Genomic DNA, 110,623 nt, shown 5'->3' on the forward strand with positions numbered 1-110,623 from the left:
AATCCGGTAGAAACCTCGATTTTGGAACGATTACAGGAAGCTCGTAAGCAAAATCGAATGGTAGAAAGAGATGTGGCAGATTGGTTATATGCTCGCTATCTCTTCCCAATGGTTGAACAAGCGGTTGAATTTGAATGTGAAATTGCAGATGTTTCCCGTGGAGGCATCCGAGCACGTGTATTAGAAAATGGTGCTTCTATTTTTGTACCTTATTCAACGTTACACGATAACAAAGACGAAATGGATTACCGTAGCGAAGAAATCGCCCTTTATATTAAAGGGGAAAAAGCTTACCAAATCGGGCAAGCGGTTAAAGTAAAATTAACAGAAGTTCGCTTAGAAACACGCTCTATTGTTGGTAATATTGTTCAATAGGCCTTTTAGATAATCAAAAGAGGAATGGCGATGCAGAGCATGATTCCTCTTTTTTTATCATAAGATAATGTTATACTAATCACATTCTAAGTATTTATTTTTAGCGAGATTTTAATGGCAAAGAAGATTCTTCAAGCGGTTATTTTTGGTCTGTTTTGTGCAGCCTTAATTCTGTTTGTTTTCCCTTGGGCGAATACGCAAGTTAAGAAATTTAATCTTTTTCAGCCAGAAATCGCAAGCTATCATGATGCGGTAAAAGCCGCCTCTCCGGCTGTTGTGAATATTTATACTCAGATATTAGACAATAGTAGTGAGAGTGGTATGCGCCTAAATTTAGGATCGGGCGTGATCATGACGGACGCAGGTTATATTTTAACAAATAACCATGTTATTAAAGATGGATATCAGATTGATGTTTATCTTCAAAATGGAAAACGTTTTAATGCTTATGTGGTAGGGTATGATGTCTTAACCGATCTCGCAGTATTAAAAATTAATGCGGAGAACCTTCCGACAATTCCGCAAAATAATAAACGAGAATTACGTGTAGGTGATGTGGTATTAGCAATTGGTAATCCTTATAACTTAGGGCAAAGTGTTACACAAGGGATTATTAGTGCAACGGGGCGTAATACGCTATCAGATCGTACCCGTCAAAATTTTATCCAAACGGATGCACCAATCAGTAAAGGCAATTCAGGTGGTGCATTAATTAACACGGCAGGGGAATTGATCGGTATCAATACCATTAGTTTGAAGAATAGTGGCGAAATCAAAGAGTTAAGCGTAACTGGGACCGATGCCATCGCAGAAGGATTAAATTTTGCGATTCCGATCAATCAAGCTATCGGGATTATGAAAAAGATCATTAAAGACGGTCGAGTAATTCGAGGGTATTTTGGCGTAAGTAGTGATTTATTCTATTCGGCAGAACAGCTTGGTGTGGAACGAGGTGTATTGATCACCGGTGTGGCTGCAAATGGCCCGGCAGAAAAAGCTGGCATCCATGTTGGCGATATTGTATTAAGAATAGATAAAGTTGAGGCAGTTTCTCCTTCACAAATGATGGAAGTATTAGGAAACATTAGCCCTAATACCAAAGTGAGAGTAGTTGTTCTTAGACAAGGGAAACAGCTTGAATTTGATGTTGTGATCGGTGAATTCCCCGATGTTCAAATCAATGATGAATAAATAAAATAAGGAAAAATATGAAAAATGTGATTATCACGGTAGATGGACCAAGCGGTGCAGGTAAAGGCACATTATGTTATGCCTTAGCTCAAAAGTTGGGCTTTGATTTCCTTGACTCTGGGGCTATTTATCGTATCACAGCATTAGCGGCAACTAAAAAGGCAATTCCATTAGATGATGAAAACGCATTAGCGGAAATCGGTCAAAATTTAGATGTGCAATTTATTCCGCAAGATGGCGAAGTGAATGTGATTTTAAACAGTGAAAATGTTGGCGACCAAATTCGCACGGCTGAAGCAGGGCAAAATGCTTCAAAAGTTGCTGCTTTCCCTAAGGTTCGTCAGGCTTTATTACAACGCCAGCGTGACTTTGCAAGTGAAAAAGGATTGATTGCTGATGGACGAGATATGGGAACAGTGGTCTTTCCTGAAGCGCAAATTAAGCTCTTTTTGGATGCCTCAGCAGAAGAACGTGCAAAAAGACGCGTAAAACAGTTGCAATCTAAAGGATTTAATGCTAATTTTGACGAGATTTTAGCCGAGATAAAAGAACGTGATTTCAGAGATCGAAATCGTGCTGTTGCGCCACTTGTGCCGGCAGCAGATGCGTTACTTTTAGATTCGACAAATTTATCGATTGATGAGGTTATTCAACAAGCATTGGATTATATTTCATCAAAAGGTATTCTCTAATTTTAGTCCAGTGAAGCAATGGATTGCTTTACTTTTATTATCAACCCCGTTTAACAGGATGTTAGATGGTAGTTTATTTTTATTAAGAAGAAAATTATGTCAGAAAATTTTGCTCAACTACTTGAAGAATTCCTTTCTAACGAAGCTCGTTTAGGTTCTGTTGTTAAAGGTACTGTAGTAGCTATCCAAAAAGGCTATGTAATCGTTGATACTGGTTTCAAATCAGAATCAGCAATTGAAGCTTCAGAATTTACAAACGCACAAGGCGAATTAGAAGTTCAAGTTGGTGACGTTGTTGATGTGGTATTAAAAGCTGTTGAAGACGGCTTCGGTGAAACAGTAGTTTCTCGTGGTGACGCAAAACGTAACGAAGCTTGGATTGCTTTAGAAAAAGCATTCGAAGAACAAGCGACAGTAACAGGTTTTGTAAATGGTAAAGTAAAAGGCGGTTTCACTGTTGAGTTAAACGGTGTTCGTGCGTTCTTACCAGGTTCATTAGTTGATACTCGTCCAGTACGTGATTCTTTAAACCTTGAAGGTCAAACTTTAGAGTTAAAAGTAATCAAATTAGACCAAAAACGTAACAACGTTGTTGTATCTCGTCGCGCAGTAATCGAAACAACTAACTCAGCTGATCGTGAAGAAGTATTAGCAAACTTAGTTGAAGGTTCTGAAGTGAAAGGTGTTGTTAAAAACTTAACAGACTACGGTGCATTCGTTGATTTAGGTGGCGTAGATGGCTTATTACACATCACAGATATGGCTTGGAAACGTGTTAAACACCCAAGCGAAGTGGTTACAGTAGGTCAAGAAGTTACTGTTAAAGTACTTAAATTCGACAAAGATAAAACACGTGTATCATTAGGCTTAAAACAATTAGGTCAAGATCCATGGGTTGCAATCGCACAAAATCACCCAGTAGGCAGCAAATTAAGCGGTAAAGTAACTAACTTAACAGACTACGGCTGCTTCGTTGAAATTTTAGATGGTGTTGAAGGTTTAGTTCACGTTTCAGAAATGGATTGGACAAACAAAAACATCCACCCATCTAAAGTAGTAAGCGTTGGTGATGTTGTTGAAGTAATGGTACTTGAAGTTGATGAAGAACGTCGTCGTATCTCATTAGGTTTAAAACAATGCAAAGCAAACCCATGGGAACACTTCGCAGCGACTCACAACAAAAACGACAAAGTTTCAGGTAAAATCAAATCAATCACTGATTTCGGTATCTTCATCGGTTTAGAAGGCGGTATCGATGGTTTAGTACACTTATCTGATATTTCTTGGGAAGTTCAAGGCGAAGAAGCTGTACGTAACTACAAAAAAGGTGATGAAGTAGAAGCGGTTGTTTTACAAGTTGATGCAGTTAAAGAGCGTATCTCTTTAGGTATCAAACAATTAAGTTCAGATCCTTTCTCTAACTTCATTGATTCAACTAAGAAAGGTGCTATCGTTTCTGGTAAAGTAACAGCAGTTGATGCAAAAGGTGTTACGGTTGAATTAGAAGGTGGCGTTGAAGCTTATATTCGTGCAAACGAAGCGACACTTGATCGCGTAGAAGACATCACTTCTGTAATTTCAGTAGGCGATGCAATCGAAGCGAAATACACAGGTGTAGATCGTAAAGCTCGCGTAATCAACTTATCTGTTCGTGCAAAAGCAGAAGCTGAAGAATCAGCAGCAATTGCTCAAGTGAACAAAGAAGAAGTTGCTATGCCAAATGCATTTGCAGAAGCATTCAAAGCAGCTAAAGGCGAATAATTAATTTATTCTTCTCTGAAGCGGGTATGTAAAGCATACCCGCTTATCTACGTGTTATATTTAAACAAAGGGTATTCGTTTCTTTAAATATAATTCGTATAGGTGGAAAAGAAATGACGAAATCAGAATTGATTGATAACTTATTTTCACAAAATCCTTCACTTCATTTAAATATGGTTGAAGAAGGCGTAAGAGAAATTCTTGAGAAAATAATGTTTTCTTTAGAAAATGGTGAGCGTATTGAAATTAGAGGATTTGGTAGTTTCTCTTTACACTATCGTGATGCACGCGTAGGGCGCAATCCCAAAACTGGTGAAAGCGTCAAATTAGAAGCGAAGTCTGTTCCGCATTTTAAAGCGGGTAAAGAATTAAAAGAACGTGTAGATTTATCCTAACTACGTGAGGTTATGATATGAAATATATATTAGGTTTAATTATTGTTTTAACGGTTGTTATTGTGGGAGTTACCATTGGTGCCAATAATGATCAGTTAATTACCTTTAACTATGTTATTGCACAAAGTGAAATCCGTTTATCTACTTTAGTTGCGGTATTATTTGGTTTTGGTCTAATCCTAGGCTGGCTTTTAACCGGTATTTTTTACCTAAAATTAAAACTTCAAAACTTAGCGTTAAATCGCCGAGTAAAACGTCAATCACAACAGATTACCGAATTAACCACGCCTAAGGCTGAATAATGCTCGAATTATTGTTCCTTTTACTTCCTATTGCCGCTCTTTATGGCTGGTATATGGGGCAACGTAGTGCGAAAAAGGATCAAGAATCTATCCAAAATAAATTTTCCCGTGACTATGTCACGGGATTGAACTTCCTTTTATCTAATCAGCAAGAAAAAGCGGTTGATCTTTTCCTCTCTATGTTGCAAAAGCAAGAGTCGGAAAATCAAATCGCAACCGAATCTCAATTTGAAGCAGAATTAACGCTTGGAAATCTCTTTCGCTCGAGGGGCGAAGTTGATCGTGCATTACGGATTCACCAGGCGTTAGATTCAAGTCCAGATTATTCTATTGAACAAAAATTACTTGCCAAGCAGCAACTTGCGAAAGATTTTATGGCGGCAGGTTTTTATGATCGGGCAGAAAATTACTATATTCTTTTGTTAGATGAACCAGAATTTGCGGTGAATTCACTTTCTCAATTGATGGAAATTTATCAAAAAACCAAAGAATGGAAGAAAGCGATTAACGTGTCCGAAAAATTATTAAAAATAGCGCCGGAAACAGATCGCATACCGCTTGCTCATTATTATTGTGAATATGCTCAAGCGGTTAAAAATGAAGATCAAAATGCATTTTTATCGCTTTTGGAGAAGGCTTTAGAACATTTCCCACAATGCGCTCGAGCCTCAATGATGTTAGGTGATTACCATCTCGAAAATCAACGTTTTAGAACGGCTGCGGATTACTATGAAAAAGTCTTGATACAGGATTCGGATTATATAGGTGAAGTGCTCGATAAAATACGCACTTGTTATTTAACATTAAAAGATCTTGGCGGATATGAAATTTTCTTGATCCGAGCGAATCAAGTAAAACATAATGCTGGTGTGGATTTAGCACTCACGCAATTGATTGAGGAAAAAGATGGCGTTTCTGCTGCACAATCAAAACTTTACCAACAGGTAAGACAATATCCTCATTTATTGACATTCCATCGTTTTATTCATTACCAAATCAATGAAGCTGAAGAAGGAAGTGGAAAAGAGAGTCTCATTTTGCTTCATAATATGGTTGGCGAGCAGATAAAAAAAGGATTCAAGTATCGTTGTTTAAACTGTGGCTATCAAAGTTACCGTTTAAATTGGTATTGCCCATCTTGCCGGCAGTGGGAAAAAATTAAACCTATTCATAGTATTGACACAACAATTTAAAATCATCGGAGTTCCATATGAATAATAAAGTTATCGTTGCATTAGATTACGAAACCGAACGTGAGGCCCTAGCATTTGTAGATCAAGTTGATCCTTCGCTTTGTCGTTTAAAAGTGGGGAAAGAAATGTTTACAACGTTAGGAACCACTTTTGTAAAACAACTTCATGAGCGTAAATTTGATGTTTTTCTTGATTTAAAATATCACGATATCCCTAATACAGTGGCTCGTGCTGTTCGTTCAGCTGCAGATCTTGGTGTATGGATGGTAGATTTACATGCTTCAGGCGGTTTGGCAATGATGGAAGAAGCGAAGAAAATTTTAGAACCGTATGGGAAAGATGCACCGTTATTGATTGCAGTAACCGTATTAACAAGTATGGAAGATTTAGACTTATTGCAAATTGGTATTAATACTTCTCCAATGGAACAAGTTATTCGTTTAGCACATTTAGCTCAACGTGCAGGCTGCGATGGCGTAGTATGTTCTCCACAAGAAGTTGAAGTATTACGTACACATTGCGGTAAGGACTTCAAACTCATTACCCCAGGTATTCGTCCGGAAGGTAGTGATTTTGGCGATCAACGCCGTGTAATGACACCAAAACAAGCAATTGAAACAGGTTCTGATTTCTTAGTGATTGGCAGACCAATTACACAGGCGAAAGATCCTTTGGCGGTGTTAAAATTCATTAATGCGAGTATCGCATAATAATGACGCTTTAATATCCCCTCTCATGAGGGGATTTTATTTTGAGAGAGATATATGACTTTAGTTTATTCTACGGAAACGGGGCGTATTAAACCCGAAAAAGAGAAGATTGAACGACCTAAAGGGGATGGCATTGTTCGTATTCAACGTCAAACAAGCGGTCGAAAAGGAAAAGGGGTTTGCATTATTACAGGGTTAGATCTTGAAGATGCCGAATTAAAACTGCTTGCCGCAGAACTAAAAAAGCGTAGTGGTGTTGGTGGTTCCGTTAAAGATGGGATGATAGAAATACAAGGCGATAATCGAGATTTACTTAAACAGTTACTAGAACAAAAAGGCTTTAAGGTTAAACTTGCCGGAGGTTAAAATATAGCGGTCAAAATAGTTATTTCTTTCCCTATTTTGACCGCTTGTCCTATCTATTCAAACAACCCTGCATGTAAAGCACGAACAATATCATCAGCTTCTTGGTTTTTCACTAATGTACACACGTTATTTGTGCTTGCACCATAGCTAATTAAACGAATATTAAAGCCTTCTAAGTGATGGAATAATTGTTTTGCTACACCAGCCTGCGTATGTAAATTGTTACCAATGATAGCGACAAGTGCTAAATCATTCTCAACTTGTACGTGGCAATGTTCATTCAACTCATCAAGTAATGCTTGAGATAACATATCAGCGCCGGATGAAGCAGAACCCGTTTTATCTAAAGTTACCGCAATGCTCACTTCAGATGTTGTAATGACATCCACAGAAATATTGTGTTTTGCAAGAATCGTGAAGACTTTAGCTAAAAAGCCTTTTGCATGAAGCATCGAAAGACTTGATAGCGTTAAAAGTGTTTGATTACGGCGTAAAGCAATCGCACGGAATGTTGGGCGTGGTTGTGGATCACGTGTTACCCAAGTACCGCCTTGTTCCGGTGCCTTGCTTGAACCAACATAAACAGGAATGTTGCTACGCACAGCAGGTAATAAGGTTGCCGGGTGTAAAACTTTCGCACCAAAGGTTGCCATTTCAGCCGCTTCATTAAATGCCATGGTATCAATACGTTGAGCATTTGGTACAACACGAGGATCTGTTGTGTAGATCCCTGGCACATCGGTCCAAATGAGGACATCATCAGCATTAAGAACTTCGGCTAAGAGTGCAGCAGAGTAGTCAGAACCACCGCGTCCTAACGTTGTTGTTTTTCCTTCATCGTTACGACCAATAAATCCTTGAGTAATCGCTACTTTGCCAGCTGAAAGAAGTGGTTTTAAAATGGCGTCAGCTTGTGATTTTGTTTTTTCGTCATTCGGTACAGCTTTTCCATATTGACTATCCGTAGCCACAATATCACGAACATCAACCCATACGGCAGGATAACCGCGTTCTACGCAAAGCTGAGTAAAGATTTTAGTAGACATCATTTCACCGTGCGAGATAAGCTCATCAGTAAGCGCATCCGATGTCGCTAAGCTTGCTGATTCTGCTAACGCAGTAATATGATTCAATAAGGTATCAATTTCTGCACGGATTTGTGCTTGTTCTTGAAGTTTATCAATAATGTTGTATTGAATGGTTTTAACCGCTTCGAGAATTTCAGTACGGCGAGTTTTATCACAGCCGTTTGCTAATTCCACTAAATAGTTTGTTACACCTGCTGAAGCAGATAATACGACAACACGTGTATTTGGATCTGTTGTTACAATGTTTGCACATAATGTCATAGCGTCAAAATTTGCAACGCTGGTACCACCAAATTTAGCCACAGAAAGTTTAGACATAAGATTTCCCTAAAAAGATAATAAAAAATGTGGTTGTAGTGGATTCGGAAAGGAAATTGAGTAGATTAGTCGGTTGGTACCATTCAATCAGAGCACTCCATTTAAAACAAAAGTGTTTTAAATGACAGCTAGTAGGATTCAACCTAACCTAGCCGATGTTCATTCCAGTCTAGTGAATTCACACCTCGGCAATCACTCCCATCGTCTAATCCTCAATCAGCCCTAGTTGCCTTAGATTAGCTTACCTGAATGTTGCACCTCTCTTGCTTTAAAATCAATAAGTTACGCTAAAAATGCGTAATTTTGGCGTAACGGTTAATTTTAAAGGTTACGGATTTTACTCCGTTTGAATAGCTTATCACAATTTTGTTGAAGGGCAATAATTTATTTAAAGCGTTTTGAATTTGCTCTAAACCAACGAACAACTTCTCCAGCAACATAACGTGGGCGAGGGTTGGGGTTATTTGGGTCTATTGATACAGGTTTAGGAAATGAAGGAAGCTTTACTATCTTTTTATCAATAACAGAACGATCACGCTGTGCCATGATGGCAACATCTTCAACTGTTAGAAGTAATACGCTATCTTCGGTTAAATTAGCAAGTGCCATCATTCTAATTGAGTTTAAGGCTTCTTTTTCGCCTTTCTGTGAAAAGGATAAATTTTCCATATTTCCTCCAATAAAAAACCTAGCGAAAGCTAGGTTGTGTGTTGATCCATTCTCTTAGGGTTTTCCACGTTCGGTAATCGCACTCATCGCCCAAGTAGCAAAATTCTTTGCTGGCTTTTAGGTCGTCTTCGTGGGATTGCAATGCTTCGTCTAGATCTCGAATGATGATGGCTTTGGCGTGTTTGGTAAGGTCTTGCCAATGTTCACGGATAAACTCCACGCAATCTATCACAGCAAAGGTTCTACGCCCCATACAGTAGCGTAATGACTGTATGGCGAGCGTTTGGAAAGTGCGGTGGTTTACGCTGATGGCTTCGGTCATAAATCTTCCTCTTTAACAAACACACCATCTATCATTTTTCCCTTGCGGTCTTTGATTTGGTCGTAGGCGTGTTTTACGCAATCGTAGAAATCAAATCCTGCACCGTAGGCGTAATGCATTAAGTTATAAGCCAACAATCCAATAAGTTCAAAAGGTTCGGCTATTTCTTCGTATTCTAAAGCACTGGCGAGGTTTCCTGCCCAGCTTAAGAGAAAATTTAAATTTGTGGTGCCGGAAAATTTCTCGGGAGGGAATTGGTAGCATTCGTAGGCTTCAAGAATGTCATTATCTAAGCAGTGATAACCAAATTGGGCGCTTAAAATGGTTAGCGCGACAAAACAGTCGCCAATGCTGTCTTTAATCAGTTCTTTGTCCTTTTTGTTGTGTCCTGCGAAGAGTTCGCCTAGCTCTTCGGCAAATTTGAAGAGTTGTTTTTGTGGCGCTGAGCCTTTAATCAGGTTGCGGTCTTCAGCCCATTGCTTGATTTGTTGGATAAGTCGGTTCATTTAATTTCCTTCAACTCAATACTTTTTAATAATTCTGATAATTTATCTTCTTTCTTACTCAATTCTTTTGCCTTGCTCCATAGAGCATGTCTCATTAAAAAACCAAAGTTAATTGTCTTTGGTTTATCTATATGAAAATAAGATACGCCATTGTGAACCCAAAGTGATATATGGCGGTAATGATGCCACTTTATGCTGCATTACGAGCGTTAGATGATGACGATGAGGGCGGTAATAAAATGGATCAGCTTGGCGATATTACACGTTATATTCCACTCCCATTGGGCCTAGACAAATACTTCAAAATCCCTGTGGGTTTTGGTATGCCACAAATGGCATGGAATTTCTCTGTGAATATCGTGAAAGCAGGAATGGCAGATATTTCAATGTCGGAAGCCGCAACCAATATGTTTGTGCATTCCATGAGAACCTTTGCACCGATTTCCCCTAGTGAAATTTCGGCTGCAAAATTTCCATTAGAAAAACTTGCCTTAACAGCAACACCAACAATTCTGCAACCTTTAATGCAAAATGTGTTAAATCGTTCAGCATTTGGTAGCCAAATCACCACTAATTTTGTGCGTGATGATAAATTAAAATCGGAACAATCCAAATCAACAACCGCACAATTTTGGAAAGATGTTGCTGTTGAATTAAACGATGTATTAGGTATTGATATGCACCCAGAACAGATTAAAAACCTCCTTGATGGGTATGGTTCAATGCTTGGCTCATTGAAAGAACTACAAACGATTTTTATTGAAAATCCAAATCGTGAACAACTTGGCAGACGAACTCGCACCCCATTCTTAAACCAATTGATTGGCACAACGAATGAGTTTGCAATTCAAAGCCGTTACTATGAGGCAAGTGAAGAAGCACAAACGCTTGCAAACGAATATAACTCTCGTAAAGAGCGTGGTAAGTTAGAAGGGTGGTTAGATGCAGAGAAGCTTAAAATTGTGAAATGGCATGAGCGTAATGAGAAGCTTATGGCTAATACCACAAAAGAGAAATCTAAACTAACCAGACAACTTCGAAGCGGGACAATAAACGCCAATGTATATGAGGCACGTTTAAAAGTCTATAACCAAAAAATGGATGTAGTACAGCGTACTCTTTTAAATCAATGGCGTGAAATGCAAGGCCTAAACACCACAAAATCAAGGTAATACCCAACCGCACTTTCGGGTGCGGTTTTATCTATTTGCTTCATACTTTAACTTGTAATATGATGGCTAAAGCGTATTTAGCCCAAAGACAGAAAACAATGCTCAATAGGAGTATAGAATGTTAGTCGATCCAATTAGTTTTACGCTGGCATCAGCTTTAGCATTTATGCCGGCAGACTATTCAGTAGAAAAATACCAATCTCAACAAACGGTTACGCTTAACCTTGCGACAGAAGAAGATTTTGCACATATTGCCAGTGCAATTTTAATGGCAAATGGCACAATCGAAATGTTCTATCGTTTAGCTTATGCCGATGTGCGTTTTTTTGACAGCGTGCCTGATTTATCGCAACGCTTTGAGAACACCATTAAACTCTTGGAAGAAACACAGCAGTATCGTGGAAAATTGGCTGAGCTAGACGAAAATTTAGCGTTATTTAGCAAAAATTTCCACAAATTGCACCGCTTGTATGAAAGCTATGAGTACAAGAAAGAGGCAGATCGTGTGTTATTATCGAGAGTGGATAGTCCAAATGCGATTTCGTTTGATGAAAATTCAACGGATGAAGAAATCCGAGCTTTTATTTTTGGAGTATAAAAATGAAAGTGAATGTTTCAGAGTCTTTTAAGAAAGGTAAAACGAATAATGCAAAATTTATTGATTTACCGTTTATGTCTGAATTACAGCGTGAATTGTTGTTTGCATTTATTCGAGATGTAAGAGCGGATAAAGGAATAATGGGCAAAAACAAACCCTCTTGGCTTGATGATAATTTGGATGAAATTCCCAACACTGAAAATTATCAAGCCAACCGTTTTTGGCATTATCATTGTGGAGAGTTTGATCCAAATGCCAAAATCCGTGCATTAACTTACCAACTCAAATTGAATTTAGACGGATTAACATCAGCAGCGATTTTGCATTATCGCAAGGTATCAAATGAAGAAGTAACGGTTGTTGGTTTTTCGCCAATCCATATTCCGTTCCCTTATGAAGATGACCCTGATAATCCTCTGTTCACGGAATAGTAAAAACCAATTTAATTTCGACCGCTTGTAGCCAATGTTACAAGCGGTTTGACAAGAAATGATTTTCTCTCTACCATAAGGTAGTTCTGAATAGGAGGGAAAGTTATGTTAGCGTTTTTAAAGAGAGTGACCAATCTTAGTATTGTTTCTTCTGTATTAAAAAGCCCTATGGATTACCCAGATATTAACAATGGATTTGAACGAGATCGCCGTAACTTATGCAAAGGCTGTAACGAAGTTGTAAAAGGCATTAACCACAATGTGAGAGTTTATGGCAAAGAATACGCAAATTAAAGCTCGCAATGCGAATAGCGAAATTCATCTCTCGCATAGCCAAGTAGATAGTCCAATTCTTGATGTGAGATCTCTTGAACATTTGCAACAATTCAGACCTGATATTGTGGATTTTGTTGTAGAGCAAACAAAGAAAGAAGCAGAACACCGACGTAAGCAGGATAGCAGAATGATTAGCTACACCTTTATTGAAAGAATAGGTGCGTTGTTATTGGGTGCATTTATTGGTGTTGGGAGTATAGCCGGTGCAATTTATGCAGCTATACTTGGATTTGAAACATTGGCAACAACAATAGCCGCTGTTGGATTAGGTTCGTTGGCTGTTGCATTTTTGAGACGAGACAAAAAGTAAACTTATTACATATAACCGACCGCTTGCAGAAATGTAGGCGGTTTTTTTATACCTAAAAAACAGGAGGATTATGGCAAACCAATTCAAACCCATCATTGACCAACTCAAAGATCAAGCTGATAAAGACGGCAGTAAAGACTTACTTTATCAAGAATACAAAAAATACACTGCTCCGCAATTAACCCCATTACGAGATGAATATGTCAAAGAGCTTATTCATCAAATGATGGAATATAAGGAAAAAGCGGAGTATCTCTATTTACATCACTTTAATGAGAACTAGGTTATGGCTGAAAAATCAATGTTAGATACGGTTACGGAAACCATTTTTGGCGAAAATATTGACTGTGATGACATTCAGAAAAAAATTCAAAGTGTCCAAGACACTTCAGGGAAATTAACAGATGCCAGCGCAAAAGCCCGAGCATTGGCAATGGCAGACTATGCTTGTAAGTATTTTAAAGCGGTTCAGCATAATGCTAGAGTAAATCTTGCGATTGCCCTAATCCAACAAGCAGCAAGTTTCTACTTTGCCGACAAACAACACGACGTGGCAAAACAAGCTCAAAATCGCTTTGATGAAATTTGGGCGAACCAAAAAGACAAAAGCGATAAACTCTTTAATCATTGGTATGACAACAGCCGACCGATCGAAATTTCAATGCTGAATGAGGCAAGAGAAAGAGAGCAGAGAGGCTACCAAGTGGATTACGAAACGGCAAAAAATCGTGCGATTTCCACCGCGCGTAGCGAGTTTTCTCGAGCAAGAGATAAAGTGCAACGAGAAAGCAACATTCATTGCGTAGGGGCAACGAGAACCGCATTACGCCAACTTCACGCTGCAGAAGCAAGAGCGGCTGTTTTGGCCACAAACCAAGCAATCCGAATGGAAGAAGAGCGTAAACATCAACGTGAAAGCCAATACCGTGAGGAAGTCTATAAATGGAACGCACTCTTTCAAGGACGTGTTGGCGACAGCCTCAATTCAATTCGCACCGCCCAACAAGCGGCAGCTGCGGCAAGCCAAATCAATCCGTATGAAGGGTGGTCTCAAGCTGTTGCTGGGTTAAGTAATATCGGTGCGGCTATCGGTACGGGCAATATGGCAAGCGCAATGGGAAATGCAAGCTACGCAATACCGGCATTTGCAAATAATTTGTGGACTTGATATATTCAATTTCCTTTTATTTGAATTTTTGTATAGAATATCCCTTAATCAAATAGGAGAACAATTATGTCGGAAAAATCGGAGAATTGTGTTACACGAGAAGAATTTGAACAGTTCGTTCAATATAATGAACAACGTTATTCATCTTTGTTTAACCGTGTATTAGGGTTGGATATGGTTGTTCGCTCTCTTGTTTTGCCATTAGCAACCACTAGTGAAGTGGCAGAAAAAGCGAAAGATATTATTGATTTATTGGATAATATAAAATCCAACTTATTGCAAACAGGCGGTATTGCGCCTGAACACCAAAAAGATATATTTTTCTCTTTAGATCTTACTCTTGATATGTTACAAAATGTGTTAAAAAAATTAGAGGTTGGCAAAGATGAACCATAATGCATCAAGCGATACTGGGTATATTGTTGGTTCTGTTTTAGCCACATATGCTTCTACATATTCCGAATTAAAAGATCGCAAAGAAGAGTTAATTAACATTAAATCTGATCTGAAATCATTAGGCAATCAACTCAATGCTATAGAGAACACATTAACAGAAATGAACAGCAAATTAGATACTGTTGTTTCAGAACGTAAATGGTACAAAACCGCTGCAGGTTTTGTGATTGCAGCTTCTGCTAGTATCATTGCATTTATTGTGTTTTTGATCTCTTATTCAGATGAAATTAGTGCGATAAAGCAATTATTAAATCAGCTTATTGAGCTCAATAAATAATAATCGACTAAATCCAACCGCCTGTGGAGATACAGGCGGTTTTGATTAATGATAAATCTCTCTCCGATGTCCGATTTCTAAGGCGGTTATCAACAATTCGCCATTATCAATATGGCAAATAATGCGATAATCGCCGACACGATAACGCCACATTCCGGATAAATCACCGACTAAACCTTTGCCCCGATCTCGTGGATTTTCGAGCGTTGCTAAGGTTTTAAGATAGCGGATAATTTGTTGAGCCTGTTGAGGATTTTTCTTAGCGAGTTTGGCTAATTGCTTTTTAGCGGTTTCCGCTAAGATGACGTTCCAAGTTAAGCTCATTCTCGACTTCCTCTAGTGAATAGGTTTTTTCTTTACCTGAACGGACACGCTCAAGAACCGCATTAGCTAAGAGCAAATCTTCTAAATCTTCCAAATAGGCTTCTAATGCTTCTTTGACATAAAAAGATTTTGCTCGCCCAGTTTGGACGGAGAGATGATCTAAGCGTTGTTGTAATTCGTCTGGTAATCTTACGGTCAATGCCATAGTGTTATCCTCTTACATTAAGATGTTGGATAAGTATAGGGTAGTAATAATTGTAATACAAGTAATAATGCTATTTTTAGTGAGCATACTGGAGCTGAGTACCAAAATCTATTTTCTCGATCTGTGTCGTAAAAACAAATTTTGATACTTGACAAATTCAAATATAAAACCCTGTTGAACACTAGCATTACTTTTGGGTAGAATGTTGGTGGGTTTTCTGCCAATGAGGTATGTGTATGGAAGTGATTATTGTAATATGTATAATAATTGTTTTTGTATTGTATAACACTAATTTTGATGGTGAGTCTAAAGAAGAACTTAGAAATAAAATAAGATATTTAGAACAGAAGTTGAATGGGGATGATTTTAAAAAACTTTTAGTTCAAACATCTAGAGAAATTGAAAATAGAAAAAAAGAGGCGGAGAATGAAGCTCGCGAAATCAGAGCTAGGGGAAGAAAATATGTTGATTCACTAACTCAACGAGTTACTGGTGAATTGGAGCTAAAGAAATTAAATTTGCAGAATGATATAAATAACTTTGAAATAGAAAAAGAAAATTTAATAAAAAGAAATTCTTTTTTAGAAGGATTATATAGCTCTTTTCAGGAATCATATATTTCAGGTAGATACTGGCTTGTTGAGCAATATATTGAAGTTGTTGCTGAAAAAGATTTTGCAGAGATTGAATTTTTTAAAAACAAAAAAAATCCAGCAATAAAGGCTTCTGAGAAGTTAGCTGAAATCCAACTTGAAAGAAGGGAGTTGTTAAGAAAATATAAATTTCTAGAGTATCAATTGAAGACATATGAAGAATATTTCCCATTCTTGTTGGATTATCAAAATGAGATCTTAAATGATGAAATAACGAGAGATACGAATTATGTAAAATCAGGAGTAGATCCAGTTAATCGATTTCTAAATCCAGAGGAATATTCTGCTCTTTCTACAACACAGAAAAATCAACTTGCTTTAACTCGATATATTCAAGGTAATTTAAGTAATAAGGATATTGGTAAAATGTATGAGCGTTACTTAGGTTATTTTTATGAAAAACAAGGATATGATATTCAATTTATAGGAATTGAAAAAGGAGTTGAAGACTTAGGGCAAGATCTTATCTGTTCTAAAGGTAATGAAGTAATTGTTATTCAGGCAAAGTGTTGGGCAAAAAATAGGGAAATTAGGGAAAGACATATCTTTCAACTATTTTCTACCACCTTACTTCATAAAATGGAGAACTCTAATAAAAAGGCAAAATACACGAGTATTTTATATACTACTGCCCAATTAAGCCCATTAGCAAGAGATATAGCAGACAAATTAAAAGTTAAGTATGTAGAGTATTTTAGCTTAGATAAAGGATATCCTATGATTAAATGTAATGTAGGAAAGCAGGGAGAAAAAATCTACCATTTACCGTTTGATCAAATGTACGATAAAGTAAAAATATCTGGTGAAGATGAATTTTATGCAAAAACAGTAGAAGAAGCAGAAAATAAAGGTTTTAGACGAGCCTTTAAGTTTAAAGGTTTTTCTTCTTAATAAGCAAAACCCTATTGCAATCAATAGGGTTTTGCTTTATATTTGCTCCATAGGTCTCAAAACCTTAGTAGCGGTAATCCGCAACCGAAACCCTTTGCGGTTTTTTTATATCTAAAATTCGTACTCTTTTGTTTGTTGCCAGCAAATCACAAGAGATTTAGATGTTGAAAAGGTAAAATTTATTTCAATGGTCGAGTGGGCGACTAATACAACACCTTCGGGGAATACGTCCAGCTTACTACTAGGCTTTTGAGCCACTCGACCACCAGTCAATTTCATATGAAATTAACTGCTCATTACTCAAAAAATTAGTAGGTGTCAAAATGACAAATCAAATTTCAACTCAAACTATCTCTTTTTACGGGACGGATCTCATTACTTTAAAAATTGATGATGTGGTTTATACAGCCGTTTTGCCAATCATTAATGCTTTGGGATTAAGTCAAGGTACACAATCAGCCAAACTTCAAAGAAATAAAGAAAAATTCAGTTGTACTCATATGAAAACAACTGGATCTGACGGCAAAACTTACGAAATGCTCTGTATGCCACTTAAAAAACTCAATGGCTGGTTATTTAGCATTAACCCTGAAAAAGTTCGTCCCGATCTGAAAGATCGTGTAATTCAGTATCAAGAAGAATGTTTTGAAGCTCTCTACAATTACTGGCACTTTGGCAAAGCCGAACGCAAAACAACCACAGACGAACGCACAGGCTTACGACAAGCAGTCAGTGCTTTAGTGAGTAAAAAAGGTTTAATCTATTCCGATGCCTACTCACTTATTCATCAGCGTTTTAATGTTGAGCATATTGACGAGCTAACTCCTGAACAAGTGGGAATGGCGGTGGAGTATGTTCACAAAATCTATCTTGAAGGGGAGTTGATCATTGATGAGCCAAAAGAAGAACCTAAACTCGATAAAGAAACCGCTCTTGATCTTGTTAGTTCGTGGTTTGCATTATATAACAGCCTAGATTTACTGGCTCAAGTTTACAGACCGCTCGAATTATTAGGCTCTCGACACGGTGTAATGGCATATACTCACGTAACCGAATATCGAAATAACTTGAGCCTAATGAAACGTTTTCTTGAGCCAATGTTTGAAGGCGTAATGCTAGATCCGTTCAGACAAGCTCACTACTTCAAGGCACTTAAAACTTTACGTGAATATGAACAACGAAGTTTTAGCCTTGCAACGCTTTAATTTGTAATATTTTAAACAAAACCGACCGCTTACCGAAACGTAAGCGGTTTTTTTATATCTCAACAAAACAGGAGCAACTTAATGCGACCAATTCATATCAACAAACAAGTGGCGAAAACCACCTTTCAAATCGACAACTGCGGTAACGCAACCGAAGCCACGATGGAAATTACTCGTGTAGGCGGTAGCGATACCATTGTTTATCCGTCTTTAGAAATGACGGCGGACACGGTAACGTTTATGTGGGACGATGCACTTTATAAAGCACGATCAGGACGTTATCAAGGCATTATCCGCATAGACGGTTGCCAACCATTCTGCGTACCAATTCATCTTGGTTGCAAATGTAATATGGGCAGTAGCGAAAACGGCTACTTTACTTCAAGCGAATGTATGGGGTGTAAATAATGGCAACAAAATACAAATGGCTTAACGGCTATTCAACCAGTTTAAACGCAAAACTATCATCAACAGATGGTCTTTTACCAATTGATGATGCAGCAACATTAGCAACGAAACTTGATGCAGACCACACTTATTTGGTTATCAATGACGGCACAGGTGCGGAAATTGTCAAAGCAATTGCATTTGGTAATCAGGTAAAAATCGAACGTGGAAAAGACGGTACGGAAGCAAAAACCTTTCCGACAGGAAGTTGTGTAAAATGGGAAGTGACAAAACAGGGTGTGACTGAAACGGTCTGTAATAGTGATTTCAGTTGTTGTGATTTTGATGAGAACTGTTGCGGTAAACAGTCAGGTTGTGGGTGTGGTTAAAATAAGCCTCCATATTGGAGGCTTGTTTTTAAATCTAATCCAACAAATCCGCAACATCACTCATATCAGGGGCATAATAGGTATTAAGTAGGATTTTAATATCTTTATGCCCTGATATTTTCGCTAATGTCATTACATCTACTTTTTTAGCTAATCGAGATAGTGCCTCTCGCCTGGTGTCGTGAAAATGCAGATCAAGAAGATCGGTATTTCTCCTTATAATTCTAAACTGGCGATCAATAACTTTAGAGTTAATACCAAAAACAGAATCATCGGACTTAATCTCTTCTAATTGCTTCAAGATGCGGATGGCTTCTTTGGATAATGGAACAATTCTACTTGATCCATTTTTTGTTAAAGGCAAGAATGCAGTACGCTTCTCAAAAGATACATCATCCCACGTTAAGTTGCTGATTTCTCCAGCACGCATAGCAGTTTCAATGGCGAATAAGAATGCAGCAGCAACTCGTTGTCTTAATCCTTTAATGCCGTTACGATATCCACTAAAAGAGATTATTTTTTCAATATCTTCATCAGAAAATCGTTGTGTTCTCGGCTTAGCATTAGCTGGCATTGCTAGACCCATCATCGGGTTTTGCGTGATGTACTTCCATCGCTCATAAGCATAAGTAAATATATTGCTCACGATGGAGATTTCTCTCCTTGCAGTGCTTTCTTTGACATTCTCTAATAGTAGATTAAGGTAAGTTTCTAGATCTGCTGTGGTAATATCAGCAATATACTTATCAACCAACCACCCATGATGAGTAATAAGTCTGTTGATTCGATTGTATTCTTGTTTGATTGCGCGCTTAGTAGGTGTTACCTCTTTTTGATAACGTCTGATCACATCAATAAAAAGCGTATCTGGCTGAAGCCCCTTTTTCTGCAATTCAATTTTATTTTCTTCCTCAATTCCCCATAGTGTTGCTTCTGTTTTACTTTTAAAAGTAGCAGATTTTCTAATACCGTTTTTAGACACTTCAACACGATATTTATCTCCTCGTTTTCGTATTGTAGCCATAATATCCCCCTCTTGTTTGGCGTAATTTTGGCGTAATTCATTCCTAAAAATACCCAAAAATACCTAAAAAGTAAACAAAATAAGAAATGAAAAAAGCAATATTATGAAAGCAAAAAGGTTATTTTATCTAATAAAATCAAGTGGTTATAGTAGGTTTTGGAGGTTGGGTAGGATTTGTATGAAAAATACAGTATGCGTGAATGTTGCACCTCTCTGTTTCGCAAACGATTGGCTTGCGACAACGAAGCTAAAAATACGCTTTTTTTATAAAGAGTCAAGTATAAATTAGTCAAATGAAGTGAAATGACGAAGGATTAAACAAATAAGATGAGTAAGCGGTTAATTTGTCAAAAGAAATCGCAAATAACTTGCAGAAATTAACCGCTTGGTTGGGGTTATGAAAATTATTCCGCTTTCTCTGTTGGTGCTTGTTTATGAGCTGCCATTTTTTGACGAATTTCACGGCGTTGTTTAGAGAGCTCTGCGTTACGAATCATATAATCATCAACACGGTTTTCATAGTCATCACGCATATTGGCAATGATCGCACGAATTTCATTCACGCTCATAGAATCGTTGATATATTGTGAGAGGTTATCAAGTAACAATACGCGTTTTTGGTTATCGCGAATTTTACGGTCGTTATCAGCCGTTTCACGATGTAATTTATTCTTTAAGCGGTATAAATGCACATAATCTAACATATCTTGGAAAGATTGTTTTTTTACATCAGCCATAGAAAGATCCTCTAAATTAAAGATAGAAATAAAAACACTATAAATCCTAGACCTTTTAAATCCATTCGTCAAAAACTTTTACAGCAGATTATGCATTTGCATAAATAAACATCAAAAAAAGTGAAAAAAGCCGAGGAAAACAAAGCGATTATTGAGAAAAAATGATACACTCAAATCATTTAAATCTACGTCACTCCATAAAGCAGGGTATTTGCTAATGCATTCTGATATTCATTCCGGCGCAAACTCGCAACGAGAATTTGCAGCCATTGATCTCGGCTCAAACAGTTTTCATATGATCGTAGCACGTATCGTGAACGGATCGATTCAAGTGCTTTCTCGTCTTAAGCGAAGAGTGCGTTTAGCTGATGGTTTAGATGAAAATCGTATTTTAAATCAAGCGGCTATTCAACGTGGCGTGGATTGTTTAGCTTTATTTGCTGACCGGTTACAAGGTTTTGCGCCTGAAAATGTGAAAGTGGTTGGTACTTATACATTACGCCGTGCTTTAAATAACCAAGAATTCTTGGATCAAGCCAAAAAAGTTTTTCCGTATGATATTCAAATTATTTCAGGACAAGATGAAGCACGTTTAATTTATTCCGGTGTGAGTCATACCCAACCCGAAAAAGGACGAAAGTTCGTGGTTGATATCGGCGGTGGTTCCACAGAAATGACTATTGGCGATGAGTTTCAACCGCTCCGCGCAGAAAGCCGACACATGGGGTGCGTCAGTTTTGCTAAGCGTTTTTTTCCACAAGGGGAATTAACACGTGAAAGATTCCAAGCCGCTTATCAGCTGGCAATGGAAAAAATTGAGGATTTAGAAGCGGATTATCGTGCGTTAGGCTGGCAACATGTATTAGGTTCATCCGGCACCATTAAAACGGTATCGAAGGTGCTTATTGCTAACGGTTATCGTGATGGCGTCATTAACGAAAAACGGTTACAAGCGATTATTCATAACTGTTTAAAATTTAATTCGTTACACGATATTCAATTAAAAGGTTTGCTTGAAGAACGTGCGGATGTGTTAATGCCGGGGCTGGCTATTTTGTTGGCACTTTTCCATACCTTTAAAATTGAAAGTATGCGATATTCTGATGGCGCATTACGTGAAGGCGTAATGTATGGCTTGGAAAAAGCCTTTCAAGTTGATGATATTCGTCAGCGTACCGCAGAGTCCCTTGCACTCCAGTTCAACTTAGATCGTGCCCAAGCTTATCGAGTAGAGCAAACGGCGTTGCGCTTATTTGATCAAGTTCAATTGTGGAAAAATCGCCGTCAAATTCCCGAACTACGTGAAATGCTCAAATGGGCGAGTGTATTGCATGAAATCGGTATTGTTATTAACCATAATAATATCAATAAACATTCTGCCTATATGATTGCAAATAGCACTTTAGCCGGGTTCGATGCGGAACAGCAAAATTTATTAGCCACCTTAATGCGCTATCATTTAAAAGGTTTTAAGCGCAGTGATATTCGTAGCACAAATCGCTACCAGTATCGGGATATTATGACTTTATTACGTTTGTTCCGTTTAGCGGTTTTATTAAATCGTTCTCGACAAGCCACACATTCATCGCAAAATTTAGCGTTAGAAATTACGTCGGATTATTGGCAGTTACAGTTTGATGAAGATTTCTTAACGCAAAACCCGCTCATTTATGCTGATTTACAAGAAGAACAGAAAGTATTGAATGCCATCGGCTTTGATTTACAAGCGGTTTAAATGGTCGAATATTTTGCAAAAAAGGCACGAAAGTGTCTTTTTTTGTTATGAGCGAAGATAAAATTTGATCCACTTCTCATTTTTCATGATTTCTTCTTGTTATTTTTCCTCAAAAAATTTACTCTAGTAGTGTTGAAGTAGAACTTCAAATGAATTCATTTTGGAGTAAATCAACTCCACTTTAATTAAGGATACAATATGTTACTAGGTGATCTTTCTCGTGCAGATTATGCTAAATCGCTCCCTCCTGTCTTTGCTCGTCTTTGCGAAAAACTGAAATCGCTTGACTTAGCTAATCTTCCGTTAGGCTGGCAAGATTTAGAAGACGGGATTCGAATGAACGTGATGGAATTTGAAACCACGCCTGCGGAGGAGAAAAAAGCGGAAATGCATCGAAAATTTATTGATATTCAACTCCTCATTTCCGGCACAGAGATGATTGAGTATGGATTATCAGAACCTGATCTAACAAAGTTTGATGAATATCGAGAAGAAGATGATTACCAATTAACAGAGATGATCGAACATAAAAATGACTTGGTACTTCAACCTAATATGTTTGCGATTTTTCTGCCTTACGAACCACACAAACCAGGGAATAGTGTAAATGGCAAAAACGCACAACTAAAAAAATTAGTAGTAAAAGTGCCGGTTACCCTTTTATAACGAAAGGAGGCCAATAATGTCTGCCCGAGGAAAAATTCTGGATACCATAGGCGCATTACAAACCAGCTTAACAAAAACCGAAAAGAAAATTGCGGCAGCGATTCTTTCTCAGCCACAACTGTTAAATCAATGTTCTTTATCAGAAGTTGCGACTCAACTTGATGTCGGCGAAGCTACGTTCATTCGCTTTTGCCGTACATTAGGTTATAAAGGCTATACGGATTTCAAATTAGATTTAGCGATTGAGTTGGCAACACAAGAAAAAGATAAACGTGTATTGCTTGAAACGGATGTTCTAGAGCAAGATACGTCTCGAGAAATTGGAGCTAAGCTTCAAACCAGTCTAAACAATGTCATCAGTGAAACATTGAATTTATTAGATTTTGATGAATTAGAGAAAGCTGTTCAAGCATTGAAAAAAGCAAAACGTATTTTTATCTTTGGCTCAGGTGCATCAGGTTTAACCGCAGAAGATTTTAAATATAAATTAATGCGAATTGGTTTTCAGGTTGATGCAATCAGTAATAACCACTTCATCTATATGCAAGCCGTTTTGCTGAAACCAGATGATGTCGTGATAGGCATAAGCCATTCCGGCTATTCAGAGGAAACTAATCGAGGTTTGCGCTTAGCAAAAGCAAATGGCGCAACAACCATTGCTTTAACGCATAATCTTCGCTCGCCGATTACTGATGTTGCTGATTACGTGCTTATTAACGGCAATCGACAAGGACAGATACAAGGCGACTCGTTAGGCACAAAAATGGCGCAACTTTTCGTATTAGATTTGATTTATATCTTGCTTGTTCAAAGTGATCTTGAATTTGCGTTACAACAAAAACAACGAACGATGGATATTATTTTAGAATATCGTTCGAAACAGGCATCAAATGACCTAAATATCGCAACATTGTAACGCTAGATAAAATTCCAAGCGGTTTAATTTGTAAAAAATCTTGCAAATTAAACCGCTTGTTATTTGCAATGCAAAACGTTTTCGCTAGAATGGAACCACTTTCATTTAAAAAAGAGGCAAACACAATGACACAAGTTTACAATTTCAGCGCAGGTCCGGCAATGATGCCGAAAGCCGTTTTAGAACAAGCACAAAAAGAGCTTTTAAACTGGCAAGGTCAAGGCACTTCAGTGATGGAAGTGAGCCACCGTGGCAAACTTTTTATGGAACTGATTGCAGAAGCAGATAAAGATTTCCGCCAATTATTTAATATTCCAGATAACTACAAAATTTTATTCTTACAAGGTGGTGCAAGAGGGCAGTTTGCGGCAATTCCAATGAACTTAATTGGCGCAAAAGGCAAAGCGCTCTATTTAAATAGCGGTCATTGGTCTGGTATGGCTGCAAAAGAAGCACGTAATTTCTGTGAAATTGACGAGCTTAACGTAACCGAAAAAGATGAAAATGGCGTGATTTCTATTACACGCACCGATTTCAGCGACATCACCGAGCAATACGACTATGTTCACTATTGCACCAACGAAACCATTACCGGTGTTCAATTTAAAGAGGTTCCAAACGTAGGCAATGCGGTATTAGTGGCAGATATGTCATCTGATATTTTAGCAAGCCGTATCGACATCAGTAAATTTGGCTTAATTTATGCAGGTGCACAGAAAAATTTAGGGCCGGCAGGCATTACGATCGTGATCGTGCGTGAAGATCTCATCGGCAAAGCACGCCAAGCAACCCCTTCTATTTGGAACTATGAAACACAAGCTAACGCAGACTCAATGATTAACACACCACCAACATTTGCGTGGTATCTCTGCTCATTGGTGTTCAAACATTTATTAGCGGAAGGTGGCTTAGACACCGTTGAAAAACGCAACCAAGCAAAAGCGGAAAAACTTTATCAATACTTAGATAACAGCACCTTCTACCGCAACTATATTGCGAAGCCAAACCGCTCAGTAATGAACGTAACCTTTAGCACCGATAACGATGAACTGAATGCAAAATTCGTGGCAGAAGCGACTGCTTGTGGTTTACAAGCCTTAAAAGGACATAAAGTGTTAGGCGGTATGCGTGCTTCCATCTATAACGCAATGCCGATTGAAGGCGTTGAAGCATTAATTGCTTTTATGGATAAATTTGCAAAAGAGAATGCATAAATCTCAAACTCTCTCCCTGATTTTGCTTCTAAACGAAGCAAAATCTGTCCCTTTCCCGTAAGGGGTGAGGGTTGTACAGTACAATAGGGGGAGGAAAATAACCTCCTAACAAACCATCATCAAAGGATCGCTATGCAATACATCAACATTGCCAATGAAGGCGTAAAATCGCTTTCACCTTACCAAGCAGGTAAACCGATTGAAGAACTTGAACGAGAACTCGGTATTACCAACATCATCAAACTTGCCTCAAATGAGAACCCATTTGGCTTTCCGGAAAGTGCAAAACAAGCGATTATCAACCAACTTAACGATCTCACTCGCTATCCGGACGCAAATGGTTTTGAATTAAAAGCCGCCGTATCAAAAAAATTTGGCGTAGCGCCAAATCAAGTGACTTTAGGCAATGGTTCAAATGACTTATTAGAGCTGTTTGCTCATACTTTTGCTGGCGAAAAAGATGAAATTATCTATTCCCAATATGCGTTTATTGTGTATCCTCTTGTAACCAAAGCGATCAACGCTGTGGCGCGTGAGATCCCAGCAAAAAATTGGGGACACGATTTAGAGGGCTTTCTTGCGGCAATCAATGAAAAAACCAAACTGATTTTTATCGCCAACCCAAACAACCCAACAGGTAATTTTTTAACGGAAGCAGAAGTCGATCGCTTCTTAGCAGAAGTGCCTGAAAATGTGATTGTTGTGTTAGACGAAGCCTATACCGAATTTACTGCAGAACACGAGCGGTTAAATTCTTTTGGATTATTACAAAAATACCCGAACCTCATTATCTCTCGTTCGCTTTCTAAAGCCTACGGCTTAGCTGGCTTACGTATTGGTTATGCGGTGTCTAACCCTGAAATTGCCGATTTACTGAACCGAGTTCGCCAACCGTTTAACTGTAACAGCCTTGCATTAGCCTCAGCTGTTGCCGTCATGAATGATGACGAATTTGTCAAAAAAGTTGCCGAAAATAACCGCTTGGAAATGGCTCGCTACGAAGCATTTTGCCAAGCACAAGGTTTAGAGTATATCCCTTCCAAAGGTAACTTTATTACGATTGACTTCAAACAACCGGCAGCGCCGATTTATGAAGCCCTATTGCGTGAAGGCGTGATTGTCCGCCCAATCGCTGGTTACGGTATGCCAAATCATCTCCGTATCAGTATTGGTTTACCAGAAGAGAACGACCGTTTCTTTAAAGCCTTGATTAAGGTATTAAAGAACTAAGATTGTTAGGGAATTTTACTAGACAAAGCAACTATTCCCCGTTAGGATTGGGCTATTTTGAATAGCCCTTTTATTTTATGAACCAAGTCATTCAACCTATCGAACATCATCCTTTTGCACCGATTTTACCGCCTAATGCAACGGTGGCGATGGTCGGTACTTTTCCACCGACCAACGAAAAACGCTGTATGCAATTTCATTATCCTAATTTCCAAAACGATATGTGGCGGATTATGGGGCAAATATTTTATGGCGAGAGCGATTATTTCCGAGTAGGGGAAGAGAAACGTTTTGATCCGGTTCGGATCGAGGCGTTTTTACACGAAAAGGGCATTGCGCTTTGTTCTTCGGCAAAAACGGCTATTCGCTTAAAAGGGAATGCAGCAGATAAAGATCTAAAAATTGTTGAGCCTATTGATATGGACGAGTTGTTAGTTAAGTTACCTAAATTACAATGGCTGTTTACTACGGGCGGTTTGGCGACAGAAACGTTGTTAGGTTTGTTGGCGGAAAAGGTTAAAGCGCCTAAAACCAATGAATGTGTGCCTTACCCTTATTCTGCTGACCGATCACTTTATCTTTATCGTTTGCCTTCTACTTCTCGAGCCTATCCGCTTAAATTTGAGAAGAAGGTGGAGGCATATCGTCAATTTTTTAAACATGCAGGGTTAATTGATGAAGTATGATTTACACACGCACACAACGGCTTCAGATGGCTTACTTAGCCCGACAGAATTAGTGTTAAGAGCCGTGGAGCAAGGTGTTGAGATGCTGGCAATTACCGATCACGATACGGTTGCCGGTATTGCGGAAGCGAAAAAGGCGGCAGAAAACCAACCAATCCAATTGATCTCTGGGGTTGAAGTTTCAATTGTTTGGCAAGATAAAAATATTCACTTAGCCGCTTTAAATGTGGATGAGCAAAACCCTCAACTTTTAAAACTTTTAGAAAAACAAGCATTCTATCGAGAGCAACGAGCGGTCGAAATTGGTGAAAAACTTGCAAAATTAGGTATTCCTGACGCTTATGAAGGTGCAAAAGCCTTAGCCAGTGGAGAAGTGACACGTGCCCATTATGGTCGTTTTTTGGTTGATAATGGCTATGTTCGGAATGTTGAACACGCCTTTAAGAAGTATTTAAGCGGTGGAAAGCCAGCTTATGTGAAACCGATGTGGTGTGATTTAGAAACAGCCATTGATACCGTACATCTTGCCGGTGGTGTCATTTCGATTGCACATCCATTACGCTATAAAATGACGGGGCGTTGGCTTCGCCGTTTGATTACTGCCTTTAAAGAAGCAGGTGGCGATGGTATTGAAGTGGCAGGCTGTGGGCAAACACCAGACCAACGACAACAAATTGTACGTTGGGCAACGGAATTTGATTTATACGCTTCAGCAGGTTCAGATTTCCATTACCCAACGGGCTGGATCGAATTAGGTAAGGGGTTGGAATTACCTCAAACGTGTAAGCCGATTTGGTCTTGCTTTTGTTAAAGGTTTACCATTTATTAGCGGCCTGTTGGTCGCTTTCTCTTCCTTCAATCCAACGGTCGCCGTGGTCGGTGGTTTCACGCTTCCAGAATGGCGCTTTGGTTTTCAGATAGTCCATAACTACTTTCAAACACCTTTAAAAACAATGGTTTATATAAAAAACAATGTGTTATAAGGTAAATAAATGGGGAAATAAGGTAAAATAAGGGGGCGAATACAGCCACTAAACAGCCACCTTATTTTAAGTTTTCTAGCGGATTTAACGTTACAGCAGTTTCTAAATGTGATGGTGCAAAATGTGCATAACGCATAGTCATCTGTATGTCAGAATGCCCTAGAATATCTTTTAAGACTAAAATATTGCCCCCATTCATCATAAAATGGCTTGCAAATGTGTGACGAAAAATGTGAGTAGCCCGGCCTTTCGGAAGTTTTATACCACTCCCCATAATGACTTTATGAAGATTAGAACGAATAATATAGGGTGGATTGAATATTTTCCCTGTACGCTTCGGAATCATTTCAAATAATGATTTACTGATTGGCACGCTTCTATTCTTCTTACTTTTCGTATTCGTGAATGTTAATTTATAAGGGACAATTTGTGATGAATGTAGATTTTCAACTTCGCCCCAACGAGCACCAGTGGCAAGGCAAATCCTAGCCATTACTCCGGAATCATAATCTAATGAATCAATCTCTTTTAAAAGCGGTGTAATTTGTTCGCTTCGTAAAAAGAATATTTCAGATTCTGATTCTTTCAGTTTTGTAAGAGCAGATACAGGGTTATCGCCACTAAATTTACCTAAATTCGCTAAAGTATTAAACATTGCTCGCAAATGTGCTAAATCCGTGTTAATAGATTTGGGTTTAGCGGCAACACCTTGAATACGTCCAATTTTTCCAGCCAGTCGATTACTACGATATTCGGCAAGTAAAAGTGGAGTAACCTGATTTTCGTTAGGATTACCTAAATCGTTAGCAATACGTTTAAGCGAATTAAATACATGATCGCCACTAGTAATACCTCTGCCGTGTAACTCATACCAATCATTAACTAACTCTAATAATGGTCGAAAACGTTTTCGGGTAGAGGTAATTTCGATATTCGCTAATGGATTCTTTGCAGCATTAAAAAAACGGCTCGCTTCCCCTTTGGTATCAAACCAACGGCGAATACGCTTACCGTCTTTATAAAACTCAGCTAACCATTTTCCGTTTTTAGTATTGTCTTTACGAACAGACATTATTTAATCTACCAAACTAGCTTTTAATAACCTCACGAATCGGAGAATGAAAACCTTTTTTGCTTAACAAGTCACTAAATGTAATTTCTTTGCTGGGGCGATTACATTTTTTCTTCGATGCGGAAATAGACCCATCGTTACAAACAAATTTACCGCCGGAACAATGCGAAATACCACCTTTTTTACCGGAACACGGTTGGCGACCACGTTCAGCCATAGCTGAATCAGCAACAATTATTAAAGATGTAGCGAGTAGAATAGAAGAAATAAATTTTTTCATAGTGTTATCCTTTAATCGATATTAAAAAATGATGATTAGAATGTCTTTGCTAATTCAATAAATTCAGGAACTGAATATTTCTTTTTATCAAGAGTAATTTTTGTTCTAATTGCATTAATACGAATAATCACATCTTTTTGTTTTAAATCTTTACCAAAAAGTGCAGTCACCTCTTTTGTATCGGGATACCCATATAAACCAGAGCAAATTAAAGTATATTTCATATTGTTAGATGGTAATGACTTATCGAAATAATCACCAAAGATAGAAAATGAGATTTCTCTTTCTGAAAAAGGGAATATAACGGTTCTACTTTCATTTCTAAGATGATATGCAAGTAATTCGGATTGTCTAACCTTTTCATTATGCTCTTGAATTTCCTCATAAATAAGAGTACGTTTTTTCTCAATAGTAGAAAAGAAAGTATCTTTGCCTAATATATTTATAAGTAATTCATCAATATCATAGTATCTTTTACTTTTGTATAATAACGCAGTATTAATACTTGCAAGGTCAAGGAGATATTCTTCACCTTTAATATTTCTACAAACTAATTTTTCATATCCCTTTGAATTTAATCCATATTGATAACATGAATGTTCTTTACTTCTAGGTTCAGAATCTAATCGGCAGGATATAGTAAAGGGTTTTCCTTTCCATAAAGTATAAAAATCCTTAATAGGCTTCTCTGTTTTTTTAGATGAATCATCAAATATATTATGTTTTTCAGGTACTAGCTTATTTTTTAATTCAATAATATTAAATCGGCAACAAAGGAAAGTAATAATGATCCAAGAAATTACAATGGTTGTATCATTAAATTGAAAAATTTCCTGAATGATGCAAGTAATTAAGAAGCCGATTAAGAGATTTTTTTTCATTCCTTTAACCTAACTTCTTAATTTTCATCTGTGAAAACTCGACTTTTCCATGAATAGTTAGTTTTCCCTCATTTTCTTTAGTGATTTCCCATGGGTGGTAGAATTGATTATCGGAAATTACCAGTAATTTATCGCCAGCGAGCTGTAAACGTTTAACATATAACATGTCGTTGTAGCTAAACACATAAATTCCATCACCTTGGTACATCGGTTTATTAGTATCGACAAACAGCAAATCACCACTACAAATAGTCGGCTCCATGGAATCGCCGGTTACATTAATAATCGCAAGCCCTTGGCTATTCGAACGTTGGAATAGCTGTGCAAAATATGACGGCTCAAATTCAATTGCATGAGTGAGTTCAGCCAAATCACCAACAAACGCCCCATTTCCAGCAGAAGCGAAAACATCAAGCACTTCTAATCGAATGTTACTATCTTGATGTTCACTATAAGCGGTCGATTTTTCTGCAAGATTTGCAAAATCGGGCGCATCCCCTTTTCCTGTTTTCAGCCATTCAACTGACACACCTAGCGCATCTGCGATTTCTAAAATGTATTTTGGGTTTAATGTTTCACCACGAATAATTTTCCCAATAGCACCTTGAGTAATATTAATTCTCGCAGCCAATTCACTTTGAGATGTTTTTGATGCTTGTAAAACGGCTTTTAGTCTTTGACTTAATGTTGTCATTTCATACCTCAATAATATTTTAAGTAAAAATTTAATACTAAAGTATCACATAAGCAATCAGAAAAAAGTATTAGTAAAATACAAAAGTGCTTGCAATATTAATACTTAGGTATTAATATTGCGACACTTAAGTAACAGGGGATGAAAATGAATACAAAAATTAAAGAAGCTATTGAGTATTGTGGCTCAAAAATTGCACTAGCAAGAGCCTGTGGAGTGACTCATGGCGCAGTTAATAAATGGCTTAAAGGCGGTGGTATCGACAGCAAGTATTTACTCAGAATTGAGCAAGCCACCGAAGGCAAAGTGACAATTAGAGAAATTTGTGAGGAGTTGGAGAATGAAAACAGAATTTAAAGAACATCAAATCGTCATCCAGTTAGGTACAGCCACCCCAGCAGTAACTTACACAAAGTTCGCAGAAATGGTCGGAATGTCCGAAGAATGGGTAAAGGAACAGGTTGCTAAAGGTAATATCCCGATTATGCCAAAGAAAGGAAAAGAAAAACCTTTAGTGAATTTAGCCCTTTACTGGCAAATAGCACTAACTCAACCGTATTAGGAGTTTGTATGGCAGAAGCAATAAATAGCGATTGTGTGTTACATCCGTTAATACAACAGGAATTAAAAAAAGCCCGTAAGCGGATAAAAAAATACATTCAAATGGGCGTAATTGTAAAAGGCGATGTAGCAAGTCTAGCAAGACTTGGACTACAGCAAAAAAAAGATTTCGATGAATATCAAAAGAAACAAAAATCGACACAACAAAAAGCACAAGCTCTGCAACGCTTAGAGCAAAAAGCAAAGATTGCTGGTGGGTTGATATGAATAAATCATGTTCTAAGCAACAACAAATTAATCTGTTGGAAATCCGCTATGAAGTAGCAAAACGTAATTGCAATAGTTTTTCAGCTCGTTTTAGTCGAACTGGAAACCCACAAGATCAGCAACGTTATTGCTACTACGCAGACGCGGCGAAATTTTATTTAAATCAACTTACGCAATTAAAAGGTGGCATCAAATGGCATTAATACACATTAATCAATACCAAATACAAAAAATAGATAACCGGTATCAATTATCTGAAAAAGGTGTCGTGATATTTGATACAGCAAATTTAGATAGAGCGCTAAATAAACTGTTTGATGTTTGGAAAAAAGAAAATAAAGAAATGCTATGCGACATCACAAAAAAAGCAGATTTAAAAATAACCATAACAAGCAGATGAGAAAAATATTAAAACAAGGCTACACGCACATTTATCCGAAGTGGCAAGCCCCGAGCGGAAAAATTTACCGCATTGAGTATTATGAGCTACGCAGAAAGTACGTGTTATTTGTGGATAACGATGAAGTTATCGCAAACAGTGAAAGTGATGTGCTATTACTGTACTTACTTAAACATGAACTTGGATGGTGGGGAAATTTAAAATATCTCCTTACCCTAAAAGACCGACAGAACATTAATTTGCTTGAAAAAGCATTTTGTTTAACTTTTAATGGAGTTCTTATCAGATGAATCATAATGATTGGATTCTTACCACAAGCGAAGCAACGGAAATTGGTATCACTCCGTTGATGACTGTTGTACAAGATAATTCTGCAGAAGAACCCAATCATCATTATTTATATCAAGCAACCCCTTCAATGCAGGGCAAGACGATGGTTCAGCATGAACTTTTTGAGCTTGACCCTACTCATTTTGACTTACGCCAATCTTACTTTGACCGCCTGCCGTTAGCGTTAGCGGACTACTTCGGGCGAGCCTATAAAAACAAACTCAAAACATTAAGCACCAATGACACCGCCGACTGGTTCAAACGAGAAATGGCTATCAAAATGCCACGTATTCAAGCCGTACTAGACCAGTATTGCGATGTTTTTACGTTCTTGCGCCAAGGTCAGCAAGATTTAACCTTTTTAGCGGAGCTGGACGAAGATGTTTACTTTGAAGCCGGTGTAACCACGGAACAAGCGGTCAAAAAAATCAAAAAAAACGCTGAACGTTTAGGTGTAAAGTTCCCGATGCATATTAGCCGCTTGGAAAACAGTGGTCGTTATTTAAAACAGCATGGCGTGCGCCCGATTGCTTATCAATCTAAAGAGCAAATCCAAGAGATTGCGCTTGCCGTTGCCTATCAGTTGCGCCAGCTACAAGAAAACACCTTAGCGCAAACACATCATAAAGCCGTAGATAGCGATACTGCTTTTGCTGTGTTGCTTGATTGCTATCGCCAAATGCAAGCTAAAGTGAATGAATTAGAAATCGATGCACCTTATCAACGTAAAGCGAAAAAAGGCAACATCACTCCGGAAGAACTTGAAACAGGCTTTCTAAAAATGGTTTGCGAAAAATGGTGGGCGCGTAAATTGTCCATCATTGCCAAGCGCATGAAAGAGCATCTTGCCATTGCTTGCGGTATGGTAAACACCTTAAGACCGTACTGTTCAAATGCACGCTTGCGAGAATTTACCGAACAACGCAAAGCGAATATTGAATACATTCGAGCGATGATCATTACCAATATCGCCGAGCCGGAGGAACAGCTTTCTTTATTTGATAGCTGGTTAAAATCCGCATCAAATCCAAAAATTAAGCGACTAGAGTTGCTTACCCGCATGAACGGCTATGAAAAATACGCCGATGAACAAGGGCATGAAGGGTGGTTCATTACCTTAACCGCACCATCTAAATATCACGCCATGTTATCCAAAACGGGCAACATTAACCCGAAATGGAACGGTGCAAGCCCTCTCGAAACACAGAAATACCTTGTTGGTATTTGGGCGAAAATTCGAGCCAAATTAAACCGTGAAGGTGTGCAAACCTATGGCTTTAGAGTTGCAGAGCCTCACGCAGACGCAACGCCGCACTGGCATTTAATTTTGTTTACTCGCCCTGAAGACATGGACAAGCTACGCCAAATCATTTTGAGCTATGCGCTAGCACAGGACGGCACAGAAGCCGGTGCAAAAAAATACCGTTGCAAATTTAAACGCATTGATAAAAAACAAGGGACAGCAACGGGTTACCTGATCAAATACGTTTCTAAAAACATTGATGGCTTCGGTATGGATGGCGATTTATCCGATGAAGCCAACATTTCAGTCAAAGAAAACGCAGCAGCCGTGCAGGCATGGTCAACTTTATGGGGTATTCGCCAATTCCAACAGCTAGGCAACACCCCCGTCAGTGTTTGGCGTGAATTGCGCCGTTTGGGCGATATGGAAATAGAAGATGAACAACTTGAGGCATTGCGCCAATTTGCTAACGAAGGCGATTGGCAAGGCTTTACGCAAACATTAGGCGGCGCATTGGTTAAACGTGCGGATTTATTCGCTCGTTTAGTTTACGCGCCACGCATTGACGAAAACGGCAATGCGGCCTACACAATGTACAAAGAAGAATCATTAAAAGTGAATGGATTAATAAATCCGTTTACCGGCGCACGTGTTACAACGCGTCTAAAAGACTGGAAAATCGGCGTGAAGCCTCGAAATTGGGACGAGTTACAACAGCAAAAGAAACTCGCCAATGCAACACCAGAAGAGAAAGCCAAAATAAAAGCAACCCAACTCGAAAAGTTAGGGTTTAACGCAGAGGCTCAAGCCTTATTGGGCGATCTCATCGCCCCTTGGACTTGTGTCAGTAACTGTACGGGGTTAAAAAACGTACAAATTAGTGAACAAGAAAGAAATCGTTTAAGAAATGAACTGTTAGTAATGCGAGGGCGAATTACTGAACAGCAAATAGACGATTTATTGAACGGAAAATCATTACCACTAGGCACTTTCGGCGGTATAAAAATGAGCGTCACATATAGCCGTGGGCGATTGATTGAGCATAAAGAATATATTTATCAGTAAAGGACTGTATATGTTTGTACTCGAAGATGGATTGAATGGAAAACCAGTTAAATTAGCGAATGGTTGTAAAGGATTTATTATCTGTAAATACCCAGAAGATTTTGAATATCCATTAGTAGGCTATTGGATTGGAAAAGATGGAGGTAAAAATAAATGTTATTGGGATTTGAAAGGAGTCTGTTCGATTTTGTTTAAGCCTTTTAATATTGTAGATATGTGGGATGAAGATAAATAACTATGGTTGGGTTGGTGGTTATGAAACGCAGTTGCATAAGATATATAGTCGGGCGTTCGGAAGAATATTTGAAAAATAACACACTGCCGGAATCCGTTGATTTAAGTCGTGCCGGTCTATTTTGGGAAGATGAGCTTGCCGACTTTGTTCTTCAGCATTTAGCACAGGACGCTTTAACCGCCGGGTTAGTTGTTTATGATGAAGATTCATTTTTTACTACGTACTGCTGGCCCGAAGCATATGGCGGCAAACGCACCGATGAATTTATGCTAATTGATAAAGCGCTTTATCATAAAATTAAAGTGTATTTTTAAAATTTTATCCTGTTTTTATTGTTGGCTAACATTGAAAAACAGGATAAAAAACTAGAAAAAAGGATAATTTATGCAAATTACTAAAACAAAGCCGCCGGAAGAATGGAGTGGAGCATATTTATTAGAATGTACTCATTGTCTTGGACGAGCATATATCGACTATTTGATGTATTGTAATTTTATTAAAGATATGCCGGACGGCAGAGTAAAAATTAAAGTGTTTGGTTCTAGATTCTCAATGACTGGTAGCAGAATCAGATATGTTGATAAAACAAGAATATGTGAATCAAGCATACTAGATAAATTTAATTTGGCTTGGCGAAAACAATAAGGATTTTAATATGAACGAAAATACTATTAATCTTAATCAAATCGAAAACTGGTTTAAAACGGCAGTACCAAGCCCAACAATTGATAGTCAGCGCGTACAAATCAGTTGTCATTTTGAAGAAGTAGCCGAAATGCTGGAATGTTTAGGATTGTTTGAAGGACTTTTTTGTGCCGGCCATAAACTTTTTGAACTATCAGCACATTTGAGAAAATTTGATAATAACAATAAGTTTATTGAGCACTTGAGCGAAAAAGAAAAAATTGAATTGCTAGACGCACTTTGCGATCAGATTGTAACAGCGATTGGCGTGGCGCATATGTTTGGATTTAATATCCAAGGAGCACTGAAAGAAGTCGCTGATAGCAACGACAGTAAATTTGAGGATGGCAAGCCAGTATTTAATGACTACGGCAAAATTGAAAAAGGTAAGCATTATTTCAAGCCAAATCTTGAGAGGTTTGTTTAGACTTGGGGTGGCGTATGAATATATTAAAAGAAGATATTATTTTTTTGCAAATGAAAACGGATTTTTTAATAATGATATTGAAAATCATAAATTAAATTTAATTATTGAAGCTGGTGATGTTTGTAAAGGAATAAGAGATAAAAACCAAACCCTTATTAAAAAAGGAATAGGAGGAGTAATAATTTATTGTGTGATTTTATACTCAATGCGGACAAATTATAAAAGCAGACAGAATAATAATTATGTTTTCACGTTTTCAAAAAAAAAGCTAATTTGGGATTTAGATTTAATTCTGAAAATTTTTCAGAATCTTTGGACAATGCAATTAATGAGAAATATACTCCAGCTGAAAGATTCAAAGAACTATTTGGGGTACAGGCGTGATTTTTTATTCGAATAAAAAGGGCTTTCGCCCTTTTTTATTTATATCGGTGATAAAACTCGCACAAAGCTTTAATACCTGATGTTCTGTTATCGCCAAGTTCCGATAAAATCGCGTCAAATTCAATGGCAAGATCAGTCGGTAATGATAAGCCGATTTGTTTTACTTTGCCGCTTTCACGCATTTTTTTTGTGTGCGCTTTTGCTGCTGCAGAGCGTAAATTTTTACTATGTTCTGTTTTTGCATTTGCCATTTTTAATTTGCCTTTTTTTATCAGATTGATTATGATTGGAGCCGTTGGGGGGAGTACCAGTCCCCCCGCAGGGTTATCTACCTAACTAGTAAGCGTTTGTGCTTACCGCTAAAAAGATAACTAGGATTGCAAGCTTAAAGAACATATCCTAGCTCCATTTGTAAGCCCCACTCTATACAGCGTGGGGTTTGCTGTTTCTAGCACCTTGCTAGATGTGATTATTATAATCTAGATTATAATAACAAAGCAAGAATTTTTTGCAAATTTTTCAATAAAAAAGCCCGCTTATTGCGGGCTTTTTGTTATGCAAGATTAGGGTTGTCGGAACCGATTATTTTTAATAATTCATTTTTGTCGGCGTTGGATAATTTGCCAAGTAAATATTTGATTAAACCGTCTTTGGTTAATTTGCTTGATGTCGTCGTATGGCTAAATTCTAGGTTCATCACGAATTTATGACCACAATCCGGATTTTTACAAGTACAATACAGTTTTTTTAAATTGCTGTGCATACGTTCAGTCTTGGTTACAACGGCTTTAGAGCCACAATCGCAATAAATATCTAAAATTTTAGCCATAATATCAAAACCTTTATAATTATTTAACTGATTGAATAATATAGCAAATTTAGCTAATTTTTGATATGAATTTCTTACTCAGTTTCCGCTTTTTTAAACTTGACTTGTAGCGATTTTCTGATTTCAAAATCGCTATTAATGGCTTCTTCAATTATCTCCTGTAACGGTATTACTTCATCAAGTTGGTAGGCTTCGCGGTATTTTAACGGATCCCCTAATCCGCCGGTATTATTCGGGATAATACCGCCTAAACCGGGTGGAAAACGGTGAGCCGTTAGCACATCTTGAGCAGATATATTCTTAATATTAGCAAACTCGTCTTTTGTACCGGTGTCGCCGATAGGAATCAGTTTTACACCATCGGGTTTACCGTCGGGAATATTGATAAACATAGATTTAAAGTTACCGACACCTTTTGTTTTTTCTATTTTTTCTCTTACTTCATTTTCCATTTCTTCCGACATATCCGGGTCAGTCGCATAAAGAATAAATCCCATATGCGCCCCGTTACTAAAATAACGGCGACGAAATACTGTTGCATCTGAATTTAATAATGCAGACTGAATACCGCCGACATAATCCGGCGACCCGTAAACCTGTTGCATCGGGTCATACAGCTTAATAAAAATAATATCTTTTGCATCATATTGATAAATTTCCGAAGCCGTATCATATAACGATTTTTTCATCAGATAGGAGTAACCACCGTCTTTACGGACACGTGTATAAAGTGAGGACAATGGGTGTAATTTAACCACTTGTCCGAATCCGTTACGCAATTTTAATAGAGCTACATCGCCGAACTGAATTAAGTTTAAGCAAGTTGCCCTCATCTCCATTCGGGATAATGCCGGACCTCCTAAATAACCGCTACTTACCATATTTGCTCGGCTATGCAAAATACCGCCGTGTTGTGCATTTTGAAAAGGTAATTTAGCTAACGCATAGCGATTTATCGGCGGTAAATGACAATTATAATGATCATCAAATCCCAATCCGACATAATCTAACGCCGGAGCGGCGGTCAATTCGGATTGATTACTAAAAGAGAACACTCTCATTGAGTTTTTATTATTGTTTTGTTGCATTGTTTTCTTTGCCATTGTTAAGTTCCCCAGCTGCTACGGCGTTTTTTTGTTGTTAATGATTTTTTATTAATTGCGTTACACATCGCCCAAAACACATCGGCATGTTGATTTTGCGTTGTACGCTCCGCAATAAATGTTGTTTTATCGCCTGATTTTGTTGTGGTCTGTTTAACCATCAAAAACGAGGCGGCTATATCAATTTCTTTGTTTGACCATTCGATATTTTCGGATGTCACCAAATCGTGCATTTTTAGTACCATACCGGTTTTAACTTCGGGGTTATAATTCAGCGGTACGGCTTCACGGCGTGCAAATTCCTTTACTTCTTCATAAACCCCGTAACCGACACCAGTCGCATCAATCCCCAAATAACTGATATTGTATTTTTCAAATAAAGCCTTGATTTGTTGTGCTTGCCACTTATAAGAAAGCCCATGCCATTGATGACGTTCCAAAAGTCTAAATTTTTCTTTAGGTAAAATCGGTGGGGCAATAATCACAAAACACGCAGCATCTTTACTGTGTGCCGGGTCGTAGCCGGCCCAAACTTCACGTAAGCCGAAGGGGTGATCTTCCGCTGGGTAAAAGTCCTTCCATTTTGTAATATCGACACCGCATTTAAGCAGTTCGCCAATTTTAAAAATACTGTTCGCATCATCAATCCAAACGCACATAAATAACTGGTTAAATACGTGCCGGTTATATTTCTGCTTCAGTTTTTCAATATCGAATAAATCACAACCGCCTTTTTGTGCATCTTCAATCGTGATGACATATCGCCAAGTACCATCCGGACAAACTCGACCGCCGTCACGATATTCGGCAAAGGTTGGAAACACGACATTCTTACGTTTAGGATCATCCGATTTCCACTTATCGCCCGACCAAAAAGCATAAGACGGGTGGAATTTAGACGACGGTGTAGAAAAATAGGTTTCACGCCATTTTTTATGGGTTGCCATCGCCGAAGATACATCGTGAAAGCGGTCAAAATCTCGAATCCAGGCGTATTCGTCGCCATATACGTGACCACTATTTCCCTGTGCGGTATTAGCATTTGTCGCTAAAAAGTGTAGTTCTGCACCATTACTTAAAATAATCGGATTGCCTTTTAATTCCACGTCAAAATATTGCCGTGCCATTTTTACAATATAGTTTTTAAAAATTTCCGATTGACGTTTTGAGGCAGAAAGAAAAATTTGGTTATCTCCGGTAAGCACCGCATCTTCAAATCCTTCAAACGAAAAATAATAGGTCATCCCGATTTGGCGAGATTTTAAAATATTACGTACATCTTGGTGTTTGTTCGCTCGTGCATGTTTCTGATACGCAAAAAGTGAATCAACAAACGGCTGAAACATCTCCGGCGTAATGTGAGAAATGTCATTTTTTATCCGTTTTTTCTTCTCTTTCTTCTCGCTGTTTGAACCGTCACCGCTATCGGCAAAATTTGCAAAACTTTCACCAAATTCGACCGCTTGTTGTTTTGATTGTTTAGCAAATTTAGTTGCCCGTAGCTTTTTATATTCTAAGTCTTTATCAATTAACGCATTTAGTTCTTTGATTTCGTTTTCGCTTTTCCCTTCCCTTTCCGTGAGTGTCACGATACGTAATGCAATCAATTCTTCAATGCCGCTTTCGCTAATTAAATTTCGCCAATTATATTTTTCAGCCCAGTAATAAATGGGGCGAGTTGAATTTAAGCCGAGTTCGGCGGCAATTTCTTTTGGCGTGTGTTTTTTTAAATACAAGAATTTGGCGGCATAAATCGTTTCATCGTCATAGCGGTTCGATTTACGCACCCTTAATTTTTTCTCAGTCATATCACTTAATTCTTATTGTTATTGGACTTTAGGCGGTATTTTGGCAAGTAAAACAACGAATTTAATCCACTAAATTTCGGATATGGTCGGATAAGGATCAAAAAAGAAAGTTATCCGAATACAACCGATTTTTGCTGAATGAAATCAACAAAAGAATCAGCAAAAATAAGCGTATTAAAGGCGAAGAGAAAAATGCAAAGGTAGTTATGACAACGGTAAATAAAAGCAAGTTACGCACAGATTTTATTTGTATTGCGACATCGGGTTCGACCGTTGATGGCCGCAATATAACACGACAAGAAGTATTAGATATTGCGGAAACATACAGTACAGAACTGTATGTAGCAAACATGTGGCCAGATCATCGAAGATGGTTTAATTGCGGGCAAGTGTTGGAAGTTAAAGTAGAAGAAATAAATAATGAATTAAAACTTTTTGCGATATTAGCTCCAAGCGAATTCTTAATTAGTGCTAATAAGCAAGGTCAATATTTATTTTCTAGTATAGAGATTACCCCGAATTTCCGTAATTCAGGTAAAGCTTATTTAACTGGTTTGGGTGTAACAGATTCACCAGCATCAGTAGGAACGACACAATTACAGTTCAGCCAACAACAAACTAATGTTATCGCAGGTGAGTATCAGCCTATCACATTAACTTTGGCAGATGCTGAACACGAAAAAGAAAAGTCTTTTTTTAATACGATGAAAGAGTTCTTCAAAAAGCATGAAGAACCCCCAGACAACAATAACAACAAAGAGGAACAATCAATGAATGAGAAGCAATTTAATCAGTTGCTTGGTGCATTAACCGGTTTAACCGAAAAAGTGGAAAAACACTTTAGTGTACAAGAGCCGGAAAAAGAACCGAAGCAACCGGAAACGCCGAAAACCGAAGAAGCGAAAACGGAAACAGGCGTAACGGCTGAACAATTTAATCAATTAATTTGTGCGGTAACCGATTTAAATAAAAAATTTGATGCGTTAAGCACAGTACAAACACCAGTACCAAACGGCGTACCAACCGCCGCAGACAATCAATTTAATACGGCGGTGTAAGAATGAATAGTGTAGCAGCAAAACTCTTTTATGCTTTAGTAACTAACGCAGCTAATTTTTACGGTGCAGACCCAAATTTAGCGTTAGCAGGTAAGCAATACAACATCGAAACATCAAAAGCGGTTGTATTGCTTGGTAACATTCAAAGCCGTTCGGATTTCTTAGAGCAAATCAATGTTATCACGGTAAAAGATGTTGAAGGTGATCTCATTTATGGTCCGGCTGAAGGCGGTATTACCGGCCGTAAAGCAGAAGGCCGTTTCCGCAAGAAAGTCAGTGCCAACGGCTATAAGTACAAATTAGCCGAAACCGATTCAGGCGTGTTAATCCATTGGACTAAAATCAGCCAATGGGGGCATTTATCTGAACAGTTCGCAAGCCTTTATGCTGAATATGTTCAACGTCAGATTGCCTTAGATATGATTAAAATCGGTTTCTACGGCGAATCTGTAGCAACAGATACGAAAGACAGTAATCTTGCTGATGTAAATAAAGGTTGGTTACAGTTTGTGCGTGAGAATAAACCGACCCAAATTTTAACTAAAGGCAAAAATGAAGGTGAAATCCGCATTTTTGGTGACGAAGGCGATTATAAAAACCTTGATGAATTAGCCTACGACTTAAAACAAGGTTTGGCCGAAGTGCATCGTGATGCTGGTGATTTAGTTTTCTTGGTCGGTTCAGATTTAGTCGGTAAAGAGGCAAGCCTTGTTTATAAAGGTAATGGCTTAATTGCTACCGAAAAAGCTGCATTAAATACCCAAGATTTAATGAAAACCTTCGGCGGTATGAAGGCAATGTTAGTGCCAAATATGCCACCACGTTTAGCGGTAGTAACTAGCCTTAAAAACCTATCAATCTATACGCAAGAAAACAGCGTGCGTCGTGGTATGAAAGACGATGACGAGTTAAAAGCGGTTAAAGATTCATACTGGCGAATGGAAGGCTATGTGGTTGAAGACCCAAGCAAATTCGCAGCGATTGAATTTAAAAATGTAAAACTTTTAGAAGCAGACGGAAGCTATAAATAATTATGGGAATGCGTGAATTTCAAGCTCAAATGCGAGCATTACAGGAAATTGAACAAAGCAATGGTGATACTGCAACCAAACAGGCGGTAGTTGCCAAGCACGGAAGCGATTATTCCGTGTTACAAATTGCTTTGGTTAATGATGTAAACCGAATTCGTGCATTACCTACATTAGAACTTCGTGCGGAAGAGAAACGCAATGTATTTCTTCCGCATTGGCTCCCGTTTGTGGACGATTATTTCAACAAAGGCGAGGTTTATCAAAATGACATTGTGGGCTATTGCATCATTTACTTGTTTGATACTGGTAATTTTGACCGGGCATTATCGCTTGCTGAACAAGCAATCAAACAAGGTCAATCGTTGCCCGATGGTTTCGCTTCTACGCTGCCGCACTTCGTCGCAGACCAAATCTACAAATGGACGGATAAAACCGCAACCGCCGGGCAATCCGTTGAACCATATTTTACGCAGACTTTGCAAAACGTGGCGATGTCTTGGCAGTTGCACGAAATGGTTACCGCAAAATGGTTCAAATTAGCGGCGGCACTATTGCTGAGAAATGAACTAGGACGAGTACACGCTGCAAGCGTTAGCGATCCTATGCGGTTGATTTTAGCCATTCAATTATGTGTAAGAGCATTTCAGCTTCATCACAAAGTCGGCGTAAAAAATATGGTAGAGCGTTGCGTGATGCGGTTAAACGCATTGCAACAAACGGGCGATTATATCCCCGAAAAATTCCCCCCAGTGGCTAGTTTAAGTTTGGATAAAGTCGAAATTAATTTTCCGTTACTTATTGAAAAACTTAAATCTAGCCCACTTTCAGAGGCTGAATAATGTTTAATGGCAGAGATACGGAATATGATGATATTACCATTATCAATAATGGTTTTTGGAGCAATATCAACGTACAAGAATTTCAGAAACAGCGTGCAATCCCTTTTCAAATTCCGGTTGAAATGGTTAAAGCCTCGTTAGTTTCCGCTATCCAACAAGTAAATTTAGACCTCACAGAAGTTGTAGAACGACATAAAACGAACGGTATTCTTTCCGTTGCGGATATTTCATCTGAAACCGTCGGCGGTGAGAACTACGTTCAAACACTTTATAAAAAAGCTGTGTTTGCAAGAGCAAAGCACGAACTATTACCAGAATTTAACACGTTGTCGGCCCGTGAAATACACGAAAACCGACAATATGCAGAAGAACAAAAAAGCCTATTAGCTGAAGCCACTCATGCGATTCGGGTATTAAAAGGCAAAAGAAGGGGTAGCGTATGTCTAGTGTAAGAAAATTTCTGTATCAACAATTAACGGATTTTTTACTTACCAAATTACCTAAACGTTATCACGGTAATTTTCATTCGTGGATGGATAATTCAAAGCTAATGAATGTCGGGCGAAATGTGACAGATTTAGGCTTAGAGGTTGCTCATATTAAATATGATGCGGTGTTATGGTTTGAGGCTTTCCCCTATCGGGAAATATCCGCACCGTTAATTATGGCAATGATTCAGGTATGGCTTGATGAAAATGACGTGATAAGAGAACGGCTTGATCTATACGAAACCGATATAGATTTAGATATTTTAGACGAGAAAACCGCTGATTTAGTCTTTACGATTAATTTTCAAGAGCCGCTAACAGCACAAAAAGACCCGAATGGAGAATTAGTCATAGATGGCGAATCATACCGCTTAGATGAAATAGAAATCTACTATGCGGAAGAAATTGATGTTGAGGTAATCCGATGAAACCAGTCATAAAAATGGGACTAGATAAAAAAGATTTAGATGCATTTTTAAAAGACTTAGAGGTTATTGCATTACCAGCAAAAAAGAAACGTGAAATCCTAATTCGCACTTTGCAAATGATAAAGCGTAAAGCAGTATCCAATGCGGCAAATCAACGTGAACCAACAGGCACAAGTTGGAAAAAACGTAAAAAAGGTACGGCTAAAATGTTACGCCGAATTGCAAAATTAGCGAACAGCAAAGCGGAACATGAAAGCAAAGGGCGATTATTTTATCGTCACGATAGAACCGGGCAAATAGCGACGGAACATCAAGAAGGTCTCGATCACTTACATAAAAAAAGTGATAAGCAAAGCATAACAAAAGAAGGTAAACCTTCAGACCCTGCAACGGCAAGACAAGCAAAAAAATTAAGAGATTTAGGCTATACGGTGGCGGGCGCAACCAAAAAAGACGGTAGCAAAAGACAACGCCGACCGGGTATTAGAGAGATTCAACAGACATTAAACCGTGCAAGAGCAAGTTTGATTATTCGTAAGCTCGAAGAAAAATATGGTACAGGCACAAAAAAAGGTTTAACGCAATGGATTATTCCAACTGAAAAACGAGCATTTTTAGACACCCGTGAAGAAGAAAATGCAAAGATTATTTTAGAAGAAATTCAAAAATACACCCAAAAACAATAACAAGAGGACAAAAGAATGTTCCCAAGCGTACAGATTAATACATTAAATCAATTAAGTGGAGAAACCACTGAAATTGAACGCCATGCGTTATTTGTCGGGATTGGTACGACAAATGCTGGTAAATTGTTTTCACTTTCTCCGGACAGTGATTTTGACAAGATTTTCGGCGAAGACGATACCAACTTAAAAAAACAAGTTATGGCCGCAATGAGTAACGCCGGTCAAAATTGGCAAGCTCACGCCTATATTTTAGACGAAAGCGGTTATGATTTCGTAAAAGCCGTAGAAAAAGCTAACGCTATCGCATCATTTGAATATGCGGTAAACACCTATACCACCGGTGTTGATAAAGAAAAAATCAATGCTTTGCAAACTTTATATTCGCAACTAGTCGCAAAACTGGGTCGTAGAACGTTTTTTATTCAAGCGATTGAGCCGATTAATAAAGAATTAGATTCCGGTGAGAGTTGGGACGAATATGTAGAAAAACTTACCACGTTACAAAAAACCTTAGTATGTGATCATGTAATGCTTGTGCCGACTTTATTCGGTAATGATGTCGGTGTCATTGCCGGTCGTTTGGCAAATCGTGCTGTATCGATTGCCGACAGTCCAAGTCGTGTATTAACCGGTGCATTATTGGATATGGGCAGTAGCGAAAAACCGCAAGATAAAGACGGTGCTGAGCTAAATCTATCGCACTTAAAAGCATTAGAACAAGCCCGTTATTCCGTACCGATGTGGTATCCGGATTATGAGGGCTACTATTGGTCGGACGGCAGAACGTTAGATGTTGACGGTGGCGATTATCAATCTATTGAAAATGTGCGAATCGTAGATAAAGCAGCACGTGCAGTACGTTTGTTGGCGATCGCTAAAATTGCAGACCGCTCATTTAATTCGACCGCTTACAGTACTGAATACCACAAACAGTATTTTGCTAAACCGCTCCGTGATATGAGCAAATCAACCACGGTAAACGGCAAAGAATTTCCGGGCGAATGTTATCCGCCGACAGAAGATTCGGTCACGATTACATGGCATAGCAAAACAAAAGTCGCTGTTTATATCAAAGTACGTCCGTATGATTGCCCGAAAGACATCACGGTCAATATTTTCTTAGATTTAGAAACATTAGGAGGTTAATCAATGGAACGTATTTCCGGTATGAGTTTTGATTTCAGCTTTATGGGATTACCGGTCCACGCTGAAAATATCTCTTTAAGTATTACGGATAATTCTGCTGTGGCACAAACACGAGGTATTCCGGATGGATGGGTCAGCGGTGATGTATCCGCAGAAGGCGAAATTGAGCTAGATGCAAAAAATTTCCAGAAAATTTCAACCGCAGCAGCCGCTGCTGGTAGTTATCGTGGCTTACCTGAAATTGATTTTGTGTTTTTCGCTATGCGTGGTGGCGTGCGTGACAAGGTGGAAACGTTCGGTAATAAATTGGTGCTATCCGATTTATTGAGCATTGATCCAAAGGGCGGTTCAAAAACCACAAAAAAAGTAAAATTTTTTGTAACCAGTCCAGATTTTGTCCGAATCAATGGAGTGCCTTATCTCTCCGATGAAGACACACGTGATTTAATCGGCTAACTGATTTAATCGGCTAACAGAATTTAGGGGCAACTCGAAAAACTGCACATAACAATAATAATAAAAGAAAGAGCGAGTTAGCCCCTAATCCTTATAAATGAGAGAAAGAAAAAATAAAAAAAATGAACGGAAAATTTGAAGGGTCAGTCCCGTTTATCGGCTCGTTAGTTGCTTTTTTATCCGGACTGAATGTGTCCGAATGGGCAGCATTATTCGGGATTTTATTCGGTGCGCTTACCGTCTTAATTGCATATAAAAAATATAAAGATGAAATCGCACTACGTAAGCAAGAGTTACATTACAAAATGTTAGCGGCACGCATTGAAGCGAAAAAACTTGGAGTAAGCGATGAAAATTTCTAAAAAGTTTATCGCTTGTTCTGTGGTTGCAGTATTAGCGGTTTTACATCAATTACCTCAAGCAAGTGAAATCCGCACCAGTAAAGAAATGTTATCACTTATTGCTAACGCAGAAGGTTGTGCTAGAACACCTTATCGTTGTTCGGCGGATGTTTGGACGGATGGCATCGGTAACACTCGCAATGTTACACAAGGTCGTTTTTTAACCTTGGAAGAAATTGCCGGTGATTACATTGATAACATCAAAATTGCAGAACAGTGCGTAAACCAAAAATTTAATGGTGAGAAAATGACACAAGGGCAATTTGATGCCATGACATCACTAGTCTTTAATGTTGGCTGCTATGGGACAACGACCTATTACAGTAAATCTGCCGGTAAGCGTGTGCCGACATCTTTATATAAATATGCACAAGCACTTAATTTTAAAAAAATGTGTGAGCATATTAATGATTTTAATAAATCCGGTGGCAAAGTGCTAAAAGGTTTAGTCACTCGTCGAGCAAAAGAAACTGAATTTTGTATGAAGAAATAGTATGAATATTAAAATGAGTATTTTTATATTTTCTATCGTAGCTTTATTGGTAAATTCAGCCGTAATAGTTCATTACAAAAACAAAGCAAAACAAGCTCAAACAGAATTAACTGAATTACATACGATATACAATGATAATCAGAAAATGTTGCAGAAATATCAGCAACAAATCACAAAACTACATATAAAACTGGCTTCAGTGAATGACCAAGCGGAAGCTCGAAAACAGCAGTTACAAGAGGTGTTAGCAAATGAACAAAATCAAAAGTGGCGTGATACTCCTGTGCCTGATGATGTTGTCCGCTTGTTCGAGCAACGAAAATAAAACGGCACAAACAAGGCTGATTTGCCCACAAACGACAGAGTGCCGAAACATTAATCCGCAAGTAAAAACAAATGGTTTAATGGTACAAAGTTTAAATGAGGCACTCAATAAATTAGATGTCTGTGTAATCGCTTATGAAGCCGTTACACAATGTATTACCGATTTTAATAACCAAAAATAACCCAAGGAAATTAACAATGACCGATAAAAACCAAGCTCAAACTCTTTTAGAAAAATTAACTGCAAACGTAAAAGATAGCGTAACAATTACTGTATCCGGTGTTGATTTTACCTTTAACCGTGATGATGCAGCATACGACACGATGGTAAATGAAGTGGAAAGCGGCAATAAAACTACACCGATTAAAGATTATTTACTCACTTGCATTAAGCGTGAACAGCGTGATGACTTATTAACCGTGATTAATGTGCCGGGATTAGCATTCCAAATTGCCGGTGCGATCAATAAAGTCTTAGTGCCGAAAGTTGAAATTACCGTAAAAAACTAGCATTGCGTGTGGAAGCTATCGAGCGTAACGGCTTTTCGCAAGCCGTTGCACTTCGGATGCATTATTTACCACACGCAGATAATAGCGAGTATAACCTCGCCCGGGCGATTTGGCTAAACAAGCAATATTTTGAAAATTTAGCTAATTCAGTATCAACAGGCATTGCACAAGTATTTTAGGCAATGCCTTTTTTATAGGTTTTTTATGGCAATTCAGGGATTAGAGTACATCATCAGCCTAAACGATCAGCTATCTACACCGCTAAAAGGCGTTATGAAGTCGATTGATGACATCGGGATCCGAGGTCGTGACGCAATGACAAAAATCGGTGTTGGTGTTGCCGGTATTGTTGGTGCTGGAGCCGGTATTGCTAACGCATTTGCACCGGCAGTTGCGATGAGTAACGAGCTAGGCAAAATCAAAGGCTTAGGCGAAAGCGAGGAAGGGTTACGCTTAATGCGTAAACGTGCGATGGAGTTTTCTAATACGTGGGGCGAAGCCGCAACCGATTTTATTAACTCATCCTATGATATTAAATCAGCGATTGACGGCTTAACCACCGAAGAATTAGCCAGCTTTACCGAATTATCAGCAGTAACCGGTAAAGCAACACAAACCCAAACCCAAACCATGACTGATTACCTAGGCACAATGTATTCCGTTTTAGATGCATCAAAAGAAGCCGATAAAATCAAATGGGCTGAACGCCTGATGGGTAAATCTGCATATACAGCAAATAAATTTAAATCAGATGGTGCAAAAATTGCTCAATCGTTTAAAACATTAGGTAATACAGCAACAAAAGCAGGTGCGAATATTGATGAGCAGTTTGCTATTTTAGGTACATTACATAATGAAATGGATGCTGGAGTGGCCGCTACAAAATATCGTGCCTTTATTGATAAAGTCGGTAAAGCTGGGGATAAGTTAGGTATTAATTTTAGAGACGCTAATAAACGCTTATTAAGTACACCTCAAATTTTAGACAAATTAAAAGCAAAATATGGTGATGTGATCGATAGCGTTGAAGCGGCAGAATTGAATAAAGCATTCGGCACAACAGAAGCTGTTGGTTTTGTGCAAACGTTAATCGGAAAGAATGAAGATTTAAAAAACTCCATTAAAGATATCGGTGCGATAAATGGCATGGAGGAAGTGTACGCTGGAGCAAAAGCAAATGTAGATGTATTTGCTAGATTATCAAATATTCTTACCAATATCCGTATAGCTATCGGTTCCGCGTTGCTTGAAAAATTTGGGCCATTGTTTAACAAACTAGCGGATATGGGACAAGCTTTTACAACGTGGTTAAGCACATATCGGAATATAGCCCGTTGGATTGGTTATGCAACAATTGCATTACTTGGGTTTACTGCAATAGCCGGAGCATTAACTTTATTTAGCGGTATTTTTGGCGCAATTAAAGTATCTCTTATTGCTTTAATTAGCCCGATGGCGATCTTTGTCGGCGGCGTTATTTTGTTAGGGGCGACAATCTACAAATTACGAAACCAATTTTCAGCAATGTTTGCTAAATTTCTTAGTGGTTTTAAGTCCGTAGGCATTGCAACAGAACCATTAATGAACGCATTAAGCACAATTAAAACATCATTGATTCGCATGGGAGCGCCTTTTGTATCTTTATTTAATGCGATTTTTGGTGCTAGTGATGGTATGACGGTGTTTGGATTTATTGGTGAAGCCGTAGGTATTATCGTTGCCAATGGGTTGAACGGAGTCATCCGAATTATTGAATTAATTGCAAGTAGTATTGAGATTGTAGCGGATGTTTTTGAAGGGGTTGCAAATGCAATCATTACAGCATGGCAAGGCGTAGTCCAAGGTTGGCAAAATAGTGATCCTATTCAAATTTTTGGCGCATTAGCTCAAGGTGTGACAGATATTTTCACTAGTATCTTCAATGGCTTAAAAAATATGTTCATTAATACCTTGAATTGGCTTATCACCCAAGCGAATAAACTCGGTAGCATGATTGGCGTTGAAATTCCTCTTTATCCTGTGGTGAAAGAGGTGCAACAAAATAATAAGCCGGTAAGTGGTGGTTTAATCGGCGTAGCTCAAACGATTGCAAGTTCTGCACAAAATACGACAGCTTTACCAAAACCAAATAGCAACGGTCAGCATTTTGCGCTGCCGGCAAGCACACAAGCAGAAGTAAAACCTATGCCGCAAGGTTCAGTCAGTAAAAATATGACAATGAATCAGAACAATAGCAAAACCGTGCATATCGGTTCGATTGTAGTAAACGAAGCGACAGATGCACGTCAATTAGCACAGCAAATTAAAGACAATGCGGGGTTAATGGCGTAATGCGTGAGAAACTTTACTTAGATTTATTGATTACCGGTGAGGACATTACATTAGACAGCGGTCGTCAGCCGATTATCTGTGATAACCGAATATCTATTGCTCAAGATGTAAAGCACGCAATTTTAGAAAGCGGTTTAGCTACACAGCTTATCGCCGAGCGTAGCCGCATTTTAAGACGAGATATTTTACTGCAGATCATTTTACTTGTTGAAGAAGATGAACGTCTTGTACCGGGAACCGTAGCGATTACAGAAGAAAATAATCGTAGATTATTACTTACCGCTGAAACTTATGATTTCGGCAACATTGAAGCACAGGAGATTTTACTATGAGTGAAAATTTCAAAGAAATCCTAGTTGAAAGCGGTTTGCCGGTAGATGAAGTACAAATCCGGCAAGAGTTTGAGAACTTAACCGAACAAGAAAATTTAATCACTAATACAAGCCGAATGTCGCCGTTTTGGCGATTAATTACTGCCGTAGCAGTTCATCCGGTTAAGTGGCTTACTGATTCGTTGATTAATGAGATTGTGCCGAACTTGTTTGTAAAAACAGCAAAAGGGGCTTGGTTAAGAATTTTAGCGTGGCAGGTTGGTATTGAACCAAAGCCGGCTTCTCAGGCAAAAGGTACTGTGACTTTCACAAAAGAATCTTCAAGTTTAGAAATTGAAATTCCGGTCGGCACGGTAATTCAAACAGAACGAATCAACGAAGTGGTTTATAAAGTATCGACAACAGAAAGCGTAATAATCCCACGAGGTCAATTAAGTGCCAAAGTACCGGTTATTGCAGAAAGTGCCGGTAGCTCATACAACTTAGCCGGCGGCTATTATTGTATTTTGCCAAAAGCGGTTTCCGGTATTTTAAAAGCTGAAAATACCGATGGTTGGCTTGAAATCCCCGGAGCGGATGAAGAAACAGACGATGAGCTACGAGAGCGTTATCGAATTAAATTTTCTAGTGTTGGCAAGCATCACATTGATAGCGTTTATAAATCTATCGTGGCTGAAATTACCGGCATTAGCGTTGATCGTATCTATTTTTTACACGATGCGCCGAGAGGTCCGGGAACAGCCAATATTTACTTACTGCTTGATACTGGTATGCCGTCACAAGTTTTTATCAACACGGTAAATGATTATCTAATGGATAAAGGTTATCACGGTCACGGTGATGATATTAGAGCATTTTCAATCCCAGATAGTTTTCACGATGTAGCCTTAACAATCTATTTTCGAACTTCGGATGTTTTGACCCAAACGAAAAAAGAGAACATCAAACAAAATGTAGAAAACATGATCCGCTGTGCGTTTCGAGAGAATAACGATTTTAAAGTGACAAAAACCTATCCTTATACCCGATTTAGTTTTTCCAAATTGGGAGAAGAAATTCACGAGGCTTACCCGGAAATTCGCTCTATCGAATGGAAACAACACGATATTTTAAGCGATTTGAGTATCCCTCGTTTGCAGTCAATCACACTAGAGGCAAAGGATGATTAAAATTAAATTGCCGTTTTGGATGGATAAAGGCGAATTACGCAAAATTGCCGATTTGTTTGAAAAATGGTGGCAATTACAGATTAAAAGACTTGAAACCCCATTGCTTATTTTTGACGAAGAAAAATGTAGTGAATTTATTTTAAATCTAATCGCTTATCAGCGTGATATCGAACGGTTTGAAAATGAACCTTTGTCATTGTTTAGAAAACGTGTGAAGTATGCATATATCAACGCTCAAGAAGCCGGTAGTGTCATCGGATTTAAAAATATTTTTGAGCGGTTAGGTATCGGTAAAATAGAAATCAGAGAACGTATCACAGGACTTGATTTTGACATTATCCATTTGACTCTAACGGATGGACAATTATCGCAAAACGATCAGCTGATTTATGAAATTATTCGTAAGTACGGCAGAACTTGTCGGCGTTATTCGTTTTTGACCGAGAACACCATAGAAATTTATTTGCATTATGCAGAATTTGGTCACTCTTATTACTGTGACGAACTTGAAATAAAATTATAACAAAAAAGGAAATTAACATTATGACAATGTTAGCAAGTTCAGATTTTGAAAAATATGTTGCACAGCAAACAGCAAAGAATCAACCGGTAGTCTTTGACCAAATGATTTTTTGTAATATCAGCGGATTAACTGCTGATAACTTGCAGAATTATTTAACCATGCCGACAGAAATTGTGCATCGTGTAGATATTAGCCGTGCCGGCTATATTGATGAAAATAAAGTTGTGTACTCCGCTGTACTAGGATCAAATGTTGGGGATTTTGATTTTAACTATATTGGATTAATCAACAAAAGTGAGAATGTCTTAGCTGTTGCTTGTTTTACCGATACAATCAAAAAACGAAAAAATAAAGGTAAAACCTATGGCAACTCTATGACCCGTAACATTATCTTACATTTCAGCGGAGCAAAAGCATTAACACAAATTAATGTTGCCGCCGAATCGTGGCAAGTAGATTTTACTAATGAATTTGTAACGATCAATAACAAATTAGATTATCTCTCATCTCCAGCCGGTTTCGGAATGGTTGGGCAGTGCGAAAGCATCGCACAACTCCGCACTATTGAGCCAACCGAACATAATCAACGTATTTTAGTGCGAGGTTATTATGCAGGCAGTAATGTAGGCGGTGGTGAGTTTTATGCGGATTTGGTAGATGAAACCACAGCAGACAATGGCGGAACGACTATCGTTACTGCCAATGGTAAGCACTGGAAGCGTATTAACACGCAAACCTTGACATTCGACGATTTTGGTATCAAGCAAAACATTCCTCAATCTACGGAAATTAACAATGCCATTCAAGCACTTGATAACGGTGGAACGCTAGTGATTCCAAATGGGCTTTGGTTAGTGTCAGAAGAGTTAAAACTCAAATCGAATATGACATTGCTAGGGGAAAGCCATAATGCCATTATCAAAACCGCTGATGGTGTCGTTCCAACACAAAATACGATAACTACCGAGAATAACACAAGAACTGAACACTCAAATTATGTTGAAAATCTGATTTTAAGAGGCTTCACGGTTGATGGAAACTATCAGAATCGTAGTTCAGCAATGAGTGCCGAAGACCAAGGCAGTTGCGTTCATTTGGTAACAACACGAAACTTCTTAATCGAAGATGTTGTTGCGAAAAATGGCGTACTGCATTGCTTCGACATCAGTGCTTCAGTTTATTTTAATGATGGGAATATTAGCCACACCTCACAAGGACCATCGCTTTATGGGCGAGTGGTAAATTGCCAAGCCTATAATGCAAAGCGTGATGATGGCTTTACCACGCACAACAGTGGCTATATTTCATTTGAGCATTGTTACAGTTATCGTGATCGTCAAATTTTGCCACCTGCAAATAATAATCACGGCTTTGAAGCAGATGAAGGTAGCTTCAATATTAATTTTAAAAACTGTTTATCTGTGGGACATTGCTGCGGTTATCAGGCAAAAGGTCATAATACCACAATGCCAGCTTGTGATATTTCGTTTAAGAATTGCAAGGCGGAAGACTGTACTATTGGTTTTCAAGCCTCTCACATTGGCGAATCTCAAGTAAGTAGTGGACAAGAGCATCTTGCTCATAATATTAAATTTACCAATATTAGAGTTAAAAACCCATTATGGATGGCGAATGATGATACCGAACCAAGATTAATTCGAATCTATGGCTATAAACAGGTTGTTTTAAATGGTCTGATTGCAGAACAAATTAATGATGCGTTCATTTCCGTAAGCACCGAAGCTGATGAGGTGGTTTTAAATAATATCCATTTTAGAGACGCATCTAAACGAAAAGAGGGCGATGCTTTAATTGAAGTTCTGACATCTGCTAATGGTGTGGTAAAAGTAAATAATGTTTCAAGTGCTGTACCACAACCTGTAACCGTTGTGAAGAAAAACTCAGGTAACAATACCGTACAAATCAACGGTCTCAATGTGAGAGGGCAAAATAACGGACAACCTTTAATCCGTTTAGCGTTGAATCACGGGGATAGTGCATTAAACTTAGACAGTTCGTCGAACTGGACAACCAAAATATTCGTTACCAATGACAACGTTGGACTTGGCAACGATGACGTGTCGGTCGAAATGTATAACCGCCGAGTGTTTAACTTATATGGTGGCGTAGATATTGGTCATCAATCTGTAACAGGTATGAGTGGCTGTACTTATTTTAATAAGTCAGGGCATAAGTATATTTGGGATGTTGCAGAACAAAAATATATCAAGCTCCAAAAACAAAAAGACAATCAATTAGAGATTGTTAAAAAAAGCACCAATCCAGCAATCACTTTGACAGGATTCAACAACAGCGATGGGCATATTGCTGTGGATAAAGGCAAGTACTTGCGCCTTGGTTGGTGGGATGGTAGCACATTCACGGGCGTTGCTGGTTTTACAACCAATGGCTATTTCGTCCCGCTCGCTGATAACTTGTACAAACTAGGGCAATCGAACTTAAGATGGAGTGAGCTTAATCTTGTAACACCCTCGCTTGAGTCGTATGGAGATTTTGGCGCAACAACCAAGTGGGTTAAGGATTTGTTCACTCAATCGCTCACTGAGAATGGCTGGGAGCGCTTGCCTAGTGGGAGAATTATGCAGTGGGCAACATATTCCGCAAATACGGGCGGGGATTTTAGCTTTCCTATTGCATTTCCAAATAAATGTTTTGCCGTGCTGGCGACAGATACTAACGATAGCGGAACAAATACGGTTTATCTTAGTACAACAAATATAACAAACACAGGATTTTCAATTCAAGCACGTGGTGGAGATGTAGGTTTGTTTTCCATTTTGGCGATTGGTTATTAGGGGGCCGTGTGTATTTTTTTGACGTAAACCAAAAGTCCTTCTTGGTAGAAGGTATTAACGAAATTCCGAAAACAGCTATTAAGGTTTCGGAAAAAGAATACCAATTACTGACTGCTGGTAGAAACAGTGGAAAAGAAATTGTATTAATGAATGACACACTTACGCTTACAAGCGTGCGACCATCTAAATATCACACTTACAATGGCAAAGAATGGATTATCACGCCCGAACAACAAGCGGTCAAAAAATCCGAAGAAATTGCAAAAATGCGAGAAAAAATCAACGCATTGCGAGATGAAAAATCAGCAGGTGGTGTGTATGTCGAAACGCTCGGAAAGTGGTTTGATTCGGACGCTAAAGCACAATCTAAACTACTTGGATTGAAAGCGACTATGGATTTAGTCAGAAGCGAAATGACCGTGAGCTGGACGTGTGCTGATAACACCGAAGTGGAGAATTTCGGTAAACCTCAACTCACAGCAGTTATTGCCACAATTTTACAAGCCGAAAGTCACAATCACACTGTAGCACGTCAGCACAAGGCGACACTTGAGAAAATGGAAAATCCACTTGAGTATGATTATTCAAGCGGTTGGGCAAAAACTTATCAAGAATATTTAGAGGAACAAAAATGAAAAATAAATACTTATATCATTTATTGATTGCACTAGATCAACTTGCTAACGCAATCTTTGCCGGAGCAGCAGACGAAACAATCTCAAGTCGTTGCTATCGCGGTGCGGTGAAAGGCAAGAAAAAGTGGGTTATTGCCGAAAAATGTGTAAATGCGTTATTTTTTGACAAATTGCATTGTAAAACAGCGTACGAAAGCGAAATTAAGCGTCGCCAATATCCTACTGAATTTCAAGCAATTTAATAATAAGCAGGTTTAATTTATGTGGAAAAAACAATTATTAAAACTATCCCCACAGGCAAAAACCGCACTAGATAATAATTTAAAAGGGGTAGTAACCCCTTTTTCTTTATCTGTGACAGGGACAAAGGTAGGTGTGCATAACTGGTCACACGGCATAACCGAAAATTCAAACCGGTATTTATCGCCGGAAAATGCAGTAAAGGTATTTTTGCAAAAATTAACGGATTATTCAGACACTAACCGACCTCAAGGCGAACAAGATACGCTATTGATTATGGTGACAAGTAGCGATATTGATGTATTCATTGATCAACTCGAAAGAGTTTGTCTGTTATTGCCGGAACCGACCTTTAAGCAGGCGTTAGATTATGCAAAATCATCAAAAACACTACAAGAAACCAAAATGGTTAAAATGCCGATGATTGCTAGTCCGGCATTTTGTAACACAGCCGATATTACACCAAGTTCGGCAAGAACGTTGCAAAGTATTATGCGTAATGCACAATCTATGGCGAGTGCAGTAACAAGCGGTAATCCATTGCAAGCAATTCAAAAATTAATTGCAATGAAAGCAGAGCGAGAACAACGAAATGAAGCAAAAGTAAATCAATTACTTACAGCACAAGCACAGGTGTATGCTTTTCATTCATTCGGCTACTTAGAATCGGCAGCATCAAAGATAAACTTAAATTTACCAAATGCGAGCAATGTTTTTACCGCTTGCATTATGTTTGTTGGTAATAATCTTACCGCAATAAAGGAGATGTTAAATGACGGTACAGCGTAAACCAAGCGTGCAATTAGCATTAAACGGCAAGCCAATTTATTTACATAATATTCTTATGACAGTATCAGTCCGCCGAGAAGAAAAAGATATGAGCGGACAGAAATCAAGTACGAAAAAATCAGATAAAGGCGTAAAAGCGAAGGAATTGAATGTAAGTGGTGTAATTCCATATAGCCATAAAGAATGGCTTACTCAGCTATTCCAGCTGGCAGAAGCGGAAAGTGGCAAAGGCGAACAAGTAAAATATCGTGTATCGGCGATCATTGCAGAAGCGGTCAATATGCGTGAAGTGCAATTTAGCGATGATGTTAGTGCTGTTGATGCCGGTAATAGATTAGCGTGGAATGTATCTTTCAAGCTGAAAGAAGTAAATTCAGTCGCTGAGAAAAAAGAAAGTCGCAAGAAAAAACCGAAAGCTAAAACACAAAGCGAAAAGGCTAAATCAGCAAGTAAAGCGACAACAAATACAACCGCCGGTAAAAATCCTCAAAATACATCAGCTAAACCAGAGAAAGTACAAACAGAGGATAATTCAGTATCTAAAAAAATTGATGACTGGATAGGTGCGTAAGATGAAAATTATAAAAACGGTCCTATTAGACGGAAAAGAAGTCGAGTTATCTAGCGAACATATTATTTTAGAGTTAAATAATACAGGACGAGGCTATATCACAGTTCAAACAGATGATGATTGTGTCGGCAAAAAAGTAATGTTCGAACTGGGAGAATACGATAATTATTATCAATGGTTCAATGGATTCGTAGAACGAGAGCAATCAGCAGAAAGTGGTTATAAAAAACTGTTTATTCGGGAGTTGGTAGCAATCTTTGAACGTCCACTTAGTTGTTCTCATCGCCACGTCACACTACGAGAAATGGGCGAATGGCTTACACAAGCGGTCGGAATTGAAGTCAAAATTCCAACGGCTGAATACGCAGATAAACCGATTCCGCTATTTACGCATAGTGGTAGCGGTTATCAATTACTGCATAATATCGGGCGACAGTTCCAAATACATAATTATATGTGGCAACAATCGCCGGACGGCTCATTATTTATCGGCTCGCACAATGATAGCCGTTGGTATGGTAAAGATGTTGATTTAGACAATGATGATGCATTAATCAGCGGCAGCAATGATATGACAATACCGATTACCGCAGCAATTCGACCGGGTGCAATGATAAACGGTAACAGAATCAAGAAAGTAGAGTTGCGAGGAGATGACTATATTTTGTCTTGGGATAATCTGGACGAAAATAGTAAGCCTTTGCAGAAAACACCGGAGCAACGCCAAATTGAAAATGCTTTCCCGGAACTTGCCGGAGGTTATCATTTGCCGAAATATGCAAAAGTTGTAGGGATTGCCGACCCGTCAAAAGGTGGTGATATTTCTGATCCATATCGTCCGAAGTATGCCGTAGAATTGCAATTACTGGATGAAGACGGTAATGAAGATAAAAATACGCCTGTTTATCCGGCTGTTCCGTTACCGGTTACAAGTACAGGTTCACAAGGTGGCGATTTTGCTTTCCCTGAAGTGGGAACTATTGTAGAAGTAGGATTTGCCTACGGCCGCTCGGATAAGCCGTTCGTGCGGACAATGTTAGCGCAAGGCAAGACTGTGCCAGCGGTTGCAATCGGCGAACAACTTAAACAGCAACGCCCGGAAGTTTACGAACGCACAGATTCAGCAGGGAATAAAACTCGTGAAACCGATCAGCGGATTACCGATAAATCTTTTGAGCGAGTAATCGAGACTGATACAGAAACAAAGAACATCGGTACATCTACACGTAATATTGATTCAGACGATACAAAAACGATAGGCGGTAATAAAACTACTCATGTGCTGGGAAATATTGAAAGCGTAACTGCAAGTAATAAATCCGTTGGTGTGGGTGGTAAGATGAATGAACGTATTCAGGGTGTTGCCGAGAGGGTATCAGACGCAAAGAATAAGTTTGTTGCCCCTCTAAGTTACATGGGAACCGCAGGGCAGAATATATTTAGAATTCTTGAAGATTTATGCCAAATCGTTGCAGATTTGGCAGATGCAGTAAGTTCTCATAATCATAACGGTGGACCGGAACCGAGTAACAAATCAAGTATAAAGCAATACGGCACGAAAGCCACGGAAGCAAAATCTAAACTAACGCCGATTATTGAATAGTGCAAGCCACGCTAATGCGTGGCTTTTTTATATGATACAGGAGCTTATAAGGTTGTTTGTAAGATAGCTTGCAACTTAGCACATCAATATCACGGAAAACTTTCACGTAAACATCGACGGCACGTAAAAAGCACTTCCTCCCCCGCGAAATTTATAACGAAAATTAACGTTTTTTCAGTCAAATTACACGTAATAAAGATCGAATAAAGCTTTATTGTATAAGGCTTGAACATTGTTCACGTTATAGGGATCTTAGCTGTAAAAATTGCGAATATTTTCAGTATTTTCCACGTAATAGAGATCAGTTTTTATTTATTTGATTCTAAGATACGTTGTGTGAGAACAGAATACTATATTTTACGTATAAAAAAGATGAAAATATTTTACAGTTAAGAGTAAAAATAAAATTTATAACAGCCACCTAACAGCCACTAAGAAAAATTATTCCCATTTTTTCACTTCAGTAAAATCACTCTCACGCCCTTCAATCCAACGTTCTCCACCTAGGGTTGTTTCTCGCTTCCAAAACGGTGCTCGAGTTTTGAGATAATCCATAATAAATTCATTAGCGTGATAGGCATCGCCACGATGGGCGGAACTGACACCGACTAAGACAATTTCATCACCCGTATAAAGTTGTCCGATACGGTGAATAACCGCAACACGTTGCAATTCCCAACGGCTTCTTGCTTCATCGACAATTTCTCGCAAGGCTTTTTCAGTCATTGCAGGGTAGTGTTCCAAGTATAAACCTGACACACTATCGCCCAAATTCATTTCACGCACTTTGCCGACAAAAAGGGTAGTTGCTCCAACGGAATGTTGCTCACTCAGCCATTTATAGATCGCATTCTGATCGAAGGGATCTTGTTGAACCCGAATAAGAGTTTGTTCCATTTAGCCCCCTGTTACTGGCGGAAAGAATGCGACTTCGTCACCGTCTTTAATTTCAGCAGACAAAGGAGAAATAGTTTGATTGATGGCAACTAATAATTTCCCTGCTTGTAACGCTAACGCCCATTTATTATTGGTTTCAGATAGGTGCTGGCGGAGTTGCTCCGCAGTGGCAAAGGTTGCTTCAACCTCTAAGCTATCTACGCCCACTAATTCACGGGTTTGGGCGAAAAAGAGTACTTTAATCATTTTTAACTAATCTTATCAATAATTTGTAGGGGCGAATTACATTCGCCCTTGTGATATTTTGAATTATCGGGGCAAATATGATTTGCCCCTACAAAATGTTATGGTTTTGCGACAAAATCGCCCGATTTCCCACCGCTTTTACTGAGTAATCGCACTTGTTCAATTACCATATCTTTTTGTACCGCTTTGCACATATCATAAATCGTCAAAGCAGCGACACTGGCTGCGGTTAAGGCTTCCATTTCTACGCCGGTTTTGCCCGAGAGTTTGCATAGGGCTTCAATCCGCACCTGATTTTTTTCGGGCAAGGCTTCGAGTTGCACTTCCACTTTAGAAAGCAGAAGTGGGTGGCAAAGAGGGATTAATTCCCACGTTCTTTTTGCTGCTTGAATACCCGCAATGCGAGCCGTCGCAAAAACATCGCCTTTGTGGTGGTTGCCCGAAATGATCATCTGTAACGTTTCAGGGTTCATTGTCACAAAGGCTTCCGCACGAGCTTCTCGCACACTGTCTTGTTTGGAGGAAACATCAACCATATTGGCTTCGCCGTTTTGGTTTATATGGGTAAAGGTGTTCATTGGTTTCTCTTTGTAAAATATCAATGATGTAGGGACACACTGCGTGTGTCCGCATTAATTAAATATATTTTTGAAAAATCAGGAAATGGACACACGCAGTGTGTCCCTACAGATTATCCCCCAATCGACGCCAAATTATTTCTCACGCCACTATCGCCAATATGCAAATAATGGTGTTCACGCTTGCCTTGTAGGGCGGATTTTAATCTGGCTTCGAGTTGAAATTGTTGCTCGTCCGATTGCAATAAATCCCGAATATCAATTCCTTCTTCGCCGAACAAACATAGGTGTAATTTGCCTAGTGCCGACACTCTCAAGCGGTTACAGCTGGCACAGAAATTCTTTTCATAAGGCATAATCAAACCAATTTCCCCTTGATAATCAGGGTGGGCGAGAACCTTTGCAGGTCCATCAGACATCGCTTTAGGTTGTAATTGCCAATCTTCTTGGGTTAATCGTTCTAAAATGGATTGCCCTGAAAGGTGCTGTTGCTGGAAAAAGTGATCCATTTCGCCGGTTTCCATTAACTCAATAAACCGCATTTGAATGGGGCGATCTTTAATCCAACGCAAGAAATCGTCCAAACCTTTAGCGGTATATTGTTTCATCAATACGGCATTCACTTTGACTTTTTTATAGCCAATCTCAAAGGCTCGATCAATACCGTTTAACACCGTCGTCAGCTTATTTTCCCCCGTAATCAAATGAAATTGACGTGGGTCAAGGCTATCAACACTCACATTCAAATGGGTAATCCCAGCTTGTTGCCACAACTCAACATCACGTTCCATTCGATAGCCGTTGGTGGTAAGTGCAATTTGGCGAATACCAGACGTTTGTGAAATACGATGAGCGATCTCTAAAAAATCCTTGCGTAAGGTCGGCTCGCCACCGGTAATACGGATTTTTTCCGTACCTAAATTGGCAAATGCTTGAGCAACACGTTGAATTTCATCGACAGACAGAAAGGTTTGTTTATGCGACGGCGGACGATAACCCTCGGGCAAACAATAGTTGCAACGAAAGTTACAGACATCGGTAATCGACAACCGTAAATAAGTGTATTGACGTTGGAAACGGTCGATCAAAGAAGTGGAATCGTTCCCAATCTGTTTAATTGGAATTTGCATTTGACACCTTTCTAAACACGAGTGGCTCGATAATTTCTCAGCGAACCATTGAATTATTCGTTATAATTCTGGCATTGCTTCCATATCGTTTTGATTTTGACTTAGGAAAACAAGCTCGGAGTCTGTTATGGATAAATTTACTCTATTTTAAAGAGGTCATAAAATAAAGCAATAGCTAACAAGCGGTAGAAAACAAAAAGTTTTTTGCTAAACGATTACTTTTTATCAGGAGGAAAAATGAAAAACAAATTTTTAGCTGTTGCCGCATTCAGCGGATTTTTTTGTATTGCATTTGGTGCTTTTGCTTCCCATGCATTACAGAAAACATTAGAACCTAAAGCGCTTGATTGGATTGCAACGGGCTTGCAATATCAAATGTTTCACACCTTAGCATTGTTTGGATTAGGTTTGTTCCAAATTGCAAATCAATCACAAAATCCGCCCGCTTGCCGAGCAAAAGCTTTTAATATCATTGGTGGCAGTTGGGCATTAGGCATTTTATTGTTTAGCGGAAGCCTTTATAGCCTTGCTTTGGTTGGGGCGCCATGGTTTGTTTGGAGTACGCCGATTGGGGGCGTTTTCTTCATGATTGGCTGGGGAGCATTGGCTTATATTAGTTTAAGAAATCGCTTTTTGAATGAGCCAAATTCTTCTTTTTAGCTTTCACAAGCGGTTGAAATCATCGAAAATTTTGCAAAAAAATCAGGCGAAGATGACTTCGCCTGATGGAAAATGAAAGCTGAATTTACTTCGCTTCAAATACTAAAATTGCGCCTTTGTTTGCCATTTCTTTGGTTGGTACGCTATCTTTACCCATAATGTAACCCGCATTATCGGTCGCGACATAAATTTTGCTTGTATCAGGGCTAACAAGCACCATACGGTAGCGGTTGTCGGTACGGAAATGGGTAACTACCTCGCCTTGTACTTGTTTGGCATCTGCATCTAATGGTAAGCGATAGAGCGTACCTGTTTTCACACCGGTAACTAACAATGAATTTTGGAATTCTTTGATTTTACCGTCTTTCGGGTAGTAGGCAATGCTAGTTGTTGCTACGGTTGGCCAGCAAACATATTCCCCATTACATTTCGGATCGTGGAAGTTATAACCATTTGGTACGGTATAAAACGTTTTCATTGGTTCTTTAAAATTATCTAATTTTGCATCGGTTTCTTTTTGGGCTTCTACTTTCACGCCTTCCGGCACAGTGGTTCCATCATACATTGGCGCATTGGCACAATTTTCTACCGTTGAATAGTTTACATAGCGGTACGCTTGATTATCTTGATAACCCGCAATATGTGGCCAACCGTAGTTACCCCCAACTTCCATTAAGTTGATTTCATCATCGGTACCCGGGCCTTGATCGATCCCAAAGAGTTTATCACCGGCATAAACCATGCCTTGCGGATTACGTAACCCGTAAGCGAAAACGTGGCTTTTCACCCCCTTGATTTCAGGGTTATCAGTTGGGATTGAACCGTCTAAATTGATACGCAACATTTTGCCACGGTATTTATCAAAATCTTGTTTTGCCAATTCATCAGCACTTGGGATCATTTGTGAACGGATTTCTTTACAACTGTTACCAAATTGGTTGTAACCGCTGTCGCCAAGAGTAAGCAATAGTTTGCCCGATTTATCGAAAATTAAGCGACCCGCCGTGTGATCGTCATTGGCTGGTAATTTGTCTAATACGGTAATTTCATTGCTTAACGTTTGTGTTTTCGGATCGTAAGTTAAACGCACAATACGACTAAATTCTGATTTTTCTCCTTTAACCGAATAGGTGTAGTAGGCATAGACGTAATCTTCATTGCTACCTTTCATAAAATTTGGGTGGAGTGCTAAACCTAATACGCCTTGATGTGGGGGAGCAACAAAAGCATTCTCTAAAGTATAAAGCACTTTATGTGCCCCTGTTTCAGGATTAACGATAGAAATGTGTTTACCTTGGCGCTCCGTTACCCAGATATTGCCATCTGCGCCCCATACCATATCCCACGGATTGTTGAGATTATCGATCAAGACGCTCGCTTTATAATTTGCTTCGCTTGTATTAACGGTTGGGTTTTCAACCTTGGCATAGCTTGCTGTGGACATTAAAATAAGTGTCGCAAGAATTGTTTTTTTCATGTTGTTTTCCTTTAAAAGGGTAAAAGGTTTTGAGGTATTTTATCTTAATCAAAATTCGCACGATATAACAAGAAGTAGGAAAAATTGCAGTGAGAAATACAAAATATGGAAAGTAAGAATTTAAAAAAAGCCTTGCATTTAATCCTATATCGTACTAATCTAAATTATCTAGTACGATATAGGATTATTTCTATGAAAGTTTGGGAACGTATTTTTCATTCGGTATTATTTGAAATTGGTGCGATGGCAATTGGTGCAGTTGCAGTATTATTGGCTGGCGACTTTAGTTTAGAGGCTGCAGCAGGGACGGGCATTACCATGTCAGTCATGGCGATGGTGCTTAACTTTTTCTTCAATTATGTGTTTGATAAATTTGCCACAGGAAAACGTGAAGAACGTGGTTTGAAATTGCGTATTCTGCACACGGTGTGTTTTGAATGTACTTTGCTGATTTTTACCATTCCGGTAGTGGCATATTTATTAGATTTAAGTCTTTGGCATGCATTTATTGCCGATATTGGATTAAGCCTAACCATTATGGTTTACGCCCTGATTTTTAACTGGATATACGATATTATTCGAGCGAAAATTATTAACGCAAGAGCTTAACAAAAAGGAGAAAGTATGAATCCTTTTGATAAATTGGTGGAATTGGCGGCAAAATTATCGGGCATTTATGCGGCTGTTGCCAAACAACATCAACTTACCCTAAATGAATTACATTTTTTGTATTCCATTGGTCGTTATGGGGCAACTTCGCCGACCGCTATTGGCGATAAATGGAGCTTGCCGAAACAGACGGTAACGTCTGTTTGTAAGCAATTGGATCAGAAAGGCTTTTTAATTTTTATGCCCGATGAAACCGACAAGCGCAGTAAATTGATTGATTTAAGCGAAAGAGGTAAACACTTTATCGATCCGATTATTGCTCGGCTAACCGAAGCAGAATTGCAAGTCAGCCAGCAATTTGGTATGGTGGATTTTGAAAAACTACTATCGAATACGGAAATTGTACTAACAATGTTAGATAAGCAATTACGGTAGGATTAATACATTTTTAAGCGGTAAAATTTCAGCAAATATTTGCAAAAGCTAATAGAAAATCTGATCTTACCGCTTATTTGTTTATTTTGCTTCCGAGAAATTTAAAATCGCTTCAGGCAAACGTAAGCCGACAATTTCAATGGCTTCTAATTCTTGGTGGATTTGTAAATCCTGTTGTGGCGAATGCCCATAGCAGCGTTTATATTCTCGACTGAATTGCGGAAGGCTTTCATAACCCACTTGATAGGCCACTTCTGACACTCGATGAGCTTTTGATTTCAAAAGAAAATTAGCATGAATCATACGAAGATTCTTTTGATATTGAAGCGGAGTCATACCTGTCATTTGACGAAATTTAGCGTGAAAGCTCGATAAGCTCATGCCCGTTTCTTGTGCTAATTTTTCAATATTAAAAGGTTCTGCATAGTGATTTTTAAGTAACTCAACCACTTTTGAAATGCGATTAGTTTTGCTTTCTTGAATCAACATTTTGCGTAATAAACTGCCTTGTTCACTTCGGAGCAAATAATAGCAATGGATTTTCATCATTGCCGACCAGCCAATTTTGATGGCATTGGGATCTTTTAATAAATCTAAAGTAGTAAGCACAGTGCGTAATTCTTCAGGGCTAATTTGGCTAATGGGCTGAAACTGAGTCGTTGATGGAAAACGCATACCGGCCGCTGTCATTTCATCCATCACATCTTTTAAAATATCCAAATCAAATTTTAAGCGAATATCCAGATAAGGCGTATCTTCTGTGCCAAAAAATTCTACCGATACGGGGGTATCCACAGAATAGCAGACATAATCTCCAGCATGGCATTCATATATTTCGTTCCCCACTTGCACTTTATGTGAACCTTGCAATATCAAGCAACCGCCAGAGTATTGCAGGTAAGTATTCCATATTTCCTTTTTGGTGGTGTGATAAAAAGTAACGTCTGGAATAGAAGTTTCAATTAAGCCTTCCTGTGTTGAAAAGTCAAATAGTTCACGGATTTCTTGATAAAGCTGTGCTGTCATTTTTGTTTTCTCGAATTTTTATACAGAGTAATAAAATTTGCAAGATTGTGCAAATCCTTTGCAAGAATGAAATAACACTGATAACTGGCATTCCCTATAATGAGCACATCAAGCAAACGCTACAAAATATTTTCTGTGGCATTTGCTGACAAGTAATAATTGAAAATTAGGAGTACATAATAATGCATAACTTATCATTAAAATCTCTCACTTTGGGGGCGGGCACGTGGCTGGCTTCCACCGCCACATTTGCCAACGAAACCGCCACAGGCGTGGTGCATACCGCTAAAGATTTAGCGTTTAACACCCCTTTACCACCCAATGAGCTTTATCCGCAAAATGCTGAACACGTTTTTGTATCTACAGCGATTATGGCAGCCATTGCGATTGTATTTATGATTACTCGCCTCTTCTTTATCTTGAATGGCAGCCATCGTTTCAGCTATATTCAGAATAGCCACACGTCCTTGCTCGTTTGCTGAACGAAAACATTGTATCAAATGCCACTCAATATTATTCAGTTCACTCGGGCGAGCCTTGCCGATTTGTACAACAGCTTCTTCAATTAACGCAATGGCTTGTCGTAATTCATCAATGTTTACCGCTTCCCCCTTTAAACGCTGAGTTTTCAATTCCACGCCAAACTCACCTCCAGAGGGCGTTTGTACAATAAAATCATCACGAGTTTGATTTGGTTGTTTTGGCTGGCTCACTGTAAACCCTAACGCTTGCTGTACGCTTTCTGGGAATGAAGTGTAGTGGTATTCAAACCCACCACCTTTCACACCTTTTACATCTCTTTTCTTCCAACCTTCATTCATTGCTTTTCTTGTAATGTTTGATAACCATCGCCGTTGACCCGAAAGGTATTCTGCCGATTTTGGGTATTGAAGTGCATTTCACCAGCGTTTTATATGGTGAAGGACATGGGCAGGCGAAGCCGATTGAACGTGTATGGGATTAGTGCTAGTTGGAAACGATAAAGTTTATACCCGAATGAAAGGCGGTATTAGACACGATGATGCTTACGCTCGACTTTGGAGTCGAGTAGCAAAGAAAAACCGGTGGTAGAAGCATTAGAAAAAGGCGGCTATGAGTTTGCTACCGAAAAACTGGCCACGCTTTATGCAGATAACCCTGTATTCCGCTTGGCAGATACCACAATCATTTTTATTGAATCTGTGTTTGATGGTATTGCTAATACGGTAAGTGGATTAACTGCAATCAAAGATAAAGCATTGTCGATTAAAAATAATCTTTATGGATTGCTGCTTACACCTAAAGTATTAGCAACAGAGTTACAGGCACTGACCAAGCTAAATACAAAAAGTGCGGTACATTCAAAAAGGCAGTTTGTACAGCACATTGTGATCACCGATTCGGTTGATTCGGCTCTAAATCAACTTACTTTAGGTAAGTCTGAAATTGCAAAAAGCACACTTGATGCAATGATGGTTGCTAAAATCAACAATGTGAGCGAATCGGAGATTTTAAGCCGTCAGTTTAGTAACTTACACGAACAAGAAATTTTTGATGCATTGATGCACAAAACAACTTTTGTATTGAAGCGATTAGTGCTATCTACGATGGCGGTGGAATATGGTAAAGCAATATCCGAGGCAGTAACCGATTCAGTGGCACAAAAAGTGGTTACTGAAGATACCGTTGCGGGCTTGATTGAGTCAAAAACGGATGTAAGCCGTTATATCGCTGATATTGACGAGCAACTTGATAAAGTCATTTTAGATAATGCCGATGCAGAACAGTGGGAAAGCTATCAGGCACTTGAAAATTATCGCTTAATTTTACTTAAAGATTTGCGAGTACGTGGTGAGCAACTGGCTAATGCAGTTGAGGTTACATTAAAAGATACCTATCCAACGATGTTACTTGAATATCAGCATACAGGCAATGCCAAAAGTTGGAAGCGATTAGCATTGCGTAATGGCATATCACACCCGCTATTTTGTTTAGGTGGCACAACGATAGAGGTCTTAAATGACAGATCAAATTAAAGTGGAACTATATTTGAACGGCAAAATATTTTCGGGGTGGAAAACAATCAATGTGCAACGCTCGTTGGAGTCAATGAGTGGGCGTTTTGATTTGGGCGTGGCAGTACGTCCCACTGATGATATGTCCGGACTTGCTGCCGGCTCAGCATTGGTGCTTAAAATCGGTGGGCAGCCAATCATCACCGGCTATTTAGACGAGCGAAAGCAAAGTATTGATGGGGCAAATAAAACTATCCTAATCAACGGCCGAGACAAAACTTGTGATTTGGTGGACTGTGCCATTATCCACAATAGTTACCAGTTTAAAAATCAAACCGCTAAGCAAATTGCCGAAGCAATTTGCAAACCTTTTGGCATCAACGTGGTGTGGTCAGTCAATACACCAGAAGCTAATGAACGTATCCCGGTTTGGCAAGTCGAGCCGGGTGAAACGGCGTTTGATAATCTCAGCAAGATCGCACGACATAAAGGTGTATTAGTCACATCTGATGTCAATGGTAACTTGGTTTTTACCGAACCAAGCACTAAGCATGTAGGCGAATTAACACTTGGCGTGAATTTGTTAGAGTTGGAGCAAACCGACAGTTGGCATCAACGTTTTACTGACTTGCGTGTCGGTAACGAGCGTGGCTGGTGGGGTGATTCTTACAACACTGATGACTATCAAATGGGCTCAAAATTATGGACGTTGAGCCGCTCTAAACAACTCCCCGAGATCCTTGATGATGCCCAACGCTATGCCGAGCAAGCCTTAAAATGGATGATTGCTGACGGTGTGGTGCGCAGTTATCAAGTGGTTGCATCTAACCCTAAACACTCTGTCCTGCTGTTAGAGATTTCTGTGGTGTTGCCTGATGGCAGCACCGAGCAACGAACCTTTAACGCAAGCTGGAGTGTGTGATGGCATATCAATCCCCAACCTTATCAACCCTTATCCGACAAGGCGAACAGCAGTTCCAGCATCGTTTCCCATCGCTCAAACGCAATAACGTGCTCACGGTAATTAACCGCATTTGTGCGGCATTAAGTGCCGGTGAGCATATGCACCTTGATTGGCTCGCTCGGCAAATTATCCCGACCACCGCCGAAGAAGAATATCTGATTGAATACTGCCTTTATAAAGGCATTATCCGCAAGCAAGCGACTAAGGCGACTGGCGTGATTACTGTTACCGCAGCCCGAGAATCAACCATTCCGGCAGGCACAGTTTTTGAAGATAGTGTAACAGGACTAACTTTTGTCACGACGACAGAAAATGTCGTAAATACTGGGAATAGTGAGATTGCAGTGCTGTGTGAAACAGAAGGGGCAGAAGGCAATTTAGCAGTAGGAACATCATTGGCACTCACATCTGCGATTTTAGGCGTGCAATCGACGGCCAAAGTCAAAGCGATAACAGGTGGTGCAGATATTGAGCCACTGTCTCGTCTATTGGCACGCTTGATTTACCGGGTACAAAATCCGCCGGCAGGTGGTGCTCCGCACGATTATGTGCGCTGGGCAACAGAAGTCGCCGGTGTAACTCGTGCATGGTGTTTTCCGCGTTATTTAGGTGGTGGATCTGTTGGTGTGGCATTTGCTTGTGATGACCGAGATGACATTTTGCCAACTGCGGAAGATATTGCTCGTGTTAAAGCCTACATTAGTGGGCATAAAAATGAGGCTACTGGCCAATTTGAGGGAATGCCGGCAAATGTTGAACTTTATGTTTTTGCACCACAATTTCAAACTGTCAATTTCTCGGTGCGTATCTCACCGGATACGGCAACACTACGCCAAGCAGTCCGTAAGAGCTTACAAGCTTATCTGTCAAATGCTGGTGTTGGTGCGTTGCTCTATCTCTCACAAATTCGGGCAGCAGTATCAAATACGGCAGGTGAAGTTGATAATAGTGTGATTTATCCAGCTAATGATGTGCAGTTGCTTAGCGATTGCATGTACCCGCTTTATGAGCATGAGAATGCTTGGCGGATTTTTATCTACACCGAGAAACTGCCCACTAATCCAACAGATGAAGTGGACAGAAATCAAGAATTACAAGAGATCTTAAAGCGTTACAGTAACGCTGATATTGAGATGGTTTTTATGTATAAGGACACCCCGTAATGTACGCATTGGACAATAAATCAGGCATCCAGCAAATGCCCGAAATCCCAGAAGTATTTAGCACCACTCCGCTATGGTTTACGGAGGGCCGTGATGGTAATGCACCAAGTTATCCTGGAGCTCACTGGTTTAATATTATCCAGGCTGAATTATTAAATATCCTGCATGAGGCAGGGATTGAGCCTAAAAAAGCGGATACAACTCAGCTAGTACAAGCAATTTTGAAAATGCTATTTGCAGATAAATTGTCAAAAGCTGATGGTTTTAAATTCATTGGGCAAGTCGAGTCGTTTGACGAGCTACGCAAAATCGAACCTGAAGTACAAGGTCAGCGTATTTTTGTTAAATCTATCATAGCAGGAGATAATCTTGGCGGTGTATTTTACGCAGATATGCAAGACACTATCTCAAAAGATGATAATCGTCATACCGTTATCACGGCTAAACGTCATCGATGGAAACGAGTTGTGGATTTTGATTTACATACGATTACTCCTGAAAGTGATGATATTTCATCTGATAAAACCTATAGTAAATTCCTTGCATTCTCTTCTCCTGAATTGCTTGAAAAACTCGGATTAGCTGCCGGGGATTATTCGGGGATTCAGTATGCCTCTGTAGGAAAACAAGTTGCTCAATTATTAACCCGCGGCTACGGACTACATTATTTAAGAGTTAATGACCTTTTAACTGATGATGATATTTGGACACTTGAAAAATTACTTACTGATGTTGATTTGTCACACCAAATCGCAGGTTCGTCACAAACTAAGGTGGCGAGCGAATATGCATTAGGTAAGTTGAACGAAACTTTTACTCAAGCCTTAAATTCGCTTGATTTGTCAGATGTGACGCTTAGTGAAAAGTCAAAGTCTCAGCTAAAAAATGAAATTTCGAGCCAAGTTGCAGATGAGGCTTACGCGAAAACACGAGGTTTTGTAAAAGCAGAAGCGGATAACGATTACAAATTAGCTGAGCAGACACTCAATTCGGGTGAAAAGTACATCCCCGCAGGCATTATCTCCGATGCTGGCATCTGTTTTATTAAAGATGGTGATGTTTACTTACAGCAAGGCACGGTAACAACAAAAATTACAGAACGTGGTGACGTGGTAGCCTGCGAAATGTCAGGGACTGCTGTTCGTTATGTTGCTCCGCGTCGTGGTTTATTTTTAACTTACGAATGGCGTAATGGCGACGTGTCACAAGTGTTTGAACAAAGTGACATTGACGGCTATTTCTTAACAGGGCAATCCCTTGCTGTAAGTATGGATAATCCAGCCACCACAACCACCGCATTCTCTGATAAAGCATTTACTGTTTCCACAGGTCCTATGTGGCATAAGGAATGGAATAATAAAATCACAGGTATCATCCCATTGCGAGAACGTTACTATGAAACCGTAATGTCCAACTTTGGCAAGTCAGTACTGGCGAAGAAAGACAAGCCAATTATGGTATTTGGTTCAGCTCGAGGTGGGCGTGCATATTCTGCTCTTGTAAAAGGCGGCGAAAGCGGCGTTTGGGAAAAAATGATGACAGCTTTCCAATTTGTTCAAAATACCCCTTTTAAAACTCATTATAAGGCGATGTTGGTGATTCATGGGGAACAAGATGGCAAAGAGAAAAATGCAAATTATGACAAGAATCTTGCAGAGTGGTTGGACAGCTACACGGCAGAAATTCAAGCGATTACAGGGCAAAATGATAAGCCTGTAATGTTGATGTGCCAAACAGCGGGGGCGGCACACTATCGTCCTAATTTAGAGGATAGACATCTGTTTACCACCCCTTTCTTGCAACTCAAAGCTAGCATTGAAAACCCACGTATTTTTGCGGTAACGCCTAAATATATGTTTAACACCGTCGATGGCATACATATTGACGGCAAATCCGCTGACATTCTTGGGGAATATTATGGCAAAGTAAAACATCTTGTGGTGGATAAAGGTGAGGATTGGTTGGGATTACGTCCAATTAAATGCCATAAAACAGGGGCTAGGACTGTAGAAATTACCTTCAATGTGCCTAATCCGCCGTTGGTATTTGATACCACGACGGTCACAGATCCAGGACATTATGGTTTTTATCTTTATAAAGGTAATGGGGTAACTATTTCAAAAGTGGCTCTAGATGAAGAAAATAATAAGGTCATTATTACTACAAACGAAAGTATTCCTGATGGAGCTTGCATTACATATGCGTTTCATAACGGAACGGGTGGAAATTCTGGGCCTACAAAAGGAGCAAGAGGTTGTTTACGAGATAGTTGTACAGATCTATCAACTGATGGTACGTGGAGGCTACATAATTGGTGCTTTGCGTTTGAAGAAAAAATTAACTAACAAACATTATCGGAGATTTTAAAATGGGACATATTATTCGATTAAATACAGTTTTCTCTAATAAACATTTACCTGCTATTGTCGATAGAGACGTAACAGCACTCGAATCAGCTATTTTGGCTCATCCAAATTTACAAGGCTTCTGGGATTTTGGCGATGTAAGCACACTAACTATTACTAGTAATAAAATTACTAAGGTAAGCGTCCCATTGCGGTAAAATAGTCTAAATGTCAGTTTCTGCTACGTAAGACATGGTTGCCATGTAAATTGCGGTAGAAAGCAGTAAAAGTGGAAAAAATTTAGATTTTGTTGGTTTCATAATTTGCTTCTCTGGAGTAAAAGTGCGGTCGATTTTTGCAACGTTTTCGGTATTATGTAGCAGTTGCACAAAGATTTCGTCCGCTTGATAAATTAAAATCCTGATAAATCATTCTACTTTATCAGGATTTTTTTATGAGTAAAGCAAAAGAGAAACGCAGAGCCATGTGTTATGACTATCTCAGCGATGAGATAGAAACGCTTAATCGTCAAAATGTAGAACTTAAAGCCCAATTATCTGAAAACAAGAAGATAATCTACGCCCTAAAACAGACCATTGTTTACCTAGAATCAAAACAAAACTGGTTTGGCTCAGAAAGTCCTACGGTTGATATTTTGTATGAAAACATTATGTACCCTTTCAAACGTAATTATATGCAGTTATTAGGGGAAGTGTTAAGGGAAAATCAAACACGGTGGCTGACGATAGATTTCATTTTAGATAAGATGTTAGAAAAGGATGGGGTAAAAGTAAGGCTTGATTTTCCACATCATAGCTTTCACACCAGTTTATACTATGCTTTACGCAAATTACATCAACGGGGATTAGTTTTTCGTGAAGGGGATAACGATGTGCCCGAATCGGTATTAAATCAACTTATAGAAGATGATTGGAAGAAAACAAACGAGTCTCGTTGGTTAATCAATATGGGGGCATATAAAGTTACGATGGACGTTTAAACTTCCAACGGACATGAATTGTCGTGCGTTGCTCTCGCTCTACCATACCTTTTTCTAACCAATGCTTTAATGCACCTCGTACCGATACAGTATGCCCTTCCGTGAAAGCTGATTCAGGTTGGTTATCGGCTTTTAATAGCAGAAAGGTAAGTTCAGTCACACCAAAATAACGATTCGGCTCGGCTTTTAGTATGCTGAGCAAGGTTGTCCGCAGTTTGAGCTTAAAACGAGGTTTATGCGTGCGATAAGAGTATAATGTTGTATTATGTTCCTCTAAACGGGATTTGGCTTGCATAATGTCAATAGCTTGATGAAGTGTTGCAATCTTTTCATCCACCAAGACTAAATGTTGTAACACTTGTTTTCGTTCTCGTTGTAACTCGGTCAATTTTTTCTCAATTTGGTTTAAATACACTTGTTTTGCCATCAGTGAAAAATCACCTCTTGATATGCAGTTTCACGTTGCCAATAATGATTCCATTCGGTTTCATTGTGTGTGGTAAGACACTTCTCTAAAATATCACGGAACTGTGAACCATTTGATACCCGACGATTATCTTCACGGTAAGCCACTTCATTTGCATAGTTGAGTAAATAAGCGTTGCTCATTTTATGCATTTGTCCGTAGTACATCCGTTTGAATCGGGCAAAATAACTTTCCGCCTGATTGTTTGTTACCCCTAAATCACTACGGTATTCTTCCTTGTGATTTACCGTGCATAAATCGTAAAATGGCATAAGTACATCATACGCATGACTTTCATCGGTATTGATACGTGTGCCTCGCTCAACAAATTTGTCCGCAAAGCGTTTGACTGTCGATTGTGTTTCCCCGAACGTAACGGCAACCTGCGTGCTTTTTGCCCCACGATATAATGGGTTTTTCGCTTTTTCTTCTGCGGTATAATGCTCACGAGCAACTAAAATACAACGTTTTTCGGGATTTTGATTTTCCTTTAAACGGTAATCTATACGGTCAATCTTCTTATTCGCTTTACGAGGTGCAGGGTGAATATATGTGCCATCTATATCGACTTCGCCTGAAAAGGTGGCAAATTCTCGTTGTTCAAGTAAAGCTTTACGAATTTTATGCAACAATACATAAGCACTTTTATACTCAATGTTTAAATCCCGTGCCATTTGTAACGCAGAAATCCCTTTAACTGCATTTACAAATAAAGCGATGGCATATAAGTAGGTTTGGATAGGCAACTTGTGATTTGCAAAGATTGTGCCAGATGTTACCGAAAAGGTGTGCCGACAGCTATTCACTTTGCAACGCCATTGTTTGCGAGAGGCAATAAAATAAGCTTGATGACGGCAACCACATTTTGGACAGGTAACAATAGTTTCACTTCCCCACCTTAATTCGCAGAGCAACGAAAACGCCTTATCATCAGATAGCGTAGCTATCTTGATGGGCGAAAGCGTGCGGGCTTTGTTGGTTAATAGGAAGTGAGATGCCATTTATTTACTCTTATGTTATACTGTGCATATATTACATTTGAATTATGTCATAAAGTGCAACAAAAGTCAATAGAGTATGTTATAATGTGCATAATAAAACGTTTAAATCATCTGCTCGAAGTGTCAAATATGACAATTAAAGCCTTCTCAGACCAAACAGAAATCCCTTACCGCTCTGTACAAAGTTATTTAAGAGCAGAAAGAGAATTAAGTATTGATGCAGCTATAAAAATAGCTAATACATTGGGAGTTAGTTTAAATTGGCTCATACTAGGTCAAGGCGAGATGTTTATCAATCTTGCGGGGGAATCAACTATCAATGCAGATGAATCAAGCTTATTAGAGAAATATCGAGCAACAACTCAATCAGGTAAGAGAATTATTCAATCAACTTGCAATGTTATTTTAGAAGAACTCCAACCATAATTATGAAAAACCGTTTATCAAATAATGAATTAGAATCAAAAGAACAATCCCTTATCAATCATTACTGTAGAATGTCTCATGATACGCAGTTATTAGTATTTGATGTGTCATTTAAAATTTTATCTGAAGCACAAAAATATACATAAGACATCTATTTTGTAGGAAATAGTATTATTTTTGCGATCTTGCTCGAAAAATTTAAACGTATTTCTCGACAGGAATCGCCCAACTGTTAAAGTTACATCCAGTTATTAACCATCAATACTAATTGGAGGGCAGTTATGAACAGTACAACAAACTTAACCTTGAAAGCTCAATTTAAAAAATGGCTTGAGGAAGAACAGAAAACCGATGAGATGATCGCATTCGCTACTATACCGCACATTTTAAGACGGTTTGATAAGCGATTAGCGATTATTAAAGGAAATCAGCTTGAGAAACGTTATCTTCGTGAATGGCGAAAGTTATTTCGGATAGATAGAGAAATTTTTTAAACTTTAAGAATAAATATGTTAAATCAAATTATTAGCCTAAATAATATCTCTGCAGATATTTCAGAAAATTTTATTCGTGAACAGCTGCCTGAAATTCTTGATTTATTGTTAATTGACAGAACAAGATCAACTAAAAAAAACATTAAAAACATTATTTGGGCTAATAATAACTATATTGAACATAGTGCTAAATATTACGCTCCAACAGCTCAAATCAAGCCAGCTCTTATTACAGGAAAGATGGGGCGTCTTATTATGCCTAGAGCATTAAAATCACAAGATATTCAAAAAGAGAGAACAAGATCTAAAGCCGAAGTATTTACTCCGACATGGATAGTCAAAAAGCAAAATGATGTAGCAGAGCAAGATTATTTAAATGATGATTTAAAAACGTATGTATCACGAATATGGTTAGAACTCACTTGTGGTGAAGCTCCTTATATGGCTACTCGTTATGATATGGGAACGGGGAAAATTTTACCTATTAGTGAGCGAGAAGGTTTTGTAGATCGAAAATTAAAGCGAATTTCATCTGAAGTAAATGATAAATCTAAATGGCACTCTCTTGCTGTGCTTGCTTATCAAGCATCTTATGGTTTTGAGTGGAACGGTGATTCTCTTCTCTTAGCTCGCGAAAATTTACTCTACACTTACCGTGATTATTATCTTGAAAAATGGCAAGAAGAACCATCTTTTGACAATTTTAAATATATTGCTGAAATTATAAGCTACAATATATTTCAAATGGATGGCATTAAGTATATTATTCCTTTATCTGATACGGAAACGGTTGCATCAGAATTGCAACCAGATCTTTTTGGTGATAAAACTCCATCACAAGCTATAGCTCGCACAAATGGAAAACGTGTGAAAATAATGAATTGGCACACCAAAAAGATGGAGTTTTTTGATAAAGAGATAAGTACATAATGAATAACACTGAAATCAAAACTACAAAATTCATCTATCCTCAAATCTACGCTTATTCACTCCCTGATATTTCTGATAATGACGGATGGCTAAAAATTGGTTATACCGAACGACAAAATGTGGATGAGCGTATTCTTGAGCAAACCAAAACAGCAGCCATTAACCTTAAATATAATAAGTTATGGTCTGCCCCAGCAAAATTTAAAGACTCAGACGAGTGGTTTAAGGATAAACAGTTCCATGCCTATCTCCGAAACTTTAAAAAAGTTACCCAGCGTCCAAATACAGAATGGTTTTACTACAACGGAACACCTAACCTTTCTCTTCAGCACTTTGATGACTTTATTAGTAAGCAGCTCGTTCAGAGTCAGGAAAAGCTTGACTATCAATTAAGAGAAGAACAGCAGAATGCTGTCAATAAGACTTTAGAATATATACAGAATAATCCTAACAGTGAATTCTTATGGAATGCAAAACCTCGCTTTGGTAAAACGCTAACTACTTACGACTTAGTGCGAAAGTTGGATGTATCAAAGGTTCTCATTGTTACAAATCGCCCTGCTATTGCGAACTCATGGTTTGATGATTTTGCTAAATTCATTGCATGGCAAACGGATTTTGCTTTTGTTTCAACCAGTGATTCCCTTAAAAATCGTCCTGTTTTTACACGAGAAGAGTTTTTAGAGCAACAACATACTACTGGTAAACGAAGAATGATCGCTTTTATTTCATTACAAGATTTAAAAGGCGGAATTTCTTTTGGTGGTAGCTACAACAAATTATCATGGGTAAAAGAGCTTAATTGGGATTTATTGGTTATTGATGAAGCTCATGAAGGTGTTGATACAATTAAGACTGATATTGCCTTTGATAATATCAATCGCAACTTCACATTACATCTTTCTGGAACGCCATTTAAAGCAGTGGCTTCAGGTAAATTCAACGAAGATGAGATTTTTAACTGGAGTTATGCTGATGAGCAAGCAGCAAAAGAAAATTGGAGTGATGTTGAACAAAATAATCCTTATGAAAATCTACCTCGCCTAAATTTATTCTCTTATCAAATTAGCCAAATGATTACTGATGAAGTAAATAAAGGTGCTAAAATCGACGGTCAAAATATAGATTATGCTTTTGATTTGAATGAGTTTTTTGAAACGAATGAAAGTGGTAAATTCCTCCATGAAAACGACGTTAAAAAATGGCTAGATTCTTTAACTCGAAATGAAAAATATCCATTCTCAACTAAGGAACTACGTGAAGAATTAAAGCATACATTTTGGCTACTTAATCGTGTAGCAAGTGCAAAAGCCTTGCAAAAATTACTTGAAGATCATCCTGTTTTTGAAAATTACAAGATTATTTTAGCCGCTGGTGATGGACAAATTGACGATCAAATTGTTAATCAAAAATCATTTGAGCGAGTTAAACAAGCTATCAAAGAGAATGACAAGACGATTACTCTATCAGTAGGACAATTAACTACGGGCATTACCATTCCTGAATGGACAGCTGTTTTAATGCTTACTAATTGTCGTTCCCCGAGCTTATATATGCAAGCTGCATTCCGAGCGCAAAATGCTTGGAGTTACGAGCATAACGGTAAGGTTTATCAAAAACAAAATGCGTATGTTTTTGATTTTGCTCCTGAGCGAACTCTTATTATTTATGATGAATTTGCCAATAATTTATTTAGCCATACAGCAAATGGTGGTGGCACATCTGAAACACGCAAAGATAACATCAAATTATTACTCAACTTCTTCCCTGTTATCGCTGAAGATAACGAAGGAAAAATGATCGAGCTTGATGTAAATCAGGTACTAACTATCCCTAAAGCAATTAAGGCTCAAGAGGTTGTTCGTCGCGGATTTATGTCGAATTTACTCTTCCAAAATATCTCAGGTATTTTTGCATCATCAGAAGTGCGTGAAATTTTAGAACAGCTTAACCCTGTTGATATAGGAAAAGTAATGCCGCGAGAAACTGATGAAGAAATTGAAACGCAGGGTATTGAGGTAGATGGTAATGGCGAAGTTGTTATTGATAGCGACATTGTAATCGCTCAAACCGATGCTCGTTTTGGAGAAAAGGTTTACCAAACTCTTACAGCAGCAACAGAAGAAGCTATTAAATCGTCTGAAAGTGATATATCTACTCTTATTGCAGAAAGATTCAAACAAGAAGCGACTCAAGGTATGAAAGAGTTGGCAAAAGACAACGATGTATCAGCTAAATTTGCTGAGCGTGTTGTTCAGAAATCAGCGGAAACTATTGCCAAAAAAGTGGAGTATATTCAGAAACAAACTGAAATCAAAAAAGCAGAAGCTAAAGTAGAGTTGGAAAAAGTCATTGCAACAACTCAAAATCAAGATGAAATTGAGGAAGCCAAAGCTACTTTTGAAGAAAGATATCAGCAAATTGAAAATGATTTTAAAGAGAAATTACTCTCAACAGTTGAATCTGAAGCAAAAGAGATAGCGAAACAATCCACGAAAACAATTTTAGAAAAAGCTGAAGATAACAAGAAAAATCAAGTAGAAGATGATGTGCGCGCAAGATTGCGTGGTTTCTCCCGAACAATCCCCTCGTTTTTAATGGCGTATGGCGAGGCTGATACAACACTAGCTACATTCGATCAAACACTTAACAATGAAGTATTCAAAGAAGTAACGGGGATTACTCTTGAACAATTTAGAGTGCTTAGAGATACCTATAACTTCTTCGATGAAACCGTATTTAATGAGTCGGTCCAAGAGTTTTTAAGAAAGCGTAGCGAATTAGCAAACTATTTTGATGAAAGCCAAAAAGAAGATATTTTTGACTATATTCCTGCTCAAAAAACAAATCAGATCTTCACACCAAAAAAAGTAGTTAAGCTAATGCTTGATAAACTGGAAGAGGAAAATCCTGATATTTTTAGTGATCCTGATAAGACTTTTGCAGATCTATATGTGAAATCAGGCTTATATTTAACTGAAATTGTGAAACGTTTATATGTTGGTCTTGAGAAAAAAATACCTGATTCAGATGAGCGATTAAAACATATTCTTGAAAATCAAATATATGGTTTCGCACCTAGTGAGATCATTTATAACATTGCTAGAAACTTTATTTTCGGTTTTGATGAGAAAGCAAAAAATATTAACCAGTCTCATGTCGTTTACTTAGATACTACGCCTTACGCAAAAGAGGAGTTAAGTGATGAGTTTGAGAAAAAATGTGATGAATTATTTAGAGGTAAATAATAATGAAATTTGATGTCATAATAGGAAACCCCCCTTATCAACTAAAAGATGGTGGTGCACAATCCAGCGCAAAGCCAGTGTATCAATATTTCGTAGAGCAAGCTAAAAAACTAAAGCCAAATTATATATGTATGATTACACCTAGCCGTTGGTTTTCTGGTGGAAAGGGGTTAGATGAATTTAGGGATAGCATGCTTAAAGATTTATCTATTAGACAAATACATGACTATCCAGATGCATCAGAATGTTTCCCGAACGTAGAAATTAAAGGTGGAGTTAATTACTTTGTGTGGAATAGAGATAAACAAGGTAATTGTTTAATATGCACCTATAAAAAAAACAAGTTAATTTCGAAAATGGAAAGACCACTCAAAGAAGATAATATAGATATATTCATTCGTTATAATGAGGCAATATCAATATTTAGGAAAGTAAGAGAAATAAGTGAAGAAACTTTTTCAGAACTTATTAGTTCTAGAAAACCATTTGGTTTAGCTACCAATTACAAGTTTAATGGAACTAAAGATACAAACTTAATTAAACTATACAAGAATAGAGGGGTAGAATATATTTCAGAAGATGAGATATCTATCAATAAAGATTGGATTGGTAAACATAAAGTGATTATTCCATATGCAATAGGAAGTGGTGATGGTAAAACTGATAAAGTTAATCCTATTTACTCTGAGCCAAACTCCGCTTGCACAGAAACATATATTGTTATAGGTCCATTTGAAAGTGAAAAAATATGTAATAATGTTATAAGTTATATTAATACTCGTTTTTTTCATTTTATGCTTACACTTAGAAAAAATACACAGCATGCAACAAAAGGAACATATTTATATGTACCATTACAGGATTTTTCAAAATCTTGGACAGATGATGAACTATTTGTTAAATATAATCTTAATGAGGAAGAAATTAGATATATAAAAGAAATGATACACCCAGATGATTAAACAAAAAAGAGCTTAATTTAATTAAGCTCTTTTTATATAAATATTGTTTCAATCTTATTAGAATCCTGATGATGCAATAATTATATTATTGCTAATTTGATTCAGGATATGAATATCAAAGGGAACGAAAGATGAAGAGTTATCTTTATTGTTATTTATTGGGCAAAACATTTTTCCGTTTCTTAATTGACAAGTTATATTCCGTAAAGTTTCATCTATAACAATAAGACCACTATCAATAGCATTCAATAGGTTTTCAACATCTATTACAGCCCACTTTAAAAACGTTGTATTTGTTTTTAATGCATCTTCAAATTTCTTACCATTTGATATTCCGTATAAGAAATATTTTGCTTCAATCTTAAAGAATTCAGACATAACTCTTTCTTCGTTTTGGTTGTATTCTCTTTTATATCTAAAGGTAAAATCGTTATATGAAGCATAAAATGCATCTCTAAATCTATACTGTACGCCAAAAATTTGGTTATTTTTATTTTTTGCTATTGTGTCAATTCCATTATGAATATCTAGTTCTTCCAGTTTTTCTTCATCTATATTTACTTCTTCCCAGTTTAGCTGAGGATAGATTATTTGTTTAGCTAGATTTTTGAAAATGTAATCAGTAAAAATTCTATCACTTTGATATTTAGACATAATTTAACCTCTAAAAAAGTTCCTTAACGTTAATATTAAGTGCTGTTGCAATTCTATGAACATTGAGTAAACTTAGATTTCTTTCGCCACGTTCTACCCCACCAATATAAGATCTATCAAGATCACAAAGTAGAGCTAATGCTTCTTGGCTTAACCCTCTTTGCTTTCTTAATTCCCTTACTTTTTTGCCAAAGCAAACTAAATATGCATTTTTGTTCATTTTTTAATTACATCAGTAAACATAGTTATCTTCTACGGACTTTAAGTACCATTTATTTATTGAAATATAAAATCATTGGATTAGAAGTAGGAGTAGTCTTATCTAGACCCAGTTTAAGTATCTTGTTTATTGGTAAGTGGGAATATTTTGTAATTCGTCATTAAGTAGGGATGCTTTAATAATAAGCAATCAAACTAATAACTTCTTTTAGGATATTACGATTTTCATTTAAAATAGCGTAGTTTTATCAATGAGTTAAAAATATTTTTGGTATTTTATTATAAATCACTTGACAGTGATTCTGAATTTAGCTCAAAAGATTTTACTTGACAAAGCCCCTAATAATTAATACCATTTTTGCCACAGAGAATAGTCCCTTCATTATGACTTTTGTTTTAAGCCTAAAAAGGTTTTTAAATCAAGAGTGCTAATGAAGGGACTTTTTTTTATCTTTCTTGTTTCTTTCGTATAGCACTATAACTCTGAATTAATTTTTATTTTTAACTAAATAATCATGCTAAGGAAATAACAATGAAAGACAGACTAACTTCTCTTAGAAATAGACGCTATCCTATCTATTACTTTTTGAATGATGAATATGATGAGTATAGTAATGATGGAATAAGAATCCTTCATGGTAAAGCACCGTTAAATGGTGCTATTGATCTAAGTTTATTTGAGGATGATGAACTTGACTGGAATGAAGGTATAAAGAAAGAAGCGCAAAGGAAACAAGATGAATATGATAGATGGATGAGCTATCATGAGAACAATCCTTTTCATTGTGATGTAAAAGAGATTCCCACCTATTCTCAAGAATACGCCCTTTATCAAGCCCAAAGTTTGATTGAGAGCACGAACGAATATTGCAAATTTTTTTGTGGAGCACCAGAGAGCGCACTTATAACTCGTTTTCAAATAGAATGTATGAAAGAAGATACGCAACACTAGCGTAATCTAAGACAAAATATAATTTAGGATGGATAAAGCTAATAATATATTTTGTCATGACATAGATGAATACCACTTTAAATTTTATATAAGCTAAAAATAGCTTATCCAATACTTTATCCACTGATGGCAAGTTACTTTAAAGAGCCAATATTACTTGGGTATTCAAAGCATTATGCGACACGTTTAAGCCAATTTAGGTTATCTAAATGGGAAGTTCTGAGTGTCTGCGATACGGTTATTTGCTTTGAAACCCTTGTGATAACAAGGAATACTTTATGGCTCAACATTACTTACTTTCATCCCAATCCAAACAGCTTTCAATTAAACAAATTTGTCGTTTAACCGACGAACAAGCCTTTCAGATGTTAAAAGCCCATCGTTGGGGCAATCCTAATGATATCAATGATGTTTGTTGCCCGTTTTGTGGCATACGCCATCAGGCTTATTTTCTTCAATCTCGCAAACGTTGGACATGTAAACATTGCAAACGGAATTTCTATATTACGACGAACACGGCATTTGCTTTTCATAAATTGCCCTTAGTCGATATTTTGTTAGCTATTTCGCTCTTTGTGAATGAAGTCAAAGGGATTTCGGCAATAACAATGAGTCGTCATTTGAATGTGAACTATAAGACCGCTTTTGTCCTTTGTCATAAATTGCGTGAAGTGCTATTCAAAACCCGTGATTTAAGCCCCTTGCAAGGTGAAATCCACGAAGATGGGGCTTGGGTTAATTTTACATTACGCAAAACTAACTTCGCTAAAAATCGCTATAAACAGCGACAAAAAGCCGACAAACAAGGACGAAAATTTCCAAAATTCAGACCGACTAAGCGTTGTATCATCAGTCTCAATCAACGAGCATCTAATGATGAAACATTATGGGGTTCAAATAGAACGATTGTCGCTATGGACTATACTGAAAATGCCAAAACAATTCTGGCATTAAATCACCAATTCGTGAAACAAGGTAGCGATATTATGTGTGATGAAAATGGGGCGTATTATGACTTAGATTTTCATTACTCACGTTGGAGTGTTAATCATAAAGAATGTTACAGTGCAAAAGGTATCAACAACAATCTCGCTGAATCCTTTAATGCCCGCTTTCGAGATTTACATCGTGGTGTACATCATAAGTGTGATAACAAATACGCCCTACATTATGCTAACCAAGCAGCGTTTATGTCAGATAACCGTCAAAAGTCTAATGGCGAACTGTTTAGTGATATTCTCAAACGTTGCTTATGGGTATTACCATTAAGAGAATGGGTGGGTTATTGGCAAGGAAATCATCGCACGCAAGAGCTTATTGGCATGACCGCATTTAGCCCTGAAGAAATTTCTCAAAGCTATTTTAAAGCATTAAACGAACGTATGGCTTACGAAGAACGTTTACTTGCTGCGTAGTTCATCACGGGCATTTTTCATTAAATAGAACAAAATGCATTTGAAAAGCTTACCTGAAACAAGGTTGAGCGGGTTGGCTACGCTTGTAATAAGGAAATGTTGTGTAATCAGTGAGAAAATCGGCTAGAATTAGGTAAAAGAAATGCTCTTAACCCTGTTTTTGGCGTTAAGAGCATCGTAAATTTTATTGCGGTTAAGATTGCGTTTTGGGTTTTGTGCAACTGCTACATAATACCGAACGTTTTTTAAGAAACTAACCGCTTGTGATTTTCTCTATTATAGAGCAGAAAATTTTTCTGATTAGGTAGGAAATATTGAATAGGGTGTTGAGTCATTTTCAATAATAAGCGTGATATGACATGCTATATTTGGGCAAAACGAGAGTTTTAGTCTGTGCAAGAATTTGCCCAAATATTACTGCTTACGCCTTACAGAAAGACATTGTTATTTTTGTCCCTGTTTGATCTGACATAATTCTGACTTCGCCATTGTGCGCATTAACAATAGACTTGGTAATCGCAAGTCCTAAACCTGTGCCATTGTCTTTGGCGGATTGTCGGGTTCGGGACTTTTCAACACGATAAAAACGATTAAATAAATGAGGTAAATCTTCAGCTGGAATGGACTCGCCTTGATTGTAAACAGATAGAATGAGTTGTTGTTTTTGCTCTTGAATTTCTACCACAATTTCACTTTGGCGATTGGCATATTGTAATGCATTTGAGAGTAGATTACTGATTGCACGGCGTAGCATTAAGGCATTACCGTATAATTCGCCTGAACCTTTTAAAAGCAATTTAACCTGTTTTTCTTCTGCAACAAATTCAAAAAAAGCAAAAAGAGCGGTAATTTCTTGAGAAAGATTAACTAATTGTTTTTCTTTAATATATTGTCCATTTTCATTTTTTGCGAGAAATAGCATATCGGAAATAGTACGAGCAAGTCGTTCTAGTTCTTCGGCATTAGAAGAAAGAATATCAATATATTGTTTGTTTTCTCGTTTTTGACTTAACGTAACTTGCGTTTGGGTCAACATATTATTAATGGGTGTACGGAATTCGTGGGCTAAATCAGATGAAAATGCGGATAAACGTTGAAATTCATCATTTAACTTTGCCAACATTTGATTAATACCTTCTACAACGGATTGTAATTCTATGGGAATATCTGTGAGTTCTAATCGAAGATTTAATTTTTTGCCCGTGATTTTATTGGCTAATGCTTGTACTTTTTGGAGTGGTTTAAGTGTACTCCTGACGCTTAAATATCCTAAAATTGAGCCTATTCCACTTAAAATGAGTACAAAAATAACAAAACTGATTTTGATATTTTGCATAAAAAGAAGATGATGTCCTGTGGATGAAAATAAAATGCCCTGTAAGACAATTTTATCCAATGTAGTGACTGAAAACGCGACACCACGCAGAGTATGTGCGCCATTTTTCCATTCTAATAGCATTGAAATATCTTGAGTTTGCTGAATATCTTTTTGAATATTGGCAGGAATTGATGATGCATTTTTTGAGTGAGCAAATTCCGCTTGATTATAGTAAATGACTAAATCTGATGTTGAAGTATAGCGAGCGATCTGTTTATTTAAAACGGTCATTAGTTCATTAACGGTTGTATGACGAATTTCTTGTTGAATTAACCGCACTTTATTATTTAACTCGTTTTGATCGAGTTGTTGAAAATGTTGTTCAAGTGCAGAGAAACCGAAAAAACCGAGTAGGCTCAATAGGCTTACCATCACGATAGCAAATAAGGCTGAAAGGCGAAAAGTGAGAGAACGTTTATATATCATCTTCTTCCCTCAGATCTAAAACATATCCTACGCCACGTACTGTGTGAATAAGCTTGGGAGTATAACTGTCATCAATTTTATTGCGTAAACGACGAATCGCGACATCAATAACGTTAGTATCGCTATCAAAATTCATATCCCAAACATGAGAGGCAATGAGCATACGAGGTAAGACTTCTCCCTGCCGTTGAATGAGTAGCTCCAGTAAAGCAAATTCTTTGGTAGTTAAATCAATGCGATGACCTGCACGACTGACTTTTCGTTTCAGTAAATCTAATTCTAAGTCTGCTATTCTTAATGATGTTGTCTGAATTTTTTTTTCTTCATTTGGAATACGGCGTAGCAATGTACGAACACGCGCTAACAGTTCCGCAAACGCAAAAGGTTTTACTAAATAATCATCTGCACCTAACTCGAATCCTTTCACTTTATCTTCTACTTGATCTTTTGCAGTCAGTAACAGAATAGGGAATTTTTTCTCAGCTTGACGTAACATTTGTAACACTTGCCAGCCATCTAATTTCGGCAACATTACATCTAAAATGATTAATTGATAATCTTCAGTTAAAGCAAAATGCAAACCATCTACGCCATTGCGTGCGATATCAACCATAAAACCGGCTTCGCTTAAACCTTGTTTTAAGTAATCTCCGGCTTTGATTTCATCTTCTACAACTAAAATTTTCACAATGTCTCCTTATGTGGTTCAGAATTATAACAAGTTATTAAATCAAAAAGCGAAGATGACAAAATTGTAATGTTGCCGTCATCTTTATGTTGAGAAAGAAACGATATAGTGTACTTATAAAAATGAATATGTATTTCATCACAAATTCATTTTTTATGTTAGACAATTAATCAAACTTAGGAGTAAAAAAATGATTATGACACATTATATGGAGCTATTAGCTGCCTCGCCTTGGAATCTCATTTTATTTATGGTCATTCCAATGATTATTGGAGAATTGCTTGTTGCAACAGAATTTTTTGCCTTATTTTATAAAGACAACACCAGTAATCATTGGAAACATTGGAATAAAATTTTAAGTGTTATGCTCGGTATTTATTACACGATTGTGGCTGCTTATGTTGGTTTTATTATTGTACCGACTATTACTGAATGGCGTGGTTGGGTAGATAGTGCATCAATTGCATCACTATTATTAGCGACCTTTCCCATTTTTATTATTTTACTCATGGAGTTAAATGTCATTCATAAAAATCTCGCTGAGAGTGCAAAAATTAAATTACATGCAGTTTATCTTGTGATTTTCTTATTTGTGAGCCACTTTGCTATGATCTTTGGCATGGCAGATCCTATTTCAGCAGGCTATCAACCCACTACACCAGCAATGACTCATTCAATGCAAATGGATGCTAAACAAATGACGGAAATGCACAACCAAATGATGAGGGGCGAAATAACGCCTGAAGAAATGATGAAGATGCATCAAGAAATGACCCCTAATATGAATATGCCGAATACTCAAGGTGGTCATTTAGAACATCATAAATAATTATTCTGATCACATTTAAAAAATAATAGTGAATGGTACGTTGGCATATTTCTACTACAAACGGTAGGGTTTTGAGAGAAATTTTCAAATCATTTGACCTTAACCCTAGGTTAAGCTTTAACATTACGCCAATTCAATCTCAATAAAAATAAGGATATCTTATGAAACTACGCAAACTCACCCGCTCATTGATGCTTTTAAGTTTAGGCATAACCGCATTTGCTCAAGCACAAACACTTTCTATGGAAGTGTGGAAAAGTCCAACCTGTGGCTGTTGTAATGAATGGATCAGCTATATGCAGAAAAACGGTTTTGAGGTTAAAGTCAACGAAACAGGCAACTATGATGCACATAAACGCTTCAACATCAAAGACGAGCATACTTCTTGCCATACTGCTGTGGTTGATGGTTATGTGATTGAAGGACACGTGCCTGTAGAGGATATCAAACGTTTACTTGCAGAAAAAACCGATGCCGTTGGTTTGTCCGCCCCTGGGATGCCGATTGGCTCACCCGGCATGGACGGCGAAGCCTACGGCGGACATAAAGATCCCTATGATGTTATTTTGATTAAGAAAAACGGTGAAAGTGAATTGTTCAAATCCTATAACCAATAAGAGGAAAAAAAATGAAACGTCGAGATTTTTTACGTTATGGCATTGGGCTTAGCTTAGCCAGTAGCTCACTTTATAGCCTTGCGAATATGATGAACCACGCACAACATGGCAATATGGCGATGATGCATTCTGCACCTACAGGCTTAATGCCTCTCGAGGCGATGCCCTCAGGCTTATCACTCAATGGTATATTACCAAAGCTTGTTAACCAATCCACTCAAGCTGGAGTATTCAAAGCCACTTTAAAAGCAGAGTCCATTAAAATTCGCCTCGCAGACAATAAAGAAACGGAATTTTGGGCTTATAACGGACAACTACCTGGGCCACAAATTGAAGTATTTGAAGGCGATACCGTAGAAATTGAAGTTATCAATCACCTACCACAGCCCACAACGGTACATTGGCACGGTTTAGATGTGCCGAATGAGGCGGATGGTAACCCTATGGATATGATTGAACCACAAGGGAAAAAAATCTATCGCTTTACGCTACCCGAAGGCAGTGCAGGTACATATTGGTACCACCCTCATCCACACAATTATGTTTCCGAGCAAGTCTATAAAGGCTTAGCAGGTACTTTCGTTGTGAAAGCGAAAAATGATCTGCTTGCACACCTTCCTGAACAACATTGGGTTATTTCTGATCTGCGTTTAAATGCCGATGGTACCATTCCACCAAACACGATGTTAGATTGGATGAACGGACGTGAAGGGGAATTTGTGTTAATCAACGGCCAATATCAGCCTCAAATTCAAATGAAAACGAATGAACGCCTCCGTATTTGGAATGCTACCAGCGCCCGTTATTTTCGTTTAAACATTCCAGGGGTGAAATGGATTGTGGTGGGGACAGAAGGTGGTTTACTTGAAAAACCACGCACGCCTGTTGATGAACTGCTACTCACACCTGCAGAACGCGTTGAAGTGATTATGGTGGGTGAAACGCAAGGCAAGGTCAATTTGCAAAGTGGCTATTATGATCGCCGTAAAATGATGGTGCAGGAACAGCCTAAAGATCTCACTTTAGCGACAATTCAGGTGAAATCAGAATCTATTCAGTTACCTGAAAGCTTAAGAAGTTTGCCTAATTGGGACGAACCAAAACAGATTCGCCAAATTCGCTTTAGTGAAAAAATGATGAACCACACCAATATGCCAATGATGGATCATACCAAACATAGCACCGCTATGATTGCGACAGACACTCCTCTTCCGCCCATGATGGACGGTATGTTCCTAATCAATGGACAAACCTTTGATATGAACCGCATTGATTTTGTTACGAAAGTCAATGACGTAGAACAATGGGAAATTTTCAATGAAAGCCATATGGATCATCCATTCCATTTACACGGTACTCAATTTGAAGTGATTCAATATACCTTAAACGGCAAAACCTTTAAACCAGAAGGCAGAGCGTTAAAAGATGTGGTCAATTTACGCCCTTATGAAAAAGTGATTATTCGCTTTAAGCAAGGACACACGGGGTTGAAAATGTACCATTGCCATATTTTAGAACATGAAAATCTCGGCATGATGGGAATGTTTAAAGTGGAATAGTAGTATCTAACTATAAAAACAGAGGGGTTAGATAAAGTGAATGCATTAAATACCTTTCGAGATACTTTAAAAACGGAACATTGCGTATTAACGGCGCAGACCACGTATTCATGTATGGGGTTGGGGATAAATTATTGGTTTTTATGGAAAAATACCCTGAAGTTAAATTAGAACTAACGAGCGATATGAAATTTACCAATATTATTGTTGGGCGATTTGACGTGGTAACTCGCCATTGTTTAAAGCGTTGGTGGATGTACTGAAACAATAAATGGAGAAATCCGTTTGTTAGTCGAACTTTTATGAGAGAAATTGATGGAATAATGCTATTATTCCGTATTATTTTGAGATTAAAACTGTGGGAAAAATGAATAAGTTAGCATTATATTGTCGAGCCGGATTTGAGAAAGAAGTTGCCGGAGAAATTAACGATAAGGCGGCACAACTCGGTATTTTTGGCTTTGCCAATGTTAAAGAAAATAGCGGCTATGTTATTTTTGAATGTTATCAAGCCGGAGAAGCAGACCGATTAGCCAAAGAATTGGCGTTTAATCAGCTTATTTTTGTCCGTCAAATGATTGTTGTTGGGGATTTATTACAAGACCTGCCGGAAGGCGACCGCATTTCGCCGATTTTAGCGCAATATCAAACGTTAAATCCGAAAAACAGTAGTGAGATTTTTGTTGAAACGCCTGACACAAATGAAGCGAAAGAGCTTTTAACATTTTGCCGTAAATTTACCGTGCCACTTCGTAATGCCTTAAAGAAACAAGGCTGGTTAGGTGCAAAAGAAACCGCAAAAAATAGTGTGAGTTTGCATATTTTGTTTGTGGGATCGGGTAAATGTTATGTGGGTTATGCCTATAATCATAACCGTTCACCATTTTTTATGGGCATACCTCGCCTAAAATTCCCTGCTGATGCGCCTAGCCGTTCAACATTGAAACTAGAAGAGGCAATTTTAACCTTTATCCCACCGGCAGAAGAGAAAAAACGTTTTACGGAAAATATGACTGGGGTAGATCTTGGTGCTTGCCCGGGTGGCTGGACTTATCAGTTAGTTAAACGTGGTTTATTTGTGTATGCGGTCGATCACGGGAAAATGGCAGCCAGTTTACACGATACGGGTAGAATTGAGCATTGCCCTGAAGATGGTTTTAAATTCCAACCGCCTAAGCGTAAGCAAATTGATTGGCTTGTGTGTGATATGGTGGAGCAGCCTATGCGAATTAGCAAACTGATGGCGAAATGGTTGTTAAATGGCTGGTGTCGAGAAATGATTTTTAACTTGAAACTGCCGATGAAAAAGCGTTATCAAGAAGTTCAGCTTTGCTTAAATTATCTTGAAGAAGAGCTGGCGAAAAATGGTTTCTGGTTTAAAATTCAAGCAAAACATCTTTACCACGACCGTGAAGAAATTACCGTTCATATTGCGGTAATGGGTAAGAAGTAAAATAAAATCCCCTCGAAGGGGATTTTTTATGGGTTTAAAGAAAATTCTTTATCTGTAGAGCTATAACGAATACCTGAATGTGAACCCTCAGCACCGTTAAAATAGATATTTTTAGATTGAGAGCAAGCGGTAATGGTTAATACACCAAGAAGCAATAAAGCGATTTTTTTCATATTGACACCTATAAGATAAAAAGAGCCTCATTATAGAGATTTCTTCTCTATTTGCAAAATTTTCCCCGAAATTGACCGCTTGCTTATGCTAAAATCCTAGCAAATTTTCAGACTAGGATTTTTCAATGAACAAGCAAGGCAAACCTTTTATTCTCCATTCTCCTTTCAAACCTTCGGGCGATCAGCCGACTGCGATTGCCAAATTAGTTGAGGGGTTGAATGATGGCTTGGCACATCAAACCTTGCTAGGTGTAACAGGATCGGGCAAAACCTTTACCATTGCCAATGTGATTGCAACTTTAAACCGTCCGGCAATGGTACTTGCCCCGAATAAAACCCTTGCAGCACAGCTTTATGCCGAGATGAAAGCCTTTTTCCCTGAAAATGCGGTAGAGTATTTCGTATCCTACTACGACTACTATCAGCCCGAAGCCTATGTGCCAGCCAGCGACACTTTTATTGAAAAAGATGCATCTATTAATGAGCAGATCGAACAGATGCGACTGTCCGCTACCAAATCTTTTTTAGAAAGACGGGACACTATTGTTGTGGCGTCGGTGTCGGCAATTTACGGCTTAGGGGATGTCGATGCCTATATGCAGATGATGTTGCATTTGCAAGTAGGCGAGATGATCGACCAACGCAAAATTCTCTCTCGCCTTGCTGAATTGCAATATACCCGCAACGATCAAGCCTTTCAGCGTGCGACTTTCCGTGTGCGTGGCGAAGTGATTGATATTTTCCCTGCCGAATCGGACGATGTTGCTTTGCGTGTGGAGTTGTTTGATGATGAAATCGAAAATCTCTCCTTATTCGATCCGCTTACAGGACATAGTTTAGGGCGTGTTCCCCGTTATACAATCTACCCGAAAACCCACTACGTTACGCCGAGAGAGCGGATTTTAGAAGCGATTGAACAGATCAAAAAAGAGCTTGCCGAGCGTCGAACCTACTTTATCAAAGAGAATAAATTACTCGAAGAACAGCGGATCGCCCAGCGTACCCAGTTTGACATTGAAATGATGAACGAGTTGGGCTACTGCTCTGGCATTGAAAACTACTCACGTTATTTATCAGGCAGAAAAGAGGGCGAACCGCCTCCGACCTTGTTTGACTATATGCCGTCAGACGGTTTGCTGATTATTGATGAGTCCCACGTTACCGTGCCACAAATCGGCGGTATGTTTAGAGGCGACCGAGCAAGAAAAGAAACTTTGGTGCAATACGGTTTCCGTTTGCCGTCCGCTTTGGATAACCGCCCATTACGTTTTGAAGAGTTTGAACGTTTATCGCCACAAACGATTTATGTCTCGGCAACCCCCGGACCTTACGAATTAGAGAAAAATCCTGATGTGATTGACCAAGTGGTTCGTCCGACGGGTTTACTCGATCCGATTATCGAAGTTCGCCCTGTGGCAACGCAAGTGGACGATTTATTATCGGAAATTCATAAGCGTGTAGCAGTGGACGAACGAGTGCTAGTCACAACGCTAACCAAAAAAATGGCGGAAGATTTAACCGACTACCTCGATGAACACGGCGTGCGAGTGCGTTATCTACACAGCGACATTGACACAGTCGAGCGGGTCGAAATTATCCACGATTTACGAATGGGAATGTTTGATGTGTTAGTCGGGATCAACTTGTTGCGAGAAGGTTTGGATATGCCCGAAGTGTCGCTGGTGGCGATTTTAGATGCCGACAAAGAAGGCTTTTTACGTTCCGAACGTTCTTTGATTCAAACCATCGGACGTGCCGCCCGAAATCTCAACGGCAAAGCAATTTTATACGGCGACCGCATTACCAACTCAATGCAAAAAGCGATTACCGAAACCGAACGCCGCAGAGAGAAGCAGCAAAAATACAACGAAGAACACGGCATTGTGCCACAAGCGTTGAACAAAAAAGTCGGCGAATTGTTGGATATTGGGCAGACGGATAAACCGAAACGCAGTAAAAAATCTGCAAAATCTAGCGATGATCAGACCGCTTACATTCCAAAATCTCGTAAAGAGTTAGAAAAAGAACTGAAAGTGCTTGAACAACAGATGCGAGATTTTGCTAAAGATCTTGAGTTTGAAAAAGCGGCTGCGGTGAGGGATAAGATTCATCAGTTGAAGGCGTATTTATTATTAAGCGAGTAAAATAAGGAAAATAGATATGCCAAAAAATTATACAGAATTATTTTCAACAGCTACACAGTTAGTTCAAGCAGGAAAACTAGATGAAGCGATAGATATTTATCAATCAATTCAGAAAGAGGATTCTGCAGAGTGGTTTGCAAATGCTCAAGTTAATTTAGGCGTATTGTTTTATAAACAGGGAAAAGCATCTGAGGCGATAGGGGCATGGCAATTGATTCAAAAAGAGGATTCTCGTGAACTATTTGCAAAGGCTCAATTTAATTTAGGTGTGCTATTTGATGAGCAAGGAAAAGCCTCCGAGGCGATAGACATTTATCAATCAATTCAGAAAGAGGATTCTGCAGAGTGGTTTGCAAATGCTCAAGTTAATTTAGGCGTATTGTTTTATAAACAAGGAAAAGTGTCTGAGGCGATAGGGGCATGGCAATTGATTCAAAAAGAGGATTCTCGTGAACTATTTGCAAAGGCTCAATTTAATTTAGGTGTGCTATTTGATGAGCAAGGAAAAGAGGTTGATTTTGCCATTCAGCAATAATTTCCCAATGGCTTCCCATATAAACGGCTTGGCGGAGTTGGCAGCCGTTTTCTGCAAAATGAGGCGTTAATTTGACCGCTTGTGGGTTGTTCTAGCCCGGCAATTAAACGCAAAATGGTTGTTTTACCGCAGCCGGAAGGGCCGAGTAAGGTCGTCATAGAACCTTGTTTTAAGGTTAAATTGAAATCCTGAATAATATGAGATTTCCCAAATGACTTATGGAGATTTTTTAAGACTAAGAATTCACTCTTCATTTTAACCTTTACGATAGATCAATTTATTAAATCCGAAAATAACAGCCATCATGACTAAAATCAGTGTAGAACCATAAGCGACAGCTAAACCATAATCGCCATCTTCAACCCTGCTTAAAATATAAGATGTTGCAACTTGGGTATTGGGGGTCACTAAGAAAATAATCGCACTAATAGTCGTCATTGAACGCACAAAGCTGGTAACCAATGCCGATAATAAGGCTGGTTTGAGTAATGGTAGCACGATAAAACGGAAGGTATCAAATGCACTACCTTTGAGTGTGAGTGAAGCTTCCTCAAGAGATTTGTCGATCTGTGCCAGTCCAGCCATTGCTGAACGCATACCGATTGGCATATTACGGGTGACCATGGATAAAACAATGATGATACTTGTGCCTGTTAAATAAAATGGTGCATTATTAAACGCCATCACATAAGAGAGCCCTGCCACCGTCCCTGGTACTGCAAAGCAGAGTAGCGTAAGGAACTCAAAATACTTTTTGCCTTTAAATGGTTTGCGAGCAGTGAGGTAAGCTATCAGTAAACCGATGATAGCGGTAATCGGAGCTGCACAAAGAGCAAAAGTGACCGTATGAATAAGGGAAGGGAAACCGCCAAAATTGATGCCTTGCCCAAATAGACGAAGATAGTGCTTGAGGGTAAAGCTGTGATCGACACCCCAATTCACTACAACACTACCAAAGAAAATCGAACCATATAAAACGGCATTAAATAGAACCCAAATAACTAAAATGCAAATGATCAGTTTTTTTAGACCGCTTGCAAGAGGAGTATGATTTGTTTGATTTCCTTTTCCGGATACTGTTGTGTAAGTGCGTTTTCCGATCCACCAGTATTGAATTAAAAAGCAAAGTAGGGAGAAACTGAGAAGAATAAATCCCATGGTGCTGGCAGCTGCATAGTTAGGTTGTGCGCCGACAATATAAAAATAGATTTGTCCAGCAAGGACTTCGTAATTTCCACCTAAAACGAAAGGTGTACTGAAGTCGGCTAGGGATTGAACAAAAGTAATTAAAAATGCATTGCCTAATGCCGGTTTTAGTAGCGGAAAAAGCACAAATCGGAAAGTTTGGTTTGCTGAGCCTCTTAAACTATAACTGGCTTCTTCGAATTGAGCTGGAATATATTTTAACGCTCCTTCGATAACCATAAACGCCATCGGCGTTAATGCGAGGGTATGCGAGATAAGAATACCATTAAAACCGTAAAGCCAATTCTTACTGATACCAAAATACTCAACAAGAATTTGGGTAATATAGCCTGTTCTGCCCATCAATAGTACAACACCAAGCCCAACAACGAATGGGGGAGTGACAATCGGTAAGATCGAAAAGAGTTTTCCTAAAAATTGTGTTTTCTTTGCAATTCGAGTGGTGTAAAGGGCTAAGCAAAGCCCGAGTAATGTTGAAAGCAAGCCAACAGAAGCTGAAACACGAAGAGAATTCCAAATCGTATTTAGCAAGTGCGATTGAAGAAAGACCTGTTTTGCAGATTGCAGAGAATAAGTGCCGTCTTCATAAAATAAATGGCTAAAAATTGCTAATGAAGGGTATAAAATAAAAACAAATAAAAGAATAAAAACGGCGAGCAATGAACCAATGATAAAACGTTCGCCTTGCATGACTCGCAATTGGGCTAGGGCTTCAACCGTGAGCATAAAAAGGGATAAAAACAGAAAGATAACGGCATACCCCAAGCGTATTTGACAAAATATGGCAGAAAGTAAAATAAAACTTGTGATGCCGATAAGGGCATAAAGGCGATTTTTAGGCGGCTTTACCCATGGTATAGCGAGAAAACTGCCAAACCATACCCAACTGAGATTGATTTCATGCCATCCCATTGCAGCAAGCCATTCTTGGCTTGTTGAGCCCCATAAGCCATAGTGCAATGCATGAGTAGGCAATGCAATAAAAGCAATGACCGGCAAGATAAGCCAAAGAGGGGAGCGAGTAGAAAATAGATGCATGAATTGATAAAAAATGTAAGCGGTTAAATTTCCCAAAAATATTGCGAATTCTAGCAAAAATTTAACCGCTTGCGTGAAGGTTCTTGCTTATTTTGTTAATTTATCAGCAAGTTTGACTTCTTCAACCCATTTATTGATGAGGCGTTTACCTTCTTCACTTGAACCAAATTTTTCAAAATCATACTCTACTAGGTTAAGTGTTTCAGGTTTTGGCAGCTTTGAGGAGGCTTCCGCATTGATGACGGTCGGCATTTGGTATAAGCCGTGATCACGCCAGGTAAGTTCTTGAACTTCTTTTGTTAAAACAAAGTCTGCAAATAATTTTGCATTTGCTAAATTACGTGCATTTTTGATGATACTTGAGCCTCCGAGTGCATAGCCGATTTTCCCTTCAGGAAGGACATATTCAATCGGGTTTCCTTTTTCTTTTTCTGTGGTATAAGCATGAATAAAGCCGATGCTCTCTGCAATTTCGCCTCTCACTAAATTAGAGGTTACGAGGTTGCTTTTTGGATATTGAGAGATATTAGCATCTAATTTTTTTAAGTATTCAAAGGCTTTTTCTTCTCCCCAAAGTGAAATAAGAGTCGCCATAACCGTAAATGTTGTGCCGGAAGAACGAGGATCTGGAATTTGGATCTCACCTTGAAGTTTAGGGTTGAGTAAATCATCCCAAGTTTTTGGCATTTCTAGCCCTAATGTTTTTAATTTCTCTGTATTTACACCCATACCTAGAACAAGCATATAAATAATGGAGGTATATTCTCCTTTTTTAGAAGCGGTTAGATTTTTAAATTGAGGAAGGATATTCGCTTGATTTGCTGGGCGGAATGGTTCAAGAAGACCGAGATCAGCAGCTTGGAAATGAGGTTCAATCGTACCACCATACCAAACATCTGCTTGAGGATTATCTTTTTCAGCTTTGAGTTTACCTAAAATCGTTCCTGTGCTGGCATGAATAAAAGAAGTCTCGACATCATATTTCTTTGCAAAACGTTGAGCAACGTCTTCACACACTTCGTTTTGTACGGTGCAGTAAATATTTAAACGACCTTCTGCTAATGTCGGATTTGACATCAATAAAGGTGTTGCTACGCCGAGTCCCCAGAGCACTTTTTTAAGTTGTTTTTGCATATGATTTCCTTACAATATTTAAAAGAAAAGTGGAGGGAATGTATCATATGGATAATATCTGTCAAGGATAAACGTTATTCTGCTTAGAATGACATTTAAATAGGCAAAATGAATTTTTTTTAGGCGGTTGGCAAAAAAAATCATTTTTCTGTTTGACAGCGGAGTTAAAATCCGTAAAATGCACCTCGTTGTTTAGCGCAACGCTCCAAATGCGGGAATAGCTCAGTTGGTAGAGCACGACCTTGCCAAGGTCGGGGTCGCGAGTTCGAGCCTCGTTTCCCGCTCCATTTTTTATCTTATCAACGGCGTGTTAGCAAAGCGGTTATGCACTGGATTGCAAATCCATGTAGCTCGGTTCGACTCCGGGACACGCCTCCATTAACTTATTTTTCAGTTGTTTTACAAATCTAAAGCTATATAAGCTTAGTAATTTCAATCCTTGTGTAAAATTACTATTCGAATTAGTCCAAAGTAAATCTATTCTATCCAAATTTTTTGTGGGTGTTTTGGAGGTAATCACATAATATCTTCTGTGGAATAAATATATATTTCGTTGTCAGATTAAGTACGAAACTAAAAAATTAAAAAAACTCTATTTTTTATGAACTTTCCCGTTTTTCTTGAGTCTGACTAAACGTAACTGATTTATCAGCAGCAAGTTTTTTTCATTTTCTTAATAAGACCTCCGCCCGTATTCGAATATTGAATACGGGCTTTTTTTTGAGCGAGATTTGCTAACCGTAGGGCTAGGTTGTGATACAATCATACTAATTTGATTTCACGATAAAATTAGCATGGAAAAAGCATTAACATTTTTCTTTTATGATTACGAAAGTTTTGGCGTTAATCCTGCCGTAGATCGCCCTGCGCAATTTGCAGGTATTCGTACCGATGAGCAATTCAACATTATTGGCGAACCTGTAATGTTTTATTGCAAGCAAACATCTGACTACCTACCATCACCCGAAGCGGTAATGGTAACAGGTATTCTACCGCAACAATGTAACGCTGAAGGGCTTTCTGAACCCGAATTTGCGACACGTATTCATGCCGAATTCAGCCAGCCAAATACTTGTGTGATTGGGTATAACAATATTCGATACGATGATGAGATGACACGTTATACCTTTTTCCGCAATTTTTTTGATCCTTACGAATATAGTTGGAAAAATGGAAATTCCCGTTGGGATTTGCTTGATGTGGTTCGTGCGTGTTATGCGTTACGTCCGGAAGGGATTGAATGGGTAACGGATGAAGAGGGAATTCCTAATTTTAAATTAGAGAATTTGACCAAAGCCAATGGCATTGCCCACGAAAATGCGCATGATGCTATGTCGGATGTATACGCAACCATCGCAATAGCAAAATTGATCAAAGAGAAACAGCCTAAATTATTTCAATTTTTCTTTGAGCATCGTGGAAAAAAAGAAATTGAGAAATTGATTGATACCGCAGAAATGACACCGCTTGTTCACGTATCAGGTATGCTAGGGAATTATCGTGGTAATACAGCTTGGGTTGTACCTCTTGCATGGCATCCAACAAATCAAAATGCAGTCATAGTGTGTGATTTATCGGGCGATATTCAAGGCTTATTAAATGAAAGCAGCGAAGTATTAAAAAATCGCCTTTATACAAAAAGAACAGAACTTTCTGAGCAAGAAAAGCCTGTGCCGTTGAAATTAGTGCATATCAATAAATGCCCTATTCTCGCACCGGCAAAAGTATTACTTCCGGAAAACGCTGCACGTTTAGGTATTGATAGAGAGCAATGCCTAGAGAATTTAAAAGCATTAAAGGCACAAAAAAGCCTTGTGCGTGAGAAAGTGATTGAGATTTTTACTGAAGATCGTACTTTTGCACCGAGTGATAATGTTGAAACATCGCTTTATGATGGCTTTTTCTCGCAAGCGGATAAAAATAATATGAGTATTTTGCGTAGCTTGGCACCGGAAGAGTTAGCCCATCACGGCTTACAATTTGCGGATCCTCGTGTGGAAAAATTATTATTCCACTATCGAGCAAGACATTATCCGGAAACATTAACACGCGCTGAACAAATTAAATGGCAGAAGTATTGCCATCAACAACTGGATTCACGGGCGGAGCAATTTGCACAATCCATCGAAACATTATTCCAAATTCATCACGATGATGAAGAAAAGGTAAAATTATTGGAAGAATTGACCGCTTATGTGGCTCAGATTTCACAGGCTCAAGGTGTAGCCTATACACAAAAAGAACAGCAGCCTAATTTAGTGAATGAGTTAAATCAAGTGGCAGAAAATACGATGAGCAAAGCAGAAAAGTTGGCGATGTTAAAAACTTTGATTAAGTAATCTAAAGTAAAGGGCAAGTATTTGAACTTGCCCTTTGTCTACTATACCGTCTATTATGCCTTTTAATGCATGACGGCAATCATCATTGCCATCATAAAACTAATGACAGCCAATAGATAAAACTTTAATGAAAAAGATTGTGTTTTCTTAAAGGCTTTAGCCGAGAAAACGATATAAAGCACAATAAATAAAAACTTGCCTAATAACCAACTTAATTCTGAAAGCGTATAAATGCCATTAGAAAGGTAAACCGAAACGACAATCGCACCGCTTAATAGAAGCAGAGTATCGACTAAATGTGGTGCAATCAGCAACACTTTCACTTTACGCCAATTTACCCCTTTGGCACTTAATGCCCCACGGGTTAATAATAAAATCAAACTTAAATAAGCAAAGCCAGCGTGGCTATGAATTAATTTTGGTAAAATTTCTAACATTTAACCCTCTGCAATTTCTGTTTTTAAGTATTGGAAAATCTCACGATAGGCTTTCGGTGCTTTATTCGCTTCTTTCTCTTTTTGTGCCGAACGAATGAGATTGCGTAAATGTTGGCGATCTAATTGTGGGTATTCATCCATTAAGTGATTTAATGATGCATCGCCCATCTCAATAAGCTGATCACGGACTAATTCAAGTTTATGCAATAACGCTTGTTGCTGGTTATGGCGGTTTTTAATTTTATCTAATGCCTCTTGGATCGGTTCAGGATCTCGGTTGCGAAGTAATTTCCCGATAAATTGAATTTGACGGCGGCGAGCTTCTAATTTAAAAGTTTGTGCTTGGCGTACCGCATCTTTTAAATCTTCATCAAGAGGAATTTTCTCTAAATTTTGTGGGCTAAGTTCGATTAGCTCTGCGCCAAGTTTTTTCAGTTGCTCTGAATCACGTTTGATTTCACTTTTACTGACCCAAATAATTTCTTCATCTTCATCAGTCCAATCAATTTCATTTTTACTACGTTTTTTTGCCATTATTGCTCCAGATTTATTACAAAAATTTTACCTAGTTTAACAGAAATTTAGGGTAGAATATATGCCAAAATTGATGACTCACATTGGAAAATTATGTCTTTAGTAACAAAACAAGAATTACAAACGCAAGAACAAGAACTTCGACAAGCGGTTGAATTTGCCCTGAATTTTGCCAAAAAAGCAGGTGCAGAAGCAGAGGTTAGTGTCACGAAAGTGGCAGGCTTATCGGTTTCAAGTCGCTTGGAACAGGTTGAAAATATTGAATTTAACAATGACGGCTCTTTAGGGATTTCCGTTTATTTAGGTAAGCGCAAAGGGAATGCTTCAACGTCCGATTTACAAACCGCTTCAATTCAACGAGCGGTGGAATCTGCTCTCGCTATTGCCAAATATACTTCAGAAGATGAATGTACGGGCTTAGCGGATAAAGAGGAAATGGCGTTTGAAGTGCCTGATTTGGAGCTTTATCATCAAGCGGATATTTCCGTTGAACAAGCATTAGAAATGGCGATCAAAACCGAAAATGCCGCTTTAAATGCCGATGAACATATTGTGAACAGTGAAGGTGCAAGTTTTAACTCGCATAGCGGTGTTCGTGTTTATGGAAATACGCACGGCATGTTCCAAAGCTACCTTTCTAGCCGTTATTCACTTTCGTGTAGTGTGATTTCTGCCTATGAAGATCAGCTTGAACGAGATTATGAATATACGATTTCACGTGAATTCGAGAAATTACAATCACCGGAATTGGTAGGGCAGCAAGCTGCATTTAAGGCGGTAGATCGTTTAAATCCCCAAAAAATCAAAACCTGTGAAGTCCCTGTGATTTATTATAACGATGTTGCCACCGGGCTAGTCGGGCATCTTGCCGGAGCGATTAGCGGTGGTGCTTTATACAGAAAATCCAGCTTCTTGCTCGATCACCTTGGTAAGCAAATTCTACCGGAATGGTTTGCGATTTCGGAAAGACCACATTTATTACGTCAACTCGCATCATCAGCTTTTGATAGCGAAGGTGTAAAAACACAAAATCGAGAAATTATTACCGAAGGTGTATTACAAACCTATTTAATGACCAGTTATTCGGCTCGTAAAATGGGGTTAAAAACAACAGGACACGCCGGTGGTATTCATAACTGGCTTGTAAAACCAAACCGTACCGGTGGCTTAGATGCTTTACTCAAAGAAATGGGTACAGGTCTATTGGTAACGGAGTTTCTTGGTTCGGCTATCAATGCCGTAACGGGAGAGTACTCTAGAGGTGCAGCAGGTTTTTGGGTCGAGAATGGCGAAATCCAATATCCTGTTGCAGAAATTACTATTGCCGGACAACTTCAAGAAATGTTTAAAAATATTGTTGCAGTCGCAGATGATATTGAACACCGTTCAAATATTCAGACTGGTTCAATTTTAATTGAGAAAATGAAAGTGTCTGGGGAGTAGTTGCAAGAAGAGGTTAAAAAATTAGATCTTTTACAAATTTAAAAGGGCAAATAAGTGATATTTGCCCTTTTTGCTAAATTTAGGCGAGTTTTGCGATTACCCAATCCAGCCCTGAATTAAAATCTTCCGTTAAATTTGGTCGGAGCTGTTCAAGGAGATCGATAAGAACATTTTTATCGGGATGACAAAGATTTATGTGCCCCACCTTTCTACCCGCTCGAACTTCTTTACCATACCAATGGAGTTGAGCAAAAGGAAGATTTAACCATTGGTTAGTATGCTCAATGCCGATAAGATTGACCATCACACTTGGTGCTATTGGTGTCAATTTGGGGGTTGGTAGGTCTAATAATGCTCTAAGGTGTAGTTCAAATTGACTAATTGAGCAGCCTAATTGGGTCCAGTGGCCACTATTGTGTACACGCGGTGCAAGTTCATTGATGAGAAGTTTATCTCCCACCACAAAACATTCCATTGCCATGACACCTACATAATCCAATTCTTGCATAATCGCGCCAAGCATTTTTTCAGCTTGAGCTTGGAATATGTCCTGATTAGGTAGCGTTACATCTGATACACTGTAACGTAAAATACCATTTTGTTGGAGGTTATGCGTAATAGGGTAGAAGCGTGTTGAACCATCTCTAAATCTTGCACCTACCACTGAAATCTCGCCATCAAAGGGAATGAATTTTTCGACAATCACTTCGCCGAATAGATCATCGGTAATTTGGTCGGTATTTTCTGCGGTAACGATCCATTGCCCTCTGCCGTCATACCCTCCTGTACGGCGTTTAACAACGACTTTCTCGCCAATTTCGGTAAAAATTTGCTGCCACTGCGCTTTATTCTCAAGAAGTTTCCACGGAGAAGTAGAAAGATTTAACTGATTGAGTAGGCTTTTTTGTGTAAAACGATCCGCTAAACGTCCGAAAACATTAAGGTTCACAAAATTTTTGTGATTACCTAACAGTTGGGTAAGCGGTGTATCTGCCCAGCGTTCAATTTCTGCTGTAATAATGCTGTTTTCTTCAAGTTCAAAAACATCCGCATCGAAGGCAAGTGGTTTAACTTCAATATCTAGTGGTGCACCTGCATAGCGTAACATTCTGCCAAGTTGTCCGTTTCCTAGAACATAAATGGGTGGGTAGATTGCACTTTTTTGCATTTGAATTAACCTCGTAAAATTAGAAGTAGTCGGCTAATGGTTTTTCTCGTTGCTGATTAAGCAATACCATTAACTTGATGCGGGCTTTTTGACCGCTTAACCCCGTGGTAAAAATAACGCCTTGTTGTTTAAGTTGTTTTCCTCCCCCAACATAATCATACACGTCTTGTGTTACTCCGTGAAAGGCTCTAGAAACAAGTACAACAGGAATGCTGTTTTCTAATAAGGCTTTAACACCTTTTAAACTAGCCGGCGGTAAATTTCCAGCACCTAAGGCTTCAATAACCACACCATCACAACCGTGATGAGCAAGTTGCTCTAATAGGAAACTATCCATTCCGGCATAGGCTTTAACGAGTTGAATGTTCGATTTGGTAATTTCACGAATCGGGAAGCGTTCGTAATGGCTTAGTTGTTGGAAATAAAGCACTTTATTTTTTGCTATTAATCCACAAGGACCAAACGTTGGTGTTTGGAATGTCGCTACGTTAGTCGTATGCGTTTTGGTAACAAACTTCGCATTATGAACTTCATCGTTCATTACAACTAAAACGCCTTTTCCTTTGGACTCTTCACTTAACGCAACTAAAATTGCGCTTTGGAGGTTGATTAAGCCGTCCGCCCCTAATTCGTTACTTGAACGCATTGCACCGGTAATGGCAACAGGAACATTGATGTTTAGAGCTAAATCAAGAAAATAAGCGGTTTCTTCGAGCGTATCGGTGCCGTGGGTGATCACGATACCGTCAAAATGTTCTTCGTTTACCGCTTTTTCAATACGACTTTTAAGCAATAACCAATGTTCAAGGTTAATATGTGGAGAAGGCACATTTAAAACAGCTTCTTGAGAGAGTTCCGCTGGATGATTTAAACGCTCAAGCGCATCTAATAATGGATTACGAGCAGAAGGGGAGACTTTTCCATCTTCCCCTTCGCTCATCGAAATGGTGCCGCCTGTGTGTAAAATAAGAATACGTTTTGCCATATTATTCTGCTTATTCCACTCGAGGATCCGGATTATCTAAAACCAGCTGGGTTTGAGCGTGGCGGAAGGCATGTAATTTTGCAGCAAACTCTGGTTTGAATGCGGCTAAAATTTGTGCTGCAAGTAGCCCCGCATTTGCTGCACCGGCAGGACCAATTGCCAATGTACCGACCGGAATACCTTTTGGCATCTGTACGATAGAGTAAAGACTATCAACGCCGCTTAACATTGAGCTTTTAACAGGAACGCCAAGTACCGGGACAATAGTTTTAGCTGCAATCATACCTGGTAAATGTGCCGCACCGCCTGCGCCTGCAATAATCACTTTATAGCCGTTTTTTTCGGCATTTTCAGCAAAAGAGAAGAGTTTATCCGGCGTGCGGTGTGCAGAAACAACTTCAACGTGGTAGGGTAATTCGAATTGATCTAAAATTTGGGTTGCTTCGGACATGGTTGCCCAGTCGCTTTTAGATCCCATAACAATAGCAATTTCAGGACGATTCATTTTTTCTTTTCCATGATTTAAAAAATTGTGCATAAGCATACCACAAAAGGCAATCGGTTGCCTGTCTATTTTTATGTTATGTTTCAAGCGGTTAATTTTTGTGATTATATTACAAAGATATGGGGCTATTCATCTAAATGGCTGTTTAAATGCTATTATTTTGATAGTAGCTTATGTTATAATAACCTACTATTCTTAAATGAGTTATCGGAGAAGTAATAATGACAAACAGTGCAAATAAACGTTCTGTAACCACACTTTTTTCAGAAAAGACGGATATTTATAGTCATCAGGTGCGTATTGTATTAGCTGAAAAAGGCGTACCTTATGAGATTGAGAACATCGCTCCCGATACCATTTCAGAAGACCTTGCTGAAGTGAATCCTTATGGTAGCGTACCAACTTTAGTGGATCGTGATTTAGTGTTATTTAATTCACGTATTATTATGGAGTATTTGGATGAGCGTTTTCCACATCCGCCGTTAATGCCGGTTTACCCTGTTTCACGTGCTAAATGCCGTTTAACCATGTTCCGTATTGAACAAGACTGGTACTCATTGATCGATATCGTAAATAAAGATCCTGCTTCAGCGGAAGGACAAAAAGCATTAGCCCAATTACGCGATGAAATTCTTGGTCTTGCTCCGGTTTTTGAAGCAATGCCGTATTTTATGAGTGAAGAATTCAGCCTAACAGACTGCTATATTGCACCGTTACTTTGGAGAATGGTTAATTTAGGTGTTGAATTTACCGGAAATGGTGCGAAACCAATTAAAAACTATATGAGCCGTGTGTTTGCACGTGATAGTTTTGTTCAATCTGTTGGTGGTGCGGCTCCAAAACATTTAATGGATGATAAAGATTAATGAAACCGTTACGTCCTTACGTTTATTACGCTTACTATAATTGGATTACAGATAACGATAATACGCCTTACTTACTCGTGAATTGCGATTATCCGAATGTGGATGTGCCAATGGAGTATGTACGTGAAGGGAAAATTATTTTAAATATTGCCCAACGTTCTATCGGTAATTATGTCGTCAATGATGAAAGTATTAGCTTTAGCGCTAGATTTCAGGGAATGTTGCGAGATATTTATATTCCATTCGGCGCTGTTGAAGCGTTATATGCACAAGAAACCGGCGATGGAATTATGTTCCAAGAAGAAGCTTATTATAGTGAACAAAGCTATTTAGAAAGAACCTCTATAGCAGAAAGCAATGAGGTAAAAGCTAAAAAAGTTGTGAAGAAAAAATCCTCACATCTGAAGCTAGTTAAGTAATTGATTTTTAAACCTCAATAAATTCATTTTTATTGAGGTTTTTTATTATGAATTTGATAATCGCTCTTCCAAAAATTTGTAAATTTAGAGTAAAATCAAACCGCTTATCAGAAATAAGTTGTGCTTTCACAACACCAAGTTACAGGAATGAATATGACATTAAAAATTGCAATCGTGGGTGCAGGCGGAAGAATGGGGCGTAACCTTATTCAAGCTGTACAAAATATGGATGGGGTAGAATTAGGGGCGGCATTTGAACGTCAAGGCTCATCACTCATTGGCTCTGACGCAGGAGAAGTGGCTGGTATCGGACACTTAGGGGTAAAAATTGCGGAGAATTTAGCGGAACAAGCTGATCATTTTGATGTGTTAATTGATTTCACTCGCCCTGAAGGCACTTTAGCACACCTCCAATTCTGCGTGGCACATCAGAAAAAAATGATTATCGGCACGACGGGATTTGATGATGCTGGTAAAGAAGCGATCAAAGAAGCTTCAGAAAAAATAGGCATCGTATTTGCATCTAATTATAGTGTAGGTGTGAATTTAGTTTTCAAATTACTCGAAAAAGCGGCAAAAGTGATGGGCGATTATTGTGATATTGAAGTCATTGAAGCGCATCATCGTCATAAAGTCGATGCACCATCAGGTACGGCATTATCAATGGGCGAACATATCGCTAAAACGTTAGGTCGTGATTTAAAAACACACGGTGTTTTTGCTCGTGAAGGCATTACCGGCGAACGCAAGCGTGATGAAATTGGTTTTGCAACTATTCGTGCCGGTGATGTGGTTGGCGAACATAGTGTTTGGTTTGCTGATGAGGGCGAACGCGTTGAAATCGCTCATAAAGCCTCTAGCCGTATGACATTTGCGAACGGTGCAGTACGTGCGGCAAAATGGTTAGCGGATAAAAACAATGGCTTATTTGATATGACTGATGTGCTAAATCTGAACCAATTATAGACGTTGAAAGGAAGATGAAATGACAAAATTTAATAATATTGAAACAACATTAGTTCAGCTTGGTAACCGCTCTGATCCTCGTACAGGAGCTGTTGCAACGCCGATTATATTATCGACCGCTTACGGACGCGAAGGGCTTGGCGAATCAACAGGCTGGGATTATACTCGTACTAAAAACCCTACCCGTGCCGTATTAGAACAAGGCATTGCCGATTTAGAAGGTGGCGATGCGGGTTTTGCGATGTCTTCAGGTATGGCTGCAATTCAATTAGTGATGTCGCTTTTCAAAGCACCTGATGAATGGATTATTTCAAGCGATGTTTATGGTGGTTCATACCGCTTATTTGATTTTAGCCATAAAAATCACGGCACATTAAAACCAGTTTATGTGAATACAGCCGATTTAAATGCGATTGAAGCAGCAATTACGCCAAATACAAAGGCGATTTTTGTTGAAACACCTTCAAATCCTCTTATGGAAGAGTGTGATGTTGCCGCTATTTCAAAAATTGCGAAAAAACACAATTTAATGTTAATTGTGGATAATACCTTCTTAACGCCGGTATTATTCCGCCCGATTGAACACGGTGCTGATATTGTGATTCATAGTGCGACTAAATACTTAGCAGGGCATAATGATGTGTTAGCTGGTTTGATTGTTGCCAAAGATTCGGAAGCAACGAAAGTCAATGGGCAGAACTTAACGGAACGTTTATTTTATTTCCAAAACTGTGCCGGTGCGGTGCTTTCTCCGTTTGATTCTTATCTAGCCGTTCGTGGCTTAAAAACCTTGGCATTACGTATGGAACGCCATCAATCAAATGCAACGGAATTAGCAAAATTCTTAAAAGAGCAACCGGAAATTGATAGTGTGTTATATTCGGGTAAAAGTGGTATGTTATCTTTCCGCTTACAAAAAGAAGAGTGGGTGCCATTATTTTTAAAAGCGATGAAGCTTATTACCTTTGCAGAAAGCTTAGGGGGAACAGAGAGCTTTATTACTTATCCGGCAACACAAACGCATATGGATATTCCGGAACAGGAGCGTATTGCTCGTGGTATTACCAATACCTTATTACGCTTCTCAGTGGGTTTAGAACACGTGGAAGATTTAAAAGCGGACTTACGTAGAGCGTTTGATCAATTGAAATAATCATCTCTATAGAATAAAAGGCATACTATTATATAGTATGCTTTTTATTTAAAAATCATTTGCATTTAGATTTATTGTTTCATATAATGGTAAAACCATAATTAAAAAAGGGAGATTTATCTAAATGAAAAAACTTTTAATTGCATTAACTACATTATTTATTACCGCAATGCCTCTTTCGGCTAAACCATTTAAAGTGGTTACGACCTTTACGGTTATTCAAGACATTGCTCAAAATGTCGCAGGGGATAAGGCGGTGGTCGAATCGATCACCAAACCAGGTGCGGAAATCCACGATTATCAACCAACGCCACAGGATATTGTGAAAGCACAATCTGCGGATTTGGTGTTGTGGAATGGTATGAACCTTGAAAGTTGGTTTGAGCGTTTCTTTGCACAGGTGAAAGATAAGCCTGCGGTTGTGGTAACGGAAGGCATTGAGCCAATTTCAATCTACGAAGGACCTTACAAAGATAAGCCAAACCCACACGCTTGGATGTCTACGAAAAATGCCTTGATTTATATTGAGAATATTCGCCAAGCCTTAGTAAAATACGATCCAGCAAATGCTGAAGCCTATAATGCGAATGCAAAAGCCTATGCCGATAAGATCGTTGCCTTAGATCAGCCGTTGCGTGAGCGTTTGGCAAAAGTACCTGAAGCACAACGTTGGTTAGTGACGAGCGAAGGGGCGTTTAGCTATCTTGCTAGAGATTATGGCTTCAAAGAGTTATATCTTTGGGCGATTAACCAAGATGAACAAGGTACGCCAAAACAGATCCGCAAAGTGATCGACCAAGTGCGTAAACATCAAATTCCAGTGGTATTTAGCGAAAGTACCATTTCAGATAAACCGGCTAAACAAGTGGCAAAAGAGAGTAAAGCACGCTATGGCGGTGTGTTATATGTGGACTCTCTCTCAACCAAAGATGGCAAAGTACCAACCTATATTGATTTACTTAATGTGACGGTAAGTACTATTGTTGCTGGATTTGAAAAATAAAACGATTTGGGCGAACCGCTTTGGTTCGCCCTACATTTACAAAATAGGATTACCTAACAAATATGAACATTCCCCTGAGTTCTCTTTCTGTTTCTGATGTCACCGTTCGTTATAGCAACGGACACACGGCAATTCACGATGTTACTTTTCGCCTTGACGGCGGCACAATCTGTGCATTACTTGGGGTGAACGGCAGTGGCAAATCAACCTTATTTAAAAGCATTATGGGCTTAGTTCAGCCAAAAGGAAAGATTGAATTATGCGGACTGCCTGTCAATCAAGCCTTAAAACGCAATCTTGTTGCTTATGTGCCACAAAGTGAAGAAGTGGACTGGCAATTTCCTGTATCGGTTTATGATGTAGTAATGATGGGGCGTTATGGCTATATGAATTTTCTGCGTATCCCTTCTGCTGTGGATAAGCAAAAAGTTGCGGAAGCAATGGATCGGGTCAATATTGCTCACCTTGCGGATCGTCAAATCGGCGAGCTTTCTGGGGGGCAGAAAAAACGCGTGTTTTTAGCACGTTCGCTTGCTCAAGAGAGCAAAATTATCTTACTTGACGAACCTTTCACTGGCGTGGACGTAAATACCGAAAATGCGATCATCGATCTGCTCAAACAGCTTCGGGATAGCGGTCACTTAATCCTTGTTTCTACCCATAATTTAGCCGCCGTACCAAGTTTTTGTGATCAAGCGGTAATGATTAATCGCACAGTGTTGGCAACAGGAACGATCGAAACAACATTCACCCCTGAAAATCTTGAGCGAGTGTTTGGCGGTGTCTTGCGTTATCAGCAGTTACTCGGAGAACATAAGGAATAATCAATGCTTGAGTTACTGCTAGAACCTTTTTCCTACGATTATATGTTTAAAGCGATTGTGGTAAGCGGTGCAATCGGGGCGGTCTGTGCTTTTTTATCTGCCTATTTAATGCTCAAAGGCTGGTCGCTGATTGGTGATGCCTTATCGCACGCCGTTGTTCCTGGTGTAGCACTGGCTTATGCCCTGTCCTTGCCTTATGCTGTCGGGGCTTTCTTTTCGGGATTTCTTGCCACTATTGCTATCTTAGTGGTTAAATCCGTCACAAAATTACGAGAAGATGCGGTAATTGGCTTTATTTTTACCACCTTTTTTGCCTTAGGTTTATTGATTATTTCTATCAATCCAACGTCCGTTAATGTGCAATCCATCATTCTCGGCAATATCTTAGGCATTGCCGATGAAGATATGCTACAAGTGGTGATTATTTTATCGGTGTCACTCTTTTTTCTAGTGATTTATTGGAAAGATTTATTACTTGTCTTTTTTGATGAAATTCA

Annotated in this window: 134 protein-coding genes, 2 tRNA genes, 4 pseudogenes and 2 riboswitches (2 of these 142 running past the window's edge); of the genes and pseudogenes, 99 read left to right on the forward strand and 41 right to left on the reverse strand. The window is 38.6% G+C overall.

Translation table 11 applies throughout. The features are described 5' to 3' along the window. The 9 genes from DDU33_RS07565 to yciH all read left to right on the forward strand — a co-directional run. A protein-coding gene (locus tag DDU33_RS07565; protein WP_108924168.1) for an exoribonuclease II crosses the window boundary here: on the forward strand, nt 1-375 show its end. 1,617 nt of this gene lie to the left of the window's left edge; only the last 375 of its 1,992 coding nucleotides appear in the window; its start codon lies off the left edge, out of view; the stop codon is at nt 373-375. A gap of 114 nt (nt 376-489) precedes the next feature. Continuing rightward, entirely contained in the window at nt 490-1,566 is a 1,077-nt protein-coding gene (locus tag DDU33_RS07570) for a trypsin-like peptidase domain-containing protein (protein ID WP_108924170.1), read from the forward strand. Between the two features lie 17 nt (nt 1,567-1,583). Next, nucleotides 1,584-2,258: a (d)CMP kinase gene (gene cmk / locus DDU33_RS07575; protein ID WP_108924172.1), complete on the forward strand. Its 675-nt coding sequence runs from the start codon at nt 1,584-1,586 to the stop codon at nt 2,256-2,258. 96 nt (nt 2,259-2,354) lie between these two features. Further along, nucleotides 2,355-4,019 (forward strand): 30S ribosomal protein S1, encoded by a 1,665-nt coding sequence (rpsA, locus tag DDU33_RS07580; protein WP_005824235.1) that lies wholly within the window; start codon nt 2,355-2,357, stop codon nt 4,017-4,019. 113 nt (nt 4,020-4,132) lie between these two features. Further along, entirely contained in the window at nt 4,133-4,414 is a 282-nt protein-coding gene (locus DDU33_RS07585; protein WP_108924174.1) for an integration host factor subunit beta, read from the forward strand. A 17-nt stretch (nt 4,415-4,431) separates the two neighbouring features. Continuing rightward, complete coding sequence (locus DDU33_RS07590; RefSeq protein WP_005819388.1) at nt 4,432-4,716, forward strand: LapA family protein; 285 nt, start codon at nt 4,432-4,434, stop codon at nt 4,714-4,716. Beyond that, complete coding sequence (lapB, locus tag DDU33_RS07595) at nt 4,716-5,909, forward strand: lipopolysaccharide assembly protein LapB (RefSeq protein WP_108924176.1); 1,194 nt, start codon at nt 4,716-4,718, stop codon at nt 5,907-5,909. The genes DDU33_RS07590 and lapB overlap by 1 nt, the downstream gene beginning before the upstream one ends. A gap of 17 nt (nt 5,910-5,926) precedes the next feature. Then, nucleotides 5,927-6,619 carry an orotidine-5'-phosphate decarboxylase gene (gene pyrF / locus DDU33_RS07600; protein WP_108924178.1) on the forward strand — a complete coding sequence of 231 codons (693 nt, stop codon included), beginning with the start codon at nt 5,927-5,929 and terminating at the stop codon, nt 6,617-6,619. Between the two features lie 54 nt (nt 6,620-6,673). Then, the gene (gene yciH / locus DDU33_RS07605) at nt 6,674-6,985 is read left to right on the forward strand and encodes a stress response translation initiation inhibitor YciH (protein ID WP_108924179.1); all 312 of its coding nucleotides are present in this window, start codon (nt 6,674-6,676) and stop codon (nt 6,983-6,985) included. Between the two features lie 53 nt (nt 6,986-7,038). Here yciH and lysC (DDU33_RS07610) read toward each other — a convergent pair whose 3' ends face one another. From lysC (DDU33_RS07610) to DDU33_RS07625, 4 genes are all read right to left on the reverse strand, one after another. After that, nucleotides 7,039-8,391 (reverse strand): lysine-sensitive aspartokinase 3, encoded by a 1,353-nt coding sequence (lysC, locus tag DDU33_RS07610; RefSeq protein ID WP_108924181.1) that lies wholly within the window; start codon nt 8,389-8,391, stop codon nt 7,039-7,041. An 82-nt stretch (nt 8,392-8,473) separates the two neighbouring features. Further along, nucleotides 8,474-8,662, reverse strand: a riboswitch (Lysine riboswitch). A gap of 113 nt (nt 8,663-8,775) precedes the next feature. Further along, nucleotides 8,776-9,060 (reverse strand): hypothetical protein, encoded by a 285-nt coding sequence (locus DDU33_RS07615; protein ID WP_108924183.1) that lies wholly within the window; start codon nt 9,058-9,060, stop codon nt 8,776-8,778. A 19-nt stretch (nt 9,061-9,079) separates the two neighbouring features. Further along, nucleotides 9,080-9,382: a preprotein translocase subunit SecG gene (locus tag DDU33_RS07620; protein WP_108924186.1), complete on the reverse strand. Its 303-nt coding sequence runs from the start codon at nt 9,380-9,382 to the stop codon at nt 9,080-9,082. Then, entirely contained in the window at nt 9,379-9,888 is a 510-nt protein-coding gene (locus tag DDU33_RS07625; RefSeq protein ID WP_108924188.1) for a MazG-like family protein, read from the reverse strand. Before DDU33_RS07625 ends, DDU33_RS07620 begins: the two co-directional genes overlap by 4 nt. A 170-nt stretch (nt 9,889-10,058) precedes the next feature. Between DDU33_RS07625 and DDU33_RS07630 the strand changes: the two genes are divergently transcribed. From DDU33_RS07630 to DDU33_RS07670, 9 genes are all read left to right on the forward strand, one after another. Beyond that, on the forward strand, nt 10,059-11,060 hold the full coding sequence (locus DDU33_RS07630) for an LPD38 domain-containing protein (RefSeq protein ID WP_108924190.1): 1,002 nt from the start codon (nt 10,059-10,061) through the stop codon (nt 11,058-11,060). A gap of 118 nt (nt 11,061-11,178) precedes the next feature. After that, nucleotides 11,179-11,658 carry a hypothetical protein gene (locus DDU33_RS07635; RefSeq protein WP_108924192.1) on the forward strand — a complete coding sequence of 160 codons (480 nt, stop codon included), beginning with the start codon at nt 11,179-11,181 and terminating at the stop codon, nt 11,656-11,658. 2 nt (nt 11,659-11,660) lie between these two features. Next, nucleotides 11,661-12,089, forward strand: a complete 429-nt coding sequence (locus DDU33_RS07640) for a hypothetical protein (protein ID WP_108924194.1) — start codon at nt 11,661-11,663, stop codon at nt 12,087-12,089. A gap of 105 nt (nt 12,090-12,194) precedes the next feature. Further along, a complete protein-coding gene (locus tag DDU33_RS07645) occupies nt 12,195-12,383 on the forward strand; it encodes a hypothetical protein (protein ID WP_108924196.1) in 189 nt (62 codons plus the stop codon). Beyond that, nucleotides 12,361-12,735: a hypothetical protein gene (locus tag DDU33_RS07650; RefSeq protein WP_108924198.1), complete on the forward strand. Its 375-nt coding sequence runs from the start codon at nt 12,361-12,363 to the stop codon at nt 12,733-12,735. Before DDU33_RS07645 ends, DDU33_RS07650 begins: the two co-directional genes overlap by 23 nt. A 70-nt stretch (nt 12,736-12,805) precedes the next feature. After that, nucleotides 12,806-13,018 (forward strand): hypothetical protein, encoded by a 213-nt coding sequence (locus DDU33_RS07655; protein WP_108924200.1) that lies wholly within the window; start codon nt 12,806-12,808, stop codon nt 13,016-13,018. 3 nt (nt 13,019-13,021) lie between these two features. After that, entirely contained in the window at nt 13,022-13,903 is an 882-nt protein-coding gene (locus DDU33_RS07660; RefSeq protein ID WP_108924202.1) for a hypothetical protein, read from the forward strand. Nucleotides 13,904-13,969: 66 nt separating this feature from the next. Further along, a complete protein-coding gene (locus DDU33_RS07665; protein WP_108924203.1) occupies nt 13,970-14,299 on the forward strand; it encodes a hypothetical protein in 330 nt (109 codons plus the stop codon). Next, nucleotides 14,289-14,636: a hypothetical protein gene (locus DDU33_RS07670; RefSeq protein WP_108924205.1), complete on the forward strand. Its 348-nt coding sequence runs from the start codon at nt 14,289-14,291 to the stop codon at nt 14,634-14,636. The genes DDU33_RS07665 and DDU33_RS07670 overlap by 11 nt, the downstream gene beginning before the upstream one ends. Nucleotides 14,637-14,681: 45 nt before the next feature. Here DDU33_RS07670 and DDU33_RS07675 read toward each other — a convergent pair whose 3' ends face one another. Next, nucleotides 14,682-14,960, reverse strand: a complete 279-nt coding sequence (locus DDU33_RS07675) for a type II toxin-antitoxin system RelE family toxin (RefSeq protein ID WP_021115974.1) — start codon at nt 14,958-14,960, stop codon at nt 14,682-14,684. Beyond that, complete coding sequence (gene relB / locus DDU33_RS07680) at nt 14,920-15,165, reverse strand: type II toxin-antitoxin system RelB family antitoxin (RefSeq protein WP_021113536.1); 246 nt, start codon at nt 15,163-15,165, stop codon at nt 14,920-14,922. Before relB ends, DDU33_RS07675 begins: the two co-directional genes overlap by 41 nt. Nucleotides 15,166-15,401: 236 nt before the next feature. Here relB and DDU33_RS07685 point away from each other — a divergent pair, with 236 nt between their 5' ends. Continuing rightward, nucleotides 15,402-16,709 carry a restriction endonuclease gene (locus DDU33_RS07685; RefSeq protein WP_157951832.1) on the forward strand — a complete coding sequence of 436 codons (1,308 nt, stop codon included), beginning with the start codon at nt 15,402-15,404 and terminating at the stop codon, nt 16,707-16,709. A 111-nt stretch (nt 16,710-16,820) separates the two neighbouring features. Here the strand turns inward: DDU33_RS07685 and DDU33_RS10885 are convergent, their stop codons facing one another. After that, nucleotides 16,821-16,988: a hypothetical protein gene (locus DDU33_RS10885; RefSeq protein ID WP_021118892.1), complete on the reverse strand. Its 168-nt coding sequence runs from the start codon at nt 16,986-16,988 to the stop codon at nt 16,821-16,823. Between the two features lie 44 nt (nt 16,989-17,032). Between DDU33_RS10885 and DDU33_RS07690 the strand changes: the two genes are divergently transcribed. The 3 genes from DDU33_RS07690 to DDU33_RS07700 all read left to right on the forward strand — a co-directional run bounded on the left by DDU33_RS07690 (nt 17,033) and on the right by DDU33_RS07700 (nt 18,690). Beyond that, on the forward strand, nt 17,033-17,914 hold the full coding sequence (locus DDU33_RS07690) for a phage antirepressor N-terminal domain-containing protein (protein WP_157951833.1): 882 nt from the start codon (nt 17,033-17,035) through the stop codon (nt 17,912-17,914). Between the two features lie 81 nt (nt 17,915-17,995). Continuing rightward, nucleotides 17,996-18,322: a hypothetical protein gene (locus DDU33_RS07695; RefSeq protein WP_108924209.1), complete on the forward strand. Its 327-nt coding sequence runs from the start codon at nt 17,996-17,998 to the stop codon at nt 18,320-18,322. Next, nucleotides 18,322-18,690 carry a hypothetical protein gene (locus DDU33_RS07700; protein ID WP_108924211.1) on the forward strand — a complete coding sequence of 123 codons (369 nt, stop codon included), beginning with the start codon at nt 18,322-18,324 and terminating at the stop codon, nt 18,688-18,690. The genes DDU33_RS07695 and DDU33_RS07700 overlap by 1 nt, the downstream gene beginning before the upstream one ends. A gap of 34 nt (nt 18,691-18,724) precedes the next feature. Here DDU33_RS07700 and DDU33_RS07705 read toward each other — a convergent pair whose 3' ends face one another. Then, on the reverse strand, nt 18,725-19,714 hold the full coding sequence (locus tag DDU33_RS07705; protein WP_108924213.1) for a tyrosine-type recombinase/integrase: 990 nt from the start codon (nt 19,712-19,714) through the stop codon (nt 18,725-18,727). 404 nt (nt 19,715-20,118) lie between these two features. Continuing rightward, nucleotides 20,119-20,451, reverse strand: a complete 333-nt coding sequence (locus DDU33_RS07710) for a DUF496 family protein (protein WP_005824209.1) — start codon at nt 20,449-20,451, stop codon at nt 20,119-20,121. Nucleotides 20,452-20,668: 217 nt separating this feature from the next. Here DDU33_RS07710 and ppx point away from each other — a divergent pair, with 217 nt between their 5' ends. The 7 genes from ppx (at nt 20,669) to rnm (ending at nt 27,709) form a co-directional block, all read left to right on the forward strand. Next, nucleotides 20,669-22,186, forward strand: a complete 1,518-nt coding sequence (gene ppx / locus DDU33_RS07715) for an exopolyphosphatase (RefSeq protein WP_108924215.1) — start codon at nt 20,669-20,671, stop codon at nt 22,184-22,186. Between the two features lie 198 nt (nt 22,187-22,384). After that, a complete protein-coding gene (nanQ, locus tag DDU33_RS07720) occupies nt 22,385-22,852 on the forward strand; it encodes an N-acetylneuraminate anomerase (protein WP_005819377.1) in 468 nt (155 codons plus the stop codon). 16 nt (nt 22,853-22,868) lie between these two features. After that, nucleotides 22,869-23,768, forward strand: a complete 900-nt coding sequence (locus tag DDU33_RS07725) for a MurR/RpiR family transcriptional regulator (RefSeq protein ID WP_108924217.1) — start codon at nt 22,869-22,871, stop codon at nt 23,766-23,768. 125 nt (nt 23,769-23,893) lie between these two features. After that, nucleotides 23,894-24,982 (forward strand): 3-phosphoserine/phosphohydroxythreonine transaminase, encoded by a 1,089-nt coding sequence (gene serC / locus DDU33_RS07730; RefSeq protein ID WP_108924219.1) that lies wholly within the window; start codon nt 23,894-23,896, stop codon nt 24,980-24,982. 132 nt (nt 24,983-25,114) lie between these two features. Continuing rightward, nucleotides 25,115-26,212: a histidinol-phosphate transaminase gene (gene hisC, locus DDU33_RS07735; RefSeq protein ID WP_108924221.1), complete on the forward strand. Its 1,098-nt coding sequence runs from the start codon at nt 25,115-25,117 to the stop codon at nt 26,210-26,212. A gap of 77 nt (nt 26,213-26,289) precedes the next feature. Continuing rightward, complete coding sequence (locus tag DDU33_RS07740; protein WP_108924223.1) at nt 26,290-26,898, forward strand: DNA glycosylase; 609 nt, start codon at nt 26,290-26,292, stop codon at nt 26,896-26,898. Continuing rightward, nucleotides 26,888-27,709: an RNase RNM gene (gene rnm / locus DDU33_RS07745; RefSeq protein ID WP_005819356.1), complete on the forward strand. Its 822-nt coding sequence runs from the start codon at nt 26,888-26,890 to the stop codon at nt 27,707-27,709. The genes DDU33_RS07740 and rnm overlap by 11 nt, the downstream gene beginning before the upstream one ends. Nucleotides 27,710-27,713: 4 nt before the next feature. Here the strand turns inward: rnm and moaE (DDU33_RS07750) are convergent. The 5 genes and pseudogenes from moaE (DDU33_RS07750) to DDU33_RS07770 form a co-directional block, all read right to left on the reverse strand. Continuing rightward, a pseudogene (gene moaE / locus DDU33_RS07750) lies at nt 27,714-27,827 on the reverse strand (molybdopterin synthase catalytic subunit MoaE); the annotation flags it as partial. Nucleotides 27,828-27,942: 115 nt separating this feature from the next. Continuing rightward, entirely contained in the window at nt 27,943-28,953 is a 1,011-nt protein-coding gene (locus tag DDU33_RS07755; protein ID WP_108924226.1) for a phage integrase, read from the reverse strand. Nucleotides 28,954-28,969: 16 nt separating this feature from the next. Further along, entirely contained in the window at nt 28,970-29,233 is a 264-nt protein-coding gene (locus DDU33_RS07760) for a YdcA family protein (protein WP_108924228.1), read from the reverse strand. A 35-nt stretch (nt 29,234-29,268) separates the two neighbouring features. Then, a complete protein-coding gene (locus DDU33_RS07765; protein WP_108924230.1) occupies nt 29,269-30,114 on the reverse strand; it encodes a hypothetical protein in 846 nt (281 codons plus the stop codon). A gap of 4 nt (nt 30,115-30,118) precedes the next feature. Beyond that, nucleotides 30,119-30,808, reverse strand: a complete 690-nt coding sequence (locus DDU33_RS07770) for an XRE family transcriptional regulator (protein WP_108924232.1) — start codon at nt 30,806-30,808, stop codon at nt 30,119-30,121. Between the two features lie 147 nt (nt 30,809-30,955). Here DDU33_RS07770 and DDU33_RS07775 point away from each other — a divergent pair, with 147 nt between their 5' ends. The 11 genes from DDU33_RS07775 to DDU33_RS07830 all read left to right on the forward strand — a co-directional run bounded on the left by DDU33_RS07775 (nt 30,956) and on the right by DDU33_RS07830 (nt 36,420). Then, nucleotides 30,956-31,165 (forward strand): transcriptional regulator, encoded by a 210-nt coding sequence (locus DDU33_RS07775; protein WP_108924234.1) that lies wholly within the window; start codon nt 30,956-30,958, stop codon nt 31,163-31,165. Then, nucleotides 31,149-31,370: a regulator gene (locus DDU33_RS07780; protein WP_108924236.1), complete on the forward strand. Its 222-nt coding sequence runs from the start codon at nt 31,149-31,151 to the stop codon at nt 31,368-31,370. The genes DDU33_RS07775 and DDU33_RS07780 overlap by 17 nt, the downstream gene beginning before the upstream one ends. Nucleotides 31,371-31,378: 8 nt before the next feature. Next, a complete protein-coding gene (locus DDU33_RS07785; protein WP_108924238.1) occupies nt 31,379-31,636 on the forward strand; it encodes a hypothetical protein in 258 nt (85 codons plus the stop codon). Continuing rightward, nucleotides 31,633-31,839: a hypothetical protein gene (locus DDU33_RS07790; protein WP_108924240.1), complete on the forward strand. Its 207-nt coding sequence runs from the start codon at nt 31,633-31,635 to the stop codon at nt 31,837-31,839. Before DDU33_RS07785 ends, DDU33_RS07790 begins: the two co-directional genes overlap by 4 nt. Then, entirely contained in the window at nt 31,830-32,036 is a 207-nt protein-coding gene (locus DDU33_RS07795) for a hypothetical protein (RefSeq protein WP_108924242.1), read from the forward strand. The genes DDU33_RS07790 and DDU33_RS07795 overlap by 10 nt, the downstream gene beginning before the upstream one ends. Nucleotides 32,037-32,322: 286 nt before the next feature. Further along, nucleotides 32,323-34,674: a replication endonuclease gene (locus DDU33_RS07805; protein WP_108924246.1), complete on the forward strand. Its 2,352-nt coding sequence runs from the start codon at nt 32,323-32,325 to the stop codon at nt 34,672-34,674. Nucleotides 34,675-34,684: 10 nt separating this feature from the next. Beyond that, nucleotides 34,685-34,909 (forward strand): hypothetical protein, encoded by a 225-nt coding sequence (locus DDU33_RS07810; protein ID WP_108924248.1) that lies wholly within the window; start codon nt 34,685-34,687, stop codon nt 34,907-34,909. A gap of 68 nt (nt 34,910-34,977) precedes the next feature. Continuing rightward, entirely contained in the window at nt 34,978-35,223 is a 246-nt protein-coding gene (locus DDU33_RS07815; protein ID WP_125121617.1) for a hypothetical protein, read from the forward strand. A gap of 70 nt (nt 35,224-35,293) precedes the next feature. After that, complete coding sequence (locus tag DDU33_RS07820; protein ID WP_108924251.1) at nt 35,294-35,554, forward strand: hypothetical protein; 261 nt, start codon at nt 35,294-35,296, stop codon at nt 35,552-35,554. Between the two features lie 10 nt (nt 35,555-35,564). Further along, entirely contained in the window at nt 35,565-36,020 is a 456-nt protein-coding gene (locus DDU33_RS07825; protein WP_108924253.1) for a nucleoside triphosphate pyrophosphohydrolase family protein, read from the forward strand. Next, nucleotides 35,956-36,420, forward strand: a complete 465-nt coding sequence (locus tag DDU33_RS07830) for a hypothetical protein (protein ID WP_125121618.1) — start codon at nt 35,956-35,958, stop codon at nt 36,418-36,420. Before DDU33_RS07825 ends, DDU33_RS07830 begins: the two co-directional genes overlap by 65 nt. Before the next feature lie 19 nt (nt 36,421-36,439). On the opposite strand, the gene DDU33_RS07835 is transcribed toward DDU33_RS07830, so the two are convergent. The 4 genes from DDU33_RS07835 to DDU33_RS07850 all read right to left on the reverse strand — a co-directional run bounded on the left by DDU33_RS07835 (nt 36,440) and on the right by DDU33_RS07850 (nt 40,144). Further along, complete coding sequence (locus DDU33_RS07835) at nt 36,440-36,655, reverse strand: hypothetical protein (RefSeq protein ID WP_108924257.1); 216 nt, start codon at nt 36,653-36,655, stop codon at nt 36,440-36,442. Between the two features lie 302 nt (nt 36,656-36,957). Next, nucleotides 36,958-37,233: an Ogr/Delta-like zinc finger protein gene (locus tag DDU33_RS07840; RefSeq protein ID WP_108924259.1), complete on the reverse strand. Its 276-nt coding sequence runs from the start codon at nt 37,231-37,233 to the stop codon at nt 36,958-36,960. Nucleotides 37,234-37,307: 74 nt separating this feature from the next. Continuing rightward, on the reverse strand, nt 37,308-38,294 hold the full coding sequence (locus DDU33_RS07845) for a phage portal protein (RefSeq protein ID WP_420807417.1): 987 nt from the start codon (nt 38,292-38,294) through the stop codon (nt 37,308-37,310). Between the two features lie 44 nt (nt 38,295-38,338). Continuing rightward, nucleotides 38,339-40,144: a terminase large subunit domain-containing protein gene (locus tag DDU33_RS07850; protein ID WP_108924263.1), complete on the reverse strand. Its 1,806-nt coding sequence runs from the start codon at nt 40,142-40,144 to the stop codon at nt 38,339-38,341. Nucleotides 40,145-40,350: 206 nt separating this feature from the next. Here DDU33_RS07850 and DDU33_RS07855 point away from each other — a divergent pair, with 206 nt between their 5' ends. The 24 genes from DDU33_RS07855 to DDU33_RS07960 all read left to right on the forward strand — a co-directional run bounded on the left by DDU33_RS07855 (nt 40,351) and on the right by DDU33_RS07960 (nt 59,013). Continuing rightward, entirely contained in the window at nt 40,351-41,202 is an 852-nt protein-coding gene (locus DDU33_RS07855) for a GPO family capsid scaffolding protein (RefSeq protein ID WP_108925281.1), read from the forward strand. 2 nt (nt 41,203-41,204) lie between these two features. Then, a complete protein-coding gene (locus DDU33_RS07860) occupies nt 41,205-42,233 on the forward strand; it encodes a phage major capsid protein, P2 family (RefSeq protein WP_108924265.1) in 1,029 nt (342 codons plus the stop codon). 8 nt (nt 42,234-42,241) lie between these two features. Next, complete coding sequence (locus DDU33_RS07865; protein ID WP_244175309.1) at nt 42,242-43,072, forward strand: phage terminase small subunit; 831 nt, start codon at nt 42,242-42,244, stop codon at nt 43,070-43,072. Then, complete coding sequence (locus tag DDU33_RS07870; RefSeq protein ID WP_108924269.1) at nt 43,072-43,524, forward strand: head completion/stabilization protein; 453 nt, start codon at nt 43,072-43,074, stop codon at nt 43,522-43,524. The genes DDU33_RS07865 and DDU33_RS07870 overlap by 1 nt, the downstream gene beginning before the upstream one ends. After that, nucleotides 43,512-43,988: a phage tail protein gene (locus DDU33_RS07875; RefSeq protein ID WP_108924271.1), complete on the forward strand. Its 477-nt coding sequence runs from the start codon at nt 43,512-43,514 to the stop codon at nt 43,986-43,988. Before DDU33_RS07870 ends, DDU33_RS07875 begins: the two co-directional genes overlap by 13 nt. Then, nucleotides 43,985-44,674 carry a hypothetical protein gene (locus tag DDU33_RS07880; RefSeq protein WP_167390539.1) on the forward strand — a complete coding sequence of 230 codons (690 nt, stop codon included), beginning with the start codon at nt 43,985-43,987 and terminating at the stop codon, nt 44,672-44,674. Before DDU33_RS07875 ends, DDU33_RS07880 begins: the two co-directional genes overlap by 4 nt. 15 nt (nt 44,675-44,689) lie before the next feature. Further along, nucleotides 44,690-45,820 carry a DUF2586 domain-containing protein gene (locus DDU33_RS07885; RefSeq protein WP_108924274.1) on the forward strand — a complete coding sequence of 377 codons (1,131 nt, stop codon included), beginning with the start codon at nt 44,690-44,692 and terminating at the stop codon, nt 45,818-45,820. Nucleotides 45,821-45,823: 3 nt separating this feature from the next. Next, nucleotides 45,824-46,276 (forward strand): DUF2597 family protein, encoded by a 453-nt coding sequence (locus DDU33_RS07890; protein ID WP_108924276.1) that lies wholly within the window; start codon nt 45,824-45,826, stop codon nt 46,274-46,276. Nucleotides 46,277-46,398: 122 nt separating this feature from the next. Next, nucleotides 46,399-46,638: an HP1 family phage holin gene (locus tag DDU33_RS07895; protein ID WP_108924278.1), complete on the forward strand. Its 240-nt coding sequence runs from the start codon at nt 46,399-46,401 to the stop codon at nt 46,636-46,638. Further along, on the forward strand, nt 46,625-47,170 hold the full coding sequence (locus tag DDU33_RS07900; protein ID WP_108924280.1) for a lysozyme: 546 nt from the start codon (nt 46,625-46,627) through the stop codon (nt 47,168-47,170). Before DDU33_RS07895 ends, DDU33_RS07900 begins: the two co-directional genes overlap by 14 nt. A 13-nt stretch (nt 47,171-47,183) precedes the next feature. Beyond that, on the forward strand, nt 47,184-47,495 hold the full coding sequence (locus DDU33_RS07905; protein WP_125121619.1) for a hypothetical protein: 312 nt from the start codon (nt 47,184-47,186) through the stop codon (nt 47,493-47,495). After that, the gene (gene lysC / locus DDU33_RS11045) at nt 47,464-47,676 is read left to right on the forward strand and encodes an Rz1-like lysis system protein LysC (RefSeq protein ID WP_420807418.1); all 213 of its coding nucleotides are present in this window, start codon (nt 47,464-47,466) and stop codon (nt 47,674-47,676) included. Before DDU33_RS07905 ends, lysC (DDU33_RS11045) begins: the two co-directional genes overlap by 32 nt. A gap of 16 nt (nt 47,677-47,692) precedes the next feature. Next, nucleotides 47,693-48,004, forward strand: a complete 312-nt coding sequence (locus DDU33_RS07910) for a putative phage tail assembly chaperone (RefSeq protein WP_108924284.1) — start codon at nt 47,693-47,695, stop codon at nt 48,002-48,004. An 8-nt stretch (nt 48,005-48,012) separates the two neighbouring features. Next, nucleotides 48,013-48,183 (forward strand): DUF6890 family protein, encoded by a 171-nt coding sequence (locus DDU33_RS10895; protein ID WP_157951835.1) that lies wholly within the window; start codon nt 48,013-48,015, stop codon nt 48,181-48,183. 25 nt (nt 48,184-48,208) lie between these two features. Then, the gene (locus tag DDU33_RS07915) at nt 48,209-50,335 is read left to right on the forward strand and encodes a phage tail tape measure protein (RefSeq protein ID WP_108924286.1); all 2,127 of its coding nucleotides are present in this window, start codon (nt 48,209-48,211) and stop codon (nt 50,333-50,335) included. After that, entirely contained in the window at nt 50,335-50,667 is a 333-nt protein-coding gene (locus DDU33_RS07920; protein ID WP_108924288.1) for a DUF2590 family protein, read from the forward strand. Before DDU33_RS07915 ends, DDU33_RS07920 begins: the two co-directional genes overlap by 1 nt. Beyond that, nucleotides 50,664-51,836, forward strand: a complete 1,173-nt coding sequence (locus DDU33_RS07925; RefSeq protein ID WP_108924290.1) for a baseplate J/gp47 family protein — start codon at nt 50,664-50,666, stop codon at nt 51,834-51,836. The genes DDU33_RS07920 and DDU33_RS07925 overlap by 4 nt, the downstream gene beginning before the upstream one ends. Then, nucleotides 51,832-52,359 carry a phage tail protein gene (locus DDU33_RS07930; RefSeq protein ID WP_108925285.1) on the forward strand — a complete coding sequence of 176 codons (528 nt, stop codon included), beginning with the start codon at nt 51,832-51,834 and terminating at the stop codon, nt 52,357-52,359. The genes DDU33_RS07925 and DDU33_RS07930 overlap by 5 nt, the downstream gene beginning before the upstream one ends. 20 nt (nt 52,360-52,379) lie before the next feature. Then, nucleotides 52,380-55,175 (forward strand): phage tail-collar fiber domain-containing protein, encoded by a 2,796-nt coding sequence (locus tag DDU33_RS10900; RefSeq protein ID WP_157951836.1) that lies wholly within the window; start codon nt 52,380-52,382, stop codon nt 55,173-55,175. 8 nt (nt 55,176-55,183) lie between these two features. Continuing rightward, nucleotides 55,184-55,810: a DUF4376 domain-containing protein gene (locus DDU33_RS07940; protein ID WP_208620290.1), complete on the forward strand. Its 627-nt coding sequence runs from the start codon at nt 55,184-55,186 to the stop codon at nt 55,808-55,810. After that, a complete protein-coding gene (locus tag DDU33_RS07945) occupies nt 55,807-56,052 on the forward strand; it encodes a DNA helicase UvrD (protein WP_108924294.1) in 246 nt (81 codons plus the stop codon). Before DDU33_RS07940 ends, DDU33_RS07945 begins: the two co-directional genes overlap by 4 nt. Before the next feature lie 19 nt (nt 56,053-56,071). Continuing rightward, the gene (locus tag DDU33_RS07950) at nt 56,072-56,839 is read left to right on the forward strand and encodes a hypothetical protein (protein ID WP_108924296.1); all 768 of its coding nucleotides are present in this window, start codon (nt 56,072-56,074) and stop codon (nt 56,837-56,839) included. Continuing rightward, complete coding sequence (locus DDU33_RS07955; protein WP_108924298.1) at nt 56,823-57,410, forward strand: baseplate complex protein; 588 nt, start codon at nt 56,823-56,825, stop codon at nt 57,408-57,410. The genes DDU33_RS07950 and DDU33_RS07955 overlap by 17 nt, the downstream gene beginning before the upstream one ends. A gap of 1 nt (nt 57,411) precedes the next feature. Continuing rightward, nucleotides 57,412-59,013, forward strand: coding sequence for a hypothetical protein (locus tag DDU33_RS07960; protein ID WP_108924300.1), 1,602 nt, complete (start codon nt 57,412-57,414; stop codon nt 59,011-59,013). 441 nt (nt 59,014-59,454) lie between these two features. Here the strand turns inward: DDU33_RS07960 and moaE (DDU33_RS07965) are convergent, their stop codons facing one another. The 4 genes from moaE (DDU33_RS07965) to moaA form a co-directional block, all read right to left on the reverse strand. After that, the gene (gene moaE, locus DDU33_RS07965) at nt 59,455-59,910 is read right to left on the reverse strand and encodes a molybdopterin synthase catalytic subunit MoaE (protein ID WP_108924302.1); all 456 of its coding nucleotides are present in this window, start codon (nt 59,908-59,910) and stop codon (nt 59,455-59,457) included. Next, nucleotides 59,911-60,156 (reverse strand): molybdopterin synthase sulfur carrier subunit, encoded by a 246-nt coding sequence (gene moaD, locus DDU33_RS07970; RefSeq protein WP_108924304.1) that lies wholly within the window; start codon nt 60,154-60,156, stop codon nt 59,911-59,913. A 98-nt stretch (nt 60,157-60,254) separates the two neighbouring features. Next, the gene (gene moaC / locus DDU33_RS07975; protein WP_108924306.1) at nt 60,255-60,734 is read right to left on the reverse strand and encodes a cyclic pyranopterin monophosphate synthase MoaC; all 480 of its coding nucleotides are present in this window, start codon (nt 60,732-60,734) and stop codon (nt 60,255-60,257) included. 113 nt (nt 60,735-60,847) lie between these two features. Continuing rightward, entirely contained in the window at nt 60,848-61,864 is a 1,017-nt protein-coding gene (gene moaA, locus DDU33_RS07980; RefSeq protein WP_108924308.1) for a GTP 3',8-cyclase MoaA, read from the reverse strand. Further along, nucleotides 61,853-61,997, reverse strand: a riboswitch (molybdenum cofactor riboswitch). (Overlaps the previous gene by 12 nt.) 104 nt (nt 61,998-62,101) lie before the next feature. On the opposite strand from moaA, the gene DDU33_RS07985 reads away from it, so the two are divergent. Continuing rightward, complete coding sequence (locus DDU33_RS07985; protein ID WP_108924309.1) at nt 62,102-62,524, forward strand: DUF423 domain-containing protein; 423 nt, start codon at nt 62,102-62,104, stop codon at nt 62,522-62,524. An 85-nt stretch (nt 62,525-62,609) separates the two neighbouring features. Here the strand turns inward: DDU33_RS07985 and DDU33_RS07990 are convergent, their stop codons facing one another. Then, entirely contained in the window at nt 62,610-64,001 is a 1,392-nt protein-coding gene (locus tag DDU33_RS07990) for a glucose/sorbosone family PQQ-dependent dehydrogenase (RefSeq protein ID WP_108924311.1), read from the reverse strand. A 192-nt stretch (nt 64,002-64,193) separates the two neighbouring features. Between DDU33_RS07990 and DDU33_RS07995 the strand changes: the two genes are divergently transcribed. Beyond that, nucleotides 64,194-64,610 (forward strand): PACE efflux transporter, encoded by a 417-nt coding sequence (locus DDU33_RS07995; protein ID WP_108924313.1) that lies wholly within the window; start codon nt 64,194-64,196, stop codon nt 64,608-64,610. Between the two features lie 15 nt (nt 64,611-64,625). Next, complete coding sequence (locus tag DDU33_RS08000) at nt 64,626-65,045, forward strand: MarR family transcriptional regulator (protein WP_108924315.1); 420 nt, start codon at nt 64,626-64,628, stop codon at nt 65,043-65,045. 81 nt (nt 65,046-65,126) lie between these two features. On the opposite strand, the gene DDU33_RS08005 is transcribed toward DDU33_RS08000, so the two are convergent. Together DDU33_RS08005 and DDU33_RS08010 are read right to left on the reverse strand one after the other, a co-directional pair. Further along, complete coding sequence (locus tag DDU33_RS08005) at nt 65,127-66,071, reverse strand: AraC family transcriptional regulator (protein ID WP_108924317.1); 945 nt, start codon at nt 66,069-66,071, stop codon at nt 65,127-65,129. A 311-nt stretch (nt 66,072-66,382) separates the two neighbouring features. Next, the gene (locus DDU33_RS08010) at nt 66,383-66,892 is read right to left on the reverse strand and encodes a DNA-binding protein (RefSeq protein WP_108924319.1); all 510 of its coding nucleotides are present in this window, start codon (nt 66,890-66,892) and stop codon (nt 66,383-66,385) included. 32 nt (nt 66,893-66,924) lie between these two features. Here DDU33_RS08010 and DDU33_RS08015 point away from each other — a divergent pair. From DDU33_RS08015 to DDU33_RS08040, 6 genes and pseudogenes are all read left to right on the forward strand, one after another. Beyond that, nucleotides 66,925-67,029, forward strand: a pseudogene (locus tag DDU33_RS08015) (transposase domain-containing protein); the annotation flags it as partial. After that, a pseudogene (locus DDU33_RS11000) lies at nt 67,026-67,127 on the forward strand (AAA family ATPase); the annotation flags it as partial. The pseudogenes DDU33_RS08015 and DDU33_RS11000, both read left to right, overlap by 4 nt. Nucleotides 67,128-67,135: 8 nt before the next feature. Further along, complete coding sequence (locus tag DDU33_RS08025; RefSeq protein ID WP_244175310.1) at nt 67,136-68,086, forward strand: hypothetical protein; 951 nt, start codon at nt 67,136-67,138, stop codon at nt 68,084-68,086. After that, the gene (locus DDU33_RS08030) at nt 68,070-68,987 is read left to right on the forward strand and encodes a phage GP46 family protein (protein ID WP_108924321.1); all 918 of its coding nucleotides are present in this window, start codon (nt 68,070-68,072) and stop codon (nt 68,985-68,987) included. Before DDU33_RS08025 ends, DDU33_RS08030 begins: the two co-directional genes overlap by 17 nt. After that, nucleotides 68,987-70,192, forward strand: a complete 1,206-nt coding sequence (locus tag DDU33_RS08035) for a baseplate J/gp47 family protein (protein WP_167390540.1) — start codon at nt 68,987-68,989, stop codon at nt 70,190-70,192. Before DDU33_RS08030 ends, DDU33_RS08035 begins: the two co-directional genes overlap by 1 nt. Beyond that, complete coding sequence (locus DDU33_RS08040) at nt 70,192-72,537, forward strand: sialate O-acetylesterase (protein WP_244175311.1); 2,346 nt, start codon at nt 70,192-70,194, stop codon at nt 72,535-72,537. The genes DDU33_RS08035 and DDU33_RS08040 overlap by 1 nt, the downstream gene beginning before the upstream one ends. 224 nt (nt 72,538-72,761) lie before the next feature. Here DDU33_RS08040 and DDU33_RS10905 read toward each other — a convergent pair whose 3' ends face one another. After that, entirely contained in the window at nt 72,762-72,926 is a 165-nt protein-coding gene (locus DDU33_RS10905; protein WP_157951837.1) for a hypothetical protein, read from the reverse strand. Between the two features lie 65 nt (nt 72,927-72,991). On the opposite strand from DDU33_RS10905, the gene DDU33_RS08050 reads away from it, so the two are divergent. Continuing rightward, nucleotides 72,992-73,537 (forward strand): hypothetical protein, encoded by a 546-nt coding sequence (locus DDU33_RS08050; RefSeq protein ID WP_108924323.1) that lies wholly within the window; start codon nt 72,992-72,994, stop codon nt 73,535-73,537. Here DDU33_RS08050 and DDU33_RS08055 read toward each other — a convergent pair. Together DDU33_RS08055 and DDU33_RS08060 are read right to left on the reverse strand one after the other, a co-directional pair. Next, nucleotides 73,521-73,964 (reverse strand): DNA repair protein, encoded by a 444-nt coding sequence (locus DDU33_RS08055; protein WP_108924324.1) that lies wholly within the window; start codon nt 73,962-73,964, stop codon nt 73,521-73,523. The two genes, DDU33_RS08050 and DDU33_RS08055, sit on opposite strands and share 17 nt — an antisense overlap. Next, nucleotides 73,964-75,004 carry an IS1595 family transposase gene (locus tag DDU33_RS08060; RefSeq protein WP_108924326.1) on the reverse strand — a complete coding sequence of 347 codons (1,041 nt, stop codon included), beginning with the start codon at nt 75,002-75,004 and terminating at the stop codon, nt 73,964-73,966. Before DDU33_RS08060 ends, DDU33_RS08055 begins: the two co-directional genes overlap by 1 nt. A gap of 84 nt (nt 75,005-75,088) precedes the next feature. On the opposite strand from DDU33_RS08060, the gene DDU33_RS08065 reads away from it, so the two are divergent. From DDU33_RS08065 to DDU33_RS08085, 5 genes are all read left to right on the forward strand, one after another. After that, nucleotides 75,089-75,430, forward strand: coding sequence for a helix-turn-helix domain-containing protein (locus DDU33_RS08065; RefSeq protein ID WP_108925289.1), 342 nt, complete (start codon nt 75,089-75,091; stop codon nt 75,428-75,430). A gap of 281 nt (nt 75,431-75,711) precedes the next feature. Further along, nucleotides 75,712-75,924 carry a tRNA delta(2)-isopentenylpyrophosphate transferase gene (locus DDU33_RS08070; protein WP_108924328.1) on the forward strand — a complete coding sequence of 71 codons (213 nt, stop codon included), beginning with the start codon at nt 75,712-75,714 and terminating at the stop codon, nt 75,922-75,924. 15 nt (nt 75,925-75,939) lie between these two features. Beyond that, entirely contained in the window at nt 75,940-76,854 is a 915-nt protein-coding gene (locus DDU33_RS08075; protein ID WP_108924330.1) for a restriction endonuclease, read from the forward strand. Continuing rightward, on the forward strand, nt 76,854-80,102 hold the full coding sequence (locus DDU33_RS08080; RefSeq protein WP_108924333.1) for a DEAD/DEAH box helicase family protein: 3,249 nt from the start codon (nt 76,854-76,856) through the stop codon (nt 80,100-80,102). The genes DDU33_RS08075 and DDU33_RS08080 overlap by 1 nt, the downstream gene beginning before the upstream one ends. A gap of 2 nt (nt 80,103-80,104) precedes the next feature. After that, on the forward strand, nt 80,105-81,064 hold the full coding sequence (locus DDU33_RS08085; RefSeq protein ID WP_108924335.1) for an Eco57I restriction-modification methylase domain-containing protein: 960 nt from the start codon (nt 80,105-80,107) through the stop codon (nt 81,062-81,064). A 57-nt stretch (nt 81,065-81,121) separates the two neighbouring features. Here the strand turns inward: DDU33_RS08085 and DDU33_RS08090 are convergent, their stop codons facing one another. Further along, the gene (locus tag DDU33_RS08090; protein WP_108924337.1) at nt 81,122-81,718 is read right to left on the reverse strand and encodes a hypothetical protein; all 597 of its coding nucleotides are present in this window, start codon (nt 81,716-81,718) and stop codon (nt 81,122-81,124) included. A 10-nt stretch (nt 81,719-81,728) separates the two neighbouring features. Then, complete coding sequence (locus DDU33_RS08095) at nt 81,729-81,938, reverse strand: helix-turn-helix domain-containing protein (protein ID WP_108924600.1); 210 nt, start codon at nt 81,936-81,938, stop codon at nt 81,729-81,731. A gap of 531 nt (nt 81,939-82,469) precedes the next feature. Between DDU33_RS08095 and DDU33_RS08100 the strand changes: the two genes are divergently transcribed. Further along, nucleotides 82,470-82,889: a hypothetical protein gene (locus DDU33_RS08100; protein ID WP_108924602.1), complete on the forward strand. Its 420-nt coding sequence runs from the start codon at nt 82,470-82,472 to the stop codon at nt 82,887-82,889. 278 nt (nt 82,890-83,167) lie between these two features. Then, the gene (locus tag DDU33_RS08105; RefSeq protein ID WP_108924604.1) at nt 83,168-84,304 is read left to right on the forward strand and encodes an IS1595 family transposase; all 1,137 of its coding nucleotides are present in this window, start codon (nt 83,168-83,170) and stop codon (nt 84,302-84,304) included. A gap of 421 nt (nt 84,305-84,725) precedes the next feature. On the opposite strand, the gene DDU33_RS08110 is transcribed toward DDU33_RS08105, so the two are convergent. Next, a complete protein-coding gene (locus DDU33_RS08110; protein ID WP_108924606.1) occupies nt 84,726-86,108 on the reverse strand; it encodes a heavy metal sensor histidine kinase in 1,383 nt (460 codons plus the stop codon). Beyond that, entirely contained in the window at nt 86,098-86,796 is a 699-nt protein-coding gene (locus DDU33_RS08115; RefSeq protein WP_108924609.1) for a heavy metal response regulator transcription factor, read from the reverse strand. Before DDU33_RS08115 ends, DDU33_RS08110 begins: the two co-directional genes overlap by 11 nt. Nucleotides 86,797-86,986: 190 nt before the next feature. Here DDU33_RS08115 and DDU33_RS11005 point away from each other — a divergent pair, with 190 nt between their 5' ends. The 5 genes from DDU33_RS11005 (at nt 86,987) to rlmM (ending at nt 91,254) form a co-directional block, all read left to right on the forward strand. After that, complete coding sequence (locus DDU33_RS11005) at nt 86,987-87,625, forward strand: DUF6803 family protein (RefSeq protein ID WP_244175313.1); 639 nt, start codon at nt 86,987-86,989, stop codon at nt 87,623-87,625. Between the two features lie 161 nt (nt 87,626-87,786). Then, complete coding sequence (locus tag DDU33_RS08130; protein ID WP_108924614.1) at nt 87,787-88,242, forward strand: DUF411 domain-containing protein; 456 nt, start codon at nt 87,787-87,789, stop codon at nt 88,240-88,242. Nucleotides 88,243-88,253: 11 nt separating this feature from the next. Next, entirely contained in the window at nt 88,254-89,801 is a 1,548-nt protein-coding gene (locus tag DDU33_RS08135) for a multicopper oxidase family protein (protein ID WP_108924617.1), read from the forward strand. An 80-nt stretch (nt 89,802-89,881) separates the two neighbouring features. Beyond that, a complete protein-coding gene (locus DDU33_RS08140; protein ID WP_244175314.1) occupies nt 89,882-90,064 on the forward strand; it encodes a type 2 periplasmic-binding domain-containing protein in 183 nt (60 codons plus the stop codon). 104 nt (nt 90,065-90,168) lie between these two features. Continuing rightward, on the forward strand, nt 90,169-91,254 hold the full coding sequence (gene rlmM, locus DDU33_RS08145; RefSeq protein WP_108924619.1) for a 23S rRNA (cytidine(2498)-2'-O)-methyltransferase RlmM: 1,086 nt from the start codon (nt 90,169-90,171) through the stop codon (nt 91,252-91,254). Nucleotides 91,255-91,280: 26 nt separating this feature from the next. Here rlmM and DDU33_RS10930 read toward each other — a convergent pair whose 3' ends face one another. After that, nucleotides 91,281-91,427: a hypothetical protein gene (locus DDU33_RS10930; protein ID WP_005819320.1), complete on the reverse strand. Its 147-nt coding sequence runs from the start codon at nt 91,425-91,427 to the stop codon at nt 91,281-91,283. Between the two features lie 125 nt (nt 91,428-91,552). On the opposite strand from DDU33_RS10930, the gene uvrB reads away from it, so the two are divergent. Together uvrB and DDU33_RS08155 are read left to right on the forward strand one after the other, a co-directional pair. Then, nucleotides 91,553-93,571, forward strand: coding sequence for an excinuclease ABC subunit UvrB (gene uvrB, locus DDU33_RS08150; protein WP_108924621.1), 2,019 nt, complete (start codon nt 91,553-91,555; stop codon nt 93,569-93,571). 16 nt (nt 93,572-93,587) lie between these two features. Beyond that, on the forward strand, nt 93,588-94,106 hold the full coding sequence (locus DDU33_RS08155) for a tetratricopeptide repeat protein (protein ID WP_108924623.1): 519 nt from the start codon (nt 93,588-93,590) through the stop codon (nt 94,104-94,106). 68 nt (nt 94,107-94,174) lie between these two features. On the opposite strand, the pseudogene DDU33_RS08160 reads toward DDU33_RS08155, so the two are convergent. From DDU33_RS08160 to DDU33_RS08170, 3 genes and pseudogenes are all read right to left on the reverse strand, one after another. Continuing rightward, nucleotides 94,175-94,360 (reverse strand): annotated as a pseudogene (locus tag DDU33_RS08160) (ATP-binding cassette domain-containing protein); the annotation flags it as partial. A gap of 1 nt (nt 94,361) precedes the next feature. After that, the gene (locus DDU33_RS08165) at nt 94,362-96,350 is read right to left on the reverse strand and encodes an ABC transporter permease (RefSeq protein WP_108924626.1); all 1,989 of its coding nucleotides are present in this window, start codon (nt 96,348-96,350) and stop codon (nt 94,362-94,364) included. 87 nt (nt 96,351-96,437) lie between these two features. Beyond that, nucleotides 96,438-97,484 (reverse strand): ABC transporter substrate-binding protein, encoded by a 1,047-nt coding sequence (locus DDU33_RS08170; protein ID WP_108924628.1) that lies wholly within the window; start codon nt 97,482-97,484, stop codon nt 96,438-96,440. Between the two features lie 211 nt (nt 97,485-97,695). On the opposite strand from DDU33_RS08170, the gene DDU33_RS08175 reads away from it, so the two are divergent. The 3 genes from DDU33_RS08175 (at nt 97,696) to sbcB (ending at nt 99,823) form a co-directional block, all read left to right on the forward strand. Then, nucleotides 97,696-97,771 (forward strand) — tRNA-Gly (locus DDU33_RS08175). A gap of 17 nt (nt 97,772-97,788) precedes the next feature. Next, nucleotides 97,789-97,862, forward strand: a tRNA-Cys gene (locus tag DDU33_RS08180). A gap of 416 nt (nt 97,863-98,278) precedes the next feature. Beyond that, nucleotides 98,279-99,823 carry an exodeoxyribonuclease I gene (gene sbcB / locus DDU33_RS08185; protein WP_108924630.1) on the forward strand — a complete coding sequence of 515 codons (1,545 nt, stop codon included), beginning with the start codon at nt 98,279-98,281 and terminating at the stop codon, nt 99,821-99,823. 62 nt (nt 99,824-99,885) lie between these two features. On the opposite strand, the gene DDU33_RS08190 is transcribed toward sbcB, so the two are convergent. After that, complete coding sequence (locus DDU33_RS08190) at nt 99,886-100,260, reverse strand: SirB2 family protein (RefSeq protein ID WP_108924632.1); 375 nt, start codon at nt 100,258-100,260, stop codon at nt 99,886-99,888. Beyond that, on the reverse strand, nt 100,261-100,794 hold the full coding sequence (yjgA, locus tag DDU33_RS08195) for a ribosome biogenesis factor YjgA (protein WP_108924634.1): 534 nt from the start codon (nt 100,792-100,794) through the stop codon (nt 100,261-100,263). It lies immediately after the preceding gene. 93 nt (nt 100,795-100,887) lie between these two features. Between yjgA and pmbA the strand changes: the two genes are divergently transcribed. Further along, nucleotides 100,888-102,237, forward strand: a complete 1,350-nt coding sequence (gene pmbA, locus DDU33_RS08200) for a metalloprotease PmbA (protein WP_108924636.1) — start codon at nt 100,888-100,890, stop codon at nt 102,235-102,237. A 79-nt stretch (nt 102,238-102,316) separates the two neighbouring features. Here the strand turns inward: pmbA and purK are convergent, their stop codons facing one another. From purK to purE, 3 genes are read right to left on the reverse strand one after another with little or no spacing between them, the layout of a single operon-like run. Beyond that, nucleotides 102,317-103,405, reverse strand: coding sequence for a 5-(carboxyamino)imidazole ribonucleotide synthase (gene purK / locus DDU33_RS08205; protein ID WP_108924639.1), 1,089 nt, complete (start codon nt 103,403-103,405; stop codon nt 102,317-102,319). Between the two features lie 19 nt (nt 103,406-103,424). Continuing rightward, nucleotides 103,425-104,390, reverse strand: a complete 966-nt coding sequence (locus DDU33_RS08210) for an asparaginase (RefSeq protein ID WP_108924641.1) — start codon at nt 104,388-104,390, stop codon at nt 103,425-103,427. A 10-nt stretch (nt 104,391-104,400) separates the two neighbouring features. After that, entirely contained in the window at nt 104,401-104,895 is a 495-nt protein-coding gene (gene purE, locus DDU33_RS08215) for a 5-(carboxyamino)imidazole ribonucleotide mutase (protein WP_108925292.1), read from the reverse strand. A gap of 221 nt (nt 104,896-105,116) precedes the next feature. On the opposite strand from purE, the gene sspA reads away from it, so the two are divergent. The 7 genes from sspA to DDU33_RS08250 form a co-directional block, all read left to right on the forward strand. After that, a complete protein-coding gene (gene sspA, locus DDU33_RS08220) occupies nt 105,117-105,761 on the forward strand; it encodes a stringent starvation protein SspA (RefSeq protein WP_005824155.1) in 645 nt (214 codons plus the stop codon). Continuing rightward, the gene (locus tag DDU33_RS08225; protein WP_108924643.1) at nt 105,761-106,180 is read left to right on the forward strand and encodes a ClpXP protease specificity-enhancing factor; all 420 of its coding nucleotides are present in this window, start codon (nt 105,761-105,763) and stop codon (nt 106,178-106,180) included. Before sspA ends, DDU33_RS08225 begins: the two co-directional genes overlap by 1 nt. Before the next feature lie 153 nt (nt 106,181-106,333). Beyond that, a complete protein-coding gene (gene dapB, locus DDU33_RS08230) occupies nt 106,334-107,146 on the forward strand; it encodes a 4-hydroxy-tetrahydrodipicolinate reductase (RefSeq protein WP_108924646.1) in 813 nt (270 codons plus the stop codon). Nucleotides 107,147-107,165: 19 nt separating this feature from the next. After that, the gene (locus DDU33_RS08235) at nt 107,166-108,299 is read left to right on the forward strand and encodes a methionine biosynthesis PLP-dependent protein (protein WP_108924648.1); all 1,134 of its coding nucleotides are present in this window, start codon (nt 107,166-107,168) and stop codon (nt 108,297-108,299) included. 124 nt (nt 108,300-108,423) lie between these two features. After that, the gene (locus DDU33_RS08240) at nt 108,424-109,302 is read left to right on the forward strand and encodes a metal ABC transporter substrate-binding protein (protein WP_108924651.1); all 879 of its coding nucleotides are present in this window, start codon (nt 108,424-108,426) and stop codon (nt 109,300-109,302) included. A gap of 62 nt (nt 109,303-109,364) precedes the next feature. After that, nucleotides 109,365-110,126, forward strand: coding sequence for a metal ABC transporter ATP-binding protein (locus tag DDU33_RS08245; protein WP_005824145.1), 762 nt, complete (start codon nt 109,365-109,367; stop codon nt 110,124-110,126). A 3-nt stretch (nt 110,127-110,129) separates the two neighbouring features. Then, nucleotides 110,130-110,623 carry the 5' portion of a metal ABC transporter permease gene (locus DDU33_RS08250; RefSeq protein ID WP_108924654.1) on the forward strand. It continues 379 nt past the right edge of the window, so 494 of the gene's 873 nt are visible here — the first part of the coding sequence; the start codon lies at nt 110,130-110,132; its stop codon lies off the right edge, out of view.

The sequence above is a fragment of the Actinobacillus porcitonsillarum genome, assembly GCF_003101015.1.
GTDB lineage: Bacteria > Pseudomonadota > Gammaproteobacteria > Enterobacterales > Pasteurellaceae > Haemophilus_A > Haemophilus_A porcitonsillarum.

What these genes read in the sequence shown, in the direction of transcription:
- DDU33_RS10885 (WP_021118892.1), bottom strand. Translation starts at nt 16,988, where the DNA reads ATGAAATTGACTGGTGGTCGAGTGGCTCAAAAGCCTAGTAGTAAGCTG.
- moaD (WP_108924304.1), bottom strand. Translation starts at nt 60,156, where the DNA reads ATGATTAAAGTACTCTTTTTCGCCCAAACCCGTGAATTAGTGGGCGTA.
- DDU33_RS08100 (WP_108924602.1), top strand. Translation starts at nt 82,470, where the DNA reads ATGAAAGACAGACTAACTTCTCTTAGAAATAGACGCTATCCTATCTAT.
- DDU33_RS08235 (WP_108924648.1), top strand. Translation starts at nt 107,166, where the DNA reads ATGACAAAATTTAATAATATTGAAACAACATTAGTTCAGCTTGGTAAC.
- moaE (WP_108924302.1), bottom strand. Translation starts at nt 59,910, where the DNA reads ATGGAACAAACTCTTATTCGGGTTCAACAAGATCCCTTCGATCAGAAT.
- DDU33_RS08085 (WP_108924335.1), top strand. Translation starts at nt 80,105, where the DNA reads ATGAAATTTGATGTCATAATAGGAAACCCCCCTTATCAACTAAAAGAT.
- DDU33_RS08030 (WP_108924321.1), top strand. Translation starts at nt 68,070, where the DNA reads ATGACAGATCAAATTAAAGTGGAACTATATTTGAACGGCAAAATATTT.
- DDU33_RS08090 (WP_108924337.1), bottom strand. Translation starts at nt 81,718, where the DNA reads ATGTCTAAATATCAAAGTGATAGAATTTTTACTGATTACATTTTCAAA.
- DDU33_RS07570 (WP_108924170.1), top strand. Translation starts at nt 490, where the DNA reads ATGGCAAAGAAGATTCTTCAAGCGGTTATTTTTGGTCTGTTTTGTGCA.
- DDU33_RS08095 (WP_108924600.1), bottom strand. Translation starts at nt 81,938, where the DNA reads ATGAACAAAAATGCATATTTAGTTTGCTTTGGCAAAAAAGTAAGGGAA.
- DDU33_RS07810 (WP_108924248.1), top strand. Translation starts at nt 34,685, where the DNA reads ATGTTTGTACTCGAAGATGGATTGAATGGAAAACCAGTTAAATTAGCG.
- DDU33_RS07775 (WP_108924234.1), top strand. Translation starts at nt 30,956, where the DNA reads ATGAATACAAAAATTAAAGAAGCTATTGAGTATTGTGGCTCAAAAATT.
- DDU33_RS07890 (WP_108924276.1), top strand. Translation starts at nt 45,824, where the DNA reads ATGGAACGTATTTCCGGTATGAGTTTTGATTTCAGCTTTATGGGATTA.
- DDU33_RS08080 (WP_108924333.1), top strand. Translation starts at nt 76,854, where the DNA reads ATGAATAACACTGAAATCAAAACTACAAAATTCATCTATCCTCAAATC.
- DDU33_RS10930 (WP_005819320.1), bottom strand. Translation starts at nt 91,427, where the DNA reads ATGAAAAAAATCGCTTTATTGCTTCTTGGTGTATTAACCATTACCGCT.
- DDU33_RS07805 (WP_108924246.1), top strand. Translation starts at nt 32,323, where the DNA reads ATGAATCATAATGATTGGATTCTTACCACAAGCGAAGCAACGGAAATT.
- DDU33_RS07920 (WP_108924288.1), top strand. Translation starts at nt 50,335, where the DNA reads ATGCGTGAGAAACTTTACTTAGATTTATTGATTACCGGTGAGGACATT.
- DDU33_RS07860 (WP_108924265.1), top strand. Translation starts at nt 41,205, where the DNA reads ATGAATAGTGTAGCAGCAAAACTCTTTTATGCTTTAGTAACTAACGCA.
- DDU33_RS08070 (WP_108924328.1), top strand. Translation starts at nt 75,712, where the DNA reads ATGAACAGTACAACAAACTTAACCTTGAAAGCTCAATTTAAAAAATGG.
- uvrB (WP_108924621.1), top strand. Translation starts at nt 91,553, where the DNA reads ATGAACAAGCAAGGCAAACCTTTTATTCTCCATTCTCCTTTCAAACCT.
- yciH (WP_108924179.1), top strand. Translation starts at nt 6,674, where the DNA reads ATGACTTTAGTTTATTCTACGGAAACGGGGCGTATTAAACCCGAAAAA.
- DDU33_RS08190 (WP_108924632.1), bottom strand. Translation starts at nt 100,260, where the DNA reads ATGTTAGAAATTTTACCAAAATTAATTCATAGCCACGCTGGCTTTGCT.
- DDU33_RS07900 (WP_108924280.1), top strand. Translation starts at nt 46,625, where the DNA reads ATGAAAATTTCTAAAAAGTTTATCGCTTGTTCTGTGGTTGCAGTATTA.
- DDU33_RS08060 (WP_108924326.1), bottom strand. Translation starts at nt 75,004, where the DNA reads ATGGCATCTCACTTCCTATTAACCAACAAAGCCCGCACGCTTTCGCCC.
- nanQ (WP_005819377.1), top strand. Translation starts at nt 22,385, where the DNA reads ATGTTACTAGGTGATCTTTCTCGTGCAGATTATGCTAAATCGCTCCCT.
- DDU33_RS07910 (WP_108924284.1), top strand. Translation starts at nt 47,693, where the DNA reads ATGACCGATAAAAACCAAGCTCAAACTCTTTTAGAAAAATTAACTGCA.
- DDU33_RS07620 (WP_108924186.1), bottom strand. Translation starts at nt 9,382, where the DNA reads ATGACCGAAGCCATCAGCGTAAACCACCGCACTTTCCAAACGCTCGCC.
- moaA (WP_108924308.1), bottom strand. Translation starts at nt 61,864, where the DNA reads ATGCAAATTCCAATTAAACAGATTGGGAACGATTCCACTTCTTTGATC.
- lysC (WP_108924181.1), bottom strand. Translation starts at nt 8,391, where the DNA reads ATGTCTAAACTTTCTGTGGCTAAATTTGGTGGTACCAGCGTTGCAAAT.
- DDU33_RS07875 (WP_108924271.1), top strand. Translation starts at nt 43,512, where the DNA reads ATGTCTAGTGTAAGAAAATTTCTGTATCAACAATTAACGGATTTTTTA.
- DDU33_RS07615 (WP_108924183.1), bottom strand. Translation starts at nt 9,060, where the DNA reads ATGGAAAATTTATCCTTTTCACAGAAAGGCGAAAAAGAAGCCTTAAAC.
- DDU33_RS08105 (WP_108924604.1), top strand. Translation starts at nt 83,168, where the DNA reads ATGGCTCAACATTACTTACTTTCATCCCAATCCAAACAGCTTTCAATT.
- DDU33_RS08210 (WP_108924641.1), bottom strand. Translation starts at nt 104,390, where the DNA reads ATGGCAAAACGTATTCTTATTTTACACACAGGCGGCACCATTTCGATG.
- DDU33_RS08005 (WP_108924317.1), bottom strand. Translation starts at nt 66,071, where the DNA reads ATGACAGCACAGCTTTATCAAGAAATCCGTGAACTATTTGACTTTTCA.
- DDU33_RS07690 (WP_157951833.1), top strand. Translation starts at nt 17,033, where the DNA reads ATGACAAATCAAATTTCAACTCAAACTATCTCTTTTTACGGGACGGAT.
- DDU33_RS08245 (WP_005824145.1), top strand. Translation starts at nt 109,365, where the DNA reads ATGAACATTCCCCTGAGTTCTCTTTCTGTTTCTGATGTCACCGTTCGT.
- DDU33_RS08010 (WP_108924319.1), bottom strand. Translation starts at nt 66,892, where the DNA reads ATGAATGAAGGTTGGAAGAAAAGAGATGTAAAAGGTGTGAAAGGTGGT.
- lysC (WP_420807418.1), top strand. Translation starts at nt 47,464, where the DNA reads ATGTTGTCCGCTTGTTCGAGCAACGAAAATAAAACGGCACAAACAAGG.
- DDU33_RS08135 (WP_108924617.1), top strand. Translation starts at nt 88,254, where the DNA reads ATGAAACGTCGAGATTTTTTACGTTATGGCATTGGGCTTAGCTTAGCC.
- DDU33_RS07685 (WP_157951832.1), top strand. Translation starts at nt 15,402, where the DNA reads ATGGAAGTGATTATTGTAATATGTATAATAATTGTTTTTGTATTGTAT.
- ppx (WP_108924215.1), top strand. Translation starts at nt 20,669, where the DNA reads ATGCATTCTGATATTCATTCCGGCGCAAACTCGCAACGAGAATTTGCA.
- DDU33_RS08035 (WP_167390540.1), top strand. Translation starts at nt 68,987, where the DNA reads ATGGCATATCAATCCCCAACCTTATCAACCCTTATCCGACAAGGCGAA.
- DDU33_RS07845 (WP_420807417.1), bottom strand. Translation starts at nt 38,294, where the DNA reads ATGAGAGTGTTCTCTTTTAGTAATCAATCCGAATTGACCGCCGCTCCG.
- DDU33_RS08165 (WP_108924626.1), bottom strand. Translation starts at nt 96,350, where the DNA reads ATGCATCTATTTTCTACTCGCTCCCCTCTTTGGCTTATCTTGCCGGTC.
- sspA (WP_005824155.1), top strand. Translation starts at nt 105,117, where the DNA reads ATGACAAACAGTGCAAATAAACGTTCTGTAACCACACTTTTTTCAGAA.
- DDU33_RS07625 (WP_108924188.1), bottom strand. Translation starts at nt 9,888, where the DNA reads ATGAACCGACTTATCCAACAAATCAAGCAATGGGCTGAAGACCGCAAC.
- DDU33_RS07770 (WP_108924232.1), bottom strand. Translation starts at nt 30,808, where the DNA reads ATGACAACATTAAGTCAAAGACTAAAAGCCGTTTTACAAGCATCAAAA.
- DDU33_RS08225 (WP_108924643.1), top strand. Translation starts at nt 105,761, where the DNA reads ATGAAACCGTTACGTCCTTACGTTTATTACGCTTACTATAATTGGATT.
- DDU33_RS08155 (WP_108924623.1), top strand. Translation starts at nt 93,588, where the DNA reads ATGCCAAAAAATTATACAGAATTATTTTCAACAGCTACACAGTTAGTT.
- DDU33_RS07645 (WP_108924196.1), top strand. Translation starts at nt 12,195, where the DNA reads ATGTTAGCGTTTTTAAAGAGAGTGACCAATCTTAGTATTGTTTCTTCT.
- DDU33_RS08130 (WP_108924614.1), top strand. Translation starts at nt 87,787, where the DNA reads ATGAAACTACGCAAACTCACCCGCTCATTGATGCTTTTAAGTTTAGGC.
- DDU33_RS08110 (WP_108924606.1), bottom strand. Translation starts at nt 86,108, where the DNA reads ATGATATATAAACGTTCTCTCACTTTTCGCCTTTCAGCCTTATTTGCT.
- DDU33_RS07835 (WP_108924257.1), bottom strand. Translation starts at nt 36,655, where the DNA reads ATGGCAAATGCAAAAACAGAACATAGTAAAAATTTACGCTCTGCAGCA.
- DDU33_RS07795 (WP_108924242.1), top strand. Translation starts at nt 31,830, where the DNA reads ATGGCATTAATACACATTAATCAATACCAAATACAAAAAATAGATAAC.
- DDU33_RS08075 (WP_108924330.1), top strand. Translation starts at nt 75,940, where the DNA reads ATGTTAAATCAAATTATTAGCCTAAATAATATCTCTGCAGATATTTCA.
- DDU33_RS07870 (WP_108924269.1), top strand. Translation starts at nt 43,072, where the DNA reads ATGTTTAATGGCAGAGATACGGAATATGATGATATTACCATTATCAAT.
- DDU33_RS07670 (WP_108924205.1), top strand. Translation starts at nt 14,289, where the DNA reads ATGAACCATAATGCATCAAGCGATACTGGGTATATTGTTGGTTCTGTT.
- moaC (WP_108924306.1), bottom strand. Translation starts at nt 60,734, where the DNA reads ATGAACACCTTTACCCATATAAACCAAAACGGCGAAGCCAATATGGTT.
- dapB (WP_108924646.1), top strand. Translation starts at nt 106,334, where the DNA reads ATGACATTAAAAATTGCAATCGTGGGTGCAGGCGGAAGAATGGGGCGT.
- DDU33_RS08065 (WP_108925289.1), top strand. Translation starts at nt 75,089, where the DNA reads ATGTGCATAATAAAACGTTTAAATCATCTGCTCGAAGTGTCAAATATG.
- DDU33_RS07705 (WP_108924213.1), bottom strand. Translation starts at nt 19,714, where the DNA reads ATGGCTACAATACGAAAACGAGGAGATAAATATCGTGTTGAAGTGTCT.
- purE (WP_108925292.1), bottom strand. Translation starts at nt 104,895, where the DNA reads ATGAATCGTCCTGAAATTGCTATTGTTATGGGATCTAAAAGCGACTGG.
- DDU33_RS07710 (WP_005824209.1), bottom strand. Translation starts at nt 20,451, where the DNA reads ATGGCTGATGTAAAAAAACAATCTTTCCAAGATATGTTAGATTATGTG.
- DDU33_RS07850 (WP_108924263.1), bottom strand. Translation starts at nt 40,144, where the DNA reads ATGACTGAGAAAAAATTAAGGGTGCGTAAATCGAACCGCTATGACGAT.
- DDU33_RS07985 (WP_108924309.1), top strand. Translation starts at nt 62,102, where the DNA reads ATGAAAAACAAATTTTTAGCTGTTGCCGCATTCAGCGGATTTTTTTGT.
- DDU33_RS07830 (WP_125121618.1), top strand. Translation starts at nt 35,956, where the DNA reads ATGACTACGGCAAAATTGAAAAAGGTAAGCATTATTTCAAGCCAAATC.
- purK (WP_108924639.1), bottom strand. Translation starts at nt 103,405, where the DNA reads ATGCAAAAAAGTGCAATCTACCCACCCATTTATGTTCTAGGAAACGGA.
- pmbA (WP_108924636.1), top strand. Translation starts at nt 100,888, where the DNA reads ATGTCTTTAGTAACAAAACAAGAATTACAAACGCAAGAACAAGAACTT.
- DDU33_RS07880 (WP_167390539.1), top strand. Translation starts at nt 43,985, where the DNA reads ATGAAACCAGTCATAAAAATGGGACTAGATAAAAAAGATTTAGATGCA.
- DDU33_RS07725 (WP_108924217.1), top strand. Translation starts at nt 22,869, where the DNA reads ATGTCTGCCCGAGGAAAAATTCTGGATACCATAGGCGCATTACAAACC.
- DDU33_RS07585 (WP_108924174.1), top strand. Translation starts at nt 4,133, where the DNA reads ATGACGAAATCAGAATTGATTGATAACTTATTTTCACAAAATCCTTCA.
- DDU33_RS07765 (WP_108924230.1), bottom strand. Translation starts at nt 30,114, where the DNA reads ATGAAAAAAAATCTCTTAATCGGCTTCTTAATTACTTGCATCATTCAG.
- DDU33_RS07790 (WP_108924240.1), top strand. Translation starts at nt 31,633, where the DNA reads ATGAATAAATCATGTTCTAAGCAACAACAAATTAATCTGTTGGAAATC.
- DDU33_RS07590 (WP_005819388.1), top strand. Translation starts at nt 4,432, where the DNA reads ATGAAATATATATTAGGTTTAATTATTGTTTTAACGGTTGTTATTGTG.
- DDU33_RS07780 (WP_108924236.1), top strand. Translation starts at nt 31,149, where the DNA reads ATGAAAACAGAATTTAAAGAACATCAAATCGTCATCCAGTTAGGTACA.
- DDU33_RS07640 (WP_108924194.1), top strand. Translation starts at nt 11,661, where the DNA reads ATGAAAGTGAATGTTTCAGAGTCTTTTAAGAAAGGTAAAACGAATAAT.
- relB (WP_021113536.1), bottom strand. Translation starts at nt 15,165, where the DNA reads ATGGCATTGACCGTAAGATTACCAGACGAATTACAACAACGCTTAGAT.
- DDU33_RS07895 (WP_108924278.1), top strand. Translation starts at nt 46,399, where the DNA reads ATGAACGGAAAATTTGAAGGGTCAGTCCCGTTTATCGGCTCGTTAGTT.
- serC (WP_108924219.1), top strand. Translation starts at nt 23,894, where the DNA reads ATGACACAAGTTTACAATTTCAGCGCAGGTCCGGCAATGATGCCGAAA.
- DDU33_RS08170 (WP_108924628.1), bottom strand. Translation starts at nt 97,484, where the DNA reads ATGCAAAAACAACTTAAAAAAGTGCTCTGGGGACTCGGCGTAGCAACA.
- DDU33_RS07660 (WP_108924202.1), top strand. Translation starts at nt 13,022, where the DNA reads ATGGCTGAAAAATCAATGTTAGATACGGTTACGGAAACCATTTTTGGC.
- DDU33_RS07950 (WP_108924296.1), top strand. Translation starts at nt 56,072, where the DNA reads ATGTGGAAAAAACAATTATTAAAACTATCCCCACAGGCAAAAACCGCA.
- DDU33_RS07760 (WP_108924228.1), bottom strand. Translation starts at nt 29,233, where the DNA reads ATGAAAAAATTTATTTCTTCTATTCTACTCGCTACATCTTTAATAATT.
- DDU33_RS07785 (WP_108924238.1), top strand. Translation starts at nt 31,379, where the DNA reads ATGGCAGAAGCAATAAATAGCGATTGTGTGTTACATCCGTTAATACAA.
- DDU33_RS07655 (WP_108924200.1), top strand. Translation starts at nt 12,806, where the DNA reads ATGGCAAACCAATTCAAACCCATCATTGACCAACTCAAAGATCAAGCT.
- DDU33_RS07700 (WP_108924211.1), top strand. Translation starts at nt 18,322, where the DNA reads ATGGCAACAAAATACAAATGGCTTAACGGCTATTCAACCAGTTTAAAC.
- DDU33_RS11005 (WP_244175313.1), top strand. Translation starts at nt 86,987, where the DNA reads ATGATTATGACACATTATATGGAGCTATTAGCTGCCTCGCCTTGGAAT.
- DDU33_RS07825 (WP_108924253.1), top strand. Translation starts at nt 35,565, where the DNA reads ATGAACGAAAATACTATTAATCTTAATCAAATCGAAAACTGGTTTAAA.
- DDU33_RS07915 (WP_108924286.1), top strand. Translation starts at nt 48,209, where the DNA reads ATGGCAATTCAGGGATTAGAGTACATCATCAGCCTAAACGATCAGCTA.
- yjgA (WP_108924634.1), bottom strand. Translation starts at nt 100,794, where the DNA reads ATGGCAAAAAAACGTAGTAAAAATGAAATTGATTGGACTGATGAAGAT.
- DDU33_RS07855 (WP_108925281.1), top strand. Translation starts at nt 40,351, where the DNA reads ATGACAACGGTAAATAAAAGCAAGTTACGCACAGATTTTATTTGTATT.
- DDU33_RS08050 (WP_108924323.1), top strand. Translation starts at nt 72,992, where the DNA reads ATGAGTAAAGCAAAAGAGAAACGCAGAGCCATGTGTTATGACTATCTC.
- DDU33_RS07650 (WP_108924198.1), top strand. Translation starts at nt 12,361, where the DNA reads ATGGCAAAGAATACGCAAATTAAAGCTCGCAATGCGAATAGCGAAATT.
- pyrF (WP_108924178.1), top strand. Translation starts at nt 5,927, where the DNA reads ATGAATAATAAAGTTATCGTTGCATTAGATTACGAAACCGAACGTGAG.
- DDU33_RS07960 (WP_108924300.1), top strand. Translation starts at nt 57,412, where the DNA reads ATGAAAATTATAAAAACGGTCCTATTAGACGGAAAAGAAGTCGAGTTA.
- DDU33_RS07925 (WP_108924290.1), top strand. Translation starts at nt 50,664, where the DNA reads ATGAGTGAAAATTTCAAAGAAATCCTAGTTGAAAGCGGTTTGCCGGTA.
- DDU33_RS08055 (WP_108924324.1), bottom strand. Translation starts at nt 73,964, where the DNA reads ATGGCAAAACAAGTGTATTTAAACCAAATTGAGAAAAAATTGACCGAG.
- DDU33_RS08240 (WP_108924651.1), top strand. Translation starts at nt 108,424, where the DNA reads ATGAAAAAACTTTTAATTGCATTAACTACATTATTTATTACCGCAATG.
- DDU33_RS07840 (WP_108924259.1), bottom strand. Translation starts at nt 37,233, where the DNA reads ATGGCTAAAATTTTAGATATTTATTGCGATTGTGGCTCTAAAGCCGTT.
- DDU33_RS08000 (WP_108924315.1), top strand. Translation starts at nt 64,626, where the DNA reads ATGAATCCTTTTGATAAATTGGTGGAATTGGCGGCAAAATTATCGGGC.
- sbcB (WP_108924630.1), top strand. Translation starts at nt 98,279, where the DNA reads ATGGAAAAAGCATTAACATTTTTCTTTTATGATTACGAAAGTTTTGGC.
- DDU33_RS07820 (WP_108924251.1), top strand. Translation starts at nt 35,294, where the DNA reads ATGCAAATTACTAAAACAAAGCCGCCGGAAGAATGGAGTGGAGCATAT.
- DDU33_RS07905 (WP_125121619.1), top strand. Translation starts at nt 47,184, where the DNA reads ATGAGTATTTTTATATTTTCTATCGTAGCTTTATTGGTAAATTCAGCC.
- DDU33_RS10900 (WP_157951836.1), top strand. Translation starts at nt 52,380, where the DNA reads ATGACAATGTTAGCAAGTTCAGATTTTGAAAAATATGTTGCACAGCAA.
- DDU33_RS07675 (WP_021115974.1), bottom strand. Translation starts at nt 14,960, where the DNA reads ATGAGCTTAACTTGGAACGTCATCTTAGCGGAAACCGCTAAAAAGCAA.
- lapB (WP_108924176.1), top strand. Translation starts at nt 4,716, where the DNA reads ATGCTCGAATTATTGTTCCTTTTACTTCCTATTGCCGCTCTTTATGGC.
- DDU33_RS07865 (WP_244175309.1), top strand. Translation starts at nt 42,242, where the DNA reads ATGCGTGAATTTCAAGCTCAAATGCGAGCATTACAGGAAATTGAACAA.
- DDU33_RS07695 (WP_108924209.1), top strand. Translation starts at nt 17,996, where the DNA reads ATGCGACCAATTCATATCAACAAACAAGTGGCGAAAACCACCTTTCAA.
- rnm (WP_005819356.1), top strand. Translation starts at nt 26,888, where the DNA reads ATGAAGTATGATTTACACACGCACACAACGGCTTCAGATGGCTTACTT.
- DDU33_RS07755 (WP_108924226.1), bottom strand. Translation starts at nt 28,953, where the DNA reads ATGTCTGTTCGTAAAGACAATACTAAAAACGGAAAATGGTTAGCTGAG.
- DDU33_RS07945 (WP_108924294.1), top strand. Translation starts at nt 55,807, where the DNA reads ATGAAAAATAAATACTTATATCATTTATTGATTGCACTAGATCAACTT.
- DDU33_RS07990 (WP_108924311.1), bottom strand. Translation starts at nt 64,001, where the DNA reads ATGAAAAAAACAATTCTTGCGACACTTATTTTAATGTCCACAGCAAGC.
- DDU33_RS07995 (WP_108924313.1), top strand. Translation starts at nt 64,194, where the DNA reads ATGAAAGTTTGGGAACGTATTTTTCATTCGGTATTATTTGAAATTGGT.
- DDU33_RS08040 (WP_244175311.1), top strand. Translation starts at nt 70,192, where the DNA reads ATGTACGCATTGGACAATAAATCAGGCATCCAGCAAATGCCCGAAATC.
- DDU33_RS07635 (WP_108924192.1), top strand. Translation starts at nt 11,179, where the DNA reads ATGTTAGTCGATCCAATTAGTTTTACGCTGGCATCAGCTTTAGCATTT.
- DDU33_RS07665 (WP_108924203.1), top strand. Translation starts at nt 13,970, where the DNA reads ATGTCGGAAAAATCGGAGAATTGTGTTACACGAGAAGAATTTGAACAG.
- DDU33_RS07630 (WP_108924190.1), top strand. Translation starts at nt 10,059, where the DNA reads ATGGCGGTAATGATGCCACTTTATGCTGCATTACGAGCGTTAGATGAT.
- DDU33_RS07885 (WP_108924274.1), top strand. Translation starts at nt 44,690, where the DNA reads ATGTTCCCAAGCGTACAGATTAATACATTAAATCAATTAAGTGGAGAA.
- DDU33_RS07955 (WP_108924298.1), top strand. Translation starts at nt 56,823, where the DNA reads ATGACGGTACAGCGTAAACCAAGCGTGCAATTAGCATTAAACGGCAAG.
- rpsA (WP_005824235.1), top strand. Translation starts at nt 2,355, where the DNA reads ATGTCAGAAAATTTTGCTCAACTACTTGAAGAATTCCTTTCTAACGAA.
- DDU33_RS07740 (WP_108924223.1), top strand. Translation starts at nt 26,290, where the DNA reads ATGAACCAAGTCATTCAACCTATCGAACATCATCCTTTTGCACCGATT.
- hisC (WP_108924221.1), top strand. Translation starts at nt 25,115, where the DNA reads ATGCAATACATCAACATTGCCAATGAAGGCGTAAAATCGCTTTCACCT.
- cmk (WP_108924172.1), top strand. Translation starts at nt 1,584, where the DNA reads ATGAAAAATGTGATTATCACGGTAGATGGACCAAGCGGTGCAGGTAAA.
- rlmM (WP_108924619.1), top strand. Translation starts at nt 90,169, where the DNA reads ATGAATAAGTTAGCATTATATTGTCGAGCCGGATTTGAGAAAGAAGTT.